Raw genomic sequence first — 114350 nt, 5'->3', positions numbered from 1 at the left:
ACAGCCAGGAGTTCTGCTGACGGGCGTTGAGGCCGAACGGCACCGACGCGAACACCGCGAAGGTCGGGTCCTTGCCGACGTAGTAGTACGACACGGTGTGGCACATCTCGACGGTGCCGTTGGACGTGGCATCCAGCGCCTGCAGGCCGGGGACGACTTCACCCGCCGCGAACACCTGGATCTGGAACTTGTTGTCGGTCATCTCGGCGACCTGCTTCGCCAGATATTCGGCGCCGCCATAGATGGTGTCGAGCGACTTCGGGAAGCTGGAGGTCAGCCGCCACTTCACCTCGGGCGAGGACTGCGCGATCGCCGGGGAAGCCACCGCGGCCGCTGCCGCAGCGCCGGTAGCTGACACTTTCAGAAAGTCACGACGTTTCATAAGGCATCTCCTTGTTGCCGGCGTTTTCCCGGATTCCATGCGCGCCCGACCAAAAGAAGGCGAACCGCGGAGCCGTTTGTGGCGAAGCGTCTCTAACACGGATGGTGATCCGCATAAAACGCCGCGACCGAGTAGATAACTGAGATTCAACCAAAGTCGAAGACGGAAATTCCAGCGTGATCACCACGCCGCGTCGACGATCACTCCTGAGTGGTCGATCATCGACGCCGGTATGATCACTTCGCAGCGCATCAATTGGTCGCGAGGCTGTTGATCCGGTCGCGCACCTTGCCGGCAATCGCGCGATAGATCGTCGCATGCGGCCCGTTGGGCTCGCTCTCGACCACCGGCCGGCCGGCGTCCGAAGTGGCTCGAATCTCCATATGCAGCGGGATTTCGCCGAGGAACGGGACGCCGAGTCGCTCGGCTTCGTGCCGCGCTCCGCCATGCCCAAACACGTCTGACCGGGTGCCGCATTCCGGGCAGAGGAAGTAACTCATGTTCTCGATGATGCCGATCACCGGGACATTCACCTTGGTGAACATCGCAAGGCCACGGCGGGCATCGATCAGCGCCAAATCCTGCGGCGTCGACACGATCACCGCGCCCTTCAGCGGCACGGTTTGCGCCAGCGTCAGCTGCGCGTCACCGGTGCCGGGCGGCATGTCGACCACCAGCACGTCGAGCTTGCCCCAGTCGACGTCGCGCAGCATCTGCGTGATCGCCGACATCACCATCGGACCGCGCCAGATCATCGCCGCCTCTTCGTCGACCAGGAAGCCGATCGACATGATCGACAGGCCGAACCGCGCGATCGGAATCATCCGGCGGCTGTCGTCGAGCTGCGGCTTCTCGTTGATGCCGGTCAGCCGCGGCACCGACGGACCATAGATGTCGGCGTCGAGCAGCCCGACCTTGAGGCCGAGGTCGCGCAGGCCGAGCGCGAGATTGAGCGCAGTGGTCGATTTGCCGACGCCGCCTTTGCCGGATGCGACGGCGATGATCGCGCCGACACCGGGAATGCCCGCCTGTTTCGGCAGACCGGCTCCAGGCGCACCGGCCGGACGATGCGCCGACACCGGCGCCACGCCGGGCCGCTGCGCCGGAGCGCTGCCCGGCTGACGCTCGGCAGTCAGCGCCACCAGCGCGCTCTTCACGCCGGACGTGCCGCGCACGGCTGCCTCAGCGTCGCTGCGCACGCTCTCCCAAGCCCGCGCCTCGGCCGCATCGACGTTGATCGAGAAGTACACCTTGCCGTCGGTGATGGCGATCTCCGACAGCACGCCGGCTTTGGTCAGCGGCACGCCACGCGGCGTCGCCACCTTGGCCAGGCTGTCGAGAATCTGTTGCTGGGTCACGCTCACTGGAAGTCTCCTGCCGCTTCGCGTGCCCACCGATCACATGCCATCGCTCGGTTCAAGCCGGGAATTAGCCATCGGCCCTCGCTTCTGAAACGGCCAAGCGCGGAACCATGCTGCACTGCAAGATGATCGCTTCGCCTTACGTTCCAGCGAGATCGCAGACTTGCTCCGCGAAGCTCCTCGCCTATGCTGACGCCTCCTCCTCGCGTGCCCCGCAGCGGGCCGCCCTCACCTCCACTCGATCAGGCGCGACCGGCTCGCGCCTCGCAACCGAAGGGTCCAGACATGGCCAAAGTCGCTTTCATCGGTCTCGGCGTCATGGGGTTTCCGATGGCCGGACATCTCGTGACGAAAGGCGGCCATGAGGTGACGGTCTACAATCGCACGGCCGCGAAAGCCCAGGCCTGGGCCGAGAAATTCGGCGGCCGCGCCGCGCCGACCCCGGCCGAGGCTGCGGCGGGCCAGGACTTCGTGATGGCCTGCGTCGGCAACGACGACGACCTGCGCGCCGTCACCACCGGTGCCGACGGCGCGTTCGGCGCGATGAGCAAGGGCGCGATCTTCGTCGACCACACCACCGCCTCCGCCGAAGTCGCGCGCGAGCTCGACGCGGCCGCGAGCAAGGCCGGCTTCCACTTCATCGACGCGCCGGTGTCGGGTGGCCAGGCCGGCGCCGAGAATGGCGTGCTGACGGTGATGTGCGGTGGCCGGCCGGAGGACTTCGCCAAGGCCGAGCCGGTGATCGCCGCCTACGCGCGGATGTGCAAGCTGCTGGGCCCCGCCGGCAGCGGTCAGCTCACCAAGATGGTCAATCAGATCTGCATCGCCGGGCTGGTCGAAGGCCTGTCGGAAGGCATCCACTTCGCCAAGAAGGCCGGCCTCGACGTCAACGCGGTGATCGACACCATCTCCAAGGGCGCCGCGCAGTCGTGGCAGATGGAGAACCGCCACAAGACCATGAACGACGGCAAATACGATTTCGGCTTCGCGGTCGAATGGATGCGCAAGGATCTGTCGATCTGTCTTTCCGAAGCGCGCCGTAACGGCGCCAGCCTGCCGGTCACGGCGCTGGTCGACACTTTCTACGCCGAGGTCGAAAAGATGGGCGGCCGGCGCTGGGACACCTCCAGCCTGCTGGCGCGACTGGAGCGCTGAGCCAGCGCGGAACAGGGCTGCAATCGCGGTTTTCACGGCTCGTTCACCGCGATTGTTAGCCAGCTGTTAACCGGAATAATTTTCCCTCTAAGGCTGCTCTTAAGGATTTGTGGCCAGATATAGGCTGGGGAAACCGCGCGCGTTCTCGCGCAGGATTTGTGTTGGTTGATGAGTGAGTCCGCCGAAAAGCCTGAAGTCTTCCAGCTTCCGGCTGAGCCTCCGGTGGCCGCGCCGGCGCGCAACCGGCGCGCGGCGGCACAGCGGGTGCGCGAGGCGCGCGACCGCCTGACCTCGACCAGCGGCACCCGCCCCGCCTTCGACCACGAACTGGTCCGGCAATATGCCGAGACCCGGCTGTCCGCCTCCTACGTGGTGATGCTGCTGGTGGTCGTCACCGGCGTGCTGTTCGGGATCTGGATGGACCCGCTGCCGGCGGGCGCGTGGACGGTGGCGATGCTCAGCATCCACGCCGTGGTGATCCGCAACTGCAACCGCTTCCTCCAGGAGCCGGCCTCGGTGCCGCGCACTCGCACCTGGCGGCGGCGCTTTATCCTGCTCGACCTGCTGTACGGCCTGGCGTGGACCGCAATCCTGATCCACCCGACCGAACTCAACGTCGTCTCCAGCACGCTTCTGATGTTCCTGATGCTGCTGGTGGTGGCGGTGTCGTCGATGCTGGCGGCGAGCCTGCCGATCGCCGCGCTGGCCGCGACGATGCCGGTAACCGCCGCGATCGCGGTCAACTTCGCGCTCAGCGGCTCGTTCGACAAATACGTGCTGGCGGCGCTCACCGTCGCGGCGGAAGGCTACTTCGCCCTGCTCGCCCACCGGCTGCACTCGACGACGCTGGCGACGCTGCAGGCGCGCGCCGAGAAGGACGTGCTGATCGCCGAGCTCGAACAGTCCAAGGCGATCTCCGACGAGGCCCGGCATCGCGCCGAGGCCGCCAACGTCGCCAAGTCGCGCTTTCTGGCGCAGATGAGCCACGAGCTACGCACGCCGCTCAACGCCATTCTGGGTTTTTCGGAAGTGATGAAGAGCGAGATCTTCGGCGCCCATGCGGTGCCGGCCTACAAAGACTACTCGGCCGACATCCACAATTCCGGCGTCCACCTGCTCAACCTGATCAACGAGATCCTCGACCTGTCGCGGATCGAAGCCGGCCGCTACGAGCTGAACGAGGAAGCGATCTCGCTGGTGCATGTGGTGACCGATTGTCACCACCTGCTCAAGCTGCGCGCCTCCAGCCGCGGCATCACCATCCATGAAGTGTTCGAACAGGGCATGCCGCGGATCTGGGGCGACGAGCGCGCGGTGCGTCAGGTGGTGCTCAACCTGTTGTCGAACGCGATCAAGTTCACCCCGCAGGGCGGCGAGATCTGGCTGAAGGCCGGCTGGACGGCCTCCGGCGGCCAGTACCTCAGCGTCAAGGACACCGGCTCCGGCATTCCCGAGGAGGAGATCCCGATCGTGCTGGCCTCGTTCGGCCAAGGTTCCAACTCGATCAAATCCGCCGAACAGGGCGCCGGCCTCGGCCTGCCGATCGCCAAGAGCCTGATCGACATGCACGGCGGCACCTTCACGCTGAAATCCAAACTGCGGATCGGCACCGAAGTGATCGTCACCTTCCCGCCCGAGCGGGTGATGTCGGCGCTGGCGCCGCTCGCCGATGAGGCGCCGCCGCTGCAGCCGGACTCGGTCACCACCTCCGAGACCGCCCGCGCGCGCCGGCAGCCGATCATGAACGCCGGCACCGGGTTGTAAGATCGGGACTTGCGGGAGGCGACCAATGTCAGCCACCATCCGACATGAGCATCGAAACGCCCTGCATCGCGGTCTGCATGATCAATCCGCAGACCAACCTCTGCTACGGTTGTGGCCGCACCATGCCGGAGATCGCGCGCTGGCCGCGAATGGCCAGTGCCGAACGGCTCGCCATCATGGCCGGCCTGCCGCAGCGGATGGCCGACGCCGGCATGGATGTGCCGCAGCCCCGCCGGCGCCGCGCCTCGGCGACGGACACGCCCGCGTAACGCGCTTTAACTCAGGTGCGTCATGAGCCGCATTCTGCTGGTGCTCATGGTGCTGATCGGGACCGCCGGCGCGGTGGTCGCCTATGGCGACCCGAAGCGGATTTCCGCGGCCGGTGATGCGATGTCGACGATGCTGAAGAAGCGCGTCGCTGCCGCCACGGCGGCGGCCGAAGCGGCCAGTTCGCGCATGGTCGAAATCCCACGCGGCACCGGCGGCGAGTTCGCGGTCAGCGCCAAGGTCAACGGCGTTTCGGCGCCGATGGTGATCGACACCGGTGCGACCTCGGTGGTGCTCACTTACGAGACCGCCAAGGCGGCGGGCCTGCCGCTCGAACTGCTGAACTTCAACGTCGAACTGGAAACCGCCGGCGGCCACACCCGCGCCGCGCGGCTGTCGCTCGACAGCCTGGCGATCGGCAAACTGGTCGAGCGCTCGGTCCCGGCCCTGGTGGTGCCGCGCGGCCAGATGAAGACCAACCTGCTCGGGATGAGCTTCCTCGACCGCCTCGAAAGCTGGGAAGTCCGCGCCGACCAACTCCGGCTGCGCGGGTATCCGTAGCCGGTCCGTCGAAACTGCCGGTCTCCTCCCCCTCAACCAGGGCATCGACGAGCGGAATCATTGCGCCGCCGGTCAGTTTCCTTGATCATGGTCGCCTAAGCACCGCGTCATTCTCGGAAGTCACGAGACAGAGATGACAAAGCCTATCCGCAAACGTGAGAGCGGCATCCTTGCGACGGTCCACAAGACCGCCTTTGGCCTGGCCCGCGCCAACGTCATCGATAAAGCGACGATGCGCGAGTTCGACGAGCTGTGCCTGACGCCGGTCGAGCCAATGGCGCCCGAGGAATCAAAGCACTGAGGGAGCGCGAGCAGGTGTCGCAACCGGTGTTCGCGAGCTATCTCAATGTGCGAAAAGACGCGGTGAGCAAGTGGGAACGTGGCGAAAAGCGTCCCGACGGGCCATCGCTGAAACTGCTCAATTTGGTCAAAGCCAAGGGGCTTCGCGCGATCGCGTAGTTAGCCTGTTTGCTTGATAGCTCAGGCAGCTTCCGTCGCCCGCTCCGTCACCGCCACCATCGCCTTCAACAGCACGCTGGCGTCGGCATCGGGTTTGACGCCAAATTCGGACAGATAGCGGCGGAACGCGCGCGCGCCGGGCACGCCCTGATACGCGCCGATGACGTGGCGGGTGATCGCGTGGAGCCGCAGGCCTTGCGCGAGCTGGCGCGCGATATACGGGATCAGCGCTTCGAGTGCCTCCTTCATCGAGGCATAAGGCGCCGGCTCGCCGAACAGCTCCGGATCGACCTCGAGCAGCCGCCACGGCTCCTGATAGGCGGCACGGCCGAGCATGACGCCGTCGACGTGCTCGAGATGCCGCTTGGCTTCCGCGATGCTGCCGATGCCACCGTTGATGATGATCGGCACCTGCGGCATCGCCTGCTTCAGCCGATACACCCGGTCGTAATCGAGCGGCGGGATGTGGCGGTTCTCTTTCGGCGACAGCCCGTTCAGCCACGCCTTGCGGGCGTGCACGATCAGCGCGTCGGCGCCGGCTGCGACCACCGCCCGCGCCAGCGCATCGAGCGCGACTTCGGGATCCTGATCGTCGATCCCGATCCGGCACTTCACCGTCACCGGCACAGAGACGGCCCGCTTCATCGCGGCGACGCCCTCGGCGACCAGCTCCGGCTCCGCCATCAGGCAGGCGCCGAACCGGCCCTCCTTCACCCGATCGGACGGACAGCCGACGTTGATGTTGATCTCGTCGTAGCCGAAGTCCTCGCCGATCTTCGCCGAGGTGGCGAGGTCGTTCGGATTGGAGCCGCCGAGCTGCAGCGCCAGCGGATGTTCACTCGCATCGAAGCCGAGCAGCCGCTGCCGGTCACCGTGGATCACTGCTCCGGTGGTGACCATCTCGGTGTAGAGCAAAGCGCGCTTGGTCAGCAGCCGATGGAAGACCCGACAGGGGCTGTCGGTCCACTCCATCATCGGCGCGACGGAGAAGCGATGTGGCTGATGAAGCTGCATAATTCAGTATGTCGGCGGATTGGCGGGCGGCGTCAAGGCTGCTGGTAGCCCGGGAATCCGGCGTTTTCCAGCCCGTTCTGGCACCCGCCCTCCCCGCGCGGCGGAGAGCAGTCAGCGTCCAGATTCCGCGCGCCGGCGCAGGATCGCCGGGAGCGATGAGCTGAACCGGGCGCGAGCCGCCTCCAGGAGCCCGCCGAGGCGTTGCCGCAGCGATGATGTCGAGGCCGGATCGCGGCAGAACCACGCCGCGTACAGCGCCGGCAGGAACAGCAGCGTCAGCACGGTGGCGACCAGCAATCCGCCCATGATCGCGACCGCCATCGGGCCCCAGAAGCTCGACCGCGTCAGCGGGATCATCGCCAGCACGGCACTGAGTGCGGTCAGGACTACCGGCCGCGCGCGGCGGACGGTGGCGCCGACGATCGCCTCCTCGCGCGGATGCCCCGCCGCGATGTCCTGCTCGATCTGGTCGACCAGGATCACCGAATTGCGGATGATCATGCCGGCGAGCGCGATCAGTCCGAGCAGCGCCACGAAGCCGAACGGCTTGCCGAATAGCAATAGCCCGGCGCAGGCGCCGATCAGGCCGAGCGGCGCTGTCAGCAACACCAGCACCAGCTTGGCGAAGCTCTGCAACTGGAGCATCAGCACCGTCAGCATCACCACCAGCATGGCCGGCACCACCGCGAACAACGCACCGTTGGCTTTCGACGAATCCTCGATCGCCCCGCCGAGTTCGATCCGGTAACCGGCCGGCAGGTGCTGGCGCAGATCGGCCAGCGCGCCCCACACCACCGACGAGACGAACGGCGCCTGCACGCCATCCCGCACATCGCTGCGCACGGTGATCGCCATGTCGCGGTCGCGCCGCCACTGGATCGCCTCCTCGTGGCCTTCGCGGATCTCGGCGATCTGCGACAGCGGCACCGGCACGCCATTGCGCGACAGCACGGTGAGATCGTCGATGGCGCCGAGATCGTTGCGCTGCGCCGCGATCGCCCGCGCCACCACCACGACCTTCTCGGTCCGGTCACGCACGGTGGTCACCGGCGCGCCCGTCATCAGCATCTGCAAGGTCTGCGAGATCGTCTGCGGATCGAGCCCGAGCGCCCGCGCCCGATCCTGATCGACCACCAAACGCACCGAGGGCATCTGCTCGTTCCAATCGAGCTGTGGCTCGATCACGTTCGGATTGCCGCGCATGATGTCGCGGACCTGGTAGGCGATCGACCGCACCGTGTTGGGGTCCTCGCCGATCACCCGAAACTGCACCGGAAACTTGATCGGCGGACCATAGGCCAGCCGCTTCACCCGCACCCGCGCGCCGGCGATCGCGCCATCGGCGACGGCCTGCTCGATCTTGCGCTTCACCCGCTCGCGCGCGGCGCTGTCCTTGGTGACGATGACGAGTTCGCCGTAGGACTCGTTCGGCAGTTCGGGATTGACGTTGAGCAGGAAGCGCGGCGGGCCTTTGCCCACATAGGTGCTCCAGGTGACGACGTCGTCATCACCTGCGACCAGCGCTTCGGCTTGCTGGGCATTGGCGAGCGTCGCCTCGATCCCGCTGCCGCCCGGCAGCCGCAATTCGACAAACAGCTCGGTGCGATCGGAGGTCGGGAAGAACTGCCGCTGGATCTTGCCGAAGCCGACGATCGAGATCGCGAACGCCGCGATGGTGATACCGATCACAATCAGGCGGTGATGGATGCACCAGGTGACGACGCTGCGAAAGCGGCGATACAGGCCGTTGTCATAGACCGCGTGCGCGGTCCCGGTGCTCAGCGAGTGCGGCAGCAAAACGAAACCGAGATACGGCGTCAGGATCACCGCCACAGCCCACGACGCCAGCAGCGCAATGCCGACCACCCAGAAAATGCTGCCGGCATATTCGCCGGTGCCGCTCGCCGCCATGCCGACTGGCAAAAAGCCCGCCGCGGTGACCAGCGTGCCGGTGAGCATCGGAAATGCGGTGGATTCCCAGGCGAACGAGGCGGCGCGCGCCCGATCGAAGCCCTGCTCCATCTTCACCACCATCATCTCGACCGCAATGATGGCGTCGTCGACGAGCAGGCCGAGCGCGATGATCAGCGCGCCGAGCGAAATCCGGTGCAGATCGATGCCCATCGTCAACATCAGCGTGAACACGATGCCGAGCACCAGCGGCACCGAGGTCGCGACCACGATGCCGACGCGCCAGCCGAGCGATACGAAACTGACGAACAACACGATCGCCAGCGCCTCGACGAACGAACGCATGAAGTCGCCGACCGCATCGCGGACGACCGCGGGCTGATTAGCGATCCGCTCGAAGGTGACGCCGACCGGCGTGGCGCGTTCGACCTCGGCCATCGACGCTTCGACGTCCGCACCGAGCTCCAGGATGTTGGCGCCTTTGCGCATCACGATGCCGATCGCCAGCGCCGGAACGCCGCGCTGCCGGACCAGAAACTGCGGCGGATCGATGAAGCCGCGCGACACGGTGGCGATGTCGCCGAGCCTGATCACCGTGCCGTTGGAGGCGATCGGGGTTTCTTCCACCGCGCGAACGCCGTCGAACGCACCGGAGACGCGCAGCGGAATCCGGGTCGACTGGGTCTGCACCATGCCGACCGGCGCAAGATCGTTCTGCTTGGCGAGGCTGTCGAAGATCGTGCGCGGCGCGATGCCGAGATTGGCGAGCTTGACGTGGTCGAAATCGACGAAGATGCGCTCGTCCTGGGTGCCATAGATCGTCACCTTGGAGACGTTCGGCACTTTCAGCAGCCGCTGCCGCACCTGCTCCGCCATCCGCTTCAGCACCGCGTAGTCGGCGCTGTCGGAGCGCAGCGTGTAGACGATCGAGTCGACGTCGCCGTATTCGTCGTTGACCTCCGGCCCGGCCACCCCGTCGGGCAGGTCCGGCTTCACGTCGGCCATCTTCTTGCGGATCAGATAGAACAGCCAAGGGGTTTGCGCCGGCGGCGTGGTGTCGCGAAACTCCATCTGCGCCGCGGTGAAGCCGGGCTTCGAATAGGTCGTGACCTTGTCGAACCAGGGTAGTTCCTGCAGCTTCTTCTCGATCCGGTCCGCGACCTGAAGCTGCATCTCTTCGGCCGTCGCGCCGGGCCATGTCGCCGTCACCACCGCGACCTTGATGGTGTAGGACGGATCCTCGGCGCGGCCGAGACGCTGATACGACAGCAGACCGGCGACACTGATCATCAGGATCAGAAACAGCATCAAGGACGGATGCGCCACCGCCCATGCGGAGAGATTGGGCCGCTGCATCACTTGCCCGCCGAGCTGAGCGAAAGCGTGGAGATCGGCCGCACCGTCAAGGCCGGATCGAGCTTTTCGACACCGAGCGCGACGACGGTTTCGCCGTCGCTGACGCCGGAGGTCACCAGCACATCGCGATCCTCATAGCGCTCGATCGTCACCGGCCGCTCGCGCAATTCGCCGCCGTCGGCGACCACGAACACCGCGGCGCCGCGGCCGTGATTGTAGATCGCCGTCAGCGGCAGCCGTGCGAAGCGCCGCTCGTCCTGCTCGCGCAGCGTCAGCGTGGCGCTCATGCCGATCCGCACCTTGTCGTCCGCGCCGGGGATGACGAAGCGCGCCGCGAAGGTCCGCGTCGCCGGATCGGCCGCAAAGGATAGTTCGCGCAGCCGGACCTCGTAGCTCTTGCCGGGCAGCGACCACAGCGTCAGCGAGGCGGAGGCGCGACCGACCCGCTCGACGTAACTCTCCGGCAGCGCGACCACCGCCTCCAGCTCCGACAGCCGCGCCAGACGGACCGCGGCCTGTCCGGCGCTGATGACTTGTCCCGGCTCGATCGGCGTCGCGGTGATCACCCCGTCCGCATCGGCTTCGAGCGTCGCGTAGTCGAGCGCGTGCCCGGCGAGATCGAGCGCACGCTGCGCGCGGACGAGCCGGCTGCGCGCCTCCTCGGCGGTGGCGTGCGCCTTCTGCAGCGCGGCGTTCGCCATCCAACCCTTGCTCTGCAGATCGGTCGCGCGGCCTTCGTCTGCCTCGGCCTGAATCAGGTTGGACTGCGCCGCCTTCACTTCGGCTTCGGCTTGCTCGCGCTGCAGGCGGAGATCATTGGTATCGAGCGTCAGCAGCGGCTGGCCGCTGCGCACGAAATCGCCGGTCCGCACCAGCCGCCGCGCCACCTTGCCGCTGATCCGAAAGCCGAGGTCGCTCTCGATGCTGGGGCGGATGGTGGCGGCGAAGGTCCGCGTCCGGGCGCCCTCCTCGAACCGCACCGGCACCACCATCACCGGCTGCGGCAGTTTCGTCGGCTCCGCGGCGCCATGATCGGGCTTGGGAGCTGCGGAGTCGCAAGCTCCGAGGATCAGCGCCATCGCGATGATGGCGGCACGAAACCCCACGATCTCTCTCATCGCCGTCTCGTCTTTCCAAGCCGGGCCGGAAGCACCGTCGGCCGGCTCATAATAAAACCAAACGTACGGTTATTATTCGGACGCAGGACTGTCAATATGACCGTACGTTCAGTATGATTGCGGAGGATGCCGGGCGAATTGGCGAGGTGACGGAGAGCGATGGTCAGGGTTCGGACGGAAGCCAAGCGGGACGCGATCCTCGACACCGCGGTCGAGGTGTTCAAAGAACGCGGCCTCGACGGCGCCTCGATGTCGGAAATCGCCAGCAGGCTCGGGGGCTCGAAGGCGACGCTGTATGGCTACTTCCCGTCCAAGGAAGAGCTGTTCGTGCACGTCGCGCTGCGCGTCGCCGGCAAGCAGATCCGCGGCATGTACGAAGATCTCGAGGCGCGCGCCACCGACGATCCGGAGCGTGTGCTTAACGAGTTCGGCAAGAAACTACTGCATCGCGTGCTGGCCGAGGACGCCACCACGGCCCACCGCCTTGCGGTGGCGCACGGCCGGATCGGCAATCTCGGGCGGATTTTCTACGACGCGGGCCCTGGCAAAGCGGTCGAGGCGTTCACCCGCTATATCGACGCCGCGACCAAAGCTGGCCGCCTGCATGCCGCCAATCCGGCTGTGGCAGCGCATCACCTGTTGGCGCTGCTTGAATCCGAGATCGCTTATCGCCGCTCGCTGCAATTTGGCGACGCCATCTCAGCCAGCGAGATCGATCAATGCGTCGACCGTGCCGTGCCGGTGTTCCTGGCTGCTTACGCGGCGCCGCGGACAAGCGACAAAGCGACCTGAGTTTCAGTCGAGACCTGCGATCCCTCGCCTTCGATTCAAAGGCCGCCGATGGATTGACGGGTCACAATGCCGGCCCGCGGCGAAGTTGCTACGAGGTCGGCACCATCATGCGTGCTCGGCGCGCGACGTGGTGGCGCATCTGAGGCGATTTGACAGTGCCATCGGTCCGCATGGATAGTCCGCCGGTCGCAGCGCGCGGACTGTTTTGCGATGTTTGCAGCGCGTCGCGCGCCTCTCCGCTGGCGGGAACACATCGCCGGCGGCAAGCACAGGTTCTTTCATGAAATTTACCACACGGTTGGTCCTGCTGGTCACGGTGCTGACGGTCGGCGCCACGCTCGTAACCGCCGCTTTGCTGACCTGGACCACACGGCGCGCGATCATCACCGAAGCCGAAGCATCGGGTGAGAAAGTCGCGCGGCTGCTGGCGCGCAGCGCCAGTCTCGCCGCGTCGATCCCGACCGAAGTCGAGGGGATCATCGCCGAGGAGATGACCGCCGAAGGCACCCTGCTCGGCCATTTCGTCGAGGCCGCCGAACGCGCCGGCATGACGCCGACCGAGATCAATCGCCGGCTGAAGTCGATCACCGACGACACCGTTCTCGACGAGATCTGGATCACCGACGAGAAAGGCCACGCCTATCTGCACAGCCTGCCGGACGTGAATTTCACCTTCAGCAATTCGCCGCAGATGCAGCCGCAGGCCTACGCCTTCCACGATCTCCTCACCGGCCAGAAGAAGGTGGTCAATCAGGACGCCCGCAAGCGCGACATCGACAACCAGCATTTCAAATATGTCGGCGTCGGCGGCATCGACAAACCGCGCATTATCCAGGTCGGGCGCAGTGCCAAATTCCTGCAGCAGCTGACGATGAAGATCGGCCTGCCGCGCACGGTCGAAAATCTGCTGGCCGACGGCGACATCGACGCGGTGTGGGTGTTCGACCGCAAGCTCGACGCGCTGGTCGGCCCCGGCGTGTACGGCGCCGATCGCCGCGACGGTCCCAACGAGAAAGAACTCGGCCCGGTACGTCTGGTGATCGCCGACGGCCAGACCCGGCACGTCGAGAGTCGCCAGAACCTCAGCGTGATCGCGCCGGTGCGCAACGAGCAGAAAGAGATCGTCGGTGCCGCGCTGGTTCGCCTGCCGATGAACCGTGTCTGGGCGACGGTGCAAAGCCAGGCCGAGATCGCGGCCGTCAACGCGTCGGCGATCGCCGCGCTCGGCATCCTGCTGTCGATCGGCCTCGCCCGCTATCAGGCGGCCCCGCTGCGCCAGATCACCCGCGCCGCCGCCGCGCTGGAGTCGCAGAAGTTCGATCCGAATTCACTGACGCCCGTCGCGACCCGCCACGACGAGCTCGGCCAATTGGCCCGGGTGTTCACCGGCATGGCCGGACAAGTCGCCGCGCGCGAGGAATATCTCGACTCGATGGTGAAGCAGCGCACCGAGGAACTGGAGACGCGTAACCGCAGTCTTGAAGGGCTGTCGGCCGCGCTGTCGAAGTATCTGTCACCGCAAGTCTACTCGTCGATTTTCAGCGGCCATCAGGACGCCGAGATCGCCTCCAAGCGCAAGAAGCTGACGATCTTCCTGTCCGACATCGCCAACTTCACCGCCACTACCGACAAGCTGGAGTCGGAAGACCTCACCGCGATGCTCAACCGCTATCTCGCCGAGATGGCGCAGATCGCGCTCAAGCACGGGGCAACGATCGACAAATATGTCGGCGATGCCGTGCTCGCGTTCTTCGGCGATCCGGAGAGCCGCGGCGTCAAGGAGGACGCTGTCGCCTGCGTGATGATGGCGATCGAGATGCAGGAGAAGTTGAAGCAGCTGGAGATGGAGTGGATCGACGCCGGCGCCGAGCGCCCGTTCCGGATCCGCATCGGCATCAACACCGGCTTCTGCACCGTCGGCAATTTCGGCAGCCCGGACCGGATGGACTACACCATCGTCGGCGGCGCCGTGAACCTCACCTCGCGCCTGGAGCAGAACTGCGAGCCCGGCTCGATCCTGATCTCGCATGTCACTTGGTCGTTGGTGAACGATGTGATCGACGCCGAGGAGCGTCCTGCCCTTACGGTGAAAGGCTTCAGCGAGCCGGTGCGCGCCTATGAGGTCCGCGGATTGAAGACGTCAGGATCGACCGACGTGATCCGCAAGGAACTGCCCGGGATGCGGTTGTTCATCGACACCGTCACGGCGGATCGCACCGAGGTCAAGCAGACGCTGGTGCAGGTGGTCGAGGATCTCGACAAGAGCTGAAGCAGCCAAGCGCCGCGAGACGGCGCTACTTGTCCGGCTCCACGGTGACTTCTTTCAGCGCGCCGTCCGCCACCACCACGACCACGAACACCAGCTTGTTATCGCCGCGGTGCAGCCCGGCGCTGATCGCGCGCCCGCCACTAAGCTGCTCGGCGATCACCACCGCCTCGGACAGCTTCATCTTGATCCGCCGGAAATCGCCGAGATCGCGCTGGGTCTCGGCGTCGAGATCGGAGGCAGGTTTCGCCTCAGAGGAGCGAACGATCCGGCGCGTGGCCACATCGATCATGGTGCTCCACACCTGATCTCCCCGATACGACTTGACCTCGAACCACGGCGCCGAGCCTTCGTCGGTGAGGTTGAGATCGAAGACCCGCACGCCGGGCAGCTTCTTCTCCACCATCCGGATCAGGTCGGCGCCACTGCCGCGCGCGATCGTCACCGAACCGGTCGGCTCGTCGGTGGACGTCGCCGGCGGCGGCTGCACCGTCGGCTCGTGGCCACGATCGGACACCGCGGCCGAAGCCGGACAAAACAACAGCACCGCGGCCGTCAGGGCCGTCGTGAACCGGATTGCAGACATCTTCGCCTCACTCGTCCACCGCACGCGAAAGCGGTGGACGCCGCGCTCACAGCGCGTCGTTATTGGACACCGGCGACGTGGCGCGCCGGGGTGGTGGCCGCAACGGGCGCCGGTGCGGAATCATCCGCCGGCGGTGCGCTCGACCAGACATGGCCGCTGCGCGCGCGGTCGTAGCCGTATTGATACAGCGAACGCATGTAGGCGGTGTCGAAGCCGGGCGGCGACGGCGGCCGGTCGCTCTCGATATAGGACAGATTGAAACCGTATTTGTTGCGGCGGGCGAACGCGTAGGTGCTGTAGAGGATCGACCGGGTTTGCGCCTTGATCATCGACGACGAGGCGCGCGCGGCGATGTCCAGCGCACGATCGCGCACCAGCTGGAACTCCGGTTCAATGGTATTATTCATCAGGATGTAGAGCTGCAGGTTGAGCGACTTGTCCCACGAGGCACTACGCATCAGATACGCTTCCGGCAAGGTCAGCACCGGCGACATCACGCCGCCATCCACATGCATCTCCTGGAACCGGACGCCATCGGCTTCGGCATTGACCAGCATCGGCGGGAACACCGCCGGAATGCTGGCCGAGGCTGCGACGACATCCCTGAACAGATTGAGACTCTCCGGCGTCCGCAGCGCGGCGATCCGGCCCATGTCCCAGATCACCGAGCGCTGCGAATCCAGATTGGTGGTGACGACGAACAGCCTCCGCCCCTTGGCGTACTGCTCGGCCACCTCCTCCATGAAATTGGCATCGATGTACCGGGCAACCAGTTCGCGCAGGCGCTTGTTGCCGAACAGGCCTGAGCCGAAGATCGCATTGAACGGGTTTGGATCCTCCAGCAGGCTTTCAGCCACGCCGCTGGTGTAGAGCTCCCGCAGCGTGTCGTCGTAGCGCGGGCCGATATAGGCGAATGGCGCGATCAGCGCGCCGGTGCTGACGCCCGACACGATCGAGAACGACGGCCGGCTCCCTGCTGCCGTCCATCCCGCCAGCACGCCCGCACCATAGGCGCCGTCGGCGCCGCCGCCGGACAGCGCGAGGTAGGTCTGCGGTCCGGAAATCCGGCGACCATCCACAAAGGCGGACGGCGGATCGTCGGCGTAGCGCCGCAGATCGTCGCGATCGAGGATGCGCGCCTTGGCGGCTTCGGCGGCCGTGTAGGGCTGGCGCGGCAGGCTTGCACAGGCGGCGAGCAAGCAGCTCGACGCCAGCGCGACAACGACGACAAACGAGCGAGGCACGCGGGACATCAGGACACCAGCAGGAACGAGGGACGCGCGACTACGGGGTCGCCGGCGGATCGTCGCGCCAGCGGCTCCAGGGCTCGGACGTGTCGAAGCGCGGCGCCTGCCCCGGAACGCGCTCGAGATAGTCCTGATGGATCGCCTGGATGGTCTTGCGGTCGTCGAACTTCACCCGCCAACTGCTCGGCGAGCCCTGGCCGACGATGACGCCCTCACGGGTGCCGTAGCGCGGATGCCGCTCACGACCGAGCGGACTCATCCGAACGCGGTCGCCGCGGCACAACGGAAGATCGGGCGGTGTTTCACTCGAACTAGCCATCCTAAGCCTCTTGTGTCGGCGCCTTGATGCGGAACCACGCAATGTACAGCGCAGGCAGGAACAACAGGGTGAGCACCGTGCCGACGATGATGCCGCCCATCATCGCGTAGGCCATCGGTCCCCAGAACACTTCTCGCGCGATCGGGATCAGCGCCAAGCTCGCCGCCGCCGCGGTGAGCATGATCGGCCGCATCCGGTGCTCGGTCGCTTCCGTCACCGCATCCCAAGGTGGACGTCCTTCACTGCGCAACTGTTCGATTTGCACGATCAGGATCACCGAGTTTCGGATCAGAATGCCGATCAGCGCCAGCACGCCGAGGATCGCGACGAAGCCGAGCGGCGCACGGCTCGGCAGCAGCGCCGCAACCACGCCGATCAGCGCCAGCGGCGCCACCGCGAACACCAGGAACAGCCGCTGGAAGCTCTGCAGCTGGATCATCAGCACGGTAGCCATCACGAACAGCATGATCGGCACCACCGCGACGATCGGCGCTTGCGACTTGCCGCTCTCTTCCACCGCGCCGCCGACGGTCACCGAATAGCCGACCGGCAGCTTGGCGGTGAACTCGCCGACCGAGTGCTTCAGCTGCTCGACCACCGTCGCCGGCTGCACCTCGTCGATCACACTGGCCTTGACCGTGACGGTCGGCAGCCGCGCGCGGCGCCAGATCGTCGGCTGCTCCAGCTCGTAGCGGAAGGTCGCGACCGCGGCGAGCGGCACCGTCTGACCGCTGCCGCCGGACAGTTGCAGGTTGCGCAGCGTCTCGATCGAGCCGCGCTCGGCGTCATTGGCGCGGCCGAGTACGTTGACCAGATAGATGTCGTCACGCACCTGGGTGATGGTCGCACCGTCGAGGATGCCGTTGAGTGTCGAGGCGATATCTTCCGACGTGACGCCGAGCTGACGCGCCTTGTCTTGCAGCACGTCGACCTTGATCACCCGCGCCGGCTCCATCCAGTCGAACACCACCTCGCCGAGATGCGGATTGGCGGCGACGATCCCGGCGAGCTGCTGCGCGAAGCCGCGCACCTTGGCGATGTCCGGCCCGCTGACGCGATACTGCACCGGCCGCCCCACCGGCGGACCGATGTCGAGCAGTTTGACCAGCGCGTCGGTGCCCGGGAAGGTCTTGCGCAAGTAAGCCTGCAGCTCCTCCCGCAGCCGGTCGCGGTCGGCGAGGCTCTTGGTCACGATCACCATCTGGCCGAAGGTAGCGTTCGACGGTTCGACGTCGAACGACAGCACGAAGCGCGGAGCGCCCTGCCCCACATAGGTCGACCAGTGATCGATGCCCGGCCGTCCGGTCAGCGCCTCGCGCTCGAACTTGGCCATCTGCGCATTGGTCTCGGCGATCGAGCTGTTCTGCGGCAGGTTCCAGTCGACGATCAGTTCCTTGCGGTCCGAATTCGGGAAGAACTGCTGCTGCACGAAACCCATGCCGACGATCGACAGCGCGAAGGCGGCCAGCGTCAGTCCGATCGTCAGCCAGCGGTGCCGCATGCAGAAGCCGAGCATCCGGCTGAACATCGTCGCGAACCGGCCCTTGGTCTCGTGGTGGTTCTTCATCTTGTCGGGCAGGATGGTGACGCCGAGCAGCGGCGTGAACAGCACCGCGACGATCCACGACGTCAGCAGCGACACCGCGATCACCACGAACAGCGTGAAAGTGAATTCGCCTGCCGCGCTGTTGTTGAGGCCGATCGGAATGAAGCCCGCCACCGTCACCAGCGTGCCGGTGAGCATCGGGAACGCGGTCGAGGTGTAAACATGGGTCGCGGCCTTGGCGAGCGAGTCGCCGACCTCGAGCCGCGCCACCATCATCTCGACTGCGATCATGGCGTCGTCGACCAGAAGGCCGAGCGCGATGATCAGCGCGCCGAGCGAAATCCGCTGCAGCGAGATCCCCGAATAGGACATCACCATGAAGGTGATCGCCAGCACCAGCGGGATCGAGATCGCGACCACGAGGCCGGCGCGCATGCCGAGGCTGATGAAGCTGATCACCAGCACGATCGCCACCGCTTCGAACAGCGCCCGTGTGAAGCCCGACACCGCCTCGTCGACGATCTGCGGCTGATCCGACACCAGATGCACTTCGGCGCCGACCGGCAGATCGGCGGAAATCCGCTTCATCTCCTCTTTCAGCGCTTCGCCGAACTGCAGCAGATTGGCGCCGGCCTTCATACCGATCGTCAGTGCAATTGCCGGCTCGCCATTGAAGCGGAACAGCGAGGTCGGCGGATCGACATAGCCGCGCCGGATGGTGGCGACATCGGTCAGCGGGAAAAAGCGGTCGTTGACCCGGAGATTGATCGCCTTGAGGCTCTCTTCGGAAGTGAACTGACCGCTGACGCGGACGCTGATCCGCTCCGGCCCGGCCTGCAGCACGCCCGACGGCGTGATCGCGTTCTGCGCCTGCAGCGAGCTGACGATGGTGCGCTGGTCGAGGCCGAGCGCCGCGACTTTGCGCGGCGAGAATTCGAGGAAGATCACTTCGTCCTGGGCGCCGACGATGTCGACACGGCCGACATTCGGCACCTGCAGCACCTTGGCGCGGACTTCTTCGACCTTGTCGCGAAGCTGGCGCTGGGTCAGGCCGTCGCTGGTGAACGCATAGATATTGCCGAACACGTCGCCGAAGCGATCGTTGAAGGCGGGGCCGACCACGCCCTGCGGGAAGTCGCCCTTGATGTCGTTGATCATGTTGCGCACGCGCACCCAGGTGGGCTGCACGTCGCGTGCCTTGGTGGTGTCGCGCAGATTGACGAACACCGTAGTCTCACCGGGCGTGGTGATGCTCTTGGTGTAGTCGAGCGACTCCAGCTCCTCGAGCTTCTTCTCGATCCGGTCGGTGACCTGCCGGGTGGTCTCCTCGGCCGAGGCGCCGGGCCACTTCGCCTGGATCACCATGGTCTTGATGGTGAACGCAGGGTCTTCCTCGCGGCCGAGGTCGAGATACGAAAACAGACCGGCCGCCATGAAGGCGATCATGAAGTACCAGACGAGCGAACGGTGCTGCAGCGCCCAGTCGGAGAGATTGAACGACTTCACGGCGTGACTTCCCGTTCGAACCGGACCATTTGGCCTTCCTGCAGATGATGGACGCCGGCGGTGACAATCCGCATGCCGGCCTCGAGCCCATCGGTGACCTGAGCCGTGCCGTTGTCGCTCGGCGCGACCTGCACGCTGCGCTTACTGACCGATCCCTTGGCGGTGTCGATCACCCACACGCTGGCCTGATCGCCCTGGCGCAGGATCGCGGTCGCCGGCAGACGGAAGCCGCGGCTCGGCTTACCCGGGATCAGCGTGGTGATCGTGGTGCCGAGCCGGAATGTCTCGGGCGGATTTTCCAGCGTGATACGAACCCGCCGGGCGCGCGTGACCTGATCGGCCTGCGGCGCGATCTCGCGCACCTTGCCGTCGACGCGGACGCGCGGATCGAGCTGCAGCGCCACGGTCAGCGGCGTGCCGATCTTCAGCACGCCGACCAGATCGTCGGCGACGTCGATCACCGCCTCACGAATGTCGGGACGCGCGACGGTCGCAACCATCTGGCCGGGATTGACCACCTGACCAACCTGCGCGCCGACCGCAGTGACGACGCCGGCATATTGCGCCTCGATCTTGGTGTAGCTCAGTTGCTCGCGCGCCTTGGTCAGTGCCGACTGGGCGCGGACTACCGCGGCCTGCGCGGCGGCGTCGCCCTGCTCGGCGCTGTCGAGCGTCGCCTTGGTGGTGGCGCCGGTCTCGATCAGCGCGCGTTGCCGGTTGGCGGTGCCGCTGGCATTGACGAGCTGCGCCTGCGCGGTCGCCAGATCGGCCTGCGCCGAACGCACTGCGAGTTCAGCCGCGAACGGATCGACCGCGGCCAGCGTCTGCCCCTTCTCCACGACGTCGCCGATATTGACCGGACGGGCGATCAGCCGGCCCAGCATGCGAAAGCCGTAGTCGGTCTTGAACTGCGGCTCGACCGTGCCGACCACGGCGAGATTGGTCGCCTGCAGCGGCGCAATCACCGTCGACATCACCGGCCGCACCGGGGACTTGGTTTCCGATTTGTCGTTGCAGCCGGTCAGCAGCAGCGCAGCCGCGATCACCGCAACGAAACGTGGTGCGCTCATGCGGCGCCTCCCGCATCGGCAACCACCTGCCCGGGACGCAGCATCTTTCCGCCGTCGACCACGACGCGATCGCCGATCGACAGGCCGCGACTGACCACGATCGCGTCGGTCTCGTAGCGTTCGATCGCGACGCTCTTGAGGGACACCGTATGGGTCTTCGGATCGACCACCCACACCGCGGCGCCGCTCTGATCGGCGGTGAGCGCGCTCCACGGCAGCACGATCTTGTCCAGCGTCTGGCTGAAGCCCTCGCCGACCACGACGCTGCCGAGCGTCATCTCGGGCGGCGGATTCTCGATCGACAGTTTGACACGGACCGAACCGGTCTTCGGATCGACCGTCGGCGAGATTTCGCGCGGCTTGGCCACGGCGGTAATCGCCGGGTTCGACACCAGCGACAGCTTGATGGAATCGCTGCCGACCGGGATCAGGAAGATCGCCTCGTAGACGTCGAACACTGCGTCCCGGGCGCCGTCTTCGGCGAGCGTGTAGGCCGACTGCGCCGACTGCGCGACCTGACCAACTTCGACGTTGCGTGCGGTGATGATACCGGCGGCGCTGGCGCGCAGCTCGGTGTAGCCGAGGGCATCCTTGGCGATGCCGAGTTGCGCCTTGGCGGTGTCGACCGATCCTTCGGCGGCGCGCAGCCCCTCTTGCGCCTGATCATAGGCAACACGGGTGGTGAAGCCGGACCCCATCAGCGTCTTCTGGCGTTCGTAGGTCGCGGTGGCGAGGCGGAGCTGGGCTTCGGCAGCGGTCAGCGCCGCCTGGGCGCCGACCAGATCGGCGCGCTGTTCGGTCGGATCGAGCCGCGCCAGCAAATCGCCGGCATTGACGTGGGCGCCGACGTCGACCAGGCGCTCGACCACCCGGCCACTGACCCGGAACGACAATTCGGTGGAAACCCGGGCCTGAACGTCGCCGGTCACCCGAATGACCGTGCTGCGGGGCTGGGTGTGGACCACCTCGGTCTTCACCAGCGTCACCGGGCGTTCCCGCCGGGCCTCCTCGCCGCACCCCGCCAGAGAGGCGGCAACCACCAGCAGCACCACGGGTCTGAGCCAAAGCATCAGGAATTCGCCCATTCGATCAAGCGCATTGCAGTGCAATATTATTGACTGACTCGAAAGTCAATAGTAAAACTACGTGATCGGAGTTCGCCCCATGCCGCCTGCCGTCACCAAACGCGCCCGCCGCAAAGCCGAGCGCCCATCGGAAATCCTCGATGCCGCGTTCGAGGAATTCGTCGTGCACGGCTATGCGGCCACCCGCCTCGAGGACGTCGCGGCGCGCGCAGGCGTGACCAAGGGCACGATCTATTTTTACTTCGACACCAAGGAGCGGGTGTTCGAGGAGATGGTCCGGCATAAATCGCAGTCGTTTCTGCCGGGCTTGAAGGACCACGCGCTCACCCTCTCCGGCTCGGCCACCGAACGGCTGCGCGGCTTGATCGCCTTCACCTATGGCCACATTGCGGAGAACCGCGAGTCCCGCGAAATTCTGCGCTTCTTGATCGCCGAGGGCTGCCGCTTTCCCGATCTGGTCGACCGTCACTACGACGAATTCGTCGCACCGATCATGGATCAATTCAGGCAGGTGATCGACGACGGCGTCGCCGCGGGCGAATTCCGCGATGCGCCGGCCGCTGCCTTCACCGAGATCGTGATGAGTCCCGCAGTGCTGCTCAGCCTGTGGTCGCTCTTGTTCGGCACCCGCAAGGAAGTCGATTTCGTCGCCTTCACTGAAGCGAGTGTCGATCTGCTGCTGCGCGGCTTGGCGAACGATTGAGGCATCACGCGCGGCGCGCGTGCTGATCGATCACCGCCATGCGCCAGCGAAGGCTTTTCTGAAACGGCAGGCGCACTATCTACAGCCTTCACATCGTCAGGGCTGTCTCAATGAAGAAGATCGGTTTTCTCTCGTTCGGCCATTGGTCGCCGCAATCACGCACGCGTTCGGCCGCCGATGCGCTGCTCGAAACCATCGATCTGGCGCAGGCCGCCGAACAGCTCGGCGCCGATGGCGCCTACGTCCGCGTGCATCATTTCGCCCGGCAACTCGCCTCGCCCTTCCCGTTGCTCGCCGCCATCGGCGCCAAAACCAAGCGCATCGAGATCGGCACCGCCGTGATCGACATGCGCTACGAGAATCCGCTTTACATGGCCGAGGACGCCGGCGCCGCCGACCTGATCGCCGGCGGCCGGCTGCAGCTCGGCATCAGCCGCGGTTCGCCCGAGCAGGTGATCGATGGCTGGCGCTATTTCGGTTATCAGCCCGCCGAGGGCGAGAGCGATGCCGACATGGGCCGCCGCCACGCCGAAGTGCTGCTCGACCTCTTGCGCGGCCAGGGCTTTGCACAGCCCAATCCGCGGCCGATGTTTCCCAATCCGCCCGGTCTATTGCGGCTCGAGCCGTATTCGGAAGGTCTGCGCGACCGCGTCTGGTGGGGCGCCGGCTCCAACGCCACCGCGGTGTGGGCCGCCAAGCTCGGCATGAATCTGCAGAGCTCGACGCTGAAGAACGACGAGACCGGCGAGCCGTTTCACGTTCAGCAGGCGGCGCAGATCCGCGCCTATCGCGAAGCCTGGAAAGAGGCCGGTCACACCCGCACGCCGCGCGTCTCGGTCAGCCGCAGCATCTTCCCGCTGGTCGACGATCGCGACCGCGCCTATTTCGGCCGCGAAGGCCAGCAGCAGGATCAGATCGGCTATCTCGACGAGCAGACCCGCGCGATCTTCGGCCGCTCTTATACGGCCGAGCCGGACGCGCTGATCGAGCAGCTCAAAGCGGATGAGGCGATCACCGAAGCCGACACGCTGTTGCTGACGATCCCCAATCAGCTCGGCGTCGATTACAACGCCCATGTGATCGAGGCCGTACTCACCCACGTCGCACCGGCGCTCGGCTGGCGCTGATTCGCGGCTTGTCACGCAACGCTGATGTGCGTGCATAACACCGGGCGGAACCGCCGCAGGTGCTCGACGCGGCGCGCCCAGGTTGTTAAGCCCCCTGCTCGCGAAAGGAGACCTCGGGCCGAGCCATGACCGTTGCGATCGAAATGGGGCAAACCAATTCAGGCGCAACCGCGGCTCTCGATCTCGAGGAACTGCTGGCGACGCGACTGTTGGTGCAGGGCAATTCCGGCTCGGGCAAGTCGCATCTGCTGCGCCGCCTGCTGGAGCAGAGCGCGCCCTGGGTGCAGCAGGCGATCATCGATCCCGAAGGAGACTTCGTCACGCTGGCGGAGCGATTCGGCCATCTCGTGATCGACGCCGAAGACCACACCGAGCGCGGCCTGCAGGTCGCCGGTGAACGCGCACGGATTCATCGCGTCTCGGCGGTGCTCAATCTTGAAGGGCTCGATGCCGAGAACCAGATGCGCCGCGCCGCGGCGTTTCTCGACGGCATGTTCAACACCGCGCGCGACCATTGGTACCCGATGTTGGTGGTGGTCGACGAAGCACAGCTGTTCGCGCCCGCCGTCGCCGGCGAAGTCTCCGACGAGGCGCGCAAGCTATCGCTCGGCGCGATGACCAACCTGATGTGCCGCGGCCGCAAGCGTGGCCTGGCCGGCGTGATCGCCACCCAGCGCCTCGCCAAGCTCGCCAAGAACGTCGCGGCGGAAGCCTCGAACTTCCTGATGGGCCGCACCTTCCTCGATATCGACATGGCGCGTGCCGCCGATCTGCTCGGCATGGAGCGGCGGCAGGCCGAAGCGTTTCGCGATCTCGAACGCGGCCAGTTCATGGCGCTCGGCCCGGCGCTGTCGCGCCGGCCGCTCGGCTTGCGGATCGGGCCGACCGAAACCCATCCGCGCAACTCGACGCCGCGCCTGATGCCGCTGCCGGAAGCGGGCCTCGAAGACGCGCGCGCCGTGATCCTCGCCGCGCCGCCGCCGGAGACCACCGCAACACGGCCGCAGCGCCGCGCCCCCGCGCCGGATCTGCTCAGCCAGTTGATGGCGGCGAAGTCAGTCGCGATCGACACGACGCCTGAGCCCGAAGCGCCGCCGCTCAGCGACGAACAGATCGCCGAGCGCCGCGAACGGCTCGACCGTATCCTGCGCGCGATCCTGGCCGAGCCGGACGCCGGCTTCCGCGCCATCGGCGTGCTGTATCAGGAATTCGTGGTGCGCTGCCGGATCGAAGGCCTGGCCACCGCGATCCCGGACATGACCGAGTTTCGGCGGATGCTGACCCACGCACGCGCCGGCCTCACCACCGAGATGGCGGCCGATGATGCGTGGCAGGACGTGACGCTGCGCGCCTCCACCCTGCCCGACGATATGCAGGGCGTGTTCATGATCATCGCCCGCGCCGCCAAGGAAGGCTGGCCCTGCCCGAGCGACGCCGCGATTGCGCGGGCCTATGGCACCCACTCGCTGCGCCGCGCCCGGCGCCTGCTGACCTACATCGAAGAACAGGGCCTGATCGTCTGCCAGTTCGACGGCGCCGGACGCCGCACCGTGACGCTGGTCGAACTCGCCTGGGCCACCGCGCCCGGCGATCCCAACGCGCCCGACGATCTGCCGCTCGAAGACGATTGCCGCGCCGCCTCGGCGTGAGCCCCGTCGCCTCACCAGGCTAGAAAACGGTTCAAGTCCGCGCGCCGATTTGCGATACGAGAGGCAATCGCAGTTTCGCTGATGCCAGGAGGATCGCCATGAAGACACGGGCCGCCGTCGCGTTCGAGGCCAAGAAGCCGCTCGAAATCGTCGAGCTGGATCTCGAAGGGCCGAAGGCCGGCGAGGTGCTGGTCGAGATCAAGGCCACCGGCATCTGCCACACCGACGCCTACACGCTCGACGGCTTCGATAGCGAAGGCATCTTTCCCTCGATCCTCGGCCATGAAGGCGCGGGCATCGTCCGCGAGGTCGGCGCCGGCGTCACCTCGGTGAAGCCGGGCGATCACGTCATTCCGCTGTACACGCCGGAATGCCGACAGTGCAAAAGCTGCCTGAGCCAGAAGACCAATCTCTGCACCGCGATCCGCGCCACGCAGGGCAAGGGCTTGATGCCGGACGGCACCTCGCGCTTTTCCTACAAAGGCCAGACCATCTATCACTACATGGGCTGCTCGACCTTCTCGAACTTCACCGTGCTGCCGGAGATCGCAGTCGCGAAGATCCGTGAGGACGCACCGTTCGACAAGAGCTGCTACATCGGCTGCGGCGTCACCACCGGCGTCGGCGCGGTGGTCAACACCGCCAAGGTCACGCCCGGCTCCAACGTCGTGGTGTTCGGCCTCGGCGGCATCGGCCTCAACGTGATTCAGGGCGCCAAGATGGTCGGTGCCGACAAGATCGTCGGCGTCGACATCAACGACGACAAGGAAGAATGGGGCCGCCGCTTCGGCATGACGCATTTCGTCAACCCGAAGAAGGTCGACGGCGACATCGTCCAGCATCTCGTCGGGCTCACCGACGGTGGCGCCGACTACACGTTCGACTGCACCGGCAACACCAATGTGATGCGCCAGGCGCTCGAAGCCTGCCATCGCGGCTGGGGCGTGTCGGTGGTGATCGGCGTCGCTGAAGCCGGCAAGGAAATCTCGACCCGACCGTTCCAGCTCGTCACCGGCCGTGTCTGGAAAGGCAGCGCGTTCGGCGGCGCCCGCGGCCGCACAGACGTGCCGAAGATCGTCGACTGGTACATGAACGGCAAGATCGAGATCGACCCAATGATCACCCACGTGCTGAAGCTCGAAGAGATCAACAAGGGTTTTGATCTGATGCACCAGGGCAAGTCGATCCGTTCGGTGGTGGTGTTTTAGAGCCGTTCGTCACCCGATCGAAGCGGATTTGGCCCTTGCCAAGGGCAAAGGTCCTCATCCTGAGGAGCCCGGCAAAGCCGGGCGTCTCGAAGGATGAGGAGCCACATCGCCTGCGGCGCATGGTTCGAGACGGCGCTTCGCGCCTCCTCACCATGAGGTTGTGCCTGTTGTGAGCACTCCGAACCGCGGTCCCGGTTCTATCAAAAGCAGAACTACTCGAGCCCGAACTCACGACGTCTGGTTTTCGTTGGACGGAAGCGGCCAAAGGGGTATTCATCCCTCACCGCCCTGCCTCGCCGGAAAACATCAATTCCAGCTGCGCCTCGAACAGGCCGGCGATGTCGACCGGGTGGTCGCGGTCGATCAGCTGGTTGTTGAGAATGCCCATCCACACCGGCGCGATCAGCAGATGCGGGTGGCGGATCAACCGGTCGTCGGGCAGTTCGCCGCGCCGGCGCGCCACCGGCGCCAATCGTTTGATCTGGTCGAGCACCGGATCGAACATCTCGCGGCGATAGATCTCGACCAGCGCCGGAAACCGCACGCCCTCGACGATCACCAGCCGGGCCATCGCCGCCCGCCCCTTGCGCTCGATCTCGCCGAGCGCGATCAGCAGCGTCCGGCGCAGGAACGCCTGCACACTCTCGTCGCGCCCGCGCCTCTCCTCCAGGATATCGCCGAGCGCGCCGACCAGCTCCTGCTGCACCACGCCGGCGAACAGCGCTTCCTTGGTGGCGAAGTAACGATACGGCGTGCCCTTGGCGACGCCGGCCCGCTGCGCCACGCCCGCGATGGTGGCGTCTGCAAAGCCCTTGTCGAGAAACTCTGCGAGTGCCGCCCGCACGATGCTCGCTTTGGTTTGCGCGGTCTTGTCCGGGCTCGGCCCGCGCGCGACCCGTTTGGAACGAACCGCCGCATCGCTGGTCAGCGTTTTTGCAGGCGTTTGTTTGGGCTTAGGCATGGTCGCGTCCTGAAGGATGAAGCACGGCACAATTCTGGCGGGTCGTCATCTTGACATAAAATGACCCCATGGTCATTTATGTAAAGGTCGCGCCAGATACCAGCCCTTTTCACCCGAGAAGGCGCCGCGCGCCCCTCCTTTCGGAATCTAGGATTTCCGCCGATGTCGCTGCCCGACGAGCAGCAATGGCTGTTTGCGTTCAAGACGTTCGCCGCTGCGATGCTGGCGATGGCGATCGGGCTGTGGCTCGATCTGCCGCGGCCGTATTGGGCAGTGGCGACGGTCTACATCACCTCGCATCCGCTCTCCGGCACGACGCGGTCGAAGGCAGTGTTTCGCGTCCTCGGCACCCTGATCGGCGCCTGCGTCGCCGTGGCGATCGTACCCAATCTCGCTGGTGCGCCGCCGCTGCTGGTGCTCGCGATCGCGCTATGGTCGGCGCTGTGCATCTACGTGTCGGTGCTCGACCGCTCGCCGCGCAGCTACGTGGCGATGCTGGCGGGCTACACCACCGCGCTGATCGGATTTCCGACTGTCGACACGCCAAACCAGATCTTCGACATCGCGCTGGCGCGAACCGAGGAGATCGTGCTCGGCATCACCTGCGCGGCCGTGGTCTCCAGCGTGGTGTTTCCGCGCTCGGTCGGACCGCTCGCGGCGCAGCGGGTCAAGGCATGGTTCAAGCACGCCCATGCCAGCGTTCGCGACGCCGTCAGCCTGAACAAGAGCCCGCCGGCCGAAACCCATCGTCTGCAGGTCGCCGCCGACTCCGCCGACATCGAAAACCTCGTCACCTTCCTCAGCTACGACACCAATCTCGACCAGAGCGCGACGCGTTGGATCAAGCAGTTGCAGCCGCGGATGCTGCTGCTGTTGCCGGTGATGTCGTCGGTCGCCGATCGCCTCGACGAACTGCAACCGCTGGGCGGCCCTTCGGCCCCGGTCGCAGCACTCGTCGAACGAACCCGCGTCTGGATGGAAGGCGACGAGCCCGGCGACGCCGCGGTCCGTGATGCCTTGCTGGCTGACGTTCAGGCCGAGATCGATCAGCACCCGCATCGCAGCGGGTGGCGCGACCTCCTCGAACTCGGACTGCTGATGCGGCTTCGAGATCTGCTCAACATCCAATCCGACTGTATCGCGCTGGCCGCGGCGACCACCGGCAACGCCACGACGCTCGATGCGCCCTTGCACTATCCGATCGAACAGCATGTCGCGGTGGTGAAGCATCAGGACCACGGCATGGCGCTGCTCGCCGCCTTCGTGACGCTGTTCACCGTGATCACCTGCTGCACCTTCTGGATCGTGTCCGCCTGGCCGGCCGGCGGCACCGCCGCGATGATGGCGACGGTCGGCACCAGCCTGTTCGCCGCGCGCGACGATCCGTATCCGTCGATCGTCGGTCTGACCAAATGGACCATCGTGGCCGCTTTTGCTGCGGCGGCCTATCTGCTGCTGATCCTGCCGGCGGTGCACAATTTCGAAAGTCTGGCGCTGGTGCTGGCACCCGCGTTCATTCTGTACGGCGTGCTGATGGGCGCACCTGCGACCTATCCGATCGGCCTCGGCCTCGCCGTCAACACCGGCAGTCTGATCGCGCTGCAGGAGATGTACACCTTCGACACCGCAAGCTTCCTGAACTCGACCGTCGCCGTGGTCACCGGCACCGGCCTCGCCGCGCTGGTCACCGCCGTGCTGCGGCCTGTCGGCGCGGAATGGAGCGCGCGGCGCCTGATCAACGCCAACCGCGCCACGTTGGCCCAGGCCGCCGATATCAGCAGCGAGAACCAGCGCGCCAGCGTCGCGGGCCTGATGATCGACCGAATGATGCTGCTGGCGCCCCGCGCCGCCGCTGCCGGCCACACCATGCCGGAAGCGCTGCGCGAGCTGCGCGCCGGCTTCAACATTCTCGACCTGCATCGGGCGCGACTTGAGCTGTCGCGCGGCGCCCGTCGCCGGCTCGAACTGCTGCTGATCCGGCTGGAGCGGCACTACGCGTCGGCTTCGATAGCGCCGCCGGCCGGACTGCTCAGAACACTCGACCGCGCCCTCGCCGCGGTTCGCGACGAGCCGAGCGGCACGGCGCGGCGCGCGGTGCTCGGCCTGGTCGGCCTGCGCCGCTGCCTGTTTCCGACCGCGAAGCCGCCGCGCCTCGCCCTTCAGGAGGCCGCCTGATGACTGCTGAACTCAACATCCTCGGCGTGTTCGTGCCGACCATCCTGATCTGCGCCGCCGCGGCGTTCATTCTGACCAGCCTGGTGTCGCGCCTGCTGGTGTGGCTCAACTTCTATCACCTCGTCTGGCATCACACCTTGTTCAATCTCACCATCTTCGTCGTCATCGTGTTCGTCGCTCTCGGTCTGGTTTCGGGGTGGCCGCAATGAAAGGGCCAGCCATGGGAAAAACTCCGCTTCTGCTCGTCCGCCTCAGCGTCACCACGCTCGGCGTCTTGGTCGCCGCACTGATCGGCTGGCGGCTGTGGGTTCACTACGAGATCGAGCCGTGGACGCGCGACGGCCGCGTCCGGGCCGACGTCGTCGCAGTGGCACCGGACGTCTCCGGTCTCATCTCGGAGGTGCTGGTGGTCGACAACCAGGTGGTGAAGAAAGGCGACATCCTGTTCCGGATCGATCGTGAGCGTTTCACCTTGGCGCTGCGCCAGGCCGAAGCCGCGGTCGAAGGCCGCGTCGCCGCGCTCGACGCCGCCAATAAGGATCTGGCGCGCTATCGCAATCTCAGCAGCGACGCCGTCACCGAACAAAAGCGCGAGCAGATCACCGCGACCCAGGCCGAGGCCGAAGCGGCGTTGCACCAGGCGATCGCAGACCGCGACCTCGCCAAGCTCAATCTCGACCGCTCCGAGGTCCGCGCCCAGGTCGGCGGGCTGATCACCAATTTCGATCTGCGCCCCGGCGCCTATGTCAACGCCGGCAGCGGCGTCGCGGCGCTGATCGATCAGGCGACCCTGCATGTCGATGGTTACTTCGAGGAGACCAAGCTGCCGTCGATCAAGGTCGGCGACCGTGCCGAAGTCCGGCTGATGGGCGAGCGCAATCCGCTCTACGGCCACGTCCAGAGCATCGCCGGCGGCATCGAGGACCGCGACCGCAGCGCCGGCGCCAAGCTGCTGCCGAACGTCAACCCGACCTTCAACTGGGTGCGGCTGGCACAGCGCATCCCGGTGCGCATCGCGCTCGACCAAGTGCCGCCCGACGTCCGCCTCGTGGTCGGCCGCACCGCCACGGTGGTGATCGAGCGACGCGGCGGCTGACCGCGCTGCACGCCCTGTCTTCCGTCATTCCGGATTGCGCGCTCTTGCGCGCAAGTCCGGAATCCATAGTCCCTGGACTCGCGGTGACGCACTGAGGCGGCGAAGCTCTGCCAAGAAACAGAAGCCGGTGGTTATGGACTCCGGGCTCGCGCTCCGCGCGCCCCGGAATGACGACGGATGGATTGTATTTGTGGTGGAGATTCCGAGTTCACTCCCTGCGTGAGCGCCCGGGAATGACGTGGCGAGATTATGCTACGAGCCCTCGACCGTCCCACCCGCAAAATTGCGATACAGGAAGCGGTCGCTGCCAGACGCGGCCTCCGCTTCTGCGGTCTTGAAGATGCGGTCGTGCAGCGGCGACAGCGCGCAGGCTGGGTCGGTCGCAGCGGCATCGCCGGCCAGCGCGAAGGCCTGACAGCGGCAACCGCCGAAGTCGATCTCCTTGAAGGCGCAGCTGGCACAGGGCTGCTGCATCCATCCGGTTCCGCGATAGCGATTGAATGCCTCGGCGTTCCGCCAGATCTCGGCGATCGACGCGCCGCCCCTCACCGACGGAAAGTCGAGCCCGGTGATGGTTTCGGCGGCATGGCACGGCAGCACCTTGCCGCTCGGTGAGATGTTGAAGAACTGCCGGCCCCAGCCGCCCATGCACTTTTTCGGCCGTGCCGCGTAGTAGTCCGGGATCACATAGTCGATCGCCAGAACGCCTTTCAGCCGTTCGCGTGCCGCCTCGACCGTCGCGGTGCAATCCTTGATCTGCTGCAACGTTGGCATCAGCGCGGCGCGGTTCTTCAGCGCCCAGCCGTAATACTGCACATTGGCGACTTCGAGCCGGTCGGCGTCGAGCTGCACCGCCATCTCGATGATGTCGGGCAGCAGGTGCAGGTTCTGCCGGTGCATCACCGCATTGACGGTGAGCGGCAGATCGAGCTCACGGGTCCAGCGCGCGACCTCGAGCTTCTTGGCGTGCCCGCCGGCAAAGCCGCCGACGCGGTCGGCGATCTCTGCCTCGCTGCCCTGAAAACTGATCTGCACATGCGCCAGACCAGCATCGGCCAGCGCCGTCAGCCGCTCGCGGCTCAGCAGCACCGCGGAGGTGATCAGATTGGTGTAGAGCCCGACCTCGGTGGCGTGGCGCACAAGGTCGACCAGATCCTTGCGCGCGGTCGGCTCGCCACCGGAGAAATGCACCTGCAGCACGCCGATGCTCGCAAGCTCACGCAGCACCCGCTTCCACTCGTCGGTCGACAGCTCCGCGCCGCCCCGCTCCAGCTCCAGCGGATTGGAGCAATACGGGCATTGCAGCGGGCAGCGATGCGTCAGCTCCAGCAGCACGGCGAGCGGAATGCCGTACGTCTCCGCGACGCTGCCAGGCTTCTCCAGCACGGCGACGCCATCGGAACCCGCAACGCTGGTGGCAGTCTCGGTCACGGCGCGGTCTCCCGCGCCTCGGTGAGAAAGCCCTTGTCGGCGAGGTCCTGCAACATCGCCACCACGTCGCGGCCGATCTCGCCACGGTCGGCCGTGTACTTCGCCGCCAGCGCATCGATGATTGCCGCCACATCGCGCGCGCCGTCGCAGAGCTGCAGGATTTCGACCGCGATCTCGTCCGGCGCCAGCACCCGCTCCGGCGCCAGGATCACCCAGCGCTGCCGGGTGTCGTCGAACTTCAGACGGGCGTGCCGTGGCAACACCGGACGGCTCCCCTCGCTGACGCTGATCCGGCGCGGCGCCATCGGCTCAGACTCCTTCCGGCACGAAGGCGCCGGGCGGGATGTGGCCATCGACATAGGCGTGGTGCAGAGCGTCGAGCTGCGCCCAAAGCACGTTGGTCTTGAAGATCAGCGCGTTGCACACGGCTTCGCGCTCGGCCGGCGTGGTGGCGTGCTGCTTGACGTAAGCAAGCGCAAAGTTGGCATCGCGCGGCGCCTGCTCCAGCCGGCGCTTGAAGTAGCTCATGATCTGTGGGTTGACGAAGTCGTAATGCGCCAGCATCCCGGCGATCCGCTCCTCGTGCAGATTGGGCGCGAACAATTCCGTCAGCGACGAAGCGATCGCTTCCAGCGGTGTGCGGTCGCGGACGAAATGCACATAGGCGTCCACCGCAAACCGTGTCGCCGGCAGAATGCCTTGGGTGGATTCGACATAAGCGCTGTCGAGGCCGAGACCTTCGGTCAGCTTCAGCCAGCGCTCGATGCCGCCTTCGCTACCAAGATCGCCGTCGTGATCCTCGATCCGGTGTCGCCACTCGACGCGGGTGGCGCGGTCGCGAAATCGCGAGATCACCACCGCGTCTTTGATCGGGATCGAGCTCTGATAATAATAGCGGTTCAGCGCCCAGGCCTGCACCTGGCCTTTGTTGAGCTTGCCACCATGCAGCAGGCGATGAAACGGATGCAGATTGTGATAGCGCGCAGCACCGATCTGCCGCAGCGCCGCTTCAAGCTCGTCGGCATTGGCGAGCGGCGCGGCGCTGTTCAACGAAAACGCGGTCATCGCATTCACAGCATCACCTCCGTGCCGTCCGCCGGGATCTGCCAGCCGGCCGCTTCGATCTGCCCGTGCTCGGCCGAGTGAGCCAGCAGCGCCGGGTTTGAGTTGTTGACGTGAACGAACAGCTTTTGCCCGATGCCGAGATCCGCCAGCGCAGCGATCGCGCCATCATCGCCCGCCATCGCGATGTGCCCCATCGCCTGGCCGGTCTTGGTGCCGAGGCCGGCGGCGATCAGTTCGTCGTCGCGCCACACCGTGCCGTCGAACAGCAAGAGCGGCGCGCCAGCGAGCCGTGCCTTGAGATCGTCGGTGACGCGCGCGCACGCGGTCAGGACGTGAACCGTCTGGCCGCTCGACGTCTCGGTGATGGTCAGGCCGAGCGTATCGCCCTCGCCGTCCGCACCACCGGGATGGGTCTGCCCTTCGAGATACCAAGCGCCCTTCCCCGGCACCGTAAAGGCGCTCACCTCGAGGCCGGACGGCGCGCCGTCCGGCAGCCGAAGTGAAAAGGGCTGATCGACCGCGATCGGCTGCCGTGCCACCAGCTTTTCATTCAGCACGTTGAAGATGCTGTTGGCCTTCAGGATCGCCAGTACCTTGGCGTGTGCATAGATCGTGAACGGCGAGCCCTCGCGCATCGACAGCAAGCCGGTCACGGCATCGACCTCGCCATTGGTCAGGATCACACCGGCGATCGGGCTGTGGCGGAGCGCGCCGGGCCACGGATGCAGTTGCGGCGTGGCGATGATCTGCTGGCGTAAATCCGGGGCGGCGTTGATCAGGAACCAGTGCGCGCCATCGGCACTGATGGCCACCGACGCCTGAGTGCGGCGACGTTCTGGATCGGCGAAGGCCGCGCGGCAGACCGGACAACCGCAATTCCACTGCGGCACCCCGCCGCCGGCTGCGGCGCCGAGAACGATCACCCGCAGCATCGACCGCCTTCCACTGAAGTCTTCAACGACGACACACGAACGCTCACCGTCGCGACCGACAGAAACTGCCGGCCGCGGCGTGCGCCGTCGTCACAACGAAGCTGCGATTCGATTACTTGCGCGCCGCGCAGGCGTACATGTTGATTTCCATGCCGACCGCGATCTCGACGATTTCCGGTTTCTTCCAGGCCATGAGGTCCTCCCGATTTGCTGGTCTGATGCCGCAATGGAGTGAGGATAGGTCTGCTTCCTAACCCACGCAAGCAAACAGCGTTGCGCGGTGCAGCGATCACTCCACGGTGAGCGACAGCCGACCAACACGAACGACCCGCGCCTCTGATCGTAATCGAGCCCCCGCTTCCCGCCGGGAAAGCCGACCACCGCACCTCCAAATGTTGGCATGCCAGAACGTCCCGCGAACACTCCGCGAACGCACAAACTCCTTTGAGAACGCCTTGACCGCTTGGCATCTGGTATGCCAGAGCTGGGTCGACGGCGGCCTACCCCCGCCTAAGGACCTCCATGATCGCGCGTGCCCGCCCCACTCCGAACGAGACGCCCGCCGAGCCCGAACTCGGCATCATGCGGCTCGCGCCGGAGACCAGCTTCAAGACCAAGGCCTACGAGGCGCTGAAGCAGGCGATCCTGAAGATGGACATCTACACCACGCCCGAGCCGGTGATGCTCGATGAACGCGCGCTGTCGGACAAGCTCGGCGTCAGCCGCACGCCGATCCGTGAAGCGATCGCGATGCTCGAGCAGGAAGGCCTGGTGAAGGCGGTGCCGCGCCGGGGCATCATCGTGGTGCGCCGGACCAAAGCCGAGATCGTCGACATGATCCGCGCCTGGGCGGCGCTGGAGAGCATGGCGGCGCGGCTGATCACCATCGTGGCGCGCAAGCGCGACATTGCAGCGCTGCGCGACGTGTTCAAGGAGTTCGGTCCGGGCCGGCTGCCGCAGGATCACATCGACGAATATTCGCGCGCCAACATCGTGTTCCACCAGACGCTGATCTCGCTGAGCGAGTCGCCGGTGCTGGTCGACATGACCAACGACATCCTGATCCACGTCCGCGGCTATCGCCAGCTCACCATCGGCCGCAAGGAGCGCATCGCCGCCTCCCTGCCCGAGCATCTGGCGATGATCGAGGCGCTCGAAACCCGCGACACCGAACTCGCCGAAAAGCTGGCGCGCGATCACACGCTGCGGCTGGCCGCTTATGTCGAGACTCACGGCCAGGAGCTGTTCGCCTGACGCACGCCTATCCACGTCATTGCGAGCCGAAGGCGAAGCAATCCAGGACGCAAGCACGGGCCGCTGGATTGCTTCGTCGCTTCGCTCCTCGCAATGACGAACTGAGAGCTGACCTCGACAAGAAATTGAACACCACGGAGTAACCAGATGACCAAGGCGCTCGACGGCGTTCGCGTTCTCGACTTCACCCATGTCCAATCCGGCCCGACCTGCACGCAGCTGTTGGCGTGGTTCGGCGCCGACGTCATCAAGGTGGAGCGTCCCGGCAGCGGCGACATCACCCGCGGTCAGCTGCAGGACATCCCGAAGGTGGACAGCCTGTATTTCACCATGCTGAACCACAACAAGCGGTCGATCACGCTCGACACCAAGAACCCGAAGGGCAAGGAGGTGCTGACCGCGCTGATCCGCACCTGCGACGTGCTGGTGGAGAACTTCGGCCCCGGCGTGCTCGACCGGATGGGCTTCACCTGGGAGAAGATCCAGGAGATCAATCCGCGGATGATCGTCGCCTCGATCAAGGGCTTCGGTCCTGGTCCGTATGAAGACTGCAAGGTGTACGAGAACGTCGCGCAGTGCACCGGTGGTGCTGCCTCCACCACCGGCTTCCGCGAAGGGCTGCCGCTGGTCACCGGCGCGCAGATCGGCGACAGCGGCACCGGCCTGCATCTCGCGCTCGGTATCGTCACCGCGCTGTATCAGCGCCACCACACCGGCCGCGGCCAGCGCGTCACCGCGGCGATGCAGGACGGCGTGCTGAATCTCTGCCGCGTCAAGCTGCGCGACCAGCAGCGCCTCGCCCACGGCCCGCTCAAGGAATACAGCCAGTTCGGCGAAGGCATCCCGTTCGGCGACGCGGTGCCGCGCGCCGGCAACGATTCCGGCGGCGGCCAGCCCGGCCGCATCCTGAAGTGCAAAGGCTGGGAGCAGGATCCGAACGCCTATATCTACGTCATCACCCAGGCCCCAGTGTGGGAGAAGATCTGCGACGTGATCGGCGAGACCGGCTGGAAGACCCATCCGGACTACGCCACGCCGCCGGCGCGCCTGTCACGGCTCAACGAGATCTTCGGGCGGATCGAGCAGTGGACCATGACCAAGACCAAGTTCGAGGCCATGGAAATCCTCAACGCCGATGACATCCCCTGCGGCCCGATCCTGTCGATGAAGGAACTCGCCGAGGATCAGTCGCTGCGCGCCACCGGCACCATCGTCGAAGTCGATCACCCGGCCCGCGGCAAGTACCTGTCGGTCGGCAACCCGATCAAGCTGTCGGACTCCCCCACCGAGGTGAAGCGCTCGCCGCTGCTTGGTGAACATACAGACGAAATCCTACGCGACGTCCTCGGCTACAGCGACGCGCACGTCGCCGAGATCCACGATTCCGGCGCGACCGCCCCGCCGCGCAAGCAAGCGGCGGAATAATTGCTGCATCGCATCCGCCGCGCCCGAATACCACGGGCGCGGTCGAACTAACTCGTCCCCACGTCATAACAAGTCAGGTTGTTATTTCCCTCCTTGCGCCTGGTGATTAGCACGATCACAATGGCGACGGTACGGCTCCCGACAGAGGCGCCGGCTCACGGAGGAAACATGACGGACACGGTGCACGGGGTGGCCGCCGCGCAGACGCGGCGCGTGAGTGAGAGCTATCGCTGGACGCAACTCGCCATCGGCGTCGGCGCGATGGTGATGATCGCCAACTATCAATACGGCTGGACGTTCTTCGTCCCCGACATTCAGAAAACCTTCGGCTGGGACCGCGCCTCGATCCAATGGGCATTCACCCTCTTCGTATTGTTCGAGACCTGGCTGGTGCCGATCGAGGGCTGGTTCGTGGACAAATACGGCCCGCGTCTGGTGGTGCTGATCGGCGGCATCCTGTGTGCGATCGGCTGGGCGATCAACGCGCAGGCGACGACACTGTCGGGCTACTATCTTGGCATGATTGTCGCCGGCATCGGTGCCGGTGCGGTGTACGGCACCTGCGTCGGCAACGCGCTGAAATGGTTTCCGGACAAGCGGGGACTAGCGGCCGGATTGACGGCGGCCGGCTTCGGGGCCGGCTCGGCGCTCACCGTGGCGCCGATCCAGGCGATGATCCGCGACTCCGGCTTTCAGACCACCTTCATGTATTTCGGTCTCGGCCAGGGCATCGTGATCGTGTTCCTGTCGCTGCTGCTGCTGGCGCCGAAGCCGGGACAGGTGCCCTTGCCCACCCGCAACGCCAACGTGTTCCAGACGCGGCGCGACTACCGGCCGACCGAGGTGCTGCGCCAGCCGGTGTTCTGGCTGATGTACTTCATGTTCGTGATCGTCGGCGCCGGCGGGCTGATGGTCACCGCCAACCTGAAGCCGATCGCTGCCGACTGGAAGATCGCCGACACACCCGTCACGCTGATGGCGATGACGATGACGGCGGTGACCTTCGCGGCGACCTTCGATCGCATCCTCAACGGCCTAACGCGGCCGTTCTTCGGCTGGATCTCCGACAAGATCGGCCGCGAGAACACGATGTTCATCGCGTTCGGGCTCGAAGGCATCGGCATCTACGCGCTGTATGCGCTGGGTCAGGATCCGGTGTGGTTCGTGCTGCTGTCGGGTCTGGTGTTTTTCGCCTGGGGCGAGATCTACTCGCTGTTCCCTTCGACCTGCACCGACACGTTCGGGGCGAAGTTCGCCGCCACCAATGCGGGGCTACTCTACACCGCCAAGGGCACAGCGGCGCTGCTGGTGCCGCTCGCCAACTCGCTGCAGCAATCGAGCGGCAGTTGGGACCTGGTGTTCCTGCTCGCGGCAGCCGCCAACATCCTGGCGTCACTGCTCGCGTTGCTGGTGCTCAAACCTTGGCGGCGCAGCGTCGTCGCCAAGAGCGAAATGGTCTGACCGGCGCGGCGGCAACGCGCGCGCCGCAGACCGATCTGGTGTCACCGCGGCGTGGCCGAACGGCCACGCCTGTCTTGTCGTCTGTCTGATGGGAAATCGCATGAAAGTCTGTATCTATGGCGCCGGCGCGATCGGCGGTTATCTCGGCGTCCAGCTCGCTCACTCCGGCGCCGCCGACGTCAGCCTGGTGGCGCGCGGCGCGCATCTGCAGGCGATGAAGGAGAACGGGCTCAAGCTGCTGATCGGGGACGAAGAGCGGGTGATCAAGCCCAACGCCACCGACAAGCCGGCCGAGCTCGGCGTCCAGGACTTCATCATCATCTGCCTGAAGGCGCATTCGATCACCGGTGCGATCGAGTCGATGAAGCCGCTGCTCGGCTCGCACACCCGCATTGTCACCGCGGTGAACGGCGTGCCGTATTGGTACTTCTACAAGCACGGCGGCAATGAGTTCGAAGGCCGCACGCTGGAGAGCATCGATCCGGGCGGCCGGCAGTGGAAGGAGCTCGGCCCCGAGCGCGGCATCGGCTGCATCGTCTATCCGGCGACCGAGATCGAAGCGCCCGGCGTGATCCGCCACGTCTATGGCGACAAATTCCCGATCGGCGAGCCGTCGGGCGAAACCACCCCCGACGTCGAGAACCTGTCGAAGGTGTTCGAAGCCGCCGGGCTGAAGGCGCCGATCCTCGACCGCATCCGCGACGAGATCTGGCTGAAGCTGTGGGGTAACGTCTGCTTCAATCCGATCAGCGCGCTGACGCATGCGACGCTGGACGTGATCGCGTCCGATCCGGCGACGCGGGCACTGTCCAAGGCGATGATGCTGGAAGCGCAGCAGATCGCCGAGACCTTCGGCGTCAAGTTCCGCGTCGACGTTGAACGCCGCATCGAAGGCGCCCGCAAGGTCGGCGCACATAAGACCTCGATGCTGCAGGATCTCGAACGCGGCCGTCCGATGGAAATCGATCCGCTCGTCACCGTGGTGCAGGAAATGGGCCGGATGACCAACATCCCCACCCCCGCGATCGACTCCGTCCTCGGCCTCGTGATCCAGCGCGCCAAGGTGGCGGGGCTGTACTAATCGAGCGCACTGCCCTCCTCGTCATTCCGGGGCGCTCGCGCAAGCGAGCGAACCCGGAATCCCGAGGTTGTTAGCAACGAAGCCTCTCCCCGTCATTGCGAGCGCAGCGAAGCAATCCAGAAGCGCCAAGCACGGAGCTGGATTGCTTCGTCGCTACGCTCCTCGCAATGACGCTGAAAGAGCTTCAGTTATAGGAACGACAAAGGAGACTATCGCCGTGACCAAATGGGTTCGTTTTCGCGCCAAGGGCGCGGTCGGGTTCGGCACTATCGCGCATTCCGATATCACCGTGCATGACGGTGACATGTTCGGCGCCAACAAACCGACCGGGCAGACGCTACAGCTCGGCGATGTCGAGCTGCTCAGCCCATGCGCGCCCGGCAAGATCATCGGGCTGTGGAACAACTTTCGCGCGCTCGCCGCCAAGCTCAATCAGTCGATCCCGCCGGAGCCTTTGTACTTCCTCAAAGCCACCACCAGCGTCGCATCGCACGGCGCCGTGGTGAACCGTCCCGCCTCTTACGACGGCAAGGTGGTGTATGAGGGCGAGCTCGGCATCGTCATCGGCAAGCGCGCCAGCAACATTTCCGAAGCCGACGCCGCGTCGCACATCTTCGGCTACACCTGCGTCAACGACATCACCGCGGCCGATATCCTCAACCGCGATCCAAGCTTCCCGCAATGGGCGCGCGCCAAGAGCTTCGACGGCTTCGGTCCGTTCGGCCCGGCGATCGCCACCGGGCTTGATCCGCAGGCGCTGTCGATCCGCACCATTCTGAATGGCGCCGAGCGGCAGAACTACCCGGTCGCCGACATGATCTTCACTCCGCACAAGCTCGTCAGCCTGCTGTCGCACGACATGACGCTGGAGCCCGGCGACTTGATCTGCTGCGGCACCTCGGTCGGCGTCGGCGTGATGAAAGAACCGGCCAACGCCGTCACCATCGCGATCGAAGGCATCGGCGAACTGCACAATGAATTCCGTCAGGCGGCGAAAGCCTGACGCTGTCTCGCCACAACACGTCATTCCGGGGCGCGCGCAGCGCGAACCCGGAATCCAGAATTTGTTTTCACTCCGCCGAGATTCCGGGTTCGCTCGCTGGCGCGAGCGCCCCGGAATGACTCGGTGAGATGCCGCTCCCCTCCCCACGCATTGGACATTTCGCTGTCGCTTCGGCAATCTCCCGGCCGCCAGCAACAGCAACAGGCGCGTCAGGCGCCGGCATGTCCAAGGGGGACCCAAATGATCAAGACCCGTTTCACCGAAGCCTTCGGCGTCGAACATCCGATCGTGCAAGGCGGCATGCAATGGGTCGGCCGGGCCGAGCTGGTCGCCGCCGTCGCCAATGCCGGCGCGCTCGGCATGATCACCGCGCTGACGCAGCCGACGCCGGAAGATCTCGCCAAGGAAATCGCGCGCTGCCGCGAGATGACCGACAAGCCGTTCGGCGTCAATCTCACTATCCTGCCGGCGATCAAGCCGCCGCCTTACGCCGAGTATCGCCGCGTCATCATCGAGAGCGGCGTCAAGATCGTCGAGACCGCCGGCAACAAGCCGCAGGAGCACGTCGAGGACTTCAAGAAGCACGGCGTCAAGGTGCTGCACAAATGCACCAGCGTCCGCCACGCGCTGTCGGCGGAGCGGATGGGCGTCGACGGCATCTCGATCGACGGCTTCGAATGCGCCGGCCACCCGGGCGAGGACGACACTCCCGGCCTGGTGCTGATCCCGGCCGCCGCCGACAAGATCAAGATCCCGATGATCGCTTCCGGCGGCTTCGCCGATGCGCGCGGCCTGGTCGCGGCGCTGGCGCTCGGCGCCGACGGCATCAACATGGGCACCCGCTTCATGTGCACCAAGGAGAGCCCGATCCATCAGGCGGTGAAGGAAAAGATCGTCGCCAATGACGAGCGCTCCACCGACCTGATCTTCCGCACCCTGCGCAACACCTCGCGGGTCGCCAAGAATGCAATCAGCCAGCAGGTGATCGAGCTGGAGAAGCAGGGTGCGACCTTCGAGCAGGTCAAGGAGCTGGTCGCCGGCTCGCGCGGCAAAATGGTCTATGTCAACGGCGACACCGACGAAGGCGTATGGTCGGCGGGCATGGTGCAGGGCCTGATCCATGATATTCCAAGCTGCGCCGAGCTGGTGTCGCGGATCGTGCGCGAGGCGGAGGCGATCATCCGCGGCCGGCTCGAGGTCATGACCTCGGGCGGCGCGCGCGAGGCCGCGGAGTAAGACGCGCGCGCCGGGTCGGCGCCGCGAGAACAGGACGAGCTTGCGATGAAAGCCTATGTCTACGGCGCCGCCGGCGCCGCCATCACTGAAGTCGACAAGCCGGCGCCGAAAGGCCCGCAAGTCCTGATCCGGGTCCGCGCCTGCGGACTCAACCGCGCCGACCTCGGCATGACCAAGGGCCATGCTCATGGCGCCGCCGGCGGCGTGGGCGCGGTGCTCGGCATGGAGTTCGCCGGCGAAGTCGTAGCGCTCGGCGACGAGGCCTATGGCTGCAAGGTCGGCGACCGCGTGATGGGCTCCACCGCCGGCGCGTTCGGCGAGTACACCCTCGCCGATCACGGCCGGCTGCTGCCGATCCCGGACGGCATGAGCTTCGAAGACGCCGCCACCCTGCCGGTCGCGCTCACCACGATGCACAATGCGGTGGTGGCGATCGGCAAGCTGCGCTCCGGGCAGTCGGTGCTGGTGCAAGGCGCCAGCTCCGGCGTCGGGCTGATGGCGATGCAGATCGCCAAGCTGAAGGGCGCCCGCAAGGTGATCGGATCGTCGACCGACAAGAGCCGCCGCGAAAAGCTGCATCAGTTCGGTGCGGATCTGGCGATCGACTCCTCCGGCGACGGCTGGGTCGATCAGGTGCTCGACGCCGCCGGCGGCGCCGGCGTCGATCTCGTGATCGACCAGGTCTCCGGCAAGGTCGCCAACCAGAACCTCGCCGCCACGCGGGTGCTCGGCCGCATCGTCAATGTCGGCAGGCTCGGCGGCACCCATGCGGACTTCAATTTCGATCTGCACGCCGCGCGCCGGATCGACTATGTCGGCGTCACCTTCCGCAGCCGCAGCGTCGAAGAAGTCCGCGAAATCTTCCGCCAGGTCCGCGGCGACATCTGGCCGGCGGTCGAAGCACGCATCTTGAAGGTGCCGGTCGACAAGGTGTTTCCGTTCGCGGAGATCGGCGCCGCCTTCGCCCACATGGAAGCCAACCGCCACCTCGGCAAGATCGTGGTGACGCTGTAACGACGCTCCTGCGGCACGCTCTAAACTGAGACTAATTCGCAGCTAGTCCAAACTGACCTGTTACCCACTAGGGTAACGGGCCGCGCGCCTTTTCGGCGTCGCACGAGGCTGCTAAATCCCCCGCCATGAACGACATCGCCAGCACCAAGTCGCGAGTGGCCGCGGTCTCCGTTGTGGCGAGTGCCACTATGGCGGCGGCGAAATTCGCCATCGGCATCGCCATCGGTTCGCTGGCGCTGATTTCCGAAGCTCTGCACAGCTCGATCGATCTGGTCGCCACCATCATCACCTGGTTCGTGGTGCGGATCTCCGACCGCCCCGCCGACGACGCGCATCACTACGGCCACGGCAAGATCGAGAGCCTGTCGGCGCTCGGCGTGATCGCGATGCTGTACGTGCTGGCCGGCGGCATTCTGGTCGAGGCCTATAGCCGGCTGCGCGAAGGCGCGCCGCCGCCGACCTTCTCGTATCTGGCCTTCGCCATTCTCGGCGTCGATATCGTCGTCAATCTGTGGCGCGCCTGGGCCCTGCACCGTACCGCGGTCGCCACCAAGAGCCAGGCGCTCGCCGCCGACGCGCTGCATTTTGCTTCCGACGTGCTCGGCTCGTTCGCGGTGATCGCCGGCCTCGCGCTGGCCGCTGCAGGCTTTCACTGGGGCGACGCTGCGGCTGCGATCGGCGTCGCGGTGATGATCTCGCTGCTCGGCCTGCGGCTCGGCCGCTCGACCATCCAGACCCTGCTCGACCGCGCACCCGAAGGCGTCTCTGACAAAGCACGCGAGGCGATCGGTGCGGTGCCGGGTGTGGTCGGCATCGAACGGCTGCGCGCCCGCATGGTCGGCCCGACGCATTTCATCGACGCCCTGGTCGAAGTGCCCCGCACCTACCCGATCGATCGCATCGACGAGATCAAGCGCAAGGCCCAGGAATCGATGTCGGCGATGTTCGGCGATGCCGACCTCACCTTCACGGCGATTCCGGTGGCGCGCGACAATGAAAGCGTGCGCGAGCGCATCATGGTGATCGCCCGCAATTCCGGTCTCGCGGTCCACCACGTCACTGTGCACGATCTCGGTCACAAGCTGATTGTCAGCATCGACCTCGAGGTCGACGGCGATATGCCGCTGATCGAAGCGCACGACATCGCACACAAGCTCGAGGATCACATCCGCGAGGACTTCGGTGCCGATGTCGAAGTCGACACCCACATCGAGCCGCTGGAGCCGGAGCTGCCGCAGGGCTCCGATGCCGCGCCCGCGCGTGTCGAAGAGATTCGGCTGGCGCTGCGCCGCCTCACCCACGACGGCGCGATCCACGACGTGCACAGCGTCCGTGTGCGCGACACCGAGGCCGGCGAGATCGTCAACTTCCACTGCTACGCCGATCCGTCGATGAGCGTGATCTCGGTGCACGAGCACGTCGACGAAATCGAGCGGAAGCTGCGCGCCAAGTTCCCCTCGGTGAAGCGCGTGATCAGTCACGCCGAACCGCCGAACGCGGACTGAGACGAACAGCGCGCAATAAACTTTGCGGCCGTTCCTGTTTCGGACTCGACTCACGAAAAAATGTCGGCGCGATTCACCTTTGGATAAGAATTTTTCCGACGGGCTGAGTCGTTGACTCTCGACAGCCCCCTAAAAGTCGATTCAAATCCTAATCATGATTCGAACGGCGCTCGCTGCTTCGAACGGGTGCTGACGGATACTTGGTGGGGGCCACGTATGGCGCGCGTGCAGGCAGCGGACGCCTGCGCTCAATCCGATTCAATTAAAGGATTGGCGCAGTCGATCGCTAAACCCGCCTATCATCGGCTGCTGAATGCAGAGCCGGTGTTGCGGCGCGCGGTGCCTTTGCTGATCATCGCATTTCTGGTCACCATCTTCTTCGGTGCCGCTGTTCAGATCATTGAGCAGAGCAAGCAGAAGCGCGGTGCGATGAACCGCGATCTCAGCGCACTCGCCGATCTGATCGCCGAGCGGCTCGAGCATATCGGCGTGGTCCGGCTCGACCGCCCTGCCTCGATCGAACGGCTGCAGAATCTTCTGCCCGGACTGATCCCGACCTGGGGCATCGCCGCGGGTCGGCACGTCATCGTCACCAGCGCCGATCAGCGGATTCTGGCGCGCGTGCCGATCGGCGCCGAACCCAGCCTCGACAACCGTTTCCTCGAAGTGCTCGGCGCGGCGTCGTTGACCAAGTCCGGTCAGTCGAACGGTGTCACTGAAATCACCCTGCCCGGCGGCGCTTCCGCGCTGGCGACGATGCACGTGGTGAAGTCGCTGCCCGGTCAGGTCGTCATCATCCAGGAGGACACCGGCTCGGTGCTGCGATCGGACACCGCACTGCAGGTCACGCTGTCGGCCACCACCGGCTTCGTGGTGCTGATCCTCGGCTTCGCCTTCCATTGGCAGTCGACCCGCGCCCGCGAGGGCGACCTGATCAACGACGCGGTGCGCAGCCGGATCGACACCGCGCTCAATCGCGGCCGCTGCGGCCTATGGGATTGGGATCTCAGCCGCGGCCGGATCTTCTGGTCGCAATCGATGTTCACGATCCTCGGCCTGGAGAGCCGCAACGACCTCCTCACCTTCGGTGAGGTCAATGCGCTGGTGAAGGGCGAGGACATCGACCTGTTCGCGATCGCCGACGAACTGATGGCCGGCCGGGTCGATCACATCGACCACAGCTTCCAGATGCGTCACGCTCATGGCCATTGGATCTGGCTGCGGATGCGCTGCGAGCTCACCCAGGAGTCCGGCTCGACCGAGAAGCACCTGATCGGCATCGCGGTCGACATCACCGAGCAGAAGAGCCTTGCCGAGCGTTCGGTCGAAGCCGATCTGCGCCTGCGCGACGCGATCGAGACCATCCCGGAAGCCTTCGTGCTGTGGGACGCCGAGAACCGTCTGGTGCTGTGCAATTCGCACTTCCAGCGGCTGCATAAGCTGCCGGACTCGGCGGTGACGCCCGGCACCTCCTACGAGACCATTCTGGAAGTCGGCCGCATGCCGCAGCTCCGCACCCGGCTGTGCGACAACGGCGCGGTGATGCCCGGCGCCCGCACCTTCGAGGCGCAGCTCGACGACGGCAGCTGGCTGCACATCAGCGAGCGCCGCACCAAGGACGGCGGCTACGTCGCGGTCGGTACCGACATCACCAGGATCAAGGCGCACGAACAAAAGCTGGTCGACAACGATCTGCGGCTGCGCGCCACCGTCGCTGATCTCAAGATCACGCAGTCGAAGCTGGAGAAGCAGGCGCTCGAACTCGCCGACCTCGCCCGCAAATACGCCGACGAAAAACGGCGGGCCGAGGAAGCCAATCAGACCAAATCGAAATTCCTGGCCAATATGAGCCACGAGCTGCGCACGCCGCTCAACGCCATCATCGGCTTCTCGGAGATCATGGGCAGCGGCATGTTCGGCACGCTGGGCTCGGAGAAGTATCAGGAATACTGCCACGACATCATGACCAGCGGTCACTATCTGCTGGAGGTGATCAACGACATTCTCGACATGTCGAAGATCGAAGCCGGCCGGATGCGGCTGGAGATGGAGCCGCTCGATCTCGCCAAGACCATCGGCGAGTCGCTGAAAGTCGTGGCCGGCCGCGCCGAGCACAAGCATCTCGACCTGCGCTCCGAGCTCAACGACCAGATTCCGATCGTCGCCGACCGCCGCGCCATCAAGCAGATCCTGATCAACCTTTTGTCGAACGCGGTGAAGTTCACCCCCGACGCCGGCCGGGTGACGGTGCGCGGACGCGTCGCCGGCGGCTCGATCGTGCTGATGATCGCCGACACCGGCATCGGCATTCCGCCGCAATCACTGCGCCGCCTCGGCCAGCCATTCGAGCAGGTCGAAAGCCAGCTCACCAAGAGCTATCACGGCTCCGGCCTCGGCCTTGCGATCGCCAAGTCGCTGGTCAATCTACACGGCGGCTCGATGCGGCTGCGCTCGACGCTCGGCGCCGGCACCATCGTGATGGTGAGCCTGCCCCGCACCTGCCAGCAGCGCCCCCTCGCCGCCTGATCTTGCCAGCCTGGCTCTTGCGCGGCTTGGTCTCTTTTCCCGCTTGTTTTTCCCGCCCCGTCTCGGCCGCTGTGCAGCTGTGGTGTCTGTCTCTCTCCACGGGCGAAGGAGATTCCGGGTTCGCGCTCCGCGCGCCCCGGAATGACTCGTGGTGAGTTCGGACGCTCTACACAACGTCATTCCGGGGCGCTCACGCAGTGAGCGAACCCGGAATCCCGAGATGCTCTGATACCCGGCCTCCACGCGATCGACCGGCGACCACATTGAGAGAGGCATACTGTCCGGTTCGCCCTTCTTTCCGTATCAGCCAATGCCTTCCACCCACGCGCAAAAACAAGCCCCGGTTCTGATCACTCAGAACCGGGGCTTGCTTGAGCAATGAGAGGTTCGCTTACCAGTTGACGCGGGCGCCGGCCGAGACCTGGTGGCTGGTGGCGTTGCTGCGATACTCGCCGGTGTAGGCGGCGAACATTCGGAACGTCTCGGTGCGCCAGCCCGACAGCTTGGCGCTCACCAGCGCGGCGTTGCGGCCCGGCTGCGCGGCATCGACCAGGAACGCTTGATCGAGCAGCGCGGCTTCGCTGACCAGCGTGCTGTCACGCAGGTCGTAGCCCCAGCCGACCTTCAGCTCCGGCGCCAACGTGGTGCCGTCGGTGGTGCGCAGCCGCGCGCTCACCGCCGCGCCGACCGTGGAGGTCAGCTTGTCGTAGGTCCGAGCCGCATAGACGAGGCCGATCGGCAGCTGGCTTTCGCTGTAGGCGTCGCGGCGGAAGCCCTGCCAGGTCATGCCGACGAACGGCTTCAGCGTCACGTCGTGCCCCATCGCAAACCGATAGCCCGCCTCGAACGTGGTGCCGACGCCGACGCCATTGGCGCTGCCCTGCAGGCTGGTCGGCGACAACAGGATCTGGCGGCTGGTCGCCATCTGGCTCGGACCGGCCGCGATGCGGAAGTCGAGCACGGCAGCGCCCGGCGTCCAGCTCGCATAGGCGGCGCCCGCATAGGTATCGACGGTGCCCTGCATGTCGGTGCTGGTCGCCGTGGTGCGCGCGTAGCCGAACGCGCCGCCGGCGTTGAAGCTGTTGGAGAACCGCCGATCGACGCCGACCGCGAAGCCGGCGCTGACCGCCTTCGAGCCGGACAGATCGCCGCTATCGCCGACCCGGCTGTTGCGACCGAAGCCCTGGCCCCACACCGACCAGCCGTCCTGCACCCGCTCGGCCGGCGAGATGCTGGCGAACGCGTTCATCGCCGCATTGGTGCCGGCGCCCATCGTGTTGCTGCCCGCATAGGACATCGCGAAGGATTGCGCGGTGCCGTTCTGGCCGATCTCGCTGCCCGACGTCAGCATGTCCTGGCGATCGCCGATCGCGCCGAGGAAGCCGGTGAACGCCTGCAACGGCGCGCTGGCCATCGCCGGCTGGCCGGAACCGGGGAGCTGATTCAGCGCCTTGTCGAACTCGGCCTGAGTGTTGAGCTTGTACAGCGCGTCGTACAGCGCCTTCTCGTTGGCACTCGGCATCACGCCCGAGGCCGCACGCTTGTTGTCGAGGATGCGGGCGATCGACTGCTGTGTCGGCCCCAGCCTGTCGGCTTCGGCGAGCTGGCTGAAGCTCGACGGCGTCACCGCCAGGGCGATCGAGGTCGGGTTGTAGATCAGGTCGAAGCGGCCGTTGGCCGGCAGCCCCGAGGTCGGCTGCTCCAGCTTGGAGAAGCTGCCCGCGGTGCTGGCGCCATCGGTCGCCTGCACAAACGCGAACTTGGCGCCGATTGCCGGCGTATAGTTGCTGACGGTGCCGACGCTGCCACGCAGCACCGGCGTCAGCGTGCCGGCCGCGTAGAACACATTGCCGGCGCCGGTGACGTAGATCTTATCGTACGTGCCGGGGCCGCCCGGCACGATCAGCGAGCCGTCGATATCGATCCGCGTCGTGGCGGTGGAGGTCAGCGTCACGTTGCCATTGAAGGTCAGCGTGCCGACCGAGTTGCCGTTCAGTACCGTGCCGGCCGCCACCACGTTGTTGTTCACCAGGTCGCCGATATTGGCCATCTTGCCCGGCGACAGCGTGCCCGCGATCACGGTGTCGCCGGCGATCGTGCCGAAGCCGGCCAGGGTTGCGGGCTGCGCCACTTCGAGGCGATGGCCCGCCGACATCGTCAGCGTGCCGTCGACTGCGAGCGTGCCGAGCTGGGCGAATACGTTGCCTCCGGCGTCGGTCCGGCCGGAAATGCTCAGGATGCCGGTGCCGACCTTCGAGAAATCACCGTCGGTGGTGAGCAGCCGGCTCCAATAGGTGGTCTGGTCAGCGGCAACCGACACTGCCGTGTTGGCAGCCAGGCTGGTCGGGCCGTCGGTGGCCCGATCGAGCCGGATCAGACCGTAGCCGAACACGGCGTCGACGCCCGGCGCGCCGAGATCTTCGGTGGTCGAGAACAACAGGCGCGACAGGTCCTGCGCGTTGTAGCTCGGATTGGCCTGGATCAGCACCGCGATCGCGCCTGACACCGTCGGCGCCGCCATCGAGGTGCCTTGCGCGAAGCCGTAGGTGTTCACCGGCACGGTCGAATACACCAGTGCGCCCGTTGCATCATCGCCGCCCGGCGCGGCAACGCACCAGCTCGCGGTCACGCCGCAGAGATTCGAATAGGACGCGGCCGCCTTGGTGATGCCCACCGACATCACCGAAATGATCTGTCCCTGCTGATGTTGAAGGGCAGATCCGTCGAGCTGCTGTCCCTGATCGTCATAGACGCCAAGCCCGGCATGCGCCGGATTGAAGAACGGCATCAACGCGATGCCGTTGGCATTGCGGGCGGCGACAGGATTCTCGGCGCGGTCGTTGCCGGCCGCGGCGACGATGATCTTGCCCGCTTTGAGGACATTGAACGCGGCATTCGCCTCGTCGTCGATGTTTCCGACGGTCCAAAGCTTCAGATTGGTCAGACCGTCGGAGTTCGGACCGTAGCTGGCGTTATAGACCATCGTCCCGCTCAGGCCCGCGAAGTAGTTCAGCGCCAGCGCGGAGGAGTCGACGTTCCCGTATGTGGTGTAGCCCTTCTCGGTGATCGCGCGCAGCGGAATGATGCTGGCATCGTAAGCGACGCCGTGCGCGTCGACATTGGTGAACTTCTCGGCCGCGATAATGCCGGCGACGTGCGACCCGTGGATGTCGGTCTTCTGCGCGCTCTCCGGAGAGAGATCATTCGGATCGAACGCCTTGCCGATCTCGACGACGTAGTTCTTGCCGAGGTTGGTGCGCAGCTTGTTGACGAGGCCGGCATTGGTCGTGTCGAAGCCGGTATCAGCCACCGTCACGGTGACGCCGGCGCCGGTGAAACCGCGGTTATAGGCGCCCTGGGCGCCGATCATATCCAGGTTCCAGGTCTGCTCGGCCGTAGTTGGCAGCGGGTTCGGCAGGTTCGGCGAGTTGTTCACCGCCATCGCAACGTTCTGATACGACGATGCGGTCAATCCCGAGACCGACGCGGTACGGGTCGCGAGCACTTGCGCAGCGTTCGGTGCGAGCACCATGCGCTGGCCGGAGGTCAGCACGCCGAGATCTGCAGCGGTGGTGACGTCGCGCATCGCCGTCGGCGCCAGCGTGGAGACATGACGCACCACCGCGTCGCGTAGTCCCGGATCGCGATACGTGCTGTCGTAGGCCTGCGCGATCAGCGCGCGCTCGCCCTGCCGCATCGCGTCGGAGAATTTCGCCTTCAGTTCGGGCGACAACGCAGTCTTGGCAACCGATTTCGAAGGCGACTCCGCCGCATACAACGCGGCTGACATCGGAGCGCTGACAAGAAACGTCGTACACAACAGCAGCGACGAGAGATGACGAAAACGCCCCACGGTGCTCACGGACTTTCCCTTCCTGTCCGAGCAGGCGCCTCAGCCGCGCATGCTCAGTCTTCTGTCTCGATCGGCGAACTGACGAACACTTCGCCTTTGTGTTCGCGTAGTTCTAAATCGGTGCTAATGCGTCGCGACAGAGCGGAGCGGCCGGATTCAGGTTGAAGGCGGCGCTTTCCTTTGACTTTGCGTCTCAGAACAGGATGGGCGGGAGTTTCGGCGACCTCTTCGCCTTGGCGCGGGCACACGCGGAGCGCGCAATCCATCGCAACCGCGTCCTGTCGGCTGGCGGCGCGGAGACGCATCGTCTTTCGTGGAAAAACCCGCTAAGCTGAAGGCACTTGGCCGCCGGCGGCGCAAATGCCGATGGCCTGTCGAGGCGGCTTGAAGATCAATCGACCCGATGGCGTCCCTTCCCCGACTCTATTACGTGACCTCCGGCCTCGACGAGGCGAACGCGTTCGCGACTTGGCGTGCGGTGATCTCGCCGCTGTTCGAACCGCGTCCGTGCGGGCCGAGCCGCAAGACGCCGACCGGATCAGCCTACGGCATCATCATCGGCGACCTGGTGGTCGCCAAGGTGGCGTTCAACGCTCAGGATTTTGTCCGCGACGCCCACCGCATCTCCGTGACGCCGGATCATCTGCTGCTGCACCTCTACGTGTCGGGCGGCTTCAACGGCGAGGTGACGCGGCAGCAGACCGTGATCGGCCCCGGCAAGGTGGCGTTGATCGATCTCGCCTGCCCGATCTCGACCCGGGCATTCGCATCGAACACGATGTGCCTGATCGTGCCGCGCAAGCTGCTCGGCGGGCTGCCGCTGCATGCGCTCAAGCCGAAGCTCGATCCGCTGCGCAACGACCTGCTCGCCGCCTATATCCGCTCGCTGCAGGAGCGCAGCGCGCAGCTCACCGAGGCCGACGTGGCAACGACAGTGGCGGAGACCGCCGACTTCCTGCGCCGCCTGCTGGCGCCGTCCGCCGAAGCGGATCTCGCTCCGCAGCGCGGCGCCGACGAGACCATTCTGGCGCTGACCGAAGCGCTGATCCGCGACAACCTCGCGCAGCCGGAGCTGTCGCCCGACTGGCTGGCGCAGCAGCTCGACGTGTCGCGTGCCTCGCTGTACCGGCTGTTCGCCGAGCGCGGCGGGGTGATGCGTTATGTCCAGGAACGCCGGCTGCTCGCGGTGCAGGCGGCGCTGGCCGACCCGGTGGAGACGCGGCGGCTGTCGCGCCTCGCCTCCGATCTCGGCTTCAAGAGCGAGGCGCATTTCAGCCGCTCGTTCCGCGCCCGGTTCGGCATCACCGCCAGCGCCTATCGCAAGGCGCAGCTCGATGCCTCAGCCGCAATCCAGCTCACCAGCCCGGCGGTGGTGCAGCAATGGTGGACCGCGGTGGCGCGCGATCCGTTCAGGCAGGCCGTCTGAGCGACAGCATTCCGAGCAACGCTGTAGCCTAAAATCCGTCTTGTCCGCGTTCGGAGCGGCCGTGTAAGAGCGAACCGACGATTGATGCGAGGAGCCCGGCGTGGATTTCAGCACCGCCTTCCACCAGACCTCGGTTTGGATGTTTCGACTGGCGTTCGTCGGCGCCGCGGTCGGCATCGGCTACATCGTCATGACCAAGCAGGACGAGACACCTGCAACGGCGCCCGCCTCTATCGCGGCCCCGATCGACGATGGCGTGACCGGCTGCAAGCCGATCGGCCAGACCGCGAGCGGCAAGCTGGTGTATTCGATGGATTGCGAGCAGCTGCCGTCCGCCGACGCCGCGAAGTAAGCGCGCCGGACCGTTACAACTCCCCGAGCGAGAGAACTGCAGCGCGCGAAGCTGCGCCTTAAGCGTCCTCGCCGCCGATCAGGCGGTTGAAGATCGCGCGCACGTCGGACTGGGTCTCTTTCACCCGCGCCTGCAGCGACGAGAAGTCCGGCGCGTCACCGGCACGCACCATCACCCGCAACAGATCGTCGCCGGCGGTGTCCGGATTGAACTTCTCGCTGACGCACAGCCGCAGGATCTGCGTCAGGTCCTGATACAGCCGCGCTGCGGGCCGCAGCACTTCGGCATCAGCCTGTGCCAGGAAACCGAGCCGGGTCGCATGGTCGAGCGCGGTGAGCGTATTGACGTGCAGGATGTCCGGGGCCTCGTACGCATGCACGAGCTGCAAATACTGCGCGATGAAGTCGATATCGACCATGCCGCCGGCGGCATATTTCAGATCCCAGACGTCGTCCTCGCCCTTCTCCTGCGCGATTGCGCGGCGCATTTCGGCGACGTCGTTGGCGATGATCGCCGCGTCGCGCGGCCGCGTCAGCACCGCACGGATCACCTGCTCGATCCTGCTGCGAAACTCGGGCGCGGCCGAGATCACCCGCGCCCGGGTCAGCGCCAGATGCTCCCAGGTCCAGGCTTCCTGTTCCTGATAGGCGGCGAACGCATCGAGCCGCGACGCCACCGGGCCGGCGCGGCCCGACGGCCGCAGCCGCATGTCGACGTCGTACAGCACGCCGTAGTTAGTCCGCGTTGTGAACGCCGAGATCAGCCGCTGGGTGAACCGCGCGAAGTACTGCGCGCCGTGTAGCGAGCGCTCGCCGTCGCTGTCGGGCTGATCGTCGTCGAAATCATAGATCAGGATCAGGTCGAGGTCGGACGACGCCGTCATCTCGCGGCTGCCGAGCTTGCCCATCGCCAGGATCGCAGTCTGCTGTCCTTTGACCCGGCCGTAGGTCGAGGCGAACTGCTCGCTGACCAGGCCATGCACCGTGCCGACGATGCCTTCGGCGACGTCGGCGAACGCCACCGCCGCCTGCTGGGTCGGAACAGTGCCGGACAGAATCCGCGTTCCGATCAGGAACAGGCTCTCCTGGCCGAACAGCCTCAGCCGATCGAGAAACTCTTCGTACGAGCCGGCATCCGCCAGCGTCACTGCCAGCCGCGCCGACAGTTCGGTCTGATCCGGCATCGCGCCGAAGAACCGCGGGTCGATCAGGCCGTCGAGGATCTGCGGCTGCCGTGCCAGCATGTCGCCGAGCCGTGGCGCGGCGCCGAGCACCAGCGCCACCAGCGTCAAGAGTTCGCGGTTCTGGCTCAGCAGCGAAATCAGCCGGCCGCCGCGATGCAGCGCCTGCAGCAGGCGATCGAACGCATTGACGGCGTCGTCCGGCTGTTCGGCGCGCGCCAGCTCCTCGATCAGCGCCGGCACAAATTCGCGGAACGCGCGCTGCGTGGTCTCGACCTTGAGCACGCGATAACCGCCGGTCATCCACTGCTGCAGCGTGGTCGCGATCATCAGCGGCTTCTTGTAGCCGAGCGACAGCAGGTGATCGAGCAACCGCGTGTCTTCGGGGCCCGCGCCGTAATCGACCGGCGGCAGCTTGGCGGTGCCGGTCGGATCGCCTTCGAACAGCTTGGCGTAATGGCCCTGCACCCGTTCGAGATAGCCGAGCAGATCGCGCGCAAACGAGTCCCGGCTGTCGTAGCCGAGGAAACGCGAAAACCGTTCGATCGCCTCGACGGTGTCGGGCAGCGCGTGGGTCTGCTCGTCGGCGATCATCTGCACGCGGTGCTCGACCTTGCGCAGGAACAGATACGCTTCGGTCAGCTCGTCGCGCGCCTGCCAGGTGATCCAGTTGCGCGCCGCCAGAATCTCCAGCGCCTCCAGCGTCGGCCGCACGCGTAGTTCGGGATGGCGGCCGCCGGCGATCAGTTGCTGGGTCTGGGCGAAGAATTCGATCTCGCGGATGCCGCCGCGGCCGACCTTGACGTTGTGGCCTTCGACCGCGATCTCGGTCTGGCCGCGATAGGTCTGCATCTGCCGCTTCATGTCGTGGACGTCGGACAGCGCGGCGAAATCGAGATGCTTGCGCCAGACGAACGGCGCGATCTCCGACAGCAGCGCTTCACCGGCGACGAGATCGCCGGCGCAGGGCCGCGCCTTGATCATAGCGGCGCGTTCCCAGGTGCGGCCTTCGCGTTCGTAGTAATTGAGCGCCGACACGGTCGAGAGCGCCACCGGCGTCGACGCCGGATCGGGCCGCAGTCGCAGGTCGACGCGGAACACGTAGCCGTCACCGCGGCGCTGCTGCAGAATCCGGCTGAGCCCCTGCGTCACGCGGACGAAGAACGGCTGCGGTTCGATGTCGGGCGCGAGCGTCGGCGCATCGAGCTCGTAGAACACGATCAGGTCGATGTCGCTCGAATAGTTCAGTTCGCCGGCGCCCATCTTGCCCATCGCCAGCACGATCAGGCCGGAGCCCTGCTCCGGGCAATCGGGATTGGGCGGCACGATCCGGCCGCGGCCGGCTTCCTGGCGCAGCAGGAAGCGCAGCGCCATCTGCACCGAGCGGCCGGCGAGATCAGTGAGCGCCTGCGTCACCTGCATCACCGGCCAGATCCCGCCGATGTCGCACAGCGCGATCAACAGCGCCGCCTCGGCCTTGAGTCGGCGCAGCGCCGCCATCACCTCGTCTTCGGCCGACGCTGCAGCGACGTACGTCTCGGCGTCTTCGAGGAGCTTGGCGAGCCTCTGTTCCGGAGCGCCGCGCAGCACCCGCAGCAGCCGCACCGGATCGGCCCGGATCAGATCGAACAGATACGGCGAGGCCTCGGTGATCGACTGCAGCGCGGTCTGCAGGTCGGGGAACGCGTTGCCGAGAGCAGCGATCGCATCGGCCTGTTCAGGCGCCAGATCGCCCAGCCAGCCAGCCCAACGCTCCGCCGCCAGTACGGGATCGTACAGGCGCGGTCCGGCGCCGAAGCGCGCGGCCAAAGCGGTCTGGTCGAGGTCCGCGGTGATCGCGGAAAAAATCATGCCGGCGCCGGTTCGAGAGTTGTTGCGGAGGCCTGTCCTTCGCCCGTGCGGGCCGGAATTGCAAGCGTGGCGCGCAAACCCGGGTCCGCGTCGGCAAGTCGCAGTTCGCCGCCGTGCAGCCGCGCCACCGCCGAGGCCAAGCTGAGGCCAAGCCCGGAGCCCGGCAGCGTACGGCTGGCCTCGAGCCGGACGAAGCGCTCGATCGCGTGCTTGCGGTCGCCTTCCGGAATACCGATGCCGTGGTCGGTGACGCTGAGCAGCACCTGATCGCCATCACGCCGCGCCTCGATCAGCACGGTGGCGGTGGTGGCCTCGGCGCTGCCATCCGCCGGCGGCTGCGGCTTGCCGTACTTGATCGCGTTCTCGACCAGATTGGCGAGCGCCTGGCTGATCAATTCCCGATTGCCGCGGACCGGCGCGGCCAGAGCCTCGACCTGCAGGCTGAGCTCGTTGTCTTCTGCCAGCGGCTCGTACAATTCGTGGATGTCGCGTGCGATCTCGGCGGCGTCGAAGTCGCTCATGTCGCCGCTGGCGTAACCGGCTTCGGCGCGCGCGATCATCAATAGCGCGTTGAAGGTGCGGATCAGACCGTCGGACTCCTCGATCGTGCTCTCCAGCGCGACGCGATAGTCGGACTCGCTGGAGGCCCGCGCCAACGCCTCCTCGGCGCGGTTGCGCAGCCGCGTCAGCGGCGTCTTCAAATCGTGCGCGATGTTGTCGGAGACCTCCTTCATCCCCGACATCAGGGCTTCGATCCGCTCCAGCATCGCGTTGAGATTTTCCGCCAGACGGTCGAGCTCGTCGCCGCTGCGCCCGACCGGCAACCGGCCCGACAGGTCACCCGCCATGATCCGCTGCGTGGTGCCGGTCATCGCATCGATCCGCCGCAGCACGCGGCGCGCCGCGAACACGCCGCCGCCGAGGCCGAGCACGACGACGATCAGCACCGACCATTGTGCCGCCGAGCGCACCACTTTGTTCAGCCGCCGCCGCTCTTCGAGATCGCGGCCGACCAGCAGGCGAAAGCCGCTCGACAGCTCGGTGACGCGCACCAGCGCGCGGTGATCGGAGCGCTCCTGATCGTCGAGCCGGCGATAGAACGTCTCGCTCCAGCCGAGCTTGCTCATCACCCCCGGCGCCAGCGCGCCGACATTGCCGGCGACCGCCTGCCCGGCCGGCGTGGTGACGAGATAGAGATTGGCGCCGGGCCGCAGCGCGCGGTTCTCGAGCGTGAACACCACGCCGCGCAGACCGCGTCGGCCGTAGATGTCGTTGATCTCGGCAATCTCGGCGTCGACCGTGGTGGTGATCTGATCGGTGATCAGCTTGCGCGTGGTCCAGGCAAAGTACGCCACCAGCGAGGCCGCAAACAGACCGAACAGAAACAGATAGACCAGCGTCAGCCGAAACGCGGTGGTTCGGATCAGTTTACCGAAAGCGGTCACGGATCACGTCCCGGCGGAGATGCTCTTGAAGGGTTTTCATGCCCGCAAATTAGCCACTTCGGCTCTGAATCCAAAGTGACAAATCGTTCAAGTAGCGGACCGCTACGCCTGCAGCGCTCGAAGAGCCGGACACAGCAAAAGCCGAGGCGCCGCCCTTGGACAGGCGACGCCTCGGTGTGAGTGATAGCTGGAATAGCACAGCTCGCCGCCGCAAGCGGCGAGTTGGCGCTATGAAGCGCGCACGGTGCGAAGGAAGCGGCTCACTTCGTCTTCGAGCCGGCCGCTCTCCTGCGACAGCGACTGCGCCGACGACAATAGCTGCGTCGACGACGAGCCGGTTTCGACCGCGCCGCGCTTGACGTCCAGGATGGTGGCGGAAACGCGCTCGGTGCCTTGCGCAGTCTGCTGAATGTTGCGCGAGATCTCCTGCGTCGCCGCGCCCTGCTCTTCCACCGCGGACGCGATGTGCGCCGAGATTTCCGACAGCTTCTCGATGGTGCCGCTGATCTCGCTGATCGCGCCGACCGATTCCTGCGTCGCCGACTGAATGCGGCTGATCTGCTGGCCGATCTCGCCGGTGGCCTTCGCGGTCTGCTCCGCGAGCGCCTTCACCTCGGCAGCGACAACCGAGAACCCACGACCGGCTTCACCGGCGCGCGCGGCCTCGATCGTCGCATTCAGCGCCAGCAAGTTGGTCTGGCCCGCGATGGTGTTGATCAGTTCGACGACGTCGCCGATCCGCGTCGCGGCCTTCGACAGTTCGCTGACGCGCTCGGTGGTGTTGCGCGCCTGGCCGACGGCGTCACCGGCGATCCGCGCCGATTCCTGCACCTGCTGGCTGATCTCGCGGATCGACGACGACAACTGATCGGTCGCCGACGCCACCGACTGCACGTTGCAGGTCGCTTCTTCGGACGCGGCAGCAACGTTGCTGGCGAGATGCTGCGAGGTGTCGGCCGTGGTGGCAAGCTGGCGCGCCGAGCTTTCGAGATCGGCCGACGCAGTCGACACCGTCCTGACGATCTTGCCGATCGCGCTTTCGAAATCGCTGGCGAGCTGATGGATCGAGTCGCGCTTCTGGTTTTCCGCCTTCACCAGGTCGTCGATGTCGACCAGCGAGCCGCAGGCGCGCCGCGGCTTGCGGTTCTCGTCGAGCACCACACCGCCGGTGGCGCGGAACCAGCGATAGCTGCCGTCCTTGACCTTGAGGCGATACTTGACGTCGTAACCGATGCCGGTCTGGCAGGTCTGGGTGAAGGCCGCGAAGGTCGGCGCGACATCGTCGGGATGCAAGCGGTCCGACCAGGACTGCACGACGTTCGGGAATTCGGCTTCGGAGCTGTAGCCGCACAGCCGGCGGAATTCGGACGACCAGGTCCACCGCGCCTTGGGATGCATCGCATCGCCTTCGTGCAGGATCGCGTCCCACAATCCGATGCCGCAATGAAGCGACAGGGTGTCGAGCCATTCGGCCTTCTGCAGCAGCTCCTGTTTCTTCTGGCGACCCATCAACATGCGGCTTTTCACATCCCTGATTAGCAGTGAGTTTGCAGGACGTTCGCATGTGAAAGTTAAGAAACGATGGGTGCGCTGTATTTAGATACCCAGAAACACTACGGGGGTAGTGCTTTTGCAGCCAATCGCCACCGCTGAGCAGCGCTACGCAGACGGCACCAGACTGGGTGTCTGCGCGGCCGTCGGGCATCTGTTTGGTCTTGTCGGAGAGCCTCGCCGCCGGCGCGACGAGGCGCAGAGCGAGGCTCAGCGCAGCCCGTCGCGGATCATGTAGCCGGCGCCGCGGATGGTGTGCAGCAGCGGGTGATCGAAGCCCTTGTCGATCTTGGCGCGCAGCCGGGAGATGTGGACGTCGATGACGTTGGTCTGCGGATCGAAGTGATAGTCCCAGACGTTCTCCAGCAGCATGGTGCGGGTCACCACCTGGCCGGCGTGCTTCATCAGATATTCGAGCAGCCTGAATTCGCGCGGCTGCAGCGTCAGCTCTTCGCCGCCGCGGGTGACGCGATGCGACAGCCGGTCGAGTTCGAGATCGGCGACGCGGTAGCTGGTTTCTTCCGCCGGGCCGCCGTGACGGCGCGACAGCACCTCGACGCGCGCCAGCAGTTCGGCGAAGGCGTAGGGCTTCGGCAGATAGTCGTCGCCGCCGGCGCGCAGGCCCTTGATGCGGTCGTCGACCTGGCCGAGCGCGGACAGGATCAGCACCGGGGTGCGGTTGCCTTTGTCACGCAGGCTGCCGATCACCGACAGGCCGTCGCGCTTCGGCAGCATGCGATCGACCACCAGCACGTCGTAGTCGCCGCTCTCCGCCATCGCCAAGCCCTCTTCGCCGTCGCTGGCGAGATCGGCGATGTGGCCGACCTCGCGAAACGCCTTGACGAGATAGTCGGCGGATTCGCGGTCGTCCTCGATGATCAACAGACGCATATTGCTGTCGGATTTGTTCAAACTCTGCGGGCTCTGATGCAACATGACGCGGCTTCAGCCTCCTTGCAAGGCGGCTCGATCGGGCCCCAAGGGGGAACGGGCGATGGAGCTGGGGGACTCCACCGCCCGCCTAGACCTTCCGACGGAGGGGGGCTGAACTCCTTCCGGAAGGTGTAAAGGCGGGGACGAGCGGGGTTGCGACCCGTCCCCGGGACAGCGCCGTCGGCTGGGGGCGACGATTGCCGGCGACACTCTCCAATTTCTCAGCGCGGCCGATCAGCCCTTGGCGATCGGGATCGCGACGAAGCGCGAGGCGCCTCCGCTGCGGACCCGGACCAGCACGCTGTTCTTGTTCTCGGTCTTCGCGGTGGCGAGCACGTCGCGGACATCCGCCGGGCTCGACACGTTCTTGCCGGCGACCTCGAGGATCACGTCGCCTTCTTTGAACCCGCGATCGGCCGCGGCGCCCTTCGGGTCGACGTCGGTGACCACCACGCCATCCTTGCCGGCACCGGCGACCGAGCTGGCCGGCGCCAGCGTCAGGCCGAGCTTGGGCAAATCGAGGCCCTGATTGGCACCGCCGCGATCGCCGCGGTCGGTATTGTTGCTGGCTTCGATCTTGTTCGGCAGTTCGCCGAGCGTCAGCGTCAGCTCACGCTCCTTGCCCTTGTGGAACACGGTGAGCTTCACCGAATGCCCCGGCGCGAACGCACCGATGGTGCGGGCGAGCTCGCGAGCGTCCTTCACCGAGGTGCCATCGACCGCGGTGATCACGTCGCCGGACTCGATGCCGGCCTTGGCGGCGGGGCCGTTCGACTGCGGCTCGGCGACCAGCGCGCCTTCCGCCTTCTTCAGGCCGAGGCTGTCGGCGATCTCCGGGGTCACCGGCTGCACCTGCACGCCGATCCAGCCGCGGCTCACCGTGCCGCGATCCTTGAGCTGCTCGACCACCGCCTTGACGGTGTTGGCCGGGATCGAGAACGCGATGCCGATGCTGCCGCCCGATGGCGAATAGATCGCGGTGTTGACGCCGACCACTTCGCCCGCGGTGTTGAACGCCGGGCCACCGGAGTTGCCCTTGTTCACCGGCGCGTCGATCTGGATGAAATCGTCATACGGACCGTTGCCGATGTCGCGGCCCATCGCCGAGACGATGCCGGCCGTGACGGTGCCGCCGAGGCCGAACGGATTGCCGACCGCCAGCACCCAGTCGCCGATCCGCGGCTTGCCTTCCGACAGCTTGGCGTACGGGAAGTTGGATGCACCTTCGACCTTGATCAGCGCCAGGTCGGTGCGCGGATCGCTGCCGATCACCTTGGCCTTGTGAGTCTTGCCGTCGTCGGTGGTGACTTCGACCTTGTCGGCGCCTTCGACCACGTGATTGTTGGTCACAGCGTAGCCGTCGGCCGAGATGAAGAAGCCCGAGCCCTGGCCGGTGATCATGCCGCCGCCGCGATGGCCGCGCAGGCCGGGGGGCATCTCACCGCCGAACCGGCGGAAGAAGCGCTCCATCGGCGAGCCGGGCGGCAGCGAGAAGTCCTCGCGGTCTTCGTTCTTGGCCATCTTGTCGGCGATGTTGACCTTCACCGAGATCACCGACGGCTTCACCTTGTCGACGATGTCGGCGAAACCGACCGGCTGCTGCGACGGCTGGACGTTGGCGCCGACCTGCTGCGCATGCGCCGGGGTGGCGATCAGATCGAACGGACCATGGCCGAGCCCGACAGCGCCCGCGCCGAGACCGGCGACCACCGAGGCCATCAGCGCGAACTTGCGCGCCGACAGCAGCGACCTCGACAGCGGCCGGTGCGAAGACTGCGTGGACAGGACGGGACGACGATCGTGCATTGCGTGAGGCTCCGAAGACCAGTTGAAACGGAAGGTGCCGAGTGATCAGCACCGTTGCTTCGGAAGATGGGGGCTGGAGCCTTACGGCGGTCTGGCGAGGGAATTAAACTTTTGTAATTTTGGCGGTATTCGGCCGCCGCGGGGCGCGACGGATGGTCGCTTACCCGCCCTGCCCCGGCCCGCAGAATTGTCGCCGTTCGTACATTCGTGTCGGGAATCCGATCCGCCTTTGGTCGCAGCCGGCGACCGCCCAGGCACTGCAACTAACTGAATTACTTAGTGATCACTGCTGGCCTGGTTCTTGCCAAGGCGCTGCCGGAGGGCGCCGGCAAGGCGTCGATCAACCCCTGACGACAGGAGAGTGCGACGTGGCGAACATTACCTTCTCATCCCCGGTCATGGCGAAGGACGTCACCGTATATGCGGTGGCGGGCGATCGCGGGACCATTCTGGCGGTTGCGAAATCGCACAACATTCCGATTCCATTCGATTGCCAGGACGGCGAATGCGGTTCCTGCCTGGTGCAGGTCGAGCACTTCAATCCGAAAGCGAAGTCGGCGGTGGCGCTGACCGAGAAGGAAAAGGAAGTGCTGCGCCAGCTCGGCAAGATCACCAAGGACGAGATCGCCAACGCCGAAGTCAACGACATCCCGCCGCGCTATCGCCTCGCCTGCCAGTGCTTCGTCCGCAACGAAGACATCCTGGTGCGGTTCGAGGGTGACAAGACCAAGCCGCAGCGCCTCGCCGTGACGCCGGCCGCCGCGCACTACAAGGGCGGCATGGAGATCAACACGCCGCAGGAGTTCTTCAGCTATGCCGCCAAGGTCGAGGAAGACGCCGCGCTGCACTACGACAGCCTCGCCAAGGCGATGGCGGACGCCGGCAACGCGCCGGTGGCGAAGCTGTTCGCGCAGCTCGCCGACTTCTCGCGGCTGCACCTGGCCGAAGTGAAGTCGCGCGCCGGCAACGTCGACCTCAGCAAGAACGTGCCGCCGGACTACGCCTGGCCCGACCACGCGACGCCGGAACGCGCCGCGGTGTGGGCCTCGGACACCACCCTCACCCGGCTCGGCGCGCTGAAGGCGGCGCTGCAGGGCGAGCGCCGCGGCTACGAGTTTTATCGCGCGGTCGAAGCCACCACCAAATCGCCTGAGGTCGCCGCGGCGGCCAAGGAATTCGTCAACGAAGAAGCCGAGCACGTCCGCATTCTCGAGGCCTGGATCACCCAGGAGGAATGGTCGCTCAAGCACGCCTCCAAGGCTGCGGAGAACGCCTGACGACAGCGACGGCCGTCGCCACTCCGGCGACGGCCGAACAAGGAGAGACGACGATGGAAACAGTCGAAGAGTTTCTGGCGCATTCGATCAAGCTCGAGCAGGAAGCCGCGCTGCGGTTCGGTCAGCTCGCCGACGCGATGGATAGTTGCGGCAACAAGGAAGTATCGAAGCTGTTCCGCCAGCTCGCGGACTACTCGCGGATGCATCAGGCCGACGCGCAGGCACGCGCCGGCTTCCGCGACATCCCGCAGATGGAGCCCGGCGATTTCCAATGGCCCGGCCTCGAAAGCCCGGAAGCCGCCGCGATCTGGGGCACCGACCCGTTCATCGGCCGCGACCTCGCGCTGCAGATCGCGCTCGAAGCGGAGACCGGTGCGTTCGACTGGTACAAGAACGTGCTCGACACCACCGACAATCCCGAGATCAAGATGCTGGCCAAGGAATTCGTCGAGGAAGAAAGCGGCCACGTCGCCGAACTGCACCGCTGGATCGCGCTGCACAAAGCCGGCAAGCCGCTGCCGATGGAAATTACGCCGTTCTAAGCCGCGGCGGCTCCCAGCCCCGCCGACTGCCAGCCGATCGAACTGCGCGAGGCCGACGACGGCCTCGCCACCATTTGCTGCGATCTGATCGCAAGACAAGGTGCAACGGTCGTGGCCAGCAGATCGCAATCGTCGGCATGCCTCGCATCGATGATCCGCGATCGCGTCATCACCGTGCTGGAGCAATGGCTGCCAATCCCGATCCTGCCACGATCTTCGATCTCGCCAATTACCACCGCCTGTCAGATCCGTTCCATGACGGAAGTGGTAACCGAGACGGACTGAAAGCATTATCCGATCGTCTCTGCTCAAGATTACGAAGCCCGTTACGTAGAACAGCGTATTCGCCCCTGACCGCTGCGGTTCCATAGACCTGACGTTCTAACGTTACATGGAGCCAAGTTATGGCAAGTACCGGAAGCGTAAGCGCGTGGGACGAAGCCCTGCTCGTTGCGATGATCCAATATCCCGTGCCGGTGGTCAGCGGGCCGGAGGATATCCAAACCCAGGTGAAGCAGATCTGCCGCGCGGTCGACACCACCAAAGCCGGCTACCCCGATCTCGATCTGATCGTGTTCCCCGAATATTCGACTCAGGGTCTCAACACCGCGATCTGGACCTATGACGAGATGCTGCTGACGGTGGATTCGCCGGAGATCGGCGCCTTCAAGGCGGCGTGCAAGCGCAACAAGGTCTGGGGCGTGTTCTCGCTGATGGAGCGTAACGACGATCCGTCCCTGCCGCCGTTCAACACCGCGATCATCATCAACGCCGACGGCGAACTGGCGCTGCATTATCGCAAGCTGCAGCCGTGGGTGCCGATCGAGCCGTGGTCGCCGGGCAATTACGGCATGCCGGTGTGCGACGGCCCGAAGGGCGCCAAGCTGGCGGTGTGCATCTGCCACGACGGCATGTTCCCGGAGCTGGCGCGCGAGGCCGCCTACAAGGGCGCCAACGTCTATATCCGGATCTCCGGCTACTCGACCCAGGTCAACGATCAATGGATCTGGACCAACCGGACCAACGCCTGGCAGAACCTGATGTACACCATGTCGGTCAACCTGGCCGGCTACGACGGCGTGTTCTATTACTTCGGCGAAGGCACGGTGTGCAATTACGACGGCAACGTCATCCAGCAGGGCCACCGCAATCCCTGGGAGATCGTCACCGCCGAGCTGTTCCCCCGCCTGGTCGATAAGGCGCGCGAGAACTGGGCGCTGGAGAACAACATCTTCAACCTCGGCTGCCGCGCCTATGTCGGCAAGCCCGGCGGCGAGAAGGCGAACTACCTGACCTGGGTACGTGATCTCGCCGAGGGCAACTACAAGCTTCCCTGGGACGACAAGATCAAGGTCCGTGACGGCTGGAAGTATTATCCGGACGGCGTCAAGCTCGGTCCGATGCCGAAGCCGATCGCGGCGGAGTAGCTCCCACCGACCTCGTCATCTCAAGGGAGACCCGGCCGCCACGGCGACCGGGTCCTTGAGCGAGGGGGCTTGAATGCCGGACCGCCCTCCAACACTTCGCCACTCTGCTGAAAGGTTAGCGCGCTTGATCCGCGCCCTCGGCCAGCAGCTTGTCCAGACGCGCCTGTTCGTCGGCGCTGAGCGGCTTCGGGGCGTCGGTGGAACGGGCGGCATCGCGGCCGCGGCGGCGGATGTGCAGCCACAGGCCGAGGCCGCCGGCGACCAGCACTAGCGGCGGCAGCAGCCAGAGCAGCAGCGTGTGCGTCTCGAACCGCGGCTTCAGCAGCACGAATTCGCCGTAGCGCGACACCAGATAATCGATCACCTGCTTGTTGCTGTCGCCGGCCGCGATCCGCTCGCGCACCAAGAGCCGCAGATCCTTCGCGAGCGTCGCGTCGGAATCGTCGATCGACTGGTTCTGGCACACCATGCAGCGCAGCTCGCGCGACAACTCTCTCGCACGCGCTTCCTTCGCCGGATCGGCCATCACCTCGTCGGGCTGCACCGCATGCGCCAGCGGGGCGGCGAATGCCAATATCATCAAGGACAGGGAAAAGGCGCGCAGGAACCTCACATCAAACTCCACCGGTTCGGCCGCAAGGATCTACCAGAGTTTCGAGCCTCGCGGCAATCGGACCAGGGCTGGACATCAATATCGCATTGTGCGATACTGATGCATGCGTCCCATTGCGTTTACGCCAACAGCGACACGCCAATGGCTGAAGCTTGCTCCGCAAGTTCGGCTACGAATACGCGCCAAACTCGACGTTTTCGCGGCTTCAGGCCAGGGCGATATCAAAAAGCTTAAGGGCCAAGCCGGCGCCCGACTTCGGGTCGGTGATTGGCGGGTGATCTTCTACGAGGACGACGAACAGATCGTAATCGCCGCAGTCGGTCACCGACGCGAGATCTACGATTGAGAGGGATCGATGAAAGTCAAATTCAAGTCGACGACGGAAGGCGAAGTGGCGATCCTGCCGCGCGCGGAGTACGAGCGTCTCAAAGAAATCGAGCGCGAAAGCCTCGAGGACTCCGGCACCGCGCGGTTGGTCGCCCAAGCGAAGCGCGACGTCGTCGATGGTGCACCGGTGCTGCCAATCGAAGTCGTCGAGCGATTGGCTTCCGGCGAAAACCCGATCCGTGTGCTGCGTCAGTTCCGTGGGTTGACTCAGGCTGAGCTCGCCACAGCCGAAGGTGTGGGGATCACTCAGAACTATCTGTCCGACCTCGAAACCGGCAAGCGCAAAGGGCCGTTTGAACTCCATCGCAAGATCGCAGCCAGCCTCGGCGTCCCGTTCGATCTGCTCTCGTCAATCGCAGTTTCGATGCAGGAGGCCGACCCGCAGCGCGTTGCGACACAGAGGAAGGCCGTCGCGGAGACGCGGCGAAGCCGAGGTCAAGAATAGCCTACTCCGCCGGCTGCAGCATGCGCGGCGCCTTGGCGGGCTTCGGCGCGCCGACCCGCAAGCGGCGATCGGACAGCGACAGCAGGCCGCCGAGCGCCATCAGGATCGGGCCGAACCAGATCAAGAGCACCATCGGCTTGTGATAGATCCGCACCGTCACCGCACCCTGCTCGTTGATGTCGCCGAGCGAGACGTAGAGCTGGCTGAAGCCGCGGGTCAGCAGCGCCGCCTCGGTGGTCGACGAGCCGCGGGTGATGAAGCTGCGCTTCGACGGCGCCATGCCGCCGATCAGCCGGCCGTTTTCGGTGACGGTGAACTGTGTCAGCAATTCGCGGTAGTTCGGGCCCTGGCGCTGGTTGGCGCCCTCGAACTTGAACTCGTAGCCGGCGAGCTTGGTGCTGTCGCCGGGCTTCATCGCCGCGATGTATTCGCTGTTCCAGGTGCTCTCGCAGACGATGCCGATCAGCGTCACGCCGAGCGCCGCGTGGGCGAACATCGTGCCCCAGGCGGAACGCGGCAGGCCGGAGGCGCGGCGCAACGAGATCGACGGCGGACCGCGGAACAGCGCGATGCGCTCGGCGATATCGACCAGCGCGCCGACGATCACGAACACCGCAAGGCCGATCGCCAGCGGCGCCAGCACAGCGCCGCCATGGACCCAGGCGTACACGAAGGCGACCGCCAGCAGCGCCACTACGCCGGCGGCGATCAGCCGCTGCGCGGCGCCGATCAGATCGCCGCGCTTCCAGGCCAGCAGCGGCCCGAACGGCACCGCGACCAATAGCGGCACCATCAGCGGGCCGAAGGTGAGATTGAAGAACGGCGCGCCGACCGAGATCTTGTCGCCGGTCAGCACTTCCAGCGCCAGCGGATACAGCGTGCCGACGAACACGGTGGCGCAAGCGGTGGTGAGGAACAGATTGTTCAGCACCAGCGAACCTTCGCGCGAGATCGGCGCGAACAAACCGCCCTGCTTCAGCGACGAGGCGCGCCAGGCGAACAGCGTCAGGCTGCCGCCGATGAACACGCACAGGATGATCAGAATGAACACGCCGCGCGACGGATCGGTGGCGAAGGCGTGCACCGAGGTGAGCACGCCGGAGCGGACCAGGAAGGTGCCGAGCAGCGACAGCGAGAAGGTCAGGATCGACAGCAGGATGGTCCAGACCTTCAGCGCGTTGCGCTTCTCCATCACCAGTGCCGAATGCAGCAGCGCGGTGCCGGCGAGCCACGGCATCAGCGAGGCGTTTTCGACCGGGTCCCAGAACCACCAGCCGCCCCAGCCGAGTTCGTAGTAGGCCCAATAAGAACCCATTGCGATGCCGAGGGTGAGGAAGATCCAGGCGATCAGCGTCCACGGCCGCACCCAGCGCGCCCAGGCGGCGTCGAGCCGGCCCTCCATCAGCGCCGCGGCGGCAAACGAGAACGAGATCGAGAACCCGACATAGCCGAGATACAGCATCGGCGGATGCACCGCGAGGCCGATATCCTGCAGCACCGGATTGAGGTCGCGGCCTTCGGCCGGCGCATTGGCCATCCGCGCGAACGGGTTCGAGGTGATCAGGATGAACAGATAGAACGCGGTCGCGACCCAGCCCTGCACCGCCAGCACGTGCGCGCGCAGCGACAGCGGCAGGTTGTTGCCGAACGCCGCGACCAGGCCGCCGAACAGCGCCAGGATCGCCACCCACAGCAGCATCGAGCCTTCGTGGTTCCCCCACACGCCGGTGATCTTGTAGAGCAGCGGCTTCATCGAGTGGGAGTTCTCGTAGACGTTCACCACCGAGAAGTCGGAGGTGACGTGCAGCCACACCAGCGCGGTGAACGACAGGCCGGCGAACAACAGTTGCACCAGCGCGGTCGAACGCGCCACGTTCATCAGCGCGCCGTCATTGAGCCGGGCGCCGAGCAGCGGAACGGTGGACTGAATCAGCGCCAGAGCCAGCGCCAGAACCAGTGCGTAGTGCCCGGCCTCGGCGATCATTTGCCGCCCTCCGCCGCATTCGCCGAGGTCTGGCCGGCGGTCGCCTCACCGGGCGACTTCTTGCCGTAGTCGTCCTTCCAGTGGCCGTCCTTCTTCAAGGCGTCGGCGACTTCCTTCGGCATGTACTTCTCGTCGTGCTTGGCCAGCACGGTGTCGGCTTCGAACACGCCGGCCTTATCGAGCGAGCCTTCGGCGATCACGCCCTGCCCTTCGCGGAACAGATCCGGCAGGATGCCCTTGTAGGCGACCGGCAGAGTGGCACTGCCGTCGGTGACCTTGAACGACACCTTCAGTTGCTCGCCACGCTGCAGCGAGCCGGGCTCGACCACGCCGCCGAGCCGGAACCGTCGGCCGGCCTCGATGTGCTGTTCGGCCACCATCTTCGGCGTCGAGAAGAACACGATCGAGTCGCGCAGCGCGTTGAGCACCAGGCCCACCGCAATCACGAGCACCACGCCCGCGCCCCCGATCATCAACAACCGCCGCTGTTTACGCGTCATGGTTCGTTCGCCTCGGCGTCCTCTACCGGATGTTCACAAGCGACGCTTCGCGGCGTCGCTCGAAGTGTTTGTCTGACGAAGATGTCGAAAACACATCGTTCGTGCTGCAATCGTCAGCCGTCGAGCCCGAGGCCCTTGAGGCCGTCGTTGAGCTGCTTCAGCCGGTCGGGCTTGTCGGCCACCGCCTGGCGCGCTTCGGTCTGCGCGCTCTTGGCCTTGTCGGTGTCGCCGAGCACCATATAGGCGCGCACCAGCCGCAGCCAGCCGTCGACGTCGTCGCCGTTCTGCTTCAGCCGCGCTGCGAGCTTGGCGACCATGCCCTGGATCATCGCGGCGCGCTCGGCTTCGCTCATATTCTGCACGGCAGCGGCCGCACCTTCCGGCAGTGCCGGCTGCTTGGCGGTGCCGTCGACGCGGGCAAGCTCGGTCTGCAGCATCGGCCGCCACGGCGCGTCGGCCGGACCCTTCTCCAGCATCGCGCGCCAGATCGTCGCGGCATCCTTCGGGCGGCCATCCTGCTCGGCCGCAAGGCCGAGGAAGTAGCGCGCCTTGGCTTCATCCGGATTGAGCGCAACCGCACGCTCGAATTCGGTCTTGGCATCGGCGGTGACGACGCCGCCCGCCGCCGAGGTCAGCACCTCGCCGAGATCGGCGCGGCGGTCGGCCGTCTCGCCGGCGTAAGTAATCGAGTTGCGATAGGCGCGCGCCGCATCGTCGAACCGGCCGGTCTTGGCCAGCACCGGTGCCAGCACGGTCCAGCCGCGACCATCGGTCGGGTTCTTTTCCAGATGCGCCTCGACCTGCGCCACCAGATTGTCGAGCGGCTGCGAACTCGGCGGCGCCTTGGCCCGCGCAGCCAGCGGTTGGTCCGGCAGCATCGGCGAACCGAGCGGCAAATACACAGCGATCGCGAGCACCGGCAGTCCGATCAGCGCCACCACCGCGACCATGCGGCGCAGGCCGCGGCGGGTGGTGGTCGGCGTCGAGCGTTCGGCCTCGGCGCTGGCGAGCAGCCGTCGGCCGATCTCGACCTTGGCGGCGGAGGCTTCAGAGGGACCGATCAGCCCGATCGCGGCATCGCGGTCGACTTCGGCAAGCTGATCCTTATAGACCGCCGCCTCGCTGCCATCGCGCTGCGCCTTGACGCTACGCCCGAGCGGCCACAGCACGGCGAACACCGCCACGGCCGTCATCATCGCGAACACAAACCAAAGCGCCATTCGAGCGAGGTTCCGGGTGAAGACTATGGAGCCGCGGCACCGGCCCGGCAGGTCGAAAATCCGGGCGGGTTACACCATGGTCGGACGATAGCCGCAATTGACATTTGCGGCACCGGATAAGGCGCCGCAGGGGACGAAACTTGATTTGAATCAAAGGGGAGTTCAGCCCGCCCGCGCCGCCGGCTTGCGTTCCACCACAACCATCGCGTTTTCGACCGCGCGACTCATCAGCGAGGCATAGTCGTGGCTGAACAGCAATTCGCAGAACCGGACCGCGGCCTGCGCCTGCTGATGCCGGAACGGCTTCACCCGCGCATCGGAGCCGCGCAGCGACTGCACCAGCGCGTCGGTGGATTTCTCGACATATTGCTGCAGCTCGGAATAGGTCCGCTGCGTCACTTCGTTGATCGCCAGTTCGCTGGCATAGGTGCGACACACCGCGACGAAATCGATCAGCGCGGCAGTCTCGTCGACCTCGAGCTGGTCGAGCCTGGCGCCGCTGGCGATGTCCTTGTCGGGACGCTGGCGCAGCAGCCGGCGCACCCTGCCCGGCACGCTCTCGATCTCCGACTTCACCGCGTTTGAGATGTCGACGCGGATCGCCGCAAGCTGCTTGCCCCACGACGAGTCGCTGCGGATGTCGAGCTCGGTGCGCAGGCCGCGAATGCCGTCGTGAATCACTTTGAGATTCTCGGCGACGTTGCCGTAATGGCCGCGGCGGATTTCCTCGCGCAGATCGGCGGTGAGCCGCGCCAGATCCTGGATCGCCATGGTGACGGCGACGCCGTAAGGCGTGGCGGCGACCTTGATCTCGTCGTCCGAGCCGGCAACCTTGATGGCCATCCGGACGATCTGCCACGGCTGGTTGAGGTGGTTGAGGATCAGCGTCAGCGCGAACGGCAGCAGGATCGGCGTTTGCAGCGCCGGCACGTTGAGCGCCGCGATCATCGAATTGACCTGGCTCTCGCCGAACACCCGCAGGTTGCTGGAGAGCTTGCCGTTGAAGGTGTCGATGGCGTCGCGGTTCTTCAGCACCGCACCGATCGGCGCCAGATCTTCGACCGCCGACGGCGGGCCGACGCGTGACATCGTGCGCTGGCGGTCGACGCCCGGCTCGGGGTTGATCAGCTTGTCGATCGCAGCGGCGGCGGCCTGCTGCAGCTTGCGGACCAGCTGCTCGACCTGCGACGCCGGCGCGCCGCGCAGGCCGATCAGCCCGGCTTCGAATTCGCGGATCTGATCCGGAATGCCCTCGCGCTCCAGCCACTGCCAGACCGAGGTCAGCGACGAGCGCCGGAGCTGGCCGGGCCGCGGCGATTCCTTCGGATCGATCAGGAACGGTTCCAGCACCCGGAACATCAGCCGGGCCGGATCCTCGGAGCGAGGCTTGTTGTCGTCCTCGGAGCCGCGAACGATCTTGCGCAACTCCTCCAGCACGAAGCTGGCGACCGCGACATCCTCGCCCCGTTCGAGCGCACGCTCGAATTCCCGCATCAGCAGCGCTTGGGACTGCGGCGGGAGCTGGGAGAGATAATCTCTCAGCCGTTCGGTGGGTGTCTGGCTCATGCGCCCAATGGTTTGCAGGCTGTCCGCACGCGTGGAATTGCGCACCGCTCGCACGGTGCCGGTCACGCCACGGCGCTACCCTCCAGAGATAGCCACGGCGATGTTAAGAAGGGGTTGAGGTGACCGCGTCGAACGCTGGATTCACACTCTTCTGACGCTGCCGCTCACGCAGATAAGGTGCTGGAAAGTATCGTTTTCCAGCACATCAACCGGCGGACGCAGGGCTAGCTTTGGGCGGTCCAGGGCGCGCCGTCATTGGCGCGGCAGGCGGTGCCGCGGGAGATCTCGATCTGCTGGCCGATCGTCACCGCGTGCGAATAGCCGCGGCAGGTCGAGCCCTGCTTCATATAGACCGGACCCGGCACGATGTTGCCGTAGCGGCCCGAGGACGCGTTCTTCCACGCCACCGGCGCACCGGATTCGCCGCGATCGAGCGCCTCCAGCTCGGCCGCATAGGCCAGCCGGCGGTCTTCGGCATTGAGCAGCGCGCCGATCTTCGGCCCGATCAGGCCGCCCATCGCGGCGGCATCGACCGCGGCGCTGCCGTCATTGCGGCCGAAATCCGAGGTCGCGGTGCTGGTGAAGGAATCCACCCGGGCCACCAGCCCGGACGTGCGATCGCACCCGGCCAGCGCCAGCGCGCCGGCGAGCAGCAATAGCGGCTTCACCCCCCAAGACGTCATGGTCATCCCCAACGGCTCCCCGAAGGCCAACAGCCTACATCCATAACCGTTAAGGAAAACAAGATGCAAATTCTGGCGCCCCTGTGGCAATCGCGGGGCTCGTTATGCCGCAGGCAGGGTCAGCTCGGCGCGCAGGCCGCCGATCGGGGCGTTGTCGAGCTTCAGCTCGCCGCCGTAAAGCGCTGCAAGATCAACGACAATTGCCAATCCAAGGCCGGAGCCGGGCTTGCTCTCGTCGAGCCGTTTACCGCGGCGGGCGACCAGCGCGCGCTGCTCGGCCGACAGCCCGATACCGTCGTCGTCGACCACGATCCGCAGTTTGGGCGGCCCGCCGGGCTCGTCGCTCTTCTCCCCGGTGACCGCGATGAACACCCGTCCCGCCGCCCATTTGCAGGCGTTGTCGACCAGATTGCCGACCATCTCCTCGAGGTCCTGGCGCTCGCCGCGGAACTTGAGGCCGGCGGCGACCTCGGCGCGGACCTGGATGGCGCGGTCGCGGTGGATCTTCTCCATAGTCCGGCGCAGCGCCTCGATCACCGGCTCGACCTCGGTGATGGTGCCGACCACGGTGAGCCGGGCCGCGATCCGGGCCCGCTCCAGGTGGTGGGTGACCTGGCTGCGCATCAGCTCGGCCTGCTCCATCACCTTCGCGGCCAGCGGATCGCCCGGCCGGGCGCCCGCTTCGTTGACCAGCACCGACAGCGGCGTCTTGATCGCGTGCGCCAGGTTGCCGACATGGGTGCGGGCGCGCTCGACGATCTCGCGATTGGCCTCGATCAGCGCATTGGTCTCACGCGCCAAGGTGGCGATTTCGACCGGGAACTGGCCCTCCAGCCGCTCGGCGCGGCCGGAGCGGACGTCGGCGATCGACTCCGAGATCCGCTTCAGCGGCGCGAGGCCGAACCGGACTTGGAAGATCGTGGTCAGCACCAGGCCGATCGACAGCGCCACGAAGGTGCCGGCGAGGTAGTAATCGAAGGTCCGGGTCTCTTCGAAGATTTCGGTGGCGTCGCCCGCAACGGTGACGACGAACTTGCCGTCGAGGCCGAGATCGACCGGCCGCTCGACCATGCGCAGGGTCTGGCCTTCCGGGCCGTCGACATAGCCGTGCCGTACGCCGGACGGCCCCAGCTCGATGCCCTGATCTTCCAGCCGGGGCAGCTTGCGGTCCCACAACGACCGCGAGGCGCGCGTCTCCGGCTTCTCGCCGTCGGTGCGGACAACCTGCCAGTACCAGCCGGACAGCGGCAGATCGAACAGCGGCTCGCCGATCGACTGGAACGCCTCCTGGGTGGTGTCGGGGGTGGCGACCTCGGCGATAATGGTGCGCAGATAAAGGTTGAGCCGGCGATCGAACGCGCGCTCCGAGGCGCCGCGATACACCGACGACAACGCGATGCCGGTGATCGCCAGGATCACCACCACCCACGCGGTCGCCGACAGGAACAGCCGGGTGGCGAGCGAACTGCCGCGGCGGGAGGGTTTGGCGGTCACCGCGTCGCCGGCGCGCTAATGCGCGTCCGCGGCCGGCGGCGACAGCAGATAGCCGAGCCCGCGCACGGTCTGGATGATGTCGACGCCGAGCTTCTTGCGGATGCGGCCGACGAACACTTCGATGGTGTTGCTGTCGCGGTCGAAATCCTGATCGTACAGATGCTCGACCAGTTCGGTGCGCGACACCACCCGGCCGGAGTGGTGCATCAGATAGGCGAGCAGCCGATATTCGTGGCTGGTCAGCTTCACCGGATTGCCGCTGACGCTGACCCGGCCGGTGCGGGTGTCGAGCACCACCGGTCCGCAGGTCAGTTCGGATTGGGCGTGGCCGGCGCTCCGCCGCAGCAGCGCGCGGATCCGCGCCAGCACCTCCTCGAGGTGGAACGGCTTGGCGACGTAATCGTCGGCGCCGGCATCGAAGCCCTGCACCTTGTCGCTCCAGCGGTCGCGCGCAGTGAGGATCAGCACCGGCATCGCGCGGCTGTTGCGCCGCCACGCTTCCAGCACCGAGATGCCATCCATCTTCGGCAGGCCGATATCCAGCACGACGGCGTCGTACGGCTCGGTGTCGCCGAGGAAATGCCCCTCCTCGCCATCGAAGGCGCGGTCGACCACGTAACCGGCATCGGTCAGCGCGGTGGTGAGCTGGCGGTTGAGATCGGGGTCATCTTCGACGACGAGCAGACGCACCTTCAACTCCGGTCGTTTGATGCACTGGCAGGCGAAGCACTGACAGCATGACGGATGTGAAGATGAGCGGCGGCGGGGTGAATGCGCGGTGAACGACGGCGCGGCGCCGGATTACTTTTTCTTCACGACCGCTTTGACCAGCCTGTCGATCATGCCCGGGCTGTCCTGCCCGGTGGCGGCACAGACCTTTTCGCGGGTCCGACCGCTGACATAGACGCCTAGCACGCCGAATCGGAAACCCCAATAGGCGACCAGGAGCGCAGTGGCACCGATCAGCGCGTTGATGGTGGCGACGTCGCCGGTCCAGAACTCGTGCACCAGCACCGCCCACAGCGCGGCGCATTCGGCGGTCAGCTCGAAGGCATACACCGGACGCCACCAGCGCTGGACCGGGTCGTTGGCGGCGAGTTCGGCCCGGATCGTCGCCTGGGTCTCGGCGATCGCGGTGCGCTGGGCTTCCGCCTCGGCGCGGACCGCCTCGCACCACCTGGCCTCGGCCTCCGCGATCCGCTCCGGCGCGGCCGCCGGCAGCGACGCCTGCACCACCTCCGGGGTCGGCACCGACGCGCCGAGCGCATCGGACAGGATCTTGCCGGCCGCACCGCCGAGCGGTCCGCCGAGTGCGGTGCCCAGCATCGGCGCGCCGAGCGCAATCACCTGTTTGGCGAGATCGGCCCAATCCATGGTCAGCTCCTCCGGAAGGCCGTGCGCAGCACGGCGACGATTTGGCTCCACCGCGACGGCGGCGGTTGTGTTTGCGATTGAGGCGGCACTTCGATGCGCGGCGGCGACGGCTGCGGCGATGCGATCACCACCGACGCTTCGGCCAGCGCCGCTTTCCAGCTCGCCAGCCACGCCTTACGTTCGGCGAGCCCGATGGTGCCGCCGTTGAGACGGCGGGTGACGCCGACGATGTCATCGACTTGCGCGAACGGCAGACAGCCGCAGGCAACGAAATCAGCGACGCCGCACAGCAGGAAGTGGCGCGGATCGATCAGCAGGTCGGGATCGTTCACCAGGTCGAGGCCGGTGAGCGCGGCGAGCCGCGCGTAGCCCTCGCGCCCGGTAGTCTGCGCCGCGCCGCGGCCGCGATAACTCCAGCCGTCGTCGGAGCCGGCGCGATTGCCCATCCGGCCGTTATAGACCTTGTTGGCGAGCGCCCGCGGATCGTGCGCATAAGGCGCGGCGCTTGCCAGCGTCGGAAACCGCGACGGCCAGACCTGCATCATCCGCGCCGCGGTGTAGTCGAGATTCTCGACCACCTCCTGCCCGGCCCCGCACTCGTGGCTGAGCTGCGCCATCACATGCGCAGCAAGCGTGGGCGTCGCGATGCCAAAGCGGACAAACACGCTCTCCGACGCCGCCGCGGTGCCGGCAATCAGTCCCGCCACGCGCCGATCGCCCCGCGGCCATAATCGCCGCAGCAAGGATTCGTCGATCTTCATGGGATTGCCTCTGAGGCGGACCGTCATTGCGAGGAGCGTCGCGACGAAGCAATCCAGGCTCATTGCCCGGCACTCTGGATTGCTTCGCTTCGCTCGCAATGACGAGGTCGAATGACTTGATCGTTACCCAATCGCGCCGCGCGAGCCGAGCAATGCAGCTGGCTCGGCGTACATCTGGAACAGCGCGACGTTGACCGAAGCGGCGGTGCTGCCGTTGTTCATCCACAGATGCGGAGTGAGGAATTGGGTGGCGACCGGCAGATCGCCGGTGACGACGCCGGTCGCGACATCGCCGGAATTCAGCCGCTCGACGCGATAGCGGATCTCGCTGCCGTTCGGCTCTGCGGATAGTAACAGCTCGTACAGATCCTGCCCGCCGGTGGTCGGGAAACCGGCGCCGAGACTGGTCTTGGTCGCTGCACCGCTGCCGTCGTTCGTAAGCAGCGACAGCGTGGTATCGCCGGACTCGAAGCCGACGCCGATCAGGTTGAGCAGCGTGCTCGGAGCGACGTTGCCGATCGGGCTCGCCGAGCCATACAGCCCGGCGAACAGCCGGCAGTTGGTTTGAAACCACTCGATGCCGAACCGCATCAGCAGGTAGAAACCGCCGAGGCTCGCGGCATTGCCGCGCCACAGCGTCAGCGCCGATCCGCTCACCCCGGCCGATGCGCCGGCACTTGCGGCGGAGACAAGATCGAGCCGCGGCGACGACAGGAACAGATTGCCGGCCGACGGGCTGACCGCTGTCGCGGCGCCGGTGAGCGTGGCACCAAGGCCGACCATATCGAGCGTCGTGCTGCCCGGCCGCGCCGACCATTGCAGCGGCTGACGGCGCCGCGCGTCCTTCAGGTCGAGCCGGCCGTGCAGCGCCGACCATCCGCGCAGGCTCGCGTAGTAATTCGCCGCATCCGGCGTCAGCTTGACGACGAAGTCGTCGCTGCCGAGCAGGCCGAGCAGCGCCCGCGAATTCCAATTGTCCTGCAGGATCAGGCCGGCGTCTTTCGCGGCGGCGCTCTTGTTGATGGTCACGCGCATATGGCCGCTGCCGGGCGTGACGTCGTCATTCGACAGCAGCACGTTGTCGGACTTCACCGCCAGGCGACGGCTGGAATCCGCCGTGGTGTTGACGCCGAGCAGCGGCAGGTTCTGAAACGCCGCCAGCGCGTTGACCCACGCCGCGCCGCTCCAGGCGATCAGCGTCTGCGTCGACAGATCATAGGCGAGCCAGCCCAGGTTCGGTGCGAAGAACCGCCAGTCGCCGTCGTAGTAAGCGGCGACCTGCCCGCTCTTGCCGGCCCAGGCGCCGCTGGCACTCGCGGCGACGATCCAGCGCTGCCCCTCGGCCGGCGACGACGGCGGCGCGTTCAGCGCCGACGACAGCACTGCGAGCTGCACCAGGCCATCGAGGCTGAACAGCGCCTCGTTGTGGGTGACGTGCTTCTGCGCCTGGCTCGCCTCGATCAGCGGCAGGCCGAGATTGGCAGTGGTCATGATCAGTCCTCACAGCGCGAAGGTGGCGGTGGCGGCGAAGCCTGGGCCGACGGTGGAGGACAGCTGCGCGACGCGAAGCGTGAGCGAGGCTTGCGCCGCGCCAAAATCGGCGCGCTCGTCGGCAGCCGCGTACAGCGCCTGCGGCACGGTTGTTTGCATGGTCCGCACCACCGCGCCGCCGCTCCCGAGAATGTCGACCGCATAGGCTTCGCTGTCTTCGCCGAGCGGCACCTCGACGCCCCAGCCGTCGCCGTCGATCCGGGTGCGGCGGATCCAGCCGATGCGAACACCGTCGGCGGTGCGGCGCGCAGACAGATGCACCGGCGCCAGCGGCCGTAGCGCGGTCAGCCCCGGCGTCACGGTCAGGTCGACCGCGCTGGCATCGTCATGGCTGCGCCCGGCCGCGACGATCCGCAGGCGCAGGCTGCGGCCGAGCGCCGACAGCCCGCGCGCGATCGGCACCAGATGGGTGTCGAGCAGCACGAACCGGGCGCCGGCCGGCACCAGGTCGCGCATCGCGCTGTCGCTGCCGGCCTGGCCGCGCAGCAGATGCGACAGCCGATAAATGTTGCCGTCGATTAGTTCGGCGCTGGCGAATTGCAGGATCTCCCAGCCGCCGTCGGGGGTCTGCACCGCCGCCGCGTTGCCGCCGGCCAGCACCCGCAGCTCCGACAGCGACGCCAGCGCGCCGCCGGCGATCTGGACGCGGAACGTGGTGACGCGGTCCCACCGCGCCAGCGGCCCGCGCGGCAGCCGATCGAGCGTGGTGCCGATCATGCTCCGCGCCGCCGCGCTGGCCAGCGGCTGATAGCTCGCGCCATCAGCCGAGACGTAGATCGTCTCCGCCACCGGCCAGGGATTGGCGAACACCGCAAGCCGCGTCAGCACGTCCGGCGCCGCCGCATCGATCACCGGCAGATCGAGCGCGATCACTTCAGCGGGGCCGAGCGCGGCCGGGATCGTCACCGCGGCCGGGCGCGGCATCCGCTGCGGCAGCGCGAATACGTCGGGATCGATGCTGCGCGCCGTCACCTGCCGCGTACTGGTGTCGACCAGTTCGTCGATCTCGAACAGCCGGCGCCGCCCGGCGAGCGTCAGCGCCACGACATCGCCGGGCGCGAGCCGCAGATGCCGCAGGCCGAGCGCGAAGCTGGCGCGCTCGCGGCCGGCCCACAGATCCTGCAGCACGATCTCGGCGCGTCGCGTCGCCGCCGCATCGTTGGTGACGACCGCGAGATCGGCCTTCACCATCCGCGCGGCGCCGCCGACCAGCCGGCGCGAGCTAGCGGCGGCGCGGCGATAGTCGGCCAGCGCATCGCTGTAGGCGATCGCGGTTTCGCGCGGCAGCTCGGTCTCCTGCGCCCGCGTCAGCCGCCACGGCGCGCCCTTATCGGGCAGCACCAGGTCGTCCTCATTCAGTTCGATCACCGGCGCCGCGCCACGCTGCACGAAGCGCAGCACGCCGCCGGCAGCAAGCGCATCGAAGCTATAGGCCAGCGCCAGCGGCTCGATCATCGCCCGCGGTGCCATCGGCCGGTCGACCACATAGCCGTCGCAGCCTTCGCGCAGATCGCGGCTGTCGACGCCGCCGATGCCGGCGTCGGCGAGCAGCGCGGCGATCAGCGCATCGAGCGGCGCGCCGCCGAGCCGGCCGGTCAGCCAGTGCCCGCTGGTCCAGTTCGGCGCATCGCTCCACACCTCGTCGGCAGCCGGAAACACCGGATAGGGCCGCGCATCCCAGGTCCACAGATGGATCGCCGACAGGTCGATCATCCGCCCGCCATACAGCGGCGACACCGGATTGCGGGCTTCGGCGCTGAACGCCGTGATCAGGCATTCGAGATAGCGGCGCTGGATCAGATCGTCGCGCTCGCCGCTGGAGAAATACGGCGCGATATTCTCGCTGGATTTCGGATCGGGAAACACGCTCGGCTGATTGGCGCCCTTGTCGACCGCCGGGCAGCCGACCTCGGTCAACCACACCGGCTTGCTCATCGGCACCCAGCCGGTCGGCGATGCCAGCTCGGCGCCGCCGACCCGCTCGTGATGCGGCTGTGACCAGAAGCTGCGGATGTCCTTGACGCGATAGGTCCACGGCTTGCCGAGCCCGTCGGTCATCGGCACCCGCGCTTGGGCTGTGCGCGCCGCCGCGTCCGGGTAGTACCAATCGTAGCCCTCCCCGGCTTCGACATTGCCGATAAGGTAAGCGCGATCGTAAGTGGTGGCGGCGAGCGTCGAATCCAGGTGGCCGGCATCGTCGCGCCAGTCGGCCAGCGGTGCGTAGTAATCGATTCCGATCGCGCCGATCGCCGGCGAGGCCCACAGCGGATCGAGCGGAAACCGCACCTCGGACGCATCCGGCGTCACCACGTCGGCGCCGTATTCGGTCCAGTCGGCTCCATACGTGACCAGCGTGCCGCCGCCGACGATCGCCTTGACGTCGGCGGCGAGCGCGACGAGCTGCTGCACCGCCGGGTAAACGCCGGGCGCCGAGCGCACGCGCGTCAGCGAGCGCAGCTCCGAGCCGATCAGGAACGCATCGACACCGCCGGCACTGGCGCAGAGCCGCGCGTAGTGCAGGATCATGCGGCGATAATTCCACGTGCCGCCGGCAAAGAACTGCGCCACCTGCGCGGCAGCCGTCGCGGTCCCCTGCGGCGAGCCCGGCACGCCGGGCGCCGGATCGCAGGTGATGCGGCCGCGCCAGGGATAAGGCGGCTGCGGCGCCGCGCCGGTCCACGGATTGGCAAGGCCGTTGCCGGCCGGCACATCCATCACCACGAACGGATAGAACGTGACCTTCAGGCCGCGCGCCTTCAGTTCGCCGATCAGATGCAGCACGGTGTCGTCGGACGGCGTGCCGCCATAGGCGGGCCGTCCATTGACCTGCGAGATCAGCCGTGCGCTGGCGCGGGTCGCGCCGGCCACCGACCAGGAGCTCTGATCGAGCCTCTTGTCGCGGCGCTCGACGCCGGGCTCGACCGTGCAGGCCTGCGCGCGCAGATCGGTGCCGAACCACGCCACCACCAGCGCGACACGCTGCAGCCCAGGGCAGACGCCCTGCAGATCGTCGAGCGAAGCGAGCACGTCGGACGGCGCATAGGCGACATGGCGGTTCTCCGGCGCCGCGCTGCCGGCGCCGAGCACCTGCACCCGCGTCGCCGGCTCGTAGCCGAATTCGGTGGTGCCGGGGATCAGCGTCACCGCGCGGGCGATCTGTTCGAGCTCGCCGATCGGCCGCACGATCTCGAACGACAATTGCGGAATCCGGTTGCCGAAATCGGCGAGCGGCAGCCGCTCGAACACGACGTAAGCCAGCCCGCGATACGCCGGCGCATTGCCGGCGCCTTCCTTGGCGACGATCAGCCCATCCGGCGCCTGATCCTCGGTGCCGCGATGAACGCGAACGTTGAGGCCCGACAGATCGAGCGGCTTGCCGTCGGCCCAGATCCGCGCCACCCGGCCGATCGGTCCTTCGCACAGCCCGACCGCGAAATTGGCGAAGTAACTGTAGGTCGTGGTGGTGGTCGTGGTCTGCCCGCCCCCGCCGCCGCCAAAGCCCTTACCGCCACCTCCGCCGCCGGTGGTGCTTTGCTCGACGCTGATCACCTCCTCGAGCGCGGTCGCCCAGATCACCTGGCCGGCGAGCCGGGCGCGGCCATACACTCGCGGGATCGGCGCGCCTTCGGTCGAGGCCATCACGTCGAGATCGGCGAGCCGCGGCCCCTCGACCGCGCGCGACGTATCGCTGCTGCCGCCGAACAGCGACTGATCCAGCGCATTGCCGATCAGCGCGCCCGCAATCCGCCCGGCAATCGCGCCGACAGGACCGAACAGCGCGCCGGCCGCAGCGCCGGCGACGGAAAGAACGAGAGCTGCCATGGGAGCAAGCCTTCGGCGATTGATAAGCGCCACGGCGCAGGCCGACGCAAAACGCCCGGGCGGAGACTTCCGGCCCGGGCGTCAACAACTTTGCATCAGATGCGGGTGTGCGTGGATGAATGGTCTGTCCGGACAACCAAGCGTCACGGCCTCGACGTCACCGCAAGGGCTCTGCGATCGTTCACCGCGTCGCGGCCGACAGGCCGAACCGGCGCGTCAGCCGGAAGCCGTCGCGGATGCTGAGGCCGATCAGCGTCAGGTTGATCGCGCCGGCGATCAGCTCCACCGCCTGCACCACCGTGAAGATCTGGTCGAACTGACCGGCGGCGGCACGCTGCTGCAGCAGAATCGCGCACGGCACCAGCACGGCGATGCCGTTGAGCGCGATGAACGGCATCCGCCAGCGCTTGGCGGCGACGACCGGATGCGGCGACTTACCGCCGAGCTTGAAGCCGCTGGCGCCGGCGAGCGCGATCGCCGGAATCAACACCGCGAGGCCCCACAGGATGCGGAGCTTCACAGCGGCAATCGCAGCCTGGTCGCCGCCGAGTTCGACCACGACGGTCGAAGTCCAGAACACCAGGATGGTGAGAAACGCGATGATGCCCGCGATCGGGTGCAGCTTCCTGATCATTTACGCACTCCTGTCACTGAATTGCTCGTCGAGCCGTTCGCGGAGCGCGATCAGCGCGTCGCGGGTCTTGCGCAGCTGGCGCGGATCGGTGCCGGCGATCATCGCGTCGGCGACCGGCGCCCATAGCTCGCTCGCCTGCTTGAACACCCGCTCGCCGCGCGGCGTCAGCAGCACCAGCTTGGCGCGCTTGTGCGCCGGGTTCGGCGCAAAGCCGACCAGACCCGCTTCGGCCAGCTCATCGACGATCCGCTGCACCGACTGACGGGCGAGGCCCATGTTGTCGGCCAGCCGCGCCACCGAGAACGTGCCGCGGCCGTGGGCGACCGAGCCCAGCACCTGCCAGCGCGCGCTGGTCAGCCCGAGCGGCTTCACCAGCGCGTCGCCGAACCTGATCAGCGCGCCGTTGAGCCGGAAGACTTCCAGCACGAGGGCGTTGGCGGGATGGTCGAACGGGGCGTCAGCGGCTTGCGTCATGACAGCACCCTGTCATTTTGACAGCTTACTGTCAATTGCCTGAGCACCCTGCACGCCCGGACGCGACGGAAGTTCAATGCCGGCGGCGTTGACGGCGTGCACGACATTTGCATCGTACCCGGCTTGGGCGAGGCGGCCGGCAGGATCAGGCGATGGAATTTCTAGCGAGCGTAGTCGTGGCGATCGTCGCCTATGGGGCGGTGTATTTCATCGGCAAGCCGGTGGTGGCGCTGCAGGCCAAGCGGATCGAAGTGCTCGATGTCGCCGAGCGCTACTCCGGCGTCGAGGCCGGCGCGCCCGAGGAGACCCGCGATGCCGCGGTCAAGGCGCTGTTCGAAGCCGGCACGTCGCTGCGCGCCTATGAGCGCGGCTGGTCGACCGCGGTGCGGCTGTGGTGCTGGGTGTGGGGCTACGATCTCGATCTCGCCGCCCAGGCGCTGTACGGCCTCGCCGAAGGCCCGCGCGCCAAGATGGTGATCCCGCCGGAGGCCCGTCGCAACACGCTCAACGCGCTGTACGTCGCCCTCGGCGCCGCCAAGCATTTGCCGCCCGAGACCGTCGACGCCATCAAGCGGATGATCATCGAGACCAAGGCCGCCCGCGCCAAGGCCTGAATTTCGTCGTCCAGGCGCTTAGTCCGCTTGGTCGATTGATCGAAGCGGAATTGCCCCTCGTCAAGGGCACTGAGTCCTCATCCTGAGGAGCCCGGCAAAGCCGGGCGTCTCGAAGGATGAGGCCACGCGTGACTCTCGGCGCATGGTTCGAGACGGCGCTTCGCGCCTCCTCACCATGAGGTTGTGCTTGTTTTCGCACGCGAAGCATGGTCACAGGCCAACTAAGGACAGACGCAGTCCTCTTTCGAGGCGCACCGTCACTCCGACGCGATGAAGCGCAGCGTGCCGGCGCGGCGGGTCGGCTGGCCGGTGTCGTTGGTGTGGTTGACGCCGTCCATCACCGGCACCTCGGCGAAATCGAACGGGCTGACGCCGTCGAGGCAGGCGACGTTGACGGCAAAGAGGTTCGTATTGGATCGCCGCTGGTGATGGGTGTAGATGCCGCAGCGTGAGCAGAAAAAGTGCTGCGCCGTGCGGGTGTGGAAGCGATAGGTCGTCAGCACGTCCTCGCCCTGCAGGATCTTGATCCCGCCCATCTCCGCCATCGCCACGACCGCGCCGCGCATCCGGCAATACGAACAGGTGCAGCGCCGGATCGTGTCGAAGCCGTCGCTCAGCGTCACCTCGAAGCGCACCGCGCCGCAGTGACACCCGCCGGTCCGCACGTTGCTGTCGTGATCCATCCCGCAGGCCTCCAGGTTGGTCCGTTCGAAACTCGGCCGGACCTGACCAGACAGCCTCTGCGTCGTCAACGCAGCGGATCTGCAACGCCAGGAAACGTGAACGCATAGGCGAGCCGGCGCCGCCACCACGGCGTGATCGCAACCTCGCACACTGCGGCGCCATCGTGGGCGTGGATCATCGTCGTGGTCGAACTAGCGATCGCCGCGTGCTTGGCGACGCAGCCGTCGCGCCAGCGGAACAGCAGCACGTCGCCGCGATCGAACGCGTCGCACGGCACCGGCGCCAGATGGCGCAGCGCGGCGGCCGCCAGCGTCTCGTCGCCGCCGGCTTCGGCCCAATCCGGCGCGTAAGGCGGCGGCGCTTCCGGCTCCGCGCCGAGACAGGCGCGCCACACCCCGCGCACCAGGCCGAGGCAATCGCAGCCGATGCCCTTCACCGAAGCCTGATGCCGATAGCTGGTGCCGATCCAACTGCGCGCCTCGGCGACCAGCGCGTCGCGACCCAGGGACTGATCCATGGTGCTCTCGCTCGAACGAATGAGGGACTATGCCGGCGGTCAGACGTCGCCGCGCAGCACCGGGCCGATCGGCGCGCCGGTGTTGCCGGGTGCGCCGGGCACCGGATAGCTGACGACGAAATCGTTGCCCGGGATCTGCGGGAAGCCGCGGAAATTATCGCTGTTGCCGAAGCGGTCGCGGCAGGTCGCAAACAGCTTGTCGCAGCCGGCGGTGACGACGAAGCTATCGCCGGTCGCGATCGGCTCGGCCATCGCCTGCCACAGCGACAGCCGCACCTCGCCGCCGACAACACGATGCTGCTTGATCTCGACCGCCGCGCCGGCATTGGCGCCGCTGCGCCAGCTCAGCCGCCCTGCGCTGAACAGGCCGGGCGCAAAGCCGTCGAGCCCGGAGACCGTGAGGGTCGACGTCCCCGGTGCCGCAACGACGAGGCCCTCGCTGCGCCGCGCCGGATTGCCGAGATCGACGCGGCAGCGCGCATCGCCGAGATCGGCGCTGCACGCCGCAGTGTAGAGCCGGCCGGTCTCCTGCGACAACAGATCGGCGAGCCCGCGCAGTTCCGCCGTAAAGGCCGAGCCTTCGCGCCGCACCTCGCCGAGCGTACCGCGCGCGATCAGCACTCGCAGCTCGGGCGCACTCCAATCCACCAGCCAGCTCTCGATCGCCGCCGCGTCAAAGCGCCCGACGGCCAGATCCGCCTCGCGCAGCAGCGCGTCATCGAGCGCACCGGAAATCTCCGCGCCATCGACCGACAGATCGAACCGCTGCGACGCCTCCGACGCCGAGAACCCGGTGCCGGCGCGGCAGTTCACGCCCTCGATCGTGAGATCGCGATCATGATCGGTAAACCCCAGCACAGCGCCATCCCGCCGCCGCACGATCCAACACTGCGCCAGCGTGGTCACACCGGCATCGAGCTTGGCCTGCAAGGCCGACGGAATGGTGAGCATGGGGGAGCTGTCCTGAAGCGCGAATAGCGCGCCGCTTGAATCACGGATGAATCGTAGATTGGCAGCGACCGGTTGAGGTCGACGCGAGATCGCTCCGCATCATCGGCGCCTCGGCCCTGCGGTCCCGGCTAACTGTTCTGCTTCCGGATCGCGGCCGCAATTTCGTCGATGGCTGGCCGTGCGTGCTTGAAGAACTTCTTCAGTCCGCTGCACAGATAGTTGAGCCCCGGCTCGCCTGACGTCGTCCGCAGCAGGCGATTTCCAGGACATTCTCCCCAGCAATCCCGCAAATACTCGCAGGCGCGACAGTCGTCCGGCAGCGTCTCCGACTTCGCGTAGCCGAATGCCACCTGACGCTCAGAGAACACCATCTCCGATAATGGCGTCTCGCTCAGATTGCCGAGCAGATATTGGGGGTACACATAGTGGTCGCAGGCATAGACGCCGCCATCGTGCTCCAGCGCCACGCCCTTGCCGCAGAATTGATGATAGATGCAGATCTGCGCGGGCAGCCCAAGATGCTGAGCGACCAGCGTTTCAAAATGATTCACCAGCACCCTGCCGAGATCCCGCCGTCGCCACTCATCGAATATGCGTGACAGGAAATAGCCGTACCGGTCGGGATCGACCGACCAGTCGGTGACGATCGATTCCGGATGATCGGGCTTCGACCGCGCGGTTCCAACGATCGGCATATGCCCGGTGTCGTAGTCATCCGGTGCATCGGTCTCGAAACCCCTCGCCTGCACGATCGGAATGAACTGGATGTAGGTCGAACCCAGCTCCCGCCGGAGAAAGCGATAGACATCCAGCGGGCGCTCGGCATTGAAGCGATGGACGCAGGTGAGCGTATTGAACGGCACCCCTGCCTTCCGCAATACCGTCGCCGCAGCCAGGACCTTGTCGAATGTCGGCGCGCCTCCCTTGTTCAACCGGTAGCGATCATGCAGTTCGCGCGGACCATCGATGCTGAGTCCGACCAGGAACCGGTGCTCCTTCAAAAACTCGGCCCATCCGGCATCGAGCAGAGTTCCGTTCGTCTGAAGATCATTTTCGATACGCTGACCGGGCCTCGCGTATCGTCTTTGCAGCTCAACGACCTTCTTGAAGAACTCCAGGCCAAGCAGCGTCGGCTCACCGCCCTGCCAGGAGAACACCACCTCCGGCCCGGTATTCGCCTCGATATACTGCCGAACGAACAGCTCCAGAGTCCGGTCCGTCATCCTCCCGGTACCCGGCCCTCCTCGGAGCGTCTGCTTACTTAGATAGAAACAATATCTGCAGTCGAGGTTGCAGGACGAGCCCGCAGGCTTGGCCATGACGTGAAATCGGCGTTGAACGCCAACCTGCGATAACTGCCGTTTGTCGGGCACGAGCAGCACTCACTCGGAATTGGTGACCTGGTACTGATCCCTCAGTCGCATACCATTATTACACGAAACCAGACACAGTATCGCAATTGACGAGCCTCAACGATTTGCACGCCGATTAGCTGCATCCTTATCATATTTCGTAGTGCGATCCTGCAACGCAGTGCAACTCCATTCCAGATTGATTGCACGACAGATGGTTAGCACGACCACACAATCATGGTGCATGAACGCTCTTCATGACTCGCTGAAGAACGGCTGGTGCCGACCAGTGATCGCACCGCGCCTCAACGCCGGTCGCGCTCCACCCCAAACGCGATCCCATCCTCTGCCCAGCCAGATCATCGTACTTCACTCCGCAACGCTCGTTCCGCGCGCCGCCCCCTCACGAGCGGATCGACGCAGCCGAATGCACATCGGATCACAATCGGGAGTGTCAGATGAACAGCGAAGACAAGCACCAGCGCGTGCCCAATGGCGCCATTGATCGTCGGAATCTCCTGCTGGGGACATCAACCCTGGTCGCTGCGGCGGCACTAACGACCGGAGCATTCGCACAGGCCGCTAAGAAATCTCCGGCCTCTGCCGCGGTCGCCAGCGGAACCGCCGGATCCAAACCAAACATCCTGTTCATCATGGGCGACGACATCGGCTGGTTCAACATCAGCGCCTACAACATGGGGATCATGGGCTATCGCACGCCCAACATCGACCGGATCGGCCGAGAAGGCGCCACCTTCACCGACTGGTATGGGCAGCAGAGTTGCACGGCGGGACGCGCCGCGTTCATCACCGGGCAATCACCCATTCGCACCGGGCTGACCAAGGTCGGCCTGCCGGGGGCCGAGCTCGGGCTCGGTCCGCTCGATCCGAGCGTCGCGGACGTGATGAAGTCGTACGGCTATGCCACCGGGCAGTTCGGCAAGAACCATCTCGGCGACCGCAACGAGCACCTGCCCACCGTCCACGGCTTCGACGAGTTCTTCGGCAATCTCTATCACCTCAACGCCGAGGAGGAGCCGGAGAACCCGGACTATCCGAAGGATCCGCGTTTCCGCGCCAAGTTCGGGCCGCGCGGGGTCTTGAAGTGCAAGGCAAGCGACCGCGACGACCCGACGGTCGATCCGACCTACGGCCGCGTCGGCAAGCAGGTGATCGAGAACACCGGCCCGATGGACACCAAGCGCATGGAGACCGTCGACGCGGAGTTTCTCGCCGCGGCCAAAGACTTCATCAGCCGGCAGCACAAGGCTCAAACGCCGTGGTTCTGTTACTTCAACACCACGCGGATGCACGTCTTCACGCATCTGAAAAAGGAATCGCAAGGCAAGACCGGGCTTGGACTATATCCGGACGGGATGGTCGAGACCGACGGCCATGTCGGCGAACTGCTGCAACTGCTGGACGACCTCGGAGCCGTCGACAACACTATCGTGGTCTATACGACCGACAACGGCGCCGAGGTGTTCACATGGCCCGACGGCGGCACCACGCCGTTCCGGGGCGAGAAAGCCACCAATTGGGAAGGTGCCTTCCGGGTGCCCTGCCTGATCCGCTGGCCGGGCGTGATCAATCCCGGCACGATCGTCAACGATATTTGCGCGCATGAGGACTTCATCCCGACCTTTGCTGCCGCGGTCGGCGACACCGGCATCGTGGATCGTCTCAAGCAAGGCACGACCCTGAACGGCAAGCCGTTCAAGGTGCATCTCGACGGGATCAACCTGCTGCCGTTCTTCAAGAATGAAGTGAAACAGTCACCGCGCGAGGGCTTCCTGTATTGGAGCGACGACGGCGAACTGATGGCGATCCGAATCCGGAATTGGAAATTCGCTTTCCTGGAGCAGAACACCGAGGTCTCGCCGCAAACGCCCGCCGGCGTTTGGCAGGGCCAGTTCACCAAGCTTCGCGCCCCCAACATCTACAATTTGCGGGCCGATCCATTCGAAAGAGCCACCGCCAGCCTGAACTACGGCGACTGGATGGATCACCGCATGTTCCTGATCATCCCGGCGCAGGCCCTGGTGGCGCATTGGGCTGAAAGCTTCAAAGAGTTTCCGCCGCGGGCCAAGGCCGCGAGCTTCACGATCAGCGACGTGATGGAGAAGATCACGACGGCCAGACCGAACGAGAATTGAGGCACCGGAGAACGGCGATGATCACCCGACGCAGCCTGCTCGCTCTCTCGGCCGCCGTGTTCGGCTCGCCCGTCGTCGGTTTCGCGGCCGACGCCTCCGATCCGTTGCCGTCATGGACGAACGGGACGGCGAAGCAGGCGATCCTCGCCTTCGTCGCGCGCGTGACGACGGAGCACGGTGCGGATTTCGTGCCGACAGCCGAGCGGATCGCCACCTTCGACAATGATGGCACGCTGTGGGCCGAGCAGCCCTATTACTTCCAACTCGCCTTTGCGTTCGATCGGATCAAGGCGATGGCTCCGCAGCATCCGGAATGGAAAGATCGCGAGCCGTTCAAGGCGCTGCTTCAAAACGACAAGGCGGCATTCGCGTCATCGGGCGAAAGTGGCCTGCTCGAGGTCGTCGCGGCAACTCATGCGGGGATGACGACGGACGAGTTCACCGATGCGGTGCGTGATTGGATGGCGACCGCACGGCACCCGCGCTTCGGGCGGCCGTACAACCAACTGACCTACCAGCCGATGCTGGAGCTGCTGGCATATCTGCGCGCGAACGGCTTCAAGACCTTCATCGTGTCGGGCGGCGGTGTCGAATTCATGCGGCCGTGGGTGGAGAAAGCCTACGGCATACCGCCCGAGCAGGTGGTCGGCTCGTCCGGCGTCGTCAAATTCGAGACTGATGCCACCGGCAAGCCGCGCTTGATCAAGCTCACCAAGGTCGAATTCGTCGACGACGGCCCCGGCAAGCCGGTTGGCATCAACCGGTTCATCGGGCGCCGGCCGATCTTCGCATTCGGCAATTCGGACGGCGACCTCGAAATGCTGCAATGGACCGTCGCTGGCGCCGGCCCGCGGTTTGCTGGACTCGTCCATCACACCGATGCCGAACGGGAATATGCCTACGATCGCCAGTCCAAGATCGGCAAGCTCGACAAGGCGCTCGATGCGGCGGCCGCGGGTGGCTGGACGGTCGTCGACATGAAGAACGACTGGAGCCGGATCTTTACGGAATGACGCCCGCGCCGATCGCCGGGCCGGCGATCCGAGCGGGTCTCCGCGCAATTGTCCGGCGCCGGTTTCGGCGAAGACGTGACAACGGTCAGAGGCTGACCAAGACACATCGGAACGTGGCATGTCGCAATATTCGCACCGTATCATCGGCGGATTGGCAGCCGTAGCGCTGCTGGCCCTCCAAGGCCCACAAGCAGCATCGGCCGACGAAGGGGGCATCAGCTTCTGGGTCCCTGGCTTCTTCGGCAGCCTTGCAGCCGCACCGGGCACGCCAGGCTGGTCCTGGATCTCAATCTACTATCACACAGATGTCAGCGCAGGCGCCGGCATGCAGTTTCCCCGGGGCGGACGGGTCGACGTCGGGGTCTCCGGCAAGGGCGACCTCGGCCTGTACGGCCCAAGCTACGTGTTCGCAACGCCGGTTCTCGGTGGCCAATTGTCCGCGACCCTGCTCGGCGTTGCGGGCCGCAACCAGGCGGCGGCTGAAGCGTCGCTGAGCGATTTCTCCGGCCGCACCATCGCGCTCGGCCGGACTCAGGATCTCACCTCATACGGCGACGTGATTCCGCAGATCGCACTGAAATGGAACGTGGGCGTCAATAATTTCATGGTGTACGGCACCGGCGACATTCCGGTCGGCGACTACGACCGGCACCGCCTCGCCAATCTCGGCATCGGCCACGGCGCGATCGACTTCGGCGTCGGCTACACTTATTTCAATCCACTCGCGGGCAATGAATTCTCGGCGGTCGCCGGTGCGACCTACAACTTCAAGAACACCTCGGCGAACTACCAGAACGGCGTCGACTTTCACGTCGACTGGGGCGCGTCGCACTTCCTCACCAAACAACTCCAGCTTGGGCTGGTCGGCTATTACTTCCAGCAGATCAGCGACGATTCCGGTGCGCCGGCGCTGCTTGGCGGGTTTCGGTCGCGTGTCGCCGGCGTCGGACCGCAGCTCGGCATCCTGTTTCCGGTCGGCGACATGCAGGGTTATCTGAACCTGAAGGGCTACAAGGAGTTCGCCGCGCAGAACCGGCCGGAAGGCTGGAACGCCTGGCTGTCGTTCGTCGTATCGCCCGCACCGCCGCAGCCGGCAGCCGCGGGGCCGATGCCGCGAAAGCCTTGAAGCAACGGCTGAGGCTCGAACCGCGGCCTCCGGGAGAAACCGCTCACACCCTGCTCTCGACCAGCGGGAGATTCGGAAACGCGCCGGTATCGAGCTTGGCCTGCAAGGCCGACGGAATGGCGAGCATGGGGGACCTCCGTGCCACTCTGCCAAGGCACGACTGGGTCTCGGCCGATCTGACACGGAGCCGACCGGGCGTTCATAACCTCACGCTGGTTGTCCAAACCAGCTGGTGAGTTAGCTACTGTCGCACAGAGCCCGCGTCGCACCGGCGGGCTCGTCCTTATTCGTCGCCCAGCTCTCGCGTGTCGAACACGAGTCGCGCATGATTGGAGCGAACCGAATCCCCGATGATGTCACAGCCTCTGCCGCGCCGGGGGGCCGCACCGGTCAAAACGACCAGCTCACGTTTCGCGTCTCGATATCCGCGCACTTCGTAGGGCGCGGGCGCACAACCGTCACGAAACGTGAACGCCGTTCCCTGATAATTTGAACCGCTACGAGTGCCACGGAACAACAACGTCCCCTGCACCACGGGCAGTGTTTGCTTCGGGACGTCATAGGCAATCTCGACCGAGCCGTCTTTCCACTCGCGAATGAGCATCTGAGAATCGTTGTGAAGCGCTGAATCAACTCGGATCGGCTCCGGCCTGTTTTTTGGCTGCGCACGAAGGCGACGCTGGACCTCGAGATAAGCCTCGGGGTTCGAACCCGGCGGGGCATTGTCGAGAAGAGCCGTCCGCTCGTCGACCTGCGGGATGGAGAACCGTTCTCCGCAGGCGATGAACGTCCTGTTATCAGGCGAGAACCCGTGTTTTGTTCTGTCGGCACACACCATGATTTCCAACACGACCCGGTGTTGTGCATTGATGAAGCGCGCCGGACATTTGGGGGTGCAGACCGCTGGTGCCTGCAGCAGCGACACCATCAACGATCGTCCATCCGGTGACGCAAACGGCCAATTGAAGATCGTCCCTTGCGTGGCACCGCGCGGCTTCCAGGGAATGAGGTCGATCTTGTCCTTCCAGTATTCGTTGAGAACGTAATCCCGCTTATTCACGAGCTCCGAGCCGGAATCGTAGATCCTGTTGGCGGGCAATCCGCCGGCCTGCGCCTCCTGATCCTCGGCCTGCGGCAAATCCCGGATTTCCGACAGCGGTGCAAAATCGACCTTGCGGGTTCCAGCGTCCCATTTGAGGGGACGCTGACACGCGCGCATGTCCGCTGTCGACAGACCAGCCGTGTTCTGCCCACAGAGCGCACCGCCAACGTTAAGCCAAACCTTGTTGGCGTCGCTGCTACGCTGCAACGTCACTCCAAAGGCCGCGTGTTCGAAAGCTTGGATTGCGTGCCCATCGTTGGTTTCGACGAAGATGTGGACCCCTGCTCCGTGATTGGTGGAAAACAGCGTTGCCGCTCCATCGCAGGCGAACGTGGCTTCGTCGATGGCCCAGAAAACGGGACCATCCGGAAAACGTCCCTGCTGAATGTCTGGACCCGATCGTGGCGTCCCACCCACGGAACGGCACATGTCCGACATTTCGCGGGCCTGCGTCGCAACTTCGACCGGTGTCGAGGTGCAGTTCTCACACCGGTGAGGTATCGCCGGAGCAGCTTCGTTCGCATCTGCGGCCACTGGCAGGAGAAGGCCGAAAATCAAAATTATGAATCGCTGCATGAAATTCTCAACGCCGCCATGAATGCCGACCGCGCAGGCGCTTCCTCGCGGGTCGCATGAAGGCGCTGAGGATCGGCACCGCCTGATTGCCACCGGGTAAATTCAGAGGTGTAAACTGTTCTGATCAGATCCGCGTGTCGCCCAACGAACATGCCGGTTTCAGCACAGGATTAATGATCTAACTATCTGATTGCATCCAAGGGTAAGAGAGACTCGCAGCTTCGGCTCAGTCCACGTTGGAACTCACACCCTGATCTCGACCAGCGGGATCTTCGGGATCGCGCCGGCGGCGAACGCCGAGAGATCGACTTCGAGGTAGTCGGTGTCGAACCGCACCGGGACATCGAACTGAAAGCCGGCGGTCACCGCTGCGCCGGACGGCGGCAAATGGCCGGGGGCGAAGGTGACGATGCCGGTGGCCGGATCGCAGGCGAAGCTGGCGGCCGCGGCTTCGACGCCACTGACTGCAACGCGGACGCTGCCGGCAACCGGCTTATTGATCGTGCGCACATAGGGTGCAAAGCCGGCACCGTAGGTCTTCACGAGTTGATAGTTGGCGCGCGTGCCGTCACCGATGCCGATGCCCTGGTCGAGCGGCGACACCGCGGCGCCGGGCGCGGCCGAGCTGCAATCCAGCCGATCGCGCCAGCGGAAGCCGGTGAGCGGGCCGCGGCGCTCTTCGAAGAACGCCACGACCTGCTGCAGCGCCTCGAAGGTCTTGACGCCGTAGCCGGCGTCATAGCGCCGCCGCGAGTCCGCCCAGCGCGCGTTGCGCTGCTCGCGGCCAGAGCCGAAGCCGACGATCTCGGTGCGCCGCTCCGGCCCGCCGGCGCTTTTCAGCGCGACGTCGAGCGGAAACAGGATTTCGTGGAATGGGGTCATGCGATGAGTCTTTCATCGTCATTGCGAAGAGCACCCGGATCGGCGCTACGCGCCGTCCGGGCACAGGCTCCGCGACGAAGCAATCCAGGCTTAGGACATCAAGTACCTGGATTGCTTCGCTGCGCTCGCAATGACGTCGATGCAAGGCTGCGAACTACAAGCCCCGCTGCCCGCGCGCGACGGCGCGGGCGATCTGGCCGGTGAGATAGGTCTCGGAGCGGCGGAAGCTGTCGGCGTCGGACGTGGCGATCTGGATGTTGACCGTGGTAGCGCCGCCGCTCGAGGCGACGCCGAGCCGGCCGTCGGCGCCGCGCGTCAGCGGCAGGATCGCCTCGGGACCGGCTTCACCGGCGAGGCCGACACCGCCGCCGAGCATCGGGAAATAGGTCGGGGTGCCGATCACGCCGCCCGATGCGAACGGCTTGATCGCGCCGTTGGCGTTCTTGAGCAGCGAGCCGCCGAACAGGCCCGAGAACAGGCTGTCGAAGCCGGCCGCAAGGCTGGTGGTGAGCGGCTTCAGCGCCGCCTTCAGCGCGAGGTCCGAGACTTTCAGCGCCAGCGACTTCAGCACGTCCTCGAACTGTTTGCCGCCGGTGACCGCCTGCGAGAACGCCGAGGTCATCGCGCGCGCAAACCCCTTGGCTTCGCTGCTCAGCGCCTGGGTCTTGGTGGTGAGCTGGTCGACCTTTTGCGTGGTGTCGTCGACGCAAGCACAATCGCAGGTCTCGCCAGTGCCGCTGCCGATCATCGCATCGCTCCTGATCGATCCGGATAGCGCCGCATCAGCTCATCGAGCGCGGCGCGGCCGAGCGGCGGTGTCGCGCCGCCGCGCAGGCCGGCGATCGCGGCGGCGAGTTCGCGCGGCGTCATCCGCCAGAACTGATCGGGCGGCAGCCGCAGCACGCCGAGGCCGAACTGCATCGCCTCCGCCCACGGAAACGGCGTCACGCCGCGGCCTCGCCGAACGTCGCCGCCAGCAGTTCGGCCGCGATGCTGGCGTAGCCGGCGGCACCGCCGCTCACCGTCATCGCCGCGACCTCGTCATCGCGGACCGCCTCGCCGGCACCGCGGAGGCCCGCGGCGATGATCCGGACCAGATCGCGCGCCGACAGATGCCCGCTGCCGAAGCGCTGCGCCAGTGCGACCAGATCGGTGGCGGCGAACGCGGCTTCGAGTTCGGCGAGCGCGCCGAGCGTCAGCACCAGCGTGCGGGTCTGGCCGCCGAGTTCGGCTTCGATTTCACCGCGATGTTTGTTGGCCATGCTGTCCTCTCACAATGCGACGAAGCCGAGCGCGCCGGCGCTCTCCAGCGTCAGGTCGAAGGTGACTTCGCCGTTGTGCTCGCCGGCGAATTCGAGGCTGGCGATCTGGAACGGCCCGGTGATGCTGCCGAAATCCGGCACCACCACCTGGCAGTCGCTGATCAGCCCGCTGAAGAACGCACTGCGCACCAGCGCGTCGGAGCTTGAATCCTTGAACAGGCCGCGGCCGGAGATCGAGGCACGGCGGGCGCCGGCGCCGGCCAGCAGCTCGCGCCAGCGGTCGGCGGATTCGGCGTGGGTGATATCGACCAGTTCGGCGTTGAACGCGATCTTGCGGCTGCGCAAGCCGGCGACGGTGACGTAGTTCGTGCCGTCGTGGATCTTGAGCAGCAGATCCTTGCCCTTCTGTGCGCCCATGCACGGCTCCTGCTAACTGATCGGTTCGGTGACGGCGCGGAATCGCACCAAGGCGTGATAGGTGCGGCCGTCGGGCTCGCGGCGGATGTCGGCGAGCGCGAACCGCAGATTGACGAGGCGATGGCCGGACGGGGCGAGCGGCGCATCATCGAGCGCCTGCAGCAGCGCGCCGGTGATGAGGTGCGCCTCCTTGTGGCCGCCCTGCCGCGACCAGGCGTGCAGCGTCAGCTGATGCTCCTGGGTCGGTGCGTCGTCGGCGGAGACATCGCTGATCCGCGCTTCGCCGAGGGTGACGAACGGAAACGCCGCCTCGCGCGGCGGTTCATCATAGATCCGCGGCGCGCCGAGCGCGGCGAGCAGCGCGGTGTCGGTGATGAGCGCGCGGTGGATCGCCGCGCGCAGCGCAACGCTGGCTGGGGTCATGTCTGCTCCGTCTCGGCGTCGATCTCGAGCAGCGCGCCGCGCTCGCGGCTGCGCCAGGCGATGATGCGATACACGCTGTCGCCATCGGCGAGCCGATGCGCGCGCGACAGCGCCACGCCGGCGCGCAGCGTGATTTTTGCGCGCAGCGCCGCGCGATCAGTATCGGCCGCAACACCCTCGCGCGCGGCGAGCGGCACCACGCTGGCCCACAGCACCGCCTGCGCCACCAAACTCCGCACCACGCCGCCCTGGCCGTCGTCGGTCTCGACCGGCGCCAGCAGCGTCAGCCGGCGGTTCAATCGGCCGGGATCGATCACAGCGCCACCGCGCGATAGCCGGCGATCATCCCAGCGACGCCGCCGGGCAGCACCGCGGCGCCGGCATCGCCCGCACCGCCGCGATTGTCGTACCACTGCGCCACCAGGGTGCGCACCGCATGGCGCAGCGGCGCCGGGACGTCGTCTGGCGCGGTGCCGTAGCCGAGTTCGAGGTCGAGCTCGATGCCGGCAACGTCGCGCCCCGGCTCCGGCAAAGCCCAGGGCGGCGACGCGATCACGCCGCCGGCGAGGTCGAGCACGAAGCTGTCGAGATCGACGCTATGCGTGTAGCCGCGCTCGTCATAGCTCCGCACCGCGATCAGCGATCGCAGCGGGCCGCCGCGCAGCACGATGCGGCCGTCGCGCGGCCAGGCATCCAGCACCAGCCGCCAGCGCTGCGCCAGCAGCATCTTGCCGGTCCAGGCCTCGATCTGGGCCCGCGCCGCGGTCAGCAGCGAGGCGATCACGGCGTCGTCGGCGTCGTGCTCGACGCGCAGGAAGCTCTTCAGATCGGCGACGGTCCACGGCTCGGCGGCCGGCCCGGCCAGCAGCAGCATCGGCATGGCGGTTCCTCATGATGATGATCGGCGATTGACAGCGCCGCGGCGGCGGGCGAAACGCGCCGCCATGATCCGCACGCTCACATTCGGCTGTCTGCTCGGCGCCGCGCTCGCCTCACCAGCGGCGGCGATGGTCGGCGGCGCCCCGGAGGCGACCGGCGCGCTCGGCCGCGCCCTGGTCACCATCGTCGGCTCGCGCGGCAATTTCTGTTCGGGGACGCTGATCGCGCCCGATCTGGTGCTGAGCGCCGCGCACTGCGTCGGCCCCGGCGCGGACTACAAGGTGGTGCATTACGACGCGCAGCGGCAGCCGAGCCTGCGTGACGTCGCCCGCGTCGCCGCGCATCCGGAGTTCGACATGGGCGCGATCCTCGGCCACCGCGCTAGCGCCGATGTCGCGCTGCTCAAGCTCGCCGCGCCGCTGCCCGGCAAGGCGCCGCTGCCGATCGCGGCGCCGGAAGATCCGCTCGCCGCCGGCCAGGACTTCACCGTCGCCGGCATCGGCGTCACCCGGCGCGGCGACGGCAAAAGCGGTGGCACCGCGCGCAGCGCGACGCTGACCGCGACCGGCCGCCCCGGCCGCTTGCAGATCCGCCTGACCGATCCCGCCGCCACTGGCGGCGCGGGCCTCGGGGCCTGCACCGGCGATTCCGGCGGCCCGGCGCTGCAGGCGCAGAACGACCGGCTGGTGGTGATCGGCGTGGTGTCGTGGTCGACCGGCCCCGGCAACACCGCCGGCTGCGGCGGCCTCACCGGCGTCACCCCGCTGACGCTGTACCGCGACTGGATCGCCCGCACCGCGCAAAGCTGGGGCTCGGCGCTCAGCCGATAACTTGTCATCGCGAGGCGGCGAACCCGACGACGCGGTCCAGAGGCTTCAGGCACGGCGCTGGATTGCTTCGCTCTCGCACGCAATGACGGAAAAACGCCGATGGTTAATCTTTATTAACCATAATCCCCCACCCTCGCGGCATCTCACCGGGAGTGCCGCCATGTTGCGTGTCGTGCTGTTATTGCTGATCGCGCTGCCGCTGGCCGGGCCGGCGCGGGCGGCCGATCTGCCGATGCACAGCAAGATCGGCAAGATCTTCGCCGAGCCGCAACCGAAGCCGCGCGGCGTGCGGCAATCGCTGGAGATGGAAAGCGGCTCGCCGGTGTATGCGCCGGAGGTCGACGTGCCGCCGATCGTGCACGGTTACTACGGCAAGCCGCGCTCGTATCTGTACCGTAGCTATTACGGCACCAATCCGGATCTGATCTTCGGCCGCCTGCCCTACGCCTGCGGCTGGTACGGCTACTGCTGATCGCGCGACGCTCTGGTAGGCTGGGCGCGCGCGCAGCGAAACCCATCATCCCCGCAGCAGCACTCAGCGCACGGCGCGGCAGCTCAGTGCCGCGGCGCGCGGTGTCGCCGCTTCGGCCCCGGCCGACGCTCGGGATGCGGATACGCCACCGGCGGCGCGGCGAACGGCTGCGCCATGGTCGGCCCCGGCTGCTGCTGCAGCCGCTTGCGGGATTCCTGCAGCGCGCGCTGATAGCCCGGCGAGTCCATGATGTTGGCGGCGCCGCCGCGGGCCAGCGCCGCGCCGCTGCCGGCGATCAGGCCGGCGCCGAGCGCCGCCAGCCCCAGCGCCATCGTGATCGCCACCGTCAGCGGCGTCCTCGTGATCGAACGGCTCATGCGTCACCTTCCCGCGTTGATAGTCCAGCAACCCGGCGTGACCCGCGATGGTTCCGCCGCCATGCCGTCGCACCTTACACTTGCCCGAGGCTGTAGGATGGGTTGAGCGTCAGCGAAACCCATCATCCACCAAGCCCAGCCGCGATGGGTTTCGCTCCGCTCAACCCATCCTACACGCTCAACCCATCCTACAGACTCGTCTTCACAACACCCGCATCCTTGGTCCCCCGGCATGGGCGCCGCCGATCAGCGCGGTGATCGCCCACACCAGCGCGTCGAGCCGGTCCGGCGAGTGGCCGGAGGATAGCCCGGTCGGGCCGAAATCGCACATCTCGTCTTCGAGCAGCGGAAAGCAGCCGACGTGCCGCACCCGGCCCTGTTCGTACAGCGCCGCCACCGGCTCGGCGCGGACGAACTTGCCGCGGCTGGCGCGCACCTCGCGCACCGGGATCGCGGCGTCGGTCTCGTGCAGCACCGCGCGCACCATCTCGCCGCCCATATTGACCTCGGCGATGATCGCATCGGCCTCGAGCCGGTGATACAGCGCGATCGCGCGCGCCGCCCAGGCCGCCGGCGACAGCCGGTCGCTGGAGACGTCCTCCAGCACGTAGTAATCGCCGGCGGCGCTGCGCCCCGCCGCAACGATGCCGCAGGCGTCCGCCCCCGGCCGCGACGAGCCCGGCGGATCGATCGCCACCACGATCCGCACCAGCGGCGGCGCCGCCGCGACGCGGGCGCGCTCGATTGCCTCGCGCGACCACAGCGCGTCGGGCCGGTCCTCGATCAGTTCGCCGTCGAGCTCCTGCCGGCCCTGCCTTGTGCCGGCATAGCGCGCCACCACGGTTTCGAGAAACGCCGGCGACAGATGCGCGGCGTTGGCGCGGGTCGGCGCCCGCGTCACGCGGGTATGCGGATCGCCGAGCAGCCGCTTGATCAGCGGCAGCGGCCGCGGCGTCGTGGTGATCAGCTGCCGCGGCCGCTGCCCCAGCCGCAGCCCGAATTGCAGCATGTCGAAGCTCGCTTCGGCGTAGCGCCATTTCGCCAGCTCGTCGCACCACGCCGCCTCGAATTGCGGACCGCGCAAACTATCCGGATCGTCGGCGGAGAACACTTCGCCGACCGCGCCGCTCGGCCATTCCAGCCGCTTGCGGCTGGCCATCCACTCGGGGCGCTCGCGGCGCGGCGTGATCCGCAGCAGGCCGGATTCGCCTTCCACCATCACCTCGCGGGCGTCGTGCCAGCTTTCGCCGACCAGCGCGATCCGGCCGTGCGGCCGCGTCGCATAAGGCGGCGTGCCGGCCACCATCGCCCGCACCCATTCGGCGCCGGCGCGGGTCTTGCCGGCGCCGCGGCCGCCGAGCATCAGCCAGGTGGTCCACGGCGCGCCGTCATTGCCGGCGTCCGCAAACTCCTGATGCGGATGCGCGAAGGTGGCGAAATCATCCTGCAGCCGGCCCAGCGTCCGCAGGCTGGCCTGGCGCAGGAAGCGCTCCGTCAGTCCCGCCGCCGACAAACGTCTCAATGCGGCGCGCAAGCTCCAGACGGAATCCATCGGCATCGGCGGGCATCTCGTCATCGGCGGCGCTGAGCGCGCGTTCGGGATCGCGAAGCTGGCGGACCTTGAACAGCGTCTGCGTCAGCGCCGCCAGCGTGCGGGCGATCCGCTCGGCCTCGACCGCGCGGTGGCTGCCGAGCGTGGTGTCCTCGCGCAGGTTTTCGACCTTGCGAAGCTGAGTCTCGACCGCGCGCTCCAGCCGCCGCGCCAACGACAGCGCCGCTTCGGGCGACGCTTGGTCTGCCGACGTTTCAGCCGATGCCTCGGGCCCAGGCGCGATCTCGGCCTCGCTCTCGGGCGCAGGCGCCGCCGCCTCCGTATCGACCGCGGCCTTCGTGTCCACCACGGGCGGCGGCACCCCCGGCAGCGGCGCGCCGGCGGCGATCGCCCGGGCCTGCTGCAGCGCCGCGGTCGCTTCGCGATTGATCTGCAGCAGCACCGGCATGTCGCGCGGCGGCCGATCCTTGCGGCGTGGCCACCGCTCCTGCATCGCCAGCCGCTCCAGCGTGTTGCGATGAATGTGGTAGTCCTCGGCGATGCGCTGCACCGGCTCTTCGGTCTCGACGTAGCGCCGCCGCAGATCGTCGAGCGCCTGCTGCGAAAACCCGCGCGCCTGGCGGACCGGCAGCGGCGGCCGCGGCCCGACCCGGGGGCGCTCCAGCCGCGGCGTCCAGCCCTCGGCCTCCGCCACCTTGCGCAGCGTGTGCCGACAGATCTCGAACTGCGCCGCCACCGCGGTCAGCGGCTCGTCGGTCTTTTCGTACAGCCGCTTCAGCTCCGCGACCGCCTCGGGCGTCAGCCCGCGCGGCAAATAGCGGGGCGGCGGAGGATCGTCGGACATGAGAGAGCTCCCTACCGGTTGGGTTCGTTCACGCGGCCGAGCCAGCGGTCATGCATTCCTGCTATCAGCAGCTCTGGCGTCATGCCCGGCCTTGTGCCGGGCATCCACGCCTTGCAGCGCCGACCGGCGGAGCAGTGAGCGCACCAGTTGCCGCGGCCCGAAAGCGCTGCCATGCTGCAGCCAGCCGCACCGCCACCGAGGCGACCGCAGCGCAAGTCCGTCGCTGTAATGAAGAACGCGCTCGCCGGCTCGATCGAGGGTTACCTAGCGTTCTGCAGGGAGTGCGGCGAGTAGCCCGACCAGGTGTGCGCCCAACGCATCAACGCCTCAACGCCTTTCACAACGAATTGCTCGTTCGCGGACGCGGATCGATCGCCCACCTAAGCGCGAGTAAGCAACGAAGACAACAGAACAAACTGTCATCATCCGACAGGTAATTCGGATATCCTAAGCCCCTTCAATCGCTCGAAGATCGCGCTCGGTTGCCATTCCGCTCGTCCTGAGACAGCCTCAATCTCCGTATATCGCTGATTTGGGGGCAATCTTTGCGTTGCAAGGAGCATCTGCAAGAAATCGTCGTATAAGTGCCTGAAAGACGCAAGCGTCGAGATCCACATCTCGTCCGACGGCGCCGCCTCTGGAGACCGTTTTCCGGTGAGGCCTACAAGGATAATACCGAAGGCTTGGCTACTTCGGCCCCTATTCCACTCCATATGATTGAATGCCTGACCAACATCATCGAGATTTATTACACTGTTCGTACCTTTCTTAGTCTTGAGCTCAAGTAAAATCGACCGCTTCAACTCATCGCTTTCCCAAAGAACGTCGAGCGTGCTTCCACTATCCCCCTCCTGCTCCGGACGGGTCGCCTCAAACCCGAGAGCTTCACCAAATGCACGCATAGCCTCTTCATGAGCGCTACTCGTCTCAGACGAGTCAAACAACGGCATAATTGTTCGCTCGTAACGATTAATCATGTCATTCTGGTGCCTAACGTCGTTAGCAAATATCTCAAGCAGCTTCTTGTGAAGCCGATTCTTTGGGACGACAGCGGCACTTGCTGACACAGAGCCCGCCGGAAACGGGAGAGCCAAGAGCGTGGCGATACGAGAACGCCCCTGCGAATACTGTTTTGCAGCTGCCTCCGCGTCCCCCTCCAACTCGAAGGCATGCCCCAATTGAATATTGTACCACCCCGCCAATCTCCGATCGGCTACCACCACTTTATCGACAACCCTCCCTAGCGCTTCGCGCGCCATTGCAGGATTGCCATCCCACATGTGTCCAGCGAATTCACATTCAGCAAGAGCCGCCTCGGTGAGCAGTGCATCATTCTCTGCAGCCTGCCTCTTCTCGTCTACACCTATGTCACCTCCAGAAACCGAGTCTTGGTAATACCTCATCCACCCCGAATCGCGATTAACTACCTGACTGGCAAGCCCCGGAAACGCATTCACATCATTAATCTTAAACTGCTCAACCAGTGATTTTCCAAGCAGAAGCTGCTTCCTTAGTAGCTCAGGGAGAAGCGCCGTATTTCGCGGCGTTGACAGCCAACTTATAAATCTCTCATCGGAAACAAATATAACAGAATAATCATTCCTACCGCGGTTGGTTCGGCCAAACATTTGAGTTATTCTATTAGCTAGTTTCGCGGCATAAGAATTTCTCATTTCGAGAGAATCGTACAAATAGTTCTCAAGCAGAGAGAACCCAGTCGGAAGACCATCTGCAAGCATTAAACGACAAGTTGTGTGCGGCAGATCGATGCCATCCACCCTCCCAACAAGGATGAACACACAGGGCGTTTGTGAGGCACGGAATTGATCAAGCTTCTGACTGAATTCGGATACCGCTGGAGGCGCAACCAGCGCCTTATACTTACTTGCCGCCGGATAAGACGGCGTAGAAATAAGCAGCTTGTTTGCCTTTGAAAGGATACTGGCGATGACCTCATCACTGACCGGCCTCGCTCCATTATGGCTCAACTTCTTCCGATCGGCCATTATAATTAGGCGCTCGCCAACACCTGCATCGCTGACCGGCTCTATTCTCACGGAAGGCTTGCGACCGAACGCTCTGCAGAAGTCAACCTCACTGGTCAACGTAGCGGAGAGATATACTCGCCTGATTTCAGGATCGGAAAGGTGAGATAGACGGCGCGTAGGCAAGAAGGCAGGACAGATTTCAATAGCGTCCTTGGAAACGAGAATTGTACAACGATCCAACGCATCGGCCAGATGACCCAACGGAAACCCAACACTCCGATCGGAGCGCTCGGCTTCTTTCAGAAGGTCCAGCAGAGCCGCATTGCGACTTAGCGCAATCGTGGCGCTTGGCGGTACAGCTGAAATTCTGTAGGTCGACGTCCCCTTAAGAATGTTCTGAAAGTAGTCAGATCGACTTAGAGTCGCGTAGTGCGGCAGAAGTAGCGCAACTATCTTATTGTAGACACCGACATGTTTATCGCGACGAATGACGAGAGTGTACGAATCACGAATTACCTTCTCGGCGACATGCGCATCATCAAAGATGATAGCCCCAGGCCTTAGATCCTTGATGAACACTGTGCGGCTGTTAAACAACGCATTGTAATTTGTGAGGCACAGCCCTTGGCCTGTTTGATAGATCTCGTTCGAGAACGAACCTTCCGTTCTAGAACAATAACTGAATCCTAACTTGTTATCGATTTCTCTTGCGGTTTGATTCACAAGATCATTTGTTGCGCAAAGATACAGGACCCTCGGAATACCTTCATTAACAAGGCTCTGCGCGACAAGAAGCCCAACGATCGATTTTCCGGCCCCGGTGTGAAGGGATATCAAGACATCGCGCTGGCTGCGCTTTGCGTGCCAATCTTCAAGTGCTTTTGATTGCCCCTGCCATAAATCGTTCGGGGTCTGGACTAAGGCCGGAACACTCCGGAAGAGTTCAATTGGATCTATTGGACGATTTGCAGCGGATGGCCGATTGAGTTGGTTGAAATCGAACATACGAATCCGGGTCCCTTTTGGTTGTTACAACCATTGAGACGCACTATTTCAGCCAATGCAATCAGAAATTGGTCTGCGTTCTCCAAAACTCCGATGCCATCCAAGCCGTAGAGTCACATGCACGAGAGATTCCGTATGACAACCAACAAAATGAAACGTTAGTTCGAGCTGTTGACGCTACAAACCACAAATAATCTGGTGATTAGTCCTGCAGTTCAGCGATCAGGTCCTCTTCGATGTGGCGCAGCACTTCAATGATCTCGCCGCCAGCCGCGCTCGCCTCTTCCGAAATCGGTTCATCAAGCGTCTCTAAAGAGTCGAATTTGTTATGCGATGCGAGAATTTTGATTTTAGCGATCCGCTCTCTACTATCCTTGGTCACTACCGCTCCATAGACCGAAAGATAGTCCCGTATTGAATTCTCGATCTGAAACATGTTGCGCGCGACTTCCTCGCAGGCATCGTCCCACTCCATCTCTGGATGAGAGTATGTCGGCTCGATCTGCTGGCGCAGATTGATGAAAGCTGTAGTCGCCTCGATTTTCTTCAGGAACAGTATCTCTTGCTTCTTCAGCCTTAATTTGTGGCTTTCGGTTTCCTTGGACAATTCTCCCTTGAGCTTCTCGGTCTCAACACCAAGCTCGGCTTTGTGACGTTCAAGCTCCTTCTGCAGCTCCGCTTTTCTCTTCTCCAGCATGCTGTCAGCGTAGTATTTCGATATGAGCTTCCCGAGAAACGCCAACGCCAGAGAAAAAAGGCCGATCACTCCAGCGATTCTCAAAGCCCAATCTACGATCGATTCAAAGAGCATACCGCCATCCCAAACGAGGTTCTTTGCAATTCTTGGCTCGCTATTCGCCATATAACGATATCGAATCGGCGATCGTCCAGCCCGACCATCCGCTGCGCCTCCCCGCCGCGAACTTCGCCAGCTTGATGGCGTCGAAGTCCTGGACACCGCTGCCGACGCGCTTGGTGTTATAGAACAGCACGTAAGGCTCGGCGGAATAAGGGTCGCGCAGCATGCGCACGCCCTGGCGATCGACGATCAGAGCGCCGCGGCGACAGTTGCCAACGTGATCGCAAGTGCATTCGCCGGGATGCGGGGCACGCTCTCGACAGCGGCTGTGATACTTAGGCACTCGTATGCAGGTGCTCGGTGGGTTACGGCGCTACGCGCCTAACCCACCCTACGGCCCTAAGCCCACCGTCCGATGGCGACGCCGTGCTCGGGTCGCCCTCACCCCGGCCCTCTCCCGCAGGCGGGAGAGGGAGAACTGGCGCTGCGCCTCAGCTCGCCGCGAACTTCACCAGCTTGATGGCGTCGAAATCCTGGACGCCGCCGCCGACGCGCTTGGTGGTGTAGAACAGCACGTAGGGCTTCGACGAATACGGATCGCGCAGCACGCGCACGCCCTGGCGATCGATGATCAGAGTGCCGCGGCGGGCACCGAAGTGATTACTTGCGAAACAGGTGCTTCGGCAGCCCGGACTGGCGGATCATCGACGCCAGGGTATCCGGCTTGATCTCGTCGTTGATATTGTGGAATGCCACCGTCACGTTCTTGATCTTGCCATCGACGGTGCCGACGTATCGTCTGTGCGACGCTTCAATGCGCGTCACACTGAACTTGGCCCGCTCGAGGATTTCAATGAAATCGCGGAATGTGCATTTTAAGCGGGGCACTCGACCGGAAACCCGAGCGTGGTATCCCGGCCATTCCGATCAAGCCGACGCCCGAACAGCGTCGCCATGAACAACCTGACGGCCCACGCTGCCCTCACGCGCAGCGGTGCGCTGCGCGACAGCATGGCGTCACGGGTTGCCTCGTCCTGTGCCATCGCGTCGTCGACATACGACTGCACAGCCTCTTGAAGAATGCGGGTTACGTCATGAAGGGAATTTGCCTGAACGGCGATATCGAGATCGAGACAAATCGCTTGCCAGTCGTTACCCGAACCGTGCGCGATGCACTCCAGCGGATATTTCATCGTCATACCCCCGTTAGAGTCCGCCAATTCGTTCACAAAACGGCCAAACATGCAACATGTTCGCAGGTAACGCATTTATGAGAAGCCGAACTCTTACACAAGAGCCATGACCAATCGTTAATCTGGATCAACGATTTGCCTCGGGGTGGGTGCCGGCAGCAGCTGCTGGATCTCAGGCAGTAGATCGACAGCCAACCGGCGCCTGGGCTGCAGCGCTGCCACCTGACCCCACCGTCCAGCGACAGCCCCGCGCGCGGCGCGCCCTCACCCCGGCCCTCTCCCGCAGGCGGGAGAGGGAGAACCGGCGCTGAGCTTCAGCTCGCCGCGAATTTCACCAGCTTGATGGCGTCGAAATCCTGGACGCCGCCGCCGACGCGCTTGGTGGTGTAGAACAGCACGTAGGGCTTCGACGAATACGGATCGCGCAGCACGCGCACGCCCTGGCGGTCGACGATCAGATAGCCGCGGCGGAAGTCGCCGAACGCGATCGACAGCGAATTCGCCGCGATGTCCGGCATGTCCTCGGCATCCGCAAGCGGGAAGCCGGCGAGGCTGGCGCGGCCGCCGGCGGTGACCGGCGGCTGCCACAGATAGGCGCCGGAGGAATCCTTGAACTTGCGGATCGCGGCTTGTGTCCGCCGGTTCATCACGAAGCTGGCGTTCTGGCGATAGCCCGGCCGCAGCGCGTAGATCACGTCGATCAGCACGTCGCCGGGCGCGGTGGCGGCGAACGCGCCGGCGGCGCCGGTCGAGATGGTGCCGAGCTTGCCCCAGCTCCAGGCGCTGTTGGCCGCGGTCGGCACGGCGAGGAAGCCCTTCGGCTTACTGACGCCGTCGCCGGACACGAAGGCGATGCCCTCCTGTTCGGCGAACGCCTGGTCGATCTCGCCGGCCAGCCAGTCGTCGATGTTCACTGCAGAGTCGTCGAGCAGCGTCGCGGTCGCGGCCGGCATCGCGTACAGCTCCATCGCCGGAAACGACAGCGCATCCAGCGACGGCGCATTGGTCTGCGGCCGGGCGTCGCCCTCGCCGACCCAGCCGGTCGCAGGCCCGGCGGTGACGAACGGCTTCTTGTACACGCCGCCGGAGATCTCGCGCACGGTCGACAGCGAGCGGATCGGCGAGATCGCGGCGAGCCGCGAACTGATCGACTGCTCGAGCTCGGTCGGCACCAGATAGCCGCCGTCGGGCGCGGAGCCCGCCGACAGCGCCTTGGTCTCCAGCCGGCGCAGGCTGGCGGCCTCGCCGGTGCGCACATAAGCCTCGAACGCGCTCTTGTGCTCGCGCTGATCGGCGGCCGGCTGCGGCCGCTCCGCCGCGAGCTGCGGCCGCGCCGCCTTCAGGGCGAGTTCGTCGAGCCGGCGCTGCTGGTGATCCAGTGCGGCATCGATCCGCGCCAGCTTCTCCTCGGCCAGCACGTCGCCCTTGCCGGTCTCGATCGCCTTCAGCCGCGCGTCGTTCTCGGCCTTGTAGTCCTCGAACGCGCGCATCAAGGCATCGAACACCTGCTGCGCGTCGTCGCCGGCAAAGCCGGCCTTGGTCTCGGGAGCATGGTCGAACGTGGTCATCATGAGATCCCTTGTGGTGATGATGAAGGATGTCAGTCTTTAAAGAAGTCGCCGCCCCGATCCGCAGCGCGCGCCCTCTCACGCGCGCGGGAGCGGGCTCGGGTTGAGGGCCGCCGCGCAGCGCAGCGCTGGGCTCACGACGACGCGTCTTCGCCCGCATCAGTGCGCCGTGCCGATCCGGCCGCGCGCGGGGAGAGGCCGAGGCGTACGCAGCCGGTGATACTCGCCAGCGCCTGTTTGCGGCCGGCGCGGGTGGACAGCGTCGCCGCGATCCTCCCGCGCCGGATCGGCGATGCCGGTGCCTCCGCGGCATCGCCGGAACTGATCGCTGCCGCGTCGTGGACGCGGCGCCACGCCGCCTCCGCCGCGGCGCGCTGCGGCGAGGGCCGCGGCGTCTGCTTGACGGTGGCGATGCGCGCGCCGTTCAGCAGCGGAAAGGTGACGATCGAGATCTCCCAGAGATCGACCTGGTACAGCCGCCGCACCCGCGTCCTCGGATCGATCTGGCCGCGCAAGGTGCGATAGCCGATCGACAGCCCGTCGATCGCGCCGGCGCGGAGCAGCGCCAGCAGTTCGCGGCCGCGCGCCACATCCGGGATCAGCCGGCCGCGGGCACGCAGGCCGCGCAGATCCTCCGCCAGCTCCAGCCAGACGCCGACGGGCTCGGCGGGATCGTGCTGGAACAGCATCGGGATTTTTCGCAAGCCGCGCTGCTTCAGCGTCTGGGTGAAGGCGCCGGGCATCACCATGTCGCGGGCCTGGTCGATCTCGCCGAACAGGCTGGCATAGCCGTCGATGCTGCCGTCCTCGGCGAGCGACAGCCGCGCCGGCAGCGGCGCAGGCGAAGGCGACGGGGCGAGCGCAGGCAACGGGGCAAGCATGAGCGGCCTCGCAAGATACGCGTGAGTGCGGATGGCGGTGGTGAGCGGTGATATGCGCGGCGGAGTCGCCCGCGAGTGCGCGGCGGTTACTTCGCCCGCTTGGCCGACCGCTTGCGCGGCGGCGGCTTGGGCGCAGCGCGCCGCGGCGCCGGCTTGCGCGGCGCGCCGGACAGATGCGCCAGGAATTCGCGGAAGATCGCCTGCGGATCGCGCGCCGACTTGGTCTCGGCGCGGACCAGGCTGAGCACGCTGGACAGCCGCTGCATCGCCCTACTACTCATCCTGCGTCCGGCGCCGCGCCCGGCGGTTGAACAGATCGAGCGCGTGGACGAAATCATCAAACCGCCGCACCGCCGCCGCCCACTCGCGTAGTACAAACCACAGCCCGAGACTGGCGCCGATCGCCCACAGCAACAGCGCCACGTGAGCGAGGTCCCCGCGCTCGGAAAATATCTTGATCAGATCGGACATCGGCGCCTCGCAGGCAGACGGGCGAGCGGCGGAACGCCGGCTCCGCTGTCAGTCGTTGATCATGAGGGGATGAACCTTCCCGCCCGCTCAGCGGCGCAAAAACCCGAAGCCGTCGCCGGGCGGCTGCTCATTGATATCTTCATCCCGCAATACGCGCGGCTCGGGCCCGGGTTTGAAGAAGCCCGGAAAGCGAAACGTGTTGGGCGGCAGATCCTTGCCGTCGACCCATTCGATGCTGGTCGGTAGTTCGCCGTCCCGCTCCATGAACTCCTTCACGGCGGGCCACGCTTGCGCGTAGGGAATAAACAGACCGATCGGCCGCAAATCGCCCTGCAGCGTCCGCAACCACTCCTTGATCCGGCTCATGTCACCCTTGGAGTAACAATCAAGCGGCTGCCTGATCCGGCCATCCCATTTGCGGTAGTAAAGGAAAACGCCGAAATCCGGCGTGCCCACCATTGTGAGGCGCGCGGTGACCTGATCGATCCCGAGCTGGCCGTCGGTGCCGTCCAATCCCGAAATCTCGAGCCCAAACTCGTCGTTTCCGTGCGGATCGGGAGCCCACGGATTTTCGGCCGGCGCCAGGAAGTAAGGCGCGAGCTCGCCGGGCTCCGGCCAACCGTCCGGGTCCAGATCTTGAAAATAGATCCGCTTCCTCACTTCCTTCTCCAGACTTGCCATTCGCCCTGCCACATCACGCTCGCGCGGCCTGATCTTGCCTCGCGGATCGTGACATACGGATTGCCTAATCCCAGTGCGACTTTCGGCAACAGGTTCAGCCCGCGAGCCGCCAATCCTCACCCCAGCCGGTCGCCGCCGTCGATCGGCGCGTAGCCGACCGCTTCGCGCTTTTCGTTCAGGGTGAGGAACGGTGCGCGGGTGACGCGGTCCCACAGCGCGGTGCGGTCGGGTGACAGCGCGTCGATTTGGTCGGTATCGATCACCAGGCGCACGCCGTCCCCGAATTGCGGCGACAGCCACTGCGCCAGCGCGTTGCCGACCCGCGTCGCCAGCGGCAGCACGGTCTGGCGCACGAAGCTGCGGTTGGCTTCCTGATAGTTCGAGAAGGTGTTGTCGCCGGGAATGCCGAGCAGCATCGGCGGCACGCCGAACGCCAGCGCGATCTCGCGCGCGGCGGCGTGCTTGGCCTCGAGAAAGTCCATGTCCTTCGGCGACAGCGCCATCGCCTTCCATTCGAGCCCGCCTTCGAGCAGCAGCGGCCGGCCGGCATTGGCGGCGCCTTCGTAGGTGAGCTCCAATTCGCGCTTCAGCCGTTCGAACTGGTTCTCGCTGAGCACGGCGCCTTCCGGGCCGGCGTACACCAGCGCGCCCGACGGCCGCGCGGAATTGTCGAGCAGAGCCTTGTTCCAGCGCGCCGCGGCGTTGTGGGTGTCGACCGCGACCGCGGCGGCTTCGAGCGGCGCCAGGCCGTAATGATCGTCGAGCGGATGGAAAAACGTCAGATGCAGGATCGGCGGAACCGGCGCGGCATGCTGATCGAACCGCACGGTGCGGCCGCCGACGCTGTAATCATACGCCTCCGCCCAGCCATCGGCGCCCTGGATCAGTTTGATGCGATCGGGCCGTAGCGCGTAGAGTTCGTGCACCACCTCGCCGAGCGTCACCGCCTCGATATAGGCATTGCCGGCGAGCAGAAGATGCGCGTACAGCGTCTCCAGCAGCGCAGTGCCGTCCTGGCGAGGATTGGGGCGCGCTAACAAAGCGGCGAGCGGATGCGCCTCCTTCTCCTGCGCGCCGTCGAATACGCCGAACACGCAGGCGGCTGCATTCTCCGCCACCAGCCTGACGCAGCGATGCACGATCGCATTGCGCACATAACCTTCGCGCGCCAGCCCCGCGTAGTCGCGCGGCGTGAACCGCGCCACACCGCTGCGCTCAAACGCCAGCAGCGTCGCGGTGCGCGAGGTCTTGACCTCCGGGGGAGCGAGAAAGGCCTTCAGCCGATCGAACATCGCTTGCGTCCTCGCGTCAGCGGCCATTGAGCGCAAGACAGAGGGCCTCGCACGTCAGCGCTCACATTCTATTTGAGGGACTTCAATTGAGGCGCGAGCGTCCTGCAGGGCGCACGGCGCGTGACGTGCCGAGCTGAGGACGCTGCAGCGATTCCAAACGGCAAAGATCCGGCCCTGTCGGGTCGCCCCCAAAAGCGAAGCGCCGAGACTTGCTCGGCGCTTGTTCGACGCTTCGTATTTGATGTGACCAGGGTGCTGAGCAGAACGCCCGCTGCTACACTCTGAACCACACAAACCAGATCACGCCCAACACCAGCACGGCCAAGCCCGTGCTGATTGTCAGCAGAGCCAGCACCGAGGGACCACGTTCGCCTTGTCGGGCCTCGACCGGATTTTCGATGATTCGACCTTCATCACGAGTCGCCATGACCCCTCCTCGCTGTTGAGCGCTATCGACATTGCTATCGATGCGCCAACGCACGATCGAAAATCCTGTTCCGAGATGTTCGGCGGGCAAATGGCAACGCGGGAACTTCGATAGCGCGGCTCAGCGGTGAGTGCCGCCGCAATGGCCGCGTTCGACGCCACGACCATCGCGGTCGCCTGCCCGCCGAAGAGTTTTCAGCGGGGCCGTCAGAACCCAATTGTGGAGCATGGCCGGAAGCTACCGGGGCAGCGTGACGCTGTCAAGGATTATTTTCTTAAGTCCGCTGATCCCGGCAGGAGCTGCTCCCGGCGGATCTGGCTGCCGAGCAACAGCCCGGCCAGCAGCATCATGAAGCCCATCGCGGGCGGTGCGAACAGCGCCTCTTCCTGGAACAGGCCGTTGGTCAGCACCACCAGGATGCCGAATGCAGCCATGCCGAGCAGCAGGATGCCGGAACGGGCGTAGAGCCGCCAACACCACCACGCCACGACGGCGTAGAAGCCGAGCGGAACCAGAGCCGCCACGCCCATCTGATACAGCAGAACGCCGACCGAGCTTTCGGCGGCCCCTTCGACCGCGCCGGCCTGTTGCGCGGCCTGCCAGTTGATGCCCGAGAACCCTTCGGTGAGGTTGCCGCCGGACCCCAGCCCGCGCCCCAGCGGCGCCGCCAGAAATCCGTTCCAACCGCCCATCAGGCCGATCACGTGATAATCGCCAATTTTGAGGCCGCTGTGGATCACCAAGACGGCATAGAGCGCGAGCACCCCGATGGCGCCGAGCAGCACCAGCACCGGGCCGATCACGACCGTCCCGATCCACGCGGCGCCAACGAACAGCACCATGATCGCCGCGCCTTTGACGCCGCATAACAGCATCAACACGAAGGCCAACGCACCGAGACCGGCACGCCCAATCGCGAACAGGAACAGCGAGAAGAACCCGATTCCGTAGGCGAAGCTGACCGGGCTGATATTGGGTCCGTACAGCCGCAGCATCTGGCCGAGGCCGAGACCGCTGAGCAGCGAGGTGTTGAAGAAGTCGACGACGAACAGATCCTTGATACCGACGATCACCTTTCCGGTGGTGCGCATCTCGCGCTCCCAGACGCCGGATTTCGCCGCCTTGATCTCTTCGAGCCGCCAGTAGGCGTGCCCATTGGTGAGGGCGAGCCAGGTATCGCGGAACAGGAATTCGACGGCGCCGCAGATCAGGATCATCACCGCGATGATGACGATATAGGGCGTCACCCGAATCCGATGGTTGGCGGCAGCGAGCAGCGCGAGCTGGAACAGCAGCAGCGGCAGCCCGATGTTGCGGAGATAGATCGCCGATGCCTTCGGCTCACGGCCAAGGCCGATCACGAAGTAGATCCCCATCACCGCCAGCACGGCGGTGCTCGCCAGCAACATGCGGTTCAGACCGGGCGATCGCCGCGACAGGATCGACTGCACGAACGCCACCAGCCACATCACCGCGCAGATCAGAAAGTTATAGCCTTTCAGAATCTCGAGCTCGGATGGGTCCGTCAGCAGCGACGAATACAGCGAGACGAAGACGTTCTGAAACACCAGCACGAAGATCGCGATCACCGGCCCCTGCGCCGGCATCAGCAGGGCGATCGCAACCGCGATCAGCGTCTCGACCGCAATAGCAAGAATGGGGCTGGCGATATGCAGCAGCGGCGAGAATGCGGTCGCCCCCAGCGCGACCGCGAAGGTCAGGAGAATCCGGGCCAGCGGTTCGCCCGACGGATCGGCGGCGGACCAAGATCCCGTTCCCGATCGTGCATCGCCTAAGGCCGATGTGCCGGCGAGCCGCATGCTTCAGACCTTCGGTTGGCTGTCGGACGACGAACCCAAACGGTTAGCCGCGAACGCCGAAGAAGCGGTTAACCATCGCGGCGTCCGACGAGGCAACGGAGTTCCCGGCTCGCGAGGTTAAGCATTCGGTAAGGATAAGACGGCCTTCGGCAAGCGTGATGAGCTTGCTGACAGCTCACGCGCCGATCCGGCTACAGCGAAGCCTGATCGGGCTGACGCAGACCACCCTCCAAAGCTAGAGGCCCTATGGCCCCAACATCCCGCCGACCAAACGGGGCGGAGACTGAGAGTTACTTCATCGCCTCGCTGACCGAAGTGTACTTACCCGCCAGACTGTTGCCGAGCGTCGTTACCACTCCGAGGATCACGATGCTGAGGCCCGCGGCGATCATGGCATATTCGATCGCAGTGGCGCCGCGCGTGTCAGCCCAGAAGCGGGAAATCAGACGTCGCACGGCACTCTCCTGGGTTCGCGGCCACATCGCCCTCGGGTTCTTCCGGAGCCGGCTGGAACCGTAGAGGTGACAAGTTACAGGAATCTTGACGGCATCCCGCTACTACAAGCGATCAGGCCCGAGCGGCCGGCAGCGCCGCCGCATCAGCGGGAACCAGCCCGGGGCCGGCAGCACTCAGCGCGGCGCGGCGGTCGACCACCGCGTGGTGGAACTGCTCGAGCACCAGGCTGAACGGCTCGAGGTCCTCGATCGCGCCGTCGTCGTAGCAATCCAGCGTGTCGCGCAGGATCTTGTCGATCTCGTGCTGCAAGGTGTCCAGCGCCTCGAGTGACTCCGCCTTCCGGGCCTTGGCGACCATCGCCAGCGCACGGTCGCGCATCTTGGCGCCGGCTTCGCGCTCGTCGCGGCTCAGATAGCTGCGGAACCAGGCGCCGGCCGAGCCGAGGCCGGACAGCAGCAGCACCAAGCCCCAGATGTAGTCGCTGTTGCGCTCCATGAAGGTGCGGTCGGTGCCGTCGATGAACGCGGCGGCGCCGGGGTGGGCCGGCAGCGCCGCGTCCTTCTCGGTGTCGGGCGCTTCGATCTTGCCGGCGAGCGGCATCTCGCGGGCGATCTGCTGCCGGGCGGCGAAGATCTGCCGGGTCAGCTTGGTCACCGTCACCGAGGACAGCGACTGCCGCGCGATAATCAGGTGGTTGACGCTGACGGTGTCGACCTTGTCCTCGGGCCGCGCCGGCTGGGTCGAGAAGATGCTGCCCGGGATCTCTTCGGAGTCGTAGATCGGGTACTTCTTGGCGATGGCGTCACCGACATCGACCGGCAGGAACCGCGGCTCGCCCCGCGCCTTCGCGGTCGCGGCGATCGCTTCACCGGTGATCTTGCTGTCGAGCGGCCCGACCGCCAGGAACGCGTCGAGCGCGGGATCGCGCGCCATCTCGGCGAGCTGGCCGGTGGCAAACTGCTCCTTCTGGACCTTGTCGGGCGCGACGCCGGACTCCGCCAGAATGATGTCGAACAGTTTGATGTTGGCCGGCGTCCGCCCGATCACGCCGACCCGGCGGCCGGCGAGATCGGCAATGGTCTTGACCGACTTCTTGCCCTTGCCGGCCGACGACGGCGCCCACAGCACCACCACGTTCTTGCGCAGCACCGCCACCGCCTGCGCGTCGGCAGGCAGGTCGAGGTCGGCGCGGGTCACCGCAAGGTCCGCCTTGTGGTCGCGAAACGCCTCGATGCTCGGCGTCGCCCCACCCGTCACCAATGGCACCAGCCGCACCGCAGCCCGATCCCGAGCAAAACTCTGCGCCAGCGCCTGCACCAGCTTCAGATCGTCGCCCCCGCCCGGCCCCACCGCGATCTTCAGGCTGACGGGCCGTAGCTCGTAGAACACCAAGGCAAGCACGCCGACCGCAACCAGAATGAATGTCAGCACCGCCGCCAGCACAAAACGCTCGCGATTGCGGCGTCGCCGCTTGCGGAAACTGTCGCTGCCACTGCCGTCCGGGGATGCCATCCCGTCACCCGCTTCTCGCGCCGGCGCGGCGCCGGCTCACGCCCTGCGCCGAGCTTACGGCCGTTGTGCGGCAGAGTACTCAATTTTCAATGGCGGGGTATCAGCAAATCCGACCGTCGACGCCTACTCCGAAAGCGCGAGCGTCGGTTCGGGTCCGGCCAGCTTGCGCTCTTCCATCACGACGATGCACAGCGCCGAGGCCGTCAGCATCAGCGCCGCCGCGCCGAACACCCAGCGGAACGCCGCGACCATCTCGGCGGACCCGACGCTGCCGACGACATGGCGATGCTCGGCGCCGCCAAGCTGCACGTCGCCGCCGAGCGCGATCAGCAGGATCGCCGTGAATCCGGCCACCGTGAACGAGGCCATCAGCGCCCGGAAGAAGTTCATCGCGCCGGTCGCAGTGCCAATCTGCGGCCGCGGCACCGCGTTCTGGATCGACACCACGCTGACCGGAAAC

At 65.8% G+C, this 114350-nt stretch carries 103 protein-coding genes and 3 pseudogenes (2 of these 106 only partly in view); 36 read left to right on the top strand and 70 right to left on the bottom strand.

The genetic code is table 11. The features are described from left to right. Nucleotides 1–382: the start of a TRAP transporter substrate-binding protein gene (locus RPPS3_RS10000; protein ID WP_107343937.1), read on the bottom strand. The gene continues 710 nt to the left of window position 1, outside the view; only the first 382 of its 1092 coding nucleotides appear in the window; it begins with the start codon at nt 380–382; its stop codon lies off the left edge, out of view. 251 nt (nt 383–633) lie between these two features. Next, nucleotides 634–1746, bottom strand: a complete 1113-nt coding sequence (locus RPPS3_RS09995; protein WP_107343936.1) for an Mrp/NBP35 family ATP-binding protein — start codon at nt 1744–1746, stop codon at nt 634–636. A gap of 282 nt (nt 1747–2028) precedes the next feature. Between RPPS3_RS09995 and RPPS3_RS09990 the strand changes: the two genes are divergently transcribed. The 5 genes and pseudogenes from RPPS3_RS09990 (at nt 2029) to RPPS3_RS09970 (ending at nt 5949) form a co-directional block, all read left to right on the top strand. Beyond that, nucleotides 2029–2898, top strand: coding sequence for an NAD(P)-dependent oxidoreductase (locus RPPS3_RS09990; protein WP_107343935.1), 870 nt, complete (start codon nt 2029–2031; stop codon nt 2896–2898). 168 nt (nt 2899–3066) lie between these two features. Next, nucleotides 3067–4662 (top strand): sensor histidine kinase, encoded by a 1596-nt coding sequence (locus tag RPPS3_RS09985; RefSeq protein WP_107343934.1) that lies wholly within the window; start codon nt 3067–3069, stop codon nt 4660–4662. 44 nt (nt 4663–4706) lie between these two features. Beyond that, complete coding sequence (locus tag RPPS3_RS09980; RefSeq protein WP_107343933.1) at nt 4707–4931, top strand: DUF1289 domain-containing protein; 225 nt, start codon at nt 4707–4709, stop codon at nt 4929–4931. Between the two features lie 22 nt (nt 4932–4953). After that, on the top strand, nt 4954–5490 hold the full coding sequence (locus tag RPPS3_RS09975; RefSeq protein WP_107343932.1) for a TIGR02281 family clan AA aspartic protease: 537 nt from the start codon (nt 4954–4956) through the stop codon (nt 5488–5490). Between the two features lie 133 nt (nt 5491–5623). Then, nucleotides 5624–5949, top strand: a pseudogene (locus RPPS3_RS09970) (helix-turn-helix domain-containing protein). 21 nt (nt 5950–5970) lie between these two features. On the opposite strand, the gene dusA reads toward RPPS3_RS09970, so the two are convergent. The 3 genes from dusA to RPPS3_RS09955 form a co-directional block, all read right to left on the bottom strand. Next, nucleotides 5971–6963, bottom strand: coding sequence for a tRNA dihydrouridine(20/20a) synthase DusA (gene dusA / locus RPPS3_RS09965; protein ID WP_107343931.1), 993 nt, complete (start codon nt 6961–6963; stop codon nt 5971–5973). Nucleotides 6964–7074: 111 nt separating this feature from the next. After that, nucleotides 7075–10230 carry an efflux RND transporter permease subunit gene (locus tag RPPS3_RS09960; protein WP_107343930.1) on the bottom strand — a complete coding sequence of 1052 codons (3156 nt, stop codon included), beginning with the start codon at nt 10228–10230 and terminating at the stop codon, nt 7075–7077. Then, a complete protein-coding gene (locus RPPS3_RS09955) occupies nt 10230–11348 on the bottom strand; it encodes an efflux RND transporter periplasmic adaptor subunit (RefSeq protein ID WP_107343929.1) in 1119 nt (372 codons plus the stop codon). Before RPPS3_RS09955 ends, RPPS3_RS09960 begins: the two co-directional genes overlap by 1 nt. 159 nt (nt 11349–11507) lie before the next feature. Here RPPS3_RS09955 and RPPS3_RS09950 point away from each other — a divergent pair, with 159 nt between their 5' ends. Both RPPS3_RS09950 and RPPS3_RS09945 read left to right on the top strand, forming a co-directional pair. Continuing rightward, nucleotides 11508–12140 (top strand): TetR/AcrR family transcriptional regulator, encoded by a 633-nt coding sequence (locus RPPS3_RS09950; RefSeq protein ID WP_107343928.1) that lies wholly within the window; start codon nt 11508–11510, stop codon nt 12138–12140. A gap of 280 nt (nt 12141–12420) precedes the next feature. Beyond that, a complete protein-coding gene (locus tag RPPS3_RS09945) occupies nt 12421–14409 on the top strand; it encodes an adenylate/guanylate cyclase domain-containing protein (RefSeq protein WP_107343927.1) in 1989 nt (662 codons plus the stop codon). A 25-nt stretch (nt 14410–14434) separates the two neighbouring features. Here the strand turns inward: RPPS3_RS09945 and RPPS3_RS09940 are convergent, their stop codons facing one another. Genes RPPS3_RS09940 through RPPS3_RS09915 form a run of 6 tightly spaced genes read right to left on the bottom strand, consistent with a single transcriptional unit; the run spans nt 14435 to nt 21765 of the window. Then, nucleotides 14435–14992: a hypothetical protein gene (locus RPPS3_RS09940; protein WP_107343926.1), complete on the bottom strand. Its 558-nt coding sequence runs from the start codon at nt 14990–14992 to the stop codon at nt 14435–14437. A 59-nt stretch (nt 14993–15051) separates the two neighbouring features. Then, nucleotides 15052–16245, bottom strand: a complete 1194-nt coding sequence (locus RPPS3_RS09935) for a patatin-like phospholipase family protein (protein ID WP_107343925.1) — start codon at nt 16243–16245, stop codon at nt 15052–15054. A 31-nt stretch (nt 16246–16276) separates the two neighbouring features. Further along, on the bottom strand, nt 16277–16558 hold the full coding sequence (locus tag RPPS3_RS09930; RefSeq protein ID WP_107343924.1) for a hypothetical protein: 282 nt from the start codon (nt 16556–16558) through the stop codon (nt 16277–16279). A 1-nt stretch (nt 16559) separates the two neighbouring features. Beyond that, nucleotides 16560–19610, bottom strand: coding sequence for an efflux RND transporter permease subunit (locus RPPS3_RS09925; RefSeq protein ID WP_107343923.1), 3051 nt, complete (start codon nt 19608–19610; stop codon nt 16560–16562). Beyond that, nucleotides 19607–20680: an efflux RND transporter periplasmic adaptor subunit gene (locus RPPS3_RS09920; RefSeq protein WP_107343922.1), complete on the bottom strand. Its 1074-nt coding sequence runs from the start codon at nt 20678–20680 to the stop codon at nt 19607–19609. Before RPPS3_RS09920 ends, RPPS3_RS09925 begins: the two co-directional genes overlap by 4 nt. After that, nucleotides 20677–21765 carry an efflux RND transporter periplasmic adaptor subunit gene (locus tag RPPS3_RS09915; RefSeq protein WP_107343921.1) on the bottom strand — a complete coding sequence of 363 codons (1089 nt, stop codon included), beginning with the start codon at nt 21763–21765 and terminating at the stop codon, nt 20677–20679. The genes RPPS3_RS09920 and RPPS3_RS09915 overlap by 4 nt, the downstream gene beginning before the upstream one ends. Before the next feature lie 79 nt (nt 21766–21844). Between RPPS3_RS09915 and RPPS3_RS09910 the strand changes: the two genes are divergently transcribed. From RPPS3_RS09910 to RPPS3_RS09895, 4 genes are all read left to right on the top strand, one after another. Then, entirely contained in the window at nt 21845–22468 is a 624-nt protein-coding gene (locus tag RPPS3_RS09910; protein WP_107343920.1) for a TetR/AcrR family transcriptional regulator, read from the top strand. Between the two features lie 110 nt (nt 22469–22578). Further along, complete coding sequence (locus tag RPPS3_RS09905; RefSeq protein WP_107343919.1) at nt 22579–23595, top strand: LLM class flavin-dependent oxidoreductase; 1017 nt, start codon at nt 22579–22581, stop codon at nt 23593–23595. A gap of 125 nt (nt 23596–23720) precedes the next feature. Next, nucleotides 23721–25244 (top strand): ATP-binding protein, encoded by a 1524-nt coding sequence (locus tag RPPS3_RS09900; RefSeq protein ID WP_107343918.1) that lies wholly within the window; start codon nt 23721–23723, stop codon nt 25242–25244. A 98-nt stretch (nt 25245–25342) separates the two neighbouring features. Further along, nucleotides 25343–26452, top strand: coding sequence for an S-(hydroxymethyl)glutathione dehydrogenase/class III alcohol dehydrogenase (locus RPPS3_RS09895; protein ID WP_107343917.1), 1110 nt, complete (start codon nt 25343–25345; stop codon nt 26450–26452). A gap of 280 nt (nt 26453–26732) precedes the next feature. Here the strand turns inward: RPPS3_RS09895 and RPPS3_RS09890 are convergent, their stop codons facing one another. Next, on the bottom strand, nt 26733–27413 hold the full coding sequence (locus tag RPPS3_RS09890) for a TetR/AcrR family transcriptional regulator (protein WP_107343916.1): 681 nt from the start codon (nt 27411–27413) through the stop codon (nt 26733–26735). 162 nt (nt 27414–27575) lie between these two features. Here RPPS3_RS09890 and RPPS3_RS09885 point away from each other — a divergent pair, with 162 nt between their 5' ends. The 3 genes from RPPS3_RS09885 to RPPS3_RS09875 are packed head-to-tail and all read left to right on the top strand — an operon-like array spanning nt 27576 to nt 30684. Then, nucleotides 27576–29588: an FUSC family protein gene (locus RPPS3_RS09885; protein ID WP_107343915.1), complete on the top strand. Its 2013-nt coding sequence runs from the start codon at nt 27576–27578 to the stop codon at nt 29586–29588. Then, a complete protein-coding gene (locus RPPS3_RS09880; RefSeq protein ID WP_011157507.1) occupies nt 29588–29797 on the top strand; it encodes a DUF1656 domain-containing protein in 210 nt (69 codons plus the stop codon). The genes RPPS3_RS09885 and RPPS3_RS09880 overlap by 1 nt, the downstream gene beginning before the upstream one ends. A gap of 11 nt (nt 29798–29808) precedes the next feature. After that, nucleotides 29809–30684, top strand: a complete 876-nt coding sequence (locus RPPS3_RS09875) for an efflux RND transporter periplasmic adaptor subunit (RefSeq protein ID WP_199852205.1) — start codon at nt 29809–29811, stop codon at nt 30682–30684. Between the two features lie 252 nt (nt 30685–30936). On the opposite strand, the gene pqqE is transcribed toward RPPS3_RS09875, so the two are convergent. The 5 genes from pqqE to pqqA form a co-directional block, all read right to left on the bottom strand. After that, complete coding sequence (gene pqqE, locus RPPS3_RS09870) at nt 30937–32115, bottom strand: pyrroloquinoline quinone biosynthesis protein PqqE (RefSeq protein WP_107343913.1); 1179 nt, start codon at nt 32113–32115, stop codon at nt 30937–30939. Beyond that, the gene (pqqD, locus tag RPPS3_RS09865; RefSeq protein WP_107343912.1) at nt 32112–32420 is read right to left on the bottom strand and encodes a pyrroloquinoline quinone biosynthesis peptide chaperone PqqD; all 309 of its coding nucleotides are present in this window, start codon (nt 32418–32420) and stop codon (nt 32112–32114) included. Before pqqD ends, pqqE begins: the two co-directional genes overlap by 4 nt. Nucleotides 32421–32424: 4 nt before the next feature. Beyond that, nucleotides 32425–33189 carry a pyrroloquinoline-quinone synthase PqqC gene (gene pqqC, locus RPPS3_RS09860; RefSeq protein ID WP_199852204.1) on the bottom strand — a complete coding sequence of 255 codons (765 nt, stop codon included), beginning with the start codon at nt 33187–33189 and terminating at the stop codon, nt 32425–32427. Further along, a complete protein-coding gene (gene pqqB / locus RPPS3_RS09855; RefSeq protein ID WP_107343911.1) occupies nt 33186–34112 on the bottom strand; it encodes a pyrroloquinoline quinone biosynthesis protein PqqB in 927 nt (308 codons plus the stop codon). Before pqqB ends, pqqC begins: the two co-directional genes overlap by 4 nt. Before the next feature lie 112 nt (nt 34113–34224). Beyond that, entirely contained in the window at nt 34225–34305 is an 81-nt protein-coding gene (pqqA, locus tag RPPS3_RS09850) for a pyrroloquinoline quinone precursor peptide PqqA (protein WP_013503240.1), read from the bottom strand. A 329-nt stretch (nt 34306–34634) separates the two neighbouring features. Here pqqA and RPPS3_RS09845 point away from each other — a divergent pair, with 329 nt between their 5' ends. The 9 genes from RPPS3_RS09845 to RPPS3_RS09805 all read left to right on the top strand — a co-directional run bounded on the left by RPPS3_RS09845 (nt 34635) and on the right by RPPS3_RS09805 (nt 46617). Further along, complete coding sequence (locus RPPS3_RS09845) at nt 34635–35366, top strand: GntR family transcriptional regulator (RefSeq protein ID WP_107343910.1); 732 nt, start codon at nt 34635–34637, stop codon at nt 35364–35366. Nucleotides 35367–35513: 147 nt separating this feature from the next. After that, a complete protein-coding gene (frc, locus tag RPPS3_RS09840) occupies nt 35514–36791 on the top strand; it encodes a formyl-CoA transferase (protein WP_107343909.1) in 1278 nt (425 codons plus the stop codon). 168 nt (nt 36792–36959) lie between these two features. Further along, nucleotides 36960–38252, top strand: a complete 1293-nt coding sequence (gene oxlT / locus RPPS3_RS09835) for an oxalate/formate MFS antiporter (RefSeq protein ID WP_107343908.1) — start codon at nt 36960–36962, stop codon at nt 38250–38252. 100 nt (nt 38253–38352) lie between these two features. Then, nucleotides 38353–39333, top strand: a complete 981-nt coding sequence (locus RPPS3_RS09830; RefSeq protein WP_107343907.1) for a 2-dehydropantoate 2-reductase — start codon at nt 38353–38355, stop codon at nt 39331–39333. 217 nt (nt 39334–39550) lie between these two features. Next, a complete protein-coding gene (locus RPPS3_RS09825) occupies nt 39551–40336 on the top strand; it encodes a fumarylacetoacetate hydrolase family protein (protein ID WP_107343906.1) in 786 nt (261 codons plus the stop codon). Nucleotides 40337–40576: 240 nt separating this feature from the next. Continuing rightward, nucleotides 40577–41572 carry an NAD(P)H-dependent flavin oxidoreductase gene (locus RPPS3_RS09820; RefSeq protein ID WP_107343905.1) on the top strand — a complete coding sequence of 332 codons (996 nt, stop codon included), beginning with the start codon at nt 40577–40579 and terminating at the stop codon, nt 41570–41572. Nucleotides 41573–41617: 45 nt separating this feature from the next. Continuing rightward, nucleotides 41618–42586, top strand: a complete 969-nt coding sequence (locus RPPS3_RS09815; RefSeq protein ID WP_107343904.1) for a zinc-binding dehydrogenase — start codon at nt 41618–41620, stop codon at nt 42584–42586. Between the two features lie 125 nt (nt 42587–42711). Next, nucleotides 42712–44091, top strand: coding sequence for a cation-efflux pump (locus RPPS3_RS09810; protein WP_107343903.1), 1380 nt, complete (start codon nt 42712–42714; stop codon nt 44089–44091). Between the two features lie 216 nt (nt 44092–44307). After that, entirely contained in the window at nt 44308–46617 is a 2310-nt protein-coding gene (locus RPPS3_RS09805) for a PAS domain-containing sensor histidine kinase (RefSeq protein WP_107343902.1), read from the top strand. A 391-nt stretch (nt 46618–47008) separates the two neighbouring features. Here RPPS3_RS09805 and RPPS3_RS09800 read toward each other — a convergent pair whose 3' ends face one another. Beyond that, nucleotides 47009–50407, bottom strand: coding sequence for an autotransporter domain-containing protein (locus RPPS3_RS09800; RefSeq protein WP_234820161.1), 3399 nt, complete (start codon nt 50405–50407; stop codon nt 47009–47011). Nucleotides 50408–50873: 466 nt separating this feature from the next. On the opposite strand from RPPS3_RS09800, the gene RPPS3_RS09795 reads away from it, so the two are divergent. Next, nucleotides 50874–51896 carry a helix-turn-helix domain-containing protein gene (locus tag RPPS3_RS09795; protein WP_107343900.1) on the top strand — a complete coding sequence of 341 codons (1023 nt, stop codon included), beginning with the start codon at nt 50874–50876 and terminating at the stop codon, nt 51894–51896. A 100-nt stretch (nt 51897–51996) separates the two neighbouring features. Then, on the top strand, nt 51997–52248 hold the full coding sequence (locus RPPS3_RS09790) for a hypothetical protein (protein ID WP_107343899.1): 252 nt from the start codon (nt 51997–51999) through the stop codon (nt 52246–52248). A gap of 58 nt (nt 52249–52306) precedes the next feature. On the opposite strand, the gene RPPS3_RS09785 is transcribed toward RPPS3_RS09790, so the two are convergent. The 5 genes from RPPS3_RS09785 to RPPS3_RS09765 form a co-directional block, all read right to left on the bottom strand. After that, nucleotides 52307–55279, bottom strand: a complete 2973-nt coding sequence (locus RPPS3_RS09785; protein WP_107343898.1) for a bifunctional [glutamine synthetase] adenylyltransferase/[glutamine synthetase]-adenylyl-L-tyrosine phosphorylase — start codon at nt 55277–55279, stop codon at nt 52307–52309. Continuing rightward, entirely contained in the window at nt 55276–56724 is a 1449-nt protein-coding gene (locus tag RPPS3_RS09780) for a sensor histidine kinase (protein ID WP_107343897.1), read from the bottom strand. Before RPPS3_RS09780 ends, RPPS3_RS09785 begins: the two co-directional genes overlap by 4 nt. 228 nt (nt 56725–56952) lie before the next feature. Further along, nucleotides 56953–58122, bottom strand: a complete 1170-nt coding sequence (locus RPPS3_RS09775) for a methyl-accepting chemotaxis protein (RefSeq protein ID WP_413776056.1) — start codon at nt 58120–58122, stop codon at nt 56953–56955. 363 nt (nt 58123–58485) lie between these two features. Continuing rightward, entirely contained in the window at nt 58486–59166 is a 681-nt protein-coding gene (locus RPPS3_RS09770) for a response regulator transcription factor (RefSeq protein WP_107346534.1), read from the bottom strand. A 276-nt stretch (nt 59167–59442) separates the two neighbouring features. Continuing rightward, a complete protein-coding gene (locus RPPS3_RS09765) occupies nt 59443–61014 on the bottom strand; it encodes a Do family serine endopeptidase (protein ID WP_107343895.1) in 1572 nt (523 codons plus the stop codon). 368 nt (nt 61015–61382) lie between these two features. Between RPPS3_RS09765 and RPPS3_RS09760 the strand changes: the two genes are divergently transcribed. The 3 genes from RPPS3_RS09760 (at nt 61383) to RPPS3_RS09750 (ending at nt 64260) form a co-directional block, all read left to right on the top strand. Then, nucleotides 61383–62291, top strand: a complete 909-nt coding sequence (locus tag RPPS3_RS09760) for a ferritin family protein (protein ID WP_107343894.1) — start codon at nt 61383–61385, stop codon at nt 62289–62291. A 53-nt stretch (nt 62292–62344) separates the two neighbouring features. After that, nucleotides 62345–62833, top strand: a complete 489-nt coding sequence (locus RPPS3_RS09755; protein ID WP_107343893.1) for a ferritin-like domain-containing protein — start codon at nt 62345–62347, stop codon at nt 62831–62833. A gap of 404 nt (nt 62834–63237) precedes the next feature. Then, nucleotides 63238–64260 carry a formamidase gene (locus RPPS3_RS09750; protein ID WP_107343892.1) on the top strand — a complete coding sequence of 341 codons (1023 nt, stop codon included), beginning with the start codon at nt 63238–63240 and terminating at the stop codon, nt 64258–64260. Nucleotides 64261–64375: 115 nt separating this feature from the next. On the opposite strand, the gene RPPS3_RS09745 is transcribed toward RPPS3_RS09750, so the two are convergent. Beyond that, nucleotides 64376–64840: a cytochrome c-type biogenesis protein gene (locus RPPS3_RS09745; protein WP_107343891.1), complete on the bottom strand. Its 465-nt coding sequence runs from the start codon at nt 64838–64840 to the stop codon at nt 64376–64378. Between the two features lie 136 nt (nt 64841–64976). Between RPPS3_RS09745 and RPPS3_RS09740 the strand changes: the two genes are divergently transcribed. Continuing rightward, complete coding sequence (locus RPPS3_RS09740; RefSeq protein WP_107343890.1) at nt 64977–65219, top strand: type II toxin-antitoxin system RelE family toxin; 243 nt, start codon at nt 64977–64979, stop codon at nt 65217–65219. A 45-nt stretch (nt 65220–65264) separates the two neighbouring features. Beyond that, a complete protein-coding gene (locus RPPS3_RS09735; RefSeq protein WP_234820159.1) occupies nt 65265–65705 on the top strand; it encodes a helix-turn-helix transcriptional regulator in 441 nt (146 codons plus the stop codon). Between the two features lies 1 nt (nt 65706). Here RPPS3_RS09735 and RPPS3_RS09730 read toward each other — a convergent pair whose 3' ends face one another. From RPPS3_RS09730 to RPPS3_RS09670, 13 genes are all read right to left on the bottom strand, one after another. Next, nucleotides 65707–67689, bottom strand: a complete 1983-nt coding sequence (locus RPPS3_RS09730) for a heme lyase CcmF/NrfE family subunit (RefSeq protein WP_107343888.1) — start codon at nt 67687–67689, stop codon at nt 65707–65709. After that, entirely contained in the window at nt 67686–68189 is a 504-nt protein-coding gene (gene ccmE / locus RPPS3_RS09725) for a cytochrome c maturation protein CcmE (RefSeq protein ID WP_107343887.1), read from the bottom strand. The genes RPPS3_RS09730 and ccmE overlap by 4 nt, the downstream gene beginning before the upstream one ends. A gap of 113 nt (nt 68190–68302) precedes the next feature. Then, on the bottom strand, nt 68303–69409 hold the full coding sequence (gene ccmI, locus RPPS3_RS09720) for a c-type cytochrome biogenesis protein CcmI (protein WP_107343886.1): 1107 nt from the start codon (nt 69407–69409) through the stop codon (nt 68303–68305). A 162-nt stretch (nt 69410–69571) separates the two neighbouring features. Further along, nucleotides 69572–70975, bottom strand: a complete 1404-nt coding sequence (locus tag RPPS3_RS09715; protein WP_107346533.1) for a hypothetical protein — start codon at nt 70973–70975, stop codon at nt 69572–69574. A gap of 224 nt (nt 70976–71199) precedes the next feature. Further along, entirely contained in the window at nt 71200–71664 is a 465-nt protein-coding gene (locus RPPS3_RS09710; protein ID WP_107343885.1) for an RT0821/Lpp0805 family surface protein, read from the bottom strand. Nucleotides 71665–71760: 96 nt separating this feature from the next. Next, nucleotides 71761–73152 (bottom strand): ATP-binding protein, encoded by a 1392-nt coding sequence (locus RPPS3_RS09705; RefSeq protein ID WP_107343884.1) that lies wholly within the window; start codon nt 73150–73152, stop codon nt 71761–71763. A gap of 15 nt (nt 73153–73167) precedes the next feature. After that, entirely contained in the window at nt 73168–73842 is a 675-nt protein-coding gene (locus tag RPPS3_RS09700) for a response regulator transcription factor (protein ID WP_011157420.1), read from the bottom strand. A 111-nt stretch (nt 73843–73953) separates the two neighbouring features. Further along, entirely contained in the window at nt 73954–74526 is a 573-nt protein-coding gene (locus RPPS3_RS09695; RefSeq protein ID WP_107343883.1) for a 3TM-type holin, read from the bottom strand. 2 nt (nt 74527–74528) lie between these two features. Then, on the bottom strand, nt 74529–75287 hold the full coding sequence (locus RPPS3_RS09690; RefSeq protein WP_107346532.1) for a glycoside hydrolase family 19 protein: 759 nt from the start codon (nt 75285–75287) through the stop codon (nt 74529–74531). A gap of 123 nt (nt 75288–75410) precedes the next feature. Continuing rightward, on the bottom strand, nt 75411–76778 hold the full coding sequence (locus RPPS3_RS09685; protein ID WP_107343882.1) for a DUF2793 domain-containing protein: 1368 nt from the start codon (nt 76776–76778) through the stop codon (nt 75411–75413). 9 nt (nt 76779–76787) lie between these two features. Then, complete coding sequence (locus tag RPPS3_RS09680; RefSeq protein ID WP_107343881.1) at nt 76788–80660, bottom strand: baseplate multidomain protein megatron; 3873 nt, start codon at nt 80658–80660, stop codon at nt 76788–76790. Between the two features lie 181 nt (nt 80661–80841). Continuing rightward, the gene (locus RPPS3_RS09675; protein ID WP_107343880.1) at nt 80842–81294 is read right to left on the bottom strand and encodes a hypothetical protein; all 453 of its coding nucleotides are present in this window, start codon (nt 81292–81294) and stop codon (nt 80842–80844) included. Beyond that, on the bottom strand, nt 81295–81768 hold the full coding sequence (locus RPPS3_RS09670) for a MarR family winged helix-turn-helix transcriptional regulator (RefSeq protein ID WP_107343879.1): 474 nt from the start codon (nt 81766–81768) through the stop codon (nt 81295–81297). Nucleotides 81769–81920: 152 nt separating this feature from the next. On the opposite strand from RPPS3_RS09670, the gene RPPS3_RS09665 reads away from it, so the two are divergent. Next, complete coding sequence (locus RPPS3_RS09665; RefSeq protein WP_107343878.1) at nt 81921–82382, top strand: hypothetical protein; 462 nt, start codon at nt 81921–81923, stop codon at nt 82380–82382. Nucleotides 82383–82639: 257 nt separating this feature from the next. Here the strand turns inward: RPPS3_RS09665 and RPPS3_RS09660 are convergent, their stop codons facing one another. The 4 genes from RPPS3_RS09660 to RPPS3_RS09645 form a co-directional block, all read right to left on the bottom strand. Beyond that, nucleotides 82640–83065 carry a GFA family protein gene (locus RPPS3_RS09660; RefSeq protein WP_107343877.1) on the bottom strand — a complete coding sequence of 142 codons (426 nt, stop codon included), beginning with the start codon at nt 83063–83065 and terminating at the stop codon, nt 82640–82642. A gap of 65 nt (nt 83066–83130) precedes the next feature. Continuing rightward, complete coding sequence (locus tag RPPS3_RS09655; RefSeq protein ID WP_107343876.1) at nt 83131–83583, bottom strand: NlpC/P60 family protein; 453 nt, start codon at nt 83581–83583, stop codon at nt 83131–83133. 39 nt (nt 83584–83622) lie between these two features. Then, nucleotides 83623–84534, bottom strand: coding sequence for a DUF2163 domain-containing protein (locus RPPS3_RS09650; protein ID WP_107343875.1), 912 nt, complete (start codon nt 84532–84534; stop codon nt 83623–83625). Nucleotides 84535–84662: 128 nt separating this feature from the next. Beyond that, nucleotides 84663–85853: an anaerobic sulfatase maturase gene (locus tag RPPS3_RS09645; protein WP_107343874.1), complete on the bottom strand. Its 1191-nt coding sequence runs from the start codon at nt 85851–85853 to the stop codon at nt 84663–84665. 491 nt (nt 85854–86344) lie between these two features. Between RPPS3_RS09645 and RPPS3_RS09640 the strand changes: the two genes are divergently transcribed. The 3 genes from RPPS3_RS09640 to RPPS3_RS09630 all read left to right on the top strand — a co-directional run bounded on the left by RPPS3_RS09640 (nt 86345) and on the right by RPPS3_RS09630 (nt 90181). After that, the gene (locus RPPS3_RS09640) at nt 86345–88042 is read left to right on the top strand and encodes an arylsulfatase (RefSeq protein WP_107343873.1); all 1698 of its coding nucleotides are present in this window, start codon (nt 86345–86347) and stop codon (nt 88040–88042) included. Between the two features lie 17 nt (nt 88043–88059). Next, nucleotides 88060–89055: an HAD family hydrolase gene (locus RPPS3_RS09635; protein WP_107343872.1), complete on the top strand. Its 996-nt coding sequence runs from the start codon at nt 88060–88062 to the stop codon at nt 89053–89055. Between the two features lie 118 nt (nt 89056–89173). After that, nucleotides 89174–90181, top strand: a complete 1008-nt coding sequence (locus RPPS3_RS09630) for a SphA family protein (protein WP_107343871.1) — start codon at nt 89174–89176, stop codon at nt 90179–90181. A 283-nt stretch (nt 90182–90464) separates the two neighbouring features. Here the strand turns inward: RPPS3_RS09630 and RPPS3_RS09625 are convergent, their stop codons facing one another. The 9 genes from RPPS3_RS09625 to RPPS3_RS09585 all read right to left on the bottom strand — a co-directional run bounded on the left by RPPS3_RS09625 (nt 90465) and on the right by RPPS3_RS09585 (nt 95723). After that, nucleotides 90465–91859, bottom strand: a complete 1395-nt coding sequence (locus tag RPPS3_RS09625) for a hypothetical protein (RefSeq protein WP_107343870.1) — start codon at nt 91857–91859, stop codon at nt 90465–90467. A 243-nt stretch (nt 91860–92102) separates the two neighbouring features. Then, nucleotides 92103–92741: a TIGR02217 family protein gene (locus RPPS3_RS09620; RefSeq protein WP_107343869.1), complete on the bottom strand. Its 639-nt coding sequence runs from the start codon at nt 92739–92741 to the stop codon at nt 92103–92105. Between the two features lie 154 nt (nt 92742–92895). After that, nucleotides 92896–93489 carry a phage tail tape measure protein gene (locus RPPS3_RS09615; protein WP_107343868.1) on the bottom strand — a complete coding sequence of 198 codons (594 nt, stop codon included), beginning with the start codon at nt 93487–93489 and terminating at the stop codon, nt 92896–92898. Beyond that, a complete protein-coding gene (locus RPPS3_RS09610; protein ID WP_107343867.1) occupies nt 93486–93689 on the bottom strand; it encodes a rcc01693 family protein in 204 nt (67 codons plus the stop codon). The genes RPPS3_RS09615 and RPPS3_RS09610 overlap by 4 nt, the downstream gene beginning before the upstream one ends. Beyond that, nucleotides 93686–94003, bottom strand: a complete 318-nt coding sequence (locus RPPS3_RS09605) for a gene transfer agent family protein (protein ID WP_107343866.1) — start codon at nt 94001–94003, stop codon at nt 93686–93688. Before RPPS3_RS09605 ends, RPPS3_RS09610 begins: the two co-directional genes overlap by 4 nt. A 9-nt stretch (nt 94004–94012) precedes the next feature. After that, entirely contained in the window at nt 94013–94420 is a 408-nt protein-coding gene (locus RPPS3_RS09600) for a phage major tail protein, TP901-1 family (RefSeq protein ID WP_107343865.1), read from the bottom strand. Between the two features lie 12 nt (nt 94421–94432). Next, nucleotides 94433–94843: a DUF3168 domain-containing protein gene (locus tag RPPS3_RS09595; protein ID WP_107343864.1), complete on the bottom strand. Its 411-nt coding sequence runs from the start codon at nt 94841–94843 to the stop codon at nt 94433–94435. After that, nucleotides 94840–95160 carry a head-tail adaptor protein gene (locus RPPS3_RS09590; protein WP_107343863.1) on the bottom strand — a complete coding sequence of 107 codons (321 nt, stop codon included), beginning with the start codon at nt 95158–95160 and terminating at the stop codon, nt 94840–94842. Before RPPS3_RS09590 ends, RPPS3_RS09595 begins: the two co-directional genes overlap by 4 nt. Next, nucleotides 95157–95723 carry a head-tail connector protein gene (locus RPPS3_RS09585; RefSeq protein WP_107343862.1) on the bottom strand — a complete coding sequence of 189 codons (567 nt, stop codon included), beginning with the start codon at nt 95721–95723 and terminating at the stop codon, nt 95157–95159. The genes RPPS3_RS09590 and RPPS3_RS09585 overlap by 4 nt, the downstream gene beginning before the upstream one ends. Before the next feature lie 64 nt (nt 95724–95787). Here RPPS3_RS09585 and RPPS3_RS09580 point away from each other — a divergent pair, with 64 nt between their 5' ends. Then, nucleotides 95788–96552, top strand: coding sequence for a S1 family peptidase (locus tag RPPS3_RS09580; protein WP_107343861.1), 765 nt, complete (start codon nt 95788–95790; stop codon nt 96550–96552). A gap of 160 nt (nt 96553–96712) precedes the next feature. Beyond that, nucleotides 96713–97024: a hypothetical protein gene (locus RPPS3_RS09575; RefSeq protein ID WP_107343860.1), complete on the top strand. Its 312-nt coding sequence runs from the start codon at nt 96713–96715 to the stop codon at nt 97022–97024. 83 nt (nt 97025–97107) lie between these two features. Here the strand turns inward: RPPS3_RS09575 and RPPS3_RS09570 are convergent, their stop codons facing one another. The 20 genes and pseudogenes from RPPS3_RS09570 to RPPS3_RS09480 form a co-directional block, all read right to left on the bottom strand. After that, on the bottom strand, nt 97108–97401 hold the full coding sequence (locus RPPS3_RS09570) for a hypothetical protein (RefSeq protein ID WP_107343859.1): 294 nt from the start codon (nt 97399–97401) through the stop codon (nt 97108–97110). Nucleotides 97402–97603: 202 nt separating this feature from the next. Then, entirely contained in the window at nt 97604–98959 is a 1356-nt protein-coding gene (locus RPPS3_RS09565; protein WP_434006776.1) for a DNA-packaging protein, read from the bottom strand. Further along, complete coding sequence (locus RPPS3_RS09560) at nt 98841–99797, bottom strand: hypothetical protein (RefSeq protein WP_107343858.1); 957 nt, start codon at nt 99795–99797, stop codon at nt 98841–98843. Before RPPS3_RS09560 ends, RPPS3_RS09565 begins: the two co-directional genes overlap by 119 nt. Nucleotides 99798–100219: 422 nt before the next feature. Beyond that, the gene (locus RPPS3_RS09555; RefSeq protein ID WP_107343857.1) at nt 100220–102790 is read right to left on the bottom strand and encodes a DEAD/DEAH box helicase family protein; all 2571 of its coding nucleotides are present in this window, start codon (nt 102788–102790) and stop codon (nt 100220–100222) included. A gap of 202 nt (nt 102791–102992) precedes the next feature. Beyond that, on the bottom strand, nt 102993–103652 hold the full coding sequence (locus tag RPPS3_RS09550; RefSeq protein WP_159060662.1) for a hypothetical protein: 660 nt from the start codon (nt 103650–103652) through the stop codon (nt 102993–102995). Nucleotides 103653–103704: 52 nt separating this feature from the next. Continuing rightward, nucleotides 103705–103863, bottom strand: a pseudogene (locus RPPS3_RS09545) (phage major capsid protein); the annotation flags it as partial. 217 nt (nt 103864–104080) lie between these two features. Then, nucleotides 104081–104236, bottom strand: a pseudogene (locus RPPS3_RS09540) (phage major capsid protein); the annotation flags it as partial. Between the two features lie 13 nt (nt 104237–104249). After that, nucleotides 104250–104414: a type II toxin-antitoxin system HicA family toxin gene (locus RPPS3_RS09535; protein ID WP_234820157.1), complete on the bottom strand. Its 165-nt coding sequence runs from the start codon at nt 104412–104414 to the stop codon at nt 104250–104252. A gap of 50 nt (nt 104415–104464) precedes the next feature. Next, nucleotides 104465–104782, bottom strand: a complete 318-nt coding sequence (locus RPPS3_RS09530) for a hypothetical protein (RefSeq protein WP_159060661.1) — start codon at nt 104780–104782, stop codon at nt 104465–104467. Between the two features lie 314 nt (nt 104783–105096). Then, nucleotides 105097–106353 carry a phage major capsid protein gene (locus RPPS3_RS09525; protein WP_107355079.1) on the bottom strand — a complete coding sequence of 419 codons (1257 nt, stop codon included), beginning with the start codon at nt 106351–106353 and terminating at the stop codon, nt 105097–105099. Between the two features lie 131 nt (nt 106354–106484). Further along, nucleotides 106485–107231 (bottom strand): HK97 family phage prohead protease, encoded by a 747-nt coding sequence (locus tag RPPS3_RS09520; RefSeq protein WP_107343853.1) that lies wholly within the window; start codon nt 107229–107231, stop codon nt 106485–106487. Nucleotides 107232–107317: 86 nt separating this feature from the next. Beyond that, on the bottom strand, nt 107318–107512 hold the full coding sequence (locus RPPS3_RS09515; RefSeq protein WP_234820155.1) for a hypothetical protein: 195 nt from the start codon (nt 107510–107512) through the stop codon (nt 107318–107320). Continuing rightward, nucleotides 107505–107702: a hypothetical protein gene (locus tag RPPS3_RS09510; protein ID WP_107343851.1), complete on the bottom strand. Its 198-nt coding sequence runs from the start codon at nt 107700–107702 to the stop codon at nt 107505–107507. Before RPPS3_RS09510 ends, RPPS3_RS09515 begins: the two co-directional genes overlap by 8 nt. 87 nt (nt 107703–107789) lie before the next feature. Then, nucleotides 107790–108383 (bottom strand): hypothetical protein, encoded by a 594-nt coding sequence (locus tag RPPS3_RS09505; protein WP_107343850.1) that lies wholly within the window; start codon nt 108381–108383, stop codon nt 107790–107792. Nucleotides 108384–108499: 116 nt separating this feature from the next. Further along, complete coding sequence (locus tag RPPS3_RS09500; protein ID WP_107343849.1) at nt 108500–109675, bottom strand: phage portal protein; 1176 nt, start codon at nt 109673–109675, stop codon at nt 108500–108502. Between the two features lie 274 nt (nt 109676–109949). Then, entirely contained in the window at nt 109950–110102 is a 153-nt protein-coding gene (locus RPPS3_RS24620) for a hypothetical protein (protein ID WP_199851804.1), read from the bottom strand. A 266-nt stretch (nt 110103–110368) separates the two neighbouring features. After that, a complete protein-coding gene (locus RPPS3_RS09495) occupies nt 110369–111922 on the bottom strand; it encodes a hypothetical protein (RefSeq protein ID WP_107343848.1) in 1554 nt (517 codons plus the stop codon). A gap of 290 nt (nt 111923–112212) precedes the next feature. After that, complete coding sequence (locus tag RPPS3_RS09490) at nt 112213–112377, bottom strand: Flp family type IVb pilin (RefSeq protein ID WP_012495417.1); 165 nt, start codon at nt 112375–112377, stop codon at nt 112213–112215. A gap of 112 nt (nt 112378–112489) precedes the next feature. Beyond that, on the bottom strand, nt 112490–113890 hold the full coding sequence (locus RPPS3_RS09485) for a TAXI family TRAP transporter solute-binding subunit (RefSeq protein WP_107343846.1): 1401 nt from the start codon (nt 113888–113890) through the stop codon (nt 112490–112492). A gap of 123 nt (nt 113891–114013) precedes the next feature. Then, nucleotides 114014–114350, bottom strand: the 3' end of a protein-coding gene (locus RPPS3_RS09480; protein WP_107343845.1) for an MDR family MFS transporter. The gene runs 1253 nt beyond the window's last position; only the last 337 of its 1590 coding nucleotides appear in the window; its start codon lies off the right edge, out of view — the gene reads right to left on this strand; it ends in the stop codon at nt 114014–114016.

The organism is Rhodopseudomonas palustris (assembly GCF_003031265.1).
GTDB classification, from domain to species: Bacteria; Pseudomonadota; Alphaproteobacteria; order Rhizobiales; family Xanthobacteraceae; genus Rhodopseudomonas; species Rhodopseudomonas palustris_H.
Note: the sequence above shows the minus strand (reverse complement) of the source record. Positions and strands in the feature narration are given on the sequence as shown.

What these genes read in the sequence shown, in the direction of transcription:
- RPPS3_RS09935 (WP_107343925.1), bottom strand. Translation starts at nt 16,245, where the DNA reads ATGTCCCGCGTGCCTCGCTCGTTTGTCGTCGTTGTCGCGCTGGCGTCG.
- RPPS3_RS09750 (WP_107343892.1), top strand. Translation starts at nt 63,238, where the DNA reads ATGGCAAGTACCGGAAGCGTAAGCGCGTGGGACGAAGCCCTGCTCGTT.
- RPPS3_RS09815 (WP_107343904.1), top strand. Translation starts at nt 41,618, where the DNA reads ATGAAAGCCTATGTCTACGGCGCCGCCGGCGCCGCCATCACTGAAGTC.
- RPPS3_RS24620 (WP_199851804.1), bottom strand. Translation starts at nt 110,102, where the DNA reads ATGGCGACTCGTGATGAAGGTCGAATCATCGAAAATCCGGTCGAGGCC.
- RPPS3_RS09895 (WP_107343917.1), top strand. Translation starts at nt 25,343, where the DNA reads ATGAAGACACGGGCCGCCGTCGCGTTCGAGGCCAAGAAGCCGCTCGAA.
- RPPS3_RS09605 (WP_107343866.1), bottom strand. Translation starts at nt 94,003, where the DNA reads ATGGCCAACAAACATCGCGGTGAAATCGAAGCCGAACTCGGCGGCCAG.
- RPPS3_RS09770 (WP_107346534.1), bottom strand. Translation starts at nt 59,166, where the DNA reads ATGCGTCTGTTGATCATCGAGGACGACCGCGAATCCGCCGACTATCTC.
- RPPS3_RS09560 (WP_107343858.1), bottom strand. Translation starts at nt 99,797, where the DNA reads ATGTCCGACGATCCTCCGCCGCCCCGCTATTTGCCGCGCGGGCTGACG.
- RPPS3_RS09755 (WP_107343893.1), top strand. Translation starts at nt 62,345, where the DNA reads ATGGAAACAGTCGAAGAGTTTCTGGCGCATTCGATCAAGCTCGAGCAG.
- RPPS3_RS09695 (WP_107343883.1), bottom strand. Translation starts at nt 74,526, where the DNA reads ATGGATTGGGCCGATCTCGCCAAACAGGTGATTGCGCTCGGCGCGCCG.
- RPPS3_RS09845 (WP_107343910.1), top strand. Translation starts at nt 34,635, where the DNA reads ATGATCGCGCGTGCCCGCCCCACTCCGAACGAGACGCCCGCCGAGCCC.
- RPPS3_RS09650 (WP_107343875.1), bottom strand. Translation starts at nt 84,534, where the DNA reads ATGCTCACCATTCCGTCGGCCTTGCAGGCCAAGCTCGATGCCGGTGTG.
- RPPS3_RS09625 (WP_107343870.1), bottom strand. Translation starts at nt 91,859, where the DNA reads ATGCAGCGATTCATAATTTTGATTTTCGGCCTTCTCCTGCCAGTGGCC.
- RPPS3_RS09890 (WP_107343916.1), bottom strand. Translation starts at nt 27,413, where the DNA reads ATGCCTAAGCCCAAACAAACGCCTGCAAAAACGCTGACCAGCGATGCG.
- RPPS3_RS09880 (WP_011157507.1), top strand. Translation starts at nt 29,588, where the DNA reads ATGACTGCTGAACTCAACATCCTCGGCGTGTTCGTGCCGACCATCCTG.
- RPPS3_RS09680 (WP_107343881.1), bottom strand. Translation starts at nt 80,660, where the DNA reads ATGGCAGCTCTCGTTCTTTCCGTCGCCGGCGCTGCGGCCGGCGCGCTG.
- RPPS3_RS09775 (WP_413776056.1), bottom strand. Translation starts at nt 58,122, where the DNA reads ATGCATCCCAAGGCGCGGTGGACCTGGTCGTCCGAATTCCGCCGGCTG.
- RPPS3_RS09795 (WP_107343900.1), top strand. Translation starts at nt 50,874, where the DNA reads ATGGCGTCCCTTCCCCGACTCTATTACGTGACCTCCGGCCTCGACGAG.
- RPPS3_RS09910 (WP_107343920.1), top strand. Translation starts at nt 21,845, where the DNA reads ATGCCGCCTGCCGTCACCAAACGCGCCCGCCGCAAAGCCGAGCGCCCA.
- RPPS3_RS09800 (WP_234820161.1), bottom strand. Translation starts at nt 50,407, where the DNA reads ATGTCAGCCGCGTTGTATGCGGCGGAGTCGCCTTCGAAATCGGTTGCC.
- RPPS3_RS09975 (WP_107343932.1), top strand. Translation starts at nt 4,954, where the DNA reads ATGAGCCGCATTCTGCTGGTGCTCATGGTGCTGATCGGGACCGCCGGC.
- RPPS3_RS09820 (WP_107343905.1), top strand. Translation starts at nt 40,577, where the DNA reads ATGATCAAGACCCGTTTCACCGAAGCCTTCGGCGTCGAACATCCGATC.
- RPPS3_RS09940 (WP_107343926.1), bottom strand. Translation starts at nt 14,992, where the DNA reads ATGTCTGCAATCCGGTTCACGACGGCCCTGACGGCCGCGGTGCTGTTG.
- RPPS3_RS09955 (WP_107343929.1), bottom strand. Translation starts at nt 11,348, where the DNA reads ATGAGAGAGATCGTGGGGTTTCGTGCCGCCATCATCGCGATGGCGCTG.
- RPPS3_RS09740 (WP_107343890.1), top strand. Translation starts at nt 64,977, where the DNA reads ATGCGTCCCATTGCGTTTACGCCAACAGCGACACGCCAATGGCTGAAG.
- dusA (WP_107343931.1), bottom strand. Translation starts at nt 6,963, where the DNA reads ATGCAGCTTCATCAGCCACATCGCTTCTCCGTCGCGCCGATGATGGAG.
- RPPS3_RS09685 (WP_107343882.1), bottom strand. Translation starts at nt 76,778, where the DNA reads ATGACCACTGCCAATCTCGGCCTGCCGCTGATCGAGGCGAGCCAGGCG.
- RPPS3_RS09595 (WP_107343864.1), bottom strand. Translation starts at nt 94,843, where the DNA reads ATGACCCCAGCCAGCGTTGCGCTGCGCGCGGCGATCCACCGCGCGCTC.
- RPPS3_RS09675 (WP_107343880.1), bottom strand. Translation starts at nt 81,294, where the DNA reads ATGATCAGGAAGCTGCACCCGATCGCGGGCATCATCGCGTTTCTCACC.
- RPPS3_RS09710 (WP_107343885.1), bottom strand. Translation starts at nt 71,664, where the DNA reads ATGACCATGACGTCTTGGGGGGTGAAGCCGCTATTGCTGCTCGCCGGC.
- RPPS3_RS09670 (WP_107343879.1), bottom strand. Translation starts at nt 81,768, where the DNA reads ATGACGCAAGCCGCTGACGCCCCGTTCGACCATCCCGCCAACGCCCTC.
- RPPS3_RS09785 (WP_107343898.1), bottom strand. Translation starts at nt 55,279, where the DNA reads ATGATTTTTTCCGCGATCACCGCGGACCTCGACCAGACCGCTTTGGCC.
- RPPS3_RS09635 (WP_107343872.1), top strand. Translation starts at nt 88,060, where the DNA reads ATGATCACCCGACGCAGCCTGCTCGCTCTCTCGGCCGCCGTGTTCGGC.
- RPPS3_RS09500 (WP_107343849.1), bottom strand. Translation starts at nt 109,675, where the DNA reads ATGTTCGATCGGCTGAAGGCCTTTCTCGCTCCCCCGGAGGTCAAGACC.
- RPPS3_RS09805 (WP_107343902.1), top strand. Translation starts at nt 44,308, where the DNA reads ATGGCGCGCGTGCAGGCAGCGGACGCCTGCGCTCAATCCGATTCAATT.
- RPPS3_RS09810 (WP_107343903.1), top strand. Translation starts at nt 42,712, where the DNA reads ATGAACGACATCGCCAGCACCAAGTCGCGAGTGGCCGCGGTCTCCGTT.
- RPPS3_RS09485 (WP_107343846.1), bottom strand. Translation starts at nt 113,890, where the DNA reads ATGGCATCCCCGGACGGCAGTGGCAGCGACAGTTTCCGCAAGCGGCGA.
- RPPS3_RS09655 (WP_107343876.1), bottom strand. Translation starts at nt 83,583, where the DNA reads ATGGATCAGTCCCTGGGTCGCGACGCGCTGGTCGCCGAGGCGCGCAGT.
- RPPS3_RS09960 (WP_107343930.1), bottom strand. Translation starts at nt 10,230, where the DNA reads ATGCAGCGGCCCAATCTCTCCGCATGGGCGGTGGCGCATCCGTCCTTG.
- RPPS3_RS09620 (WP_107343869.1), bottom strand. Translation starts at nt 92,741, where the DNA reads ATGACCCCATTCCACGAAATCCTGTTTCCGCTCGACGTCGCGCTGAAA.
- RPPS3_RS09520 (WP_107343853.1), bottom strand. Translation starts at nt 107,231, where the DNA reads ATGCTTGCCCCGTTGCCTGCGCTCGCCCCGTCGCCTTCGCCTGCGCCG.
- RPPS3_RS09945 (WP_107343927.1), top strand. Translation starts at nt 12,421, where the DNA reads ATGAAATTTACCACACGGTTGGTCCTGCTGGTCACGGTGCTGACGGTC.
- RPPS3_RS09905 (WP_107343919.1), top strand. Translation starts at nt 22,579, where the DNA reads ATGAAGAAGATCGGTTTTCTCTCGTTCGGCCATTGGTCGCCGCAATCA.
- RPPS3_RS09920 (WP_107343922.1), bottom strand. Translation starts at nt 20,680, where the DNA reads ATGAGCGCACCACGTTTCGTTGCGGTGATCGCGGCTGCGCTGCTGCTG.
- RPPS3_RS09915 (WP_107343921.1), bottom strand. Translation starts at nt 21,765, where the DNA reads ATGGGCGAATTCCTGATGCTTTGGCTCAGACCCGTGGTGCTGCTGGTG.
- RPPS3_RS09730 (WP_107343888.1), bottom strand. Translation starts at nt 67,689, where the DNA reads ATGATCGCCGAGGCCGGGCACTACGCACTGGTTCTGGCGCTGGCTCTG.
- RPPS3_RS09830 (WP_107343907.1), top strand. Translation starts at nt 38,353, where the DNA reads ATGAAAGTCTGTATCTATGGCGCCGGCGCGATCGGCGGTTATCTCGGC.
- RPPS3_RS09950 (WP_107343928.1), top strand. Translation starts at nt 11,508, where the DNA reads ATGGTCAGGGTTCGGACGGAAGCCAAGCGGGACGCGATCCTCGACACC.
- RPPS3_RS09885 (WP_107343915.1), top strand. Translation starts at nt 27,576, where the DNA reads ATGTCGCTGCCCGACGAGCAGCAATGGCTGTTTGCGTTCAAGACGTTC.
- RPPS3_RS09930 (WP_107343924.1), bottom strand. Translation starts at nt 16,558, where the DNA reads ATGGCTAGTTCGAGTGAAACACCGCCCGATCTTCCGTTGTGCCGCGGC.
- RPPS3_RS09515 (WP_234820155.1), bottom strand. Translation starts at nt 107,512, where the DNA reads ATGAGTAGTAGGGCGATGCAGCGGCTGTCCAGCGTGCTCAGCCTGGTC.
- RPPS3_RS09645 (WP_107343874.1), bottom strand. Translation starts at nt 85,853, where the DNA reads ATGGCCAAGCCTGCGGGCTCGTCCTGCAACCTCGACTGCAGATATTGT.
- RPPS3_RS09715 (WP_107346533.1), bottom strand. Translation starts at nt 70,975, where the DNA reads ATGAGCCAGACACCCACCGAACGGCTGAGAGATTATCTCTCCCAGCTC.
- ccmE (WP_107343887.1), bottom strand. Translation starts at nt 68,189, where the DNA reads ATGACGCGTAAACAGCGGCGGTTGTTGATGATCGGGGGCGCGGGCGTG.
- RPPS3_RS09630 (WP_107343871.1), top strand. Translation starts at nt 89,174, where the DNA reads ATGTCGCAATATTCGCACCGTATCATCGGCGGATTGGCAGCCGTAGCG.
- RPPS3_RS09530 (WP_159060661.1), bottom strand. Translation starts at nt 104,782, where the DNA reads ATGAAATATCCGCTGGAGTGCATCGCGCACGGTTCGGGTAACGACTGG.
- RPPS3_RS09690 (WP_107346532.1), bottom strand. Translation starts at nt 75,287, where the DNA reads ATGAAGATCGACGAATCCTTGCTGCGGCGATTATGGCCGCGGGGCGAT.
- RPPS3_RS09505 (WP_107343850.1), bottom strand. Translation starts at nt 108,383, where the DNA reads ATGGCAAGTCTGGAGAAGGAAGTGAGGAAGCGGATCTATTTTCAAGAT.
- RPPS3_RS09660 (WP_107343877.1), bottom strand. Translation starts at nt 83,065, where the DNA reads ATGGATCACGACAGCAACGTGCGGACCGGCGGGTGTCACTGCGGCGCG.
- frc (WP_107343909.1), top strand. Translation starts at nt 35,514, where the DNA reads ATGACCAAGGCGCTCGACGGCGTTCGCGTTCTCGACTTCACCCATGTC.
- RPPS3_RS09525 (WP_107355079.1), bottom strand. Translation starts at nt 106,353, where the DNA reads ATGATGACCACGTTCGACCATGCTCCCGAGACCAAGGCCGGCTTTGCC.
- pqqD (WP_107343912.1), bottom strand. Translation starts at nt 32,420, where the DNA reads ATGGCGCCGCGCCGGATCAGCGTCAGCGAGGGGAGCCGTCCGGTGTTG.
- pqqB (WP_107343911.1), bottom strand. Translation starts at nt 34,112, where the DNA reads ATGCTGCGGGTGATCGTTCTCGGCGCCGCAGCCGGCGGCGGGGTGCCG.
- RPPS3_RS09745 (WP_107343891.1), bottom strand. Translation starts at nt 64,840, where the DNA reads ATGATATTGGCATTCGCCGCCCCGCTGGCGCATGCGGTGCAGCCCGAC.
- RPPS3_RS09495 (WP_107343848.1), bottom strand. Translation starts at nt 111,922, where the DNA reads ATGCGGCTCGCCGGCACATCGGCCTTAGGCGATGCACGATCGGGAACG.
- RPPS3_RS09570 (WP_107343859.1), bottom strand. Translation starts at nt 97,401, where the DNA reads ATGAGCCGTTCGATCACGAGGACGCCGCTGACGGTGGCGATCACGATG.
- RPPS3_RS09615 (WP_107343868.1), bottom strand. Translation starts at nt 93,489, where the DNA reads ATGATCGGCAGCGGCACTGGCGAGACCTGCGATTGTGCTTGCGTCGAC.
- ccmI (WP_107343886.1), bottom strand. Translation starts at nt 69,409, where the DNA reads ATGGCGCTTTGGTTTGTGTTCGCGATGATGACGGCCGTGGCGGTGTTC.
- RPPS3_RS09585 (WP_107343862.1), bottom strand. Translation starts at nt 95,723, where the DNA reads ATGCCGATGCTGCTGCTGGCCGGGCCGGCCGCCGAGCCGTGGACCGTC.
- RPPS3_RS09980 (WP_107343933.1), top strand. Translation starts at nt 4,707, where the DNA reads ATGAGCATCGAAACGCCCTGCATCGCGGTCTGCATGATCAATCCGCAG.
- RPPS3_RS09510 (WP_107343851.1), bottom strand. Translation starts at nt 107,702, where the DNA reads ATGTCCGATCTGATCAAGATATTTTCCGAGCGCGGGGACCTCGCTCAC.
- RPPS3_RS09665 (WP_107343878.1), top strand. Translation starts at nt 81,921, where the DNA reads ATGGAATTTCTAGCGAGCGTAGTCGTGGCGATCGTCGCCTATGGGGCG.
- RPPS3_RS09580 (WP_107343861.1), top strand. Translation starts at nt 95,788, where the DNA reads ATGATCCGCACGCTCACATTCGGCTGTCTGCTCGGCGCCGCGCTCGCC.
- oxlT (WP_107343908.1), top strand. Translation starts at nt 36,960, where the DNA reads ATGACGGACACGGTGCACGGGGTGGCCGCCGCGCAGACGCGGCGCGTG.
- RPPS3_RS09985 (WP_107343934.1), top strand. Translation starts at nt 3,067, where the DNA reads ATGAGTGAGTCCGCCGAAAAGCCTGAAGTCTTCCAGCTTCCGGCTGAG.
- RPPS3_RS09550 (WP_159060662.1), bottom strand. Translation starts at nt 103,652, where the DNA reads ATGGCGAATAGCGAGCCAAGAATTGCAAAGAACCTCGTTTGGGATGGC.
- RPPS3_RS09565 (WP_434006776.1), bottom strand. Translation starts at nt 98,959, where the DNA reads ATGCCGATGGATTCCGTCTGGAGCTTGCGCGCCGCATTGAGACGTTTG.
- RPPS3_RS09875 (WP_199852205.1), top strand. Translation starts at nt 29,809, where the DNA reads ATGGGAAAAACTCCGCTTCTGCTCGTCCGCCTCAGCGTCACCACGCTC.
- RPPS3_RS09600 (WP_107343865.1), bottom strand. Translation starts at nt 94,420, where the DNA reads ATGGGCGCACAGAAGGGCAAGGATCTGCTGCTCAAGATCCACGACGGC.
- RPPS3_RS09900 (WP_107343918.1), top strand. Translation starts at nt 23,721, where the DNA reads ATGACCGTTGCGATCGAAATGGGGCAAACCAATTCAGGCGCAACCGCG.
- pqqA (WP_013503240.1), bottom strand. Translation starts at nt 34,305, where the DNA reads ATGGCCTGGAAGAAACCGGAAATCGTCGAGATCGCGGTCGGCATGGAA.
- RPPS3_RS09575 (WP_107343860.1), top strand. Translation starts at nt 96,713, where the DNA reads ATGTTGCGTGTCGTGCTGTTATTGCTGATCGCGCTGCCGCTGGCCGGG.
- RPPS3_RS09555 (WP_107343857.1), bottom strand. Translation starts at nt 102,790, where the DNA reads ATGTTCGATTTCAACCAACTCAATCGGCCATCCGCTGCAAATCGTCCA.
- RPPS3_RS09640 (WP_107343873.1), top strand. Translation starts at nt 86,345, where the DNA reads ATGAACAGCGAAGACAAGCACCAGCGCGTGCCCAATGGCGCCATTGAT.
- RPPS3_RS09990 (WP_107343935.1), top strand. Translation starts at nt 2,029, where the DNA reads ATGGCCAAAGTCGCTTTCATCGGTCTCGGCGTCATGGGGTTTCCGATG.
- RPPS3_RS09765 (WP_107343895.1), bottom strand. Translation starts at nt 61,014, where the DNA reads ATGCACGATCGTCGTCCCGTCCTGTCCACGCAGTCTTCGCACCGGCCG.